The organism is Streptomyces sp. NPDC045021, assembly GCF_056432645.1.
In genome coordinates this window covers 226,455-341,797 of the sequence record NZ_JBWKIQ010000002.1, presented here as the reverse complement: position 1 = coordinate 341,797, position 115,343 = coordinate 226,455, and the positions used below count along the sequence as shown (strand labels likewise).

The window sequence follows — 115,343 nt, the reverse complement described above, 5'->3', positions numbered from 1 at the left end:
CTTCGCGATCCTGACGCTGTTCATCCTCCCGGCGATCCTGCACGGCCACAATCCGCTGCTGGTGGCGGTGATCGGCGGCAGCGCGATCATGCTGATCGCGCTCTACATGTGCCACGGCCTCAACGCCCGTACGTCGGTGGCGGTGATCGGCACGCTCTGCTCCCTGTTCCTGATCGGGATCCTCGGCTCGGTCTTCATCTCCTGGGCGCACCTGACGGGCAACACCTCGGACGAGACCGGGCTGATCCACTCCCTCTATCCGGGTATCGAGATCAAGGGCCTGCTGCTGGCCGGCATCATCATCGGCTCGCTGGGCGTCCTGGACGATGTGACGGTCACCCAGACCGCGGCGGTGTGGGAACTGAAGGACGCCGACCCCGGCGCGAGTTGGCGCAAGCTCTACGGCGCCGGCATGCGGATCGGCCGGGACCACATCGCGTCCGTGGTGAACACCCTGGTGATGGCGTACGCGGGTGCGGCACTGCCGCTCCTGCTGCTGTTCTCGGTGGCGCGCAGCGGGGTGCTGCGGGTCGCCGGCAGCGAACTGGTGGCGGAGGAGATCGTACGGACGCTGGTCGGCAGCATCGGCCTCGTCGCGTCGGTTCCCCTGACCACGCTCCTGGCAGCGCTCGTTGTCAGTGCCGACCGGCACAATACGAAGACGGACGTGACGGAGGCGAGGGACACTTCCCCCGCGAGGAGTGGCGGCGGGGGTCACCGGCGCAAGGGGAAGTAGGCCGCGCTCGCGGGGGCGGGGAGCGGCCGGTGGAGGCGAACGGGGGGACGATGGCCGGGATGATCGGGCTGCAGGGCAGGGTGACGGGGCGGATCGGCCCCGGGCTGGTCGGCGAGGTGATCGTCCAAGTGCGCGGCGGCGCCGAGGCGTTCCTGGCGTATCCGGTCACACCGGGCGAACGAATAGAGCCGGGAACGCCGATCGTGGTCGTGGAATACCAGGCTCCGCGGACGGTCTACGTGGCCGCGGCCTTCGGCTGAGCGGGCTTCGTATCAAGACTGCGCCAAGGTTCCGTCAGGGTGTTCACCACGGCGTTGCGCGAGAGCACACTCGCGATCACCAGGCCCCGCATCGGGGCCGTTGTGAGGGGGCGTATGCCGATGATCATCGGCGTCGTGGCGGGAGTCGTTCTCGCCGCAATCATCATCGTGATCGGGCTGTTCAAGCTCATGTGGAGGGTCGCGGAGCCGAATGAGGCGCTTGTCATCTCCGGTTCCCGACACCGGACCGAGGGCATCGAGGAAGGTCTGGGCTTCCGTATCGTCACCGGGCGCGGGACGTTCGTGATCCCCGGTGTCCAGGCCGTGCGCAAGCTCTCGCTCGATCTCAACGAGACCGAGTTGCTGGTGGACTGTGTGACGCAGCAGGGCATCCCGCTGAAGGTGCGCGGAGTCGTCATCTTCAAGGTCGGCGACGACTTCGTGTCGATAGCCAACGCCGCACGCCGTTTCCTGGACCAGCAGAAGTTCATGGGCGACCGGGTGCACAACGTCTTCGCGGGTCATCTGCGGTCGATCGTCGGCGGGTTGACGGTCGAGGACATGATCCGTGACCGCGAGAAGCTCACCGGGCAGACCCGGGCCGCTTCCGGCTCCGAGATGGAGAAGCTCGGCCTGATCATCGACTCGCTGCAGATCCATGAGATCGAGGACCCGACCGGGTACATCAAGAACCTGGCGGCGCCGCACGCGGCGGCCGTCCACCGGGACGCGCGGATCGCACAGGCCGAGGCGGACCGGCTGGCCACCGAGGCGGAGCAGAAGGCCGCCGCCCGGATGTCCGAGGCGACCCGGGACAGCGAGATCCTGCAGGCCGGCTACCAGGCCGAACGGGACAAGGCGGCCGCGACATCACGGCAGGCAGGCCCGCTGTCCGAGGCCGCGGCCAGGCAGGAGGTCGTGGTCCAGGAGACCCGCGTCGCGGAGCTGGAGGCGCAGCGGCGCGAGCAGCAGCTCCAGGTCGACGTCAGAAAGCCGGCGGACGCGAAGGCGTACGAGAAGCGGACGCTGGCCGAGGCCGAACGCGATGTGCGCATCTCCGCGGCGCAGGCCAAGGCGAAGGAGACCGAGCTGGCGGCCATCGCCGAAGCCAACCGGGTCAAGATAGCGGCGGCCGCGCAGGCCGAGATGACGAAGGTCAGCGGTCTGGCGCAGGCGGCGGCGACCCGGGCGACCGGTGAGGCCGAGGCCGCGTCGACGCAGGCCCGCGGGCTGGCGGAGGCCGAGGCGGCGAAGGCCAAGGGTCTGGCCGAGGCCGCGTCGATCCAGGCGCGCGCGGAGGCGCTGGCCACCAACCAGGAGGCCGTGGTCGCTCAGCAACTGGCCGAGAACTGGCCGGAGATCGTGAGAGCGGGCGCCTCGGCGTTCGGCAATGTGGATCACATGGTGCTGCTCAACGGCGCCGACGGCATGTCCGACATGTTCGCCAAGGCCCTCACCATGGGCGGCACCGGGCTGGGACTCGCCCGCCAGCTGCTCGCGTCGATGGGAACGGAGAACGGCGTCAGCCCGGTACCGGACTCGCCGAACGGATCGACGCCCCGCAGCCACCGGGTACCGCTGCAGGACGACGACCAGGCCTGATCCGCAAGGAAGGCGTGAGGGCGGGGGCGGGGCGCGTCATCGCGCCGCGCCGCCCCCGCCCGGGCGCCCGGTGCGGCAGCGTGCCGCCGGCGGGCGCGATGTACGGGTTCCGGCCCCCCGAGGAATTACCAGTCACGATGTGAGGAGGAGGACGAGGACCCCGAGGTGAACTTCTTCACCACGAAGATCAACCCACCGACCAGTGCCGCGAAGACCAGCACCTTGAACAGCAGACCGATGACGAATCCGACCAGGCTCATGATCAGCCCACCGAAGACGACGAGAGCGATCACCGGGATCGCGACCCACTTGATCCACCAGGGCAGACCCTTGACCAGCTCTTCCATGACTGTTTCCCTCCAGATTCGTTCGTTGTCCCCGTGCTTCGACTCTAGAGCCGCGGAGGGGGTCGGCGGAGGGGTCGGAGACCCGATCCTTCCCTGACCGTTCCCCTACGGAACCCCAGGGTCCGACCCTCAGTCGCCGGGGGCCCCGGTACCGCTCAGGCCTCGGGCGGAGAGAAGACGACCATGACCCGCAGGTCCTCCGTCACGTGGTGGAAGCGGTGCGGCACCCCGGCCGGCAGGTAGACGACGCTGCCCCGCGCCACCGTTGTCGTCTCCTCCCCCACGGTGATCGCCGCCCGGCCGCTCACCACCAGATAGATCTCGTCCTGACCGTGCGGGGCCTGCGGATCGAGCTCCCCGGCCTGGAGCGCGTACAGACCTGCCGACATGTTCCGTTCGCGCAGAAAGCTGAGATATGCGCCGTTGTTGGCAGCCCGCTCCGCCTCCAGATCGTCCAGCCGGAACACCTTCATCGCAGCTCTCCCTCGTCGCATCTCTTGCCCGGGCGATCAGTTCTGCCACGATCACACCATGAAGAATTTCGTCGTCAAGACACTCGCCAACGCCGGGGCCCTCGGTGTGGCCATCTGGCTGGTCAAGAACATCACTCTCACGGGCGACGACACCTGGCACAAGGTGCTCACCGTCATCCTCGTCGCCGTGGTCTTCGGACTGGTGAACTGGCTGGTCAAACCAGTCGTGAAGCTGCTGTCCTTCCCCCTGTTCATCCTCACCCTGGGCCTGATCACGCTGGTCGTGAACGCCCTGATGCTGCTGCTGACCTCCTGGCTGGCAGGAAAGCTCAGCCTCGACTTCCACGTCGAGGGCTTCTGGGCGGCGCTGGTCGGCGGCCTGATCATCAGCATCGTCTCCTGGGCACTGAACATGCTCCTGCCGGACGAGGACTGAGCGCCGGGACGGCCGGCCCGATGCCGTTACGAGGACCGGAGGTGACCCGGCCCGCAGGGGTGGGGGTCCGAAATGCCGCCGAGCTATTTGTGAGCCGCTGGGCACCCCCGGCCGAAGGTTGGGGGATCGTAAATAGTCGATTTCGGACCCCACCCCGGAGGGCCCGGGCACCGACCCGGATCGGGTTGACTGGAACCCGCGCGCACACGCGCAGCAGGCGCACCCCCAGGAGGCATCGATGGCCGAGCACGACAGCGGCGACACCGCCGGCGGCGAGAGCACGCGCAGCGTCCACGCCGGCCGCCCGCCCGCCCAGCCGTACGAGCCGTCCCTGCCCGGCCCCGTCTTCGTCTCGCACTTCCACCTGCCCGGAGACGCGACCGGCCCGTACACCTACGGCCGGGACCAGAACCCGACCTGGACCCTGCTGGAACAGGCGATCTCCGAGCTGGAGTCCCCCGCGGACCCGACCGCCAGGACGACCGTCTTCTCCTCCGGGATGGCCGCGGTCTCCGCCGTGCTCCTGTCGCAGGTGAGCGCGGGCGACACCGTCGTCCTGCCCTCCGACTGCTACCAGACGACCCGAGCCCTCCAGCAACGGCTGGAGTCGTACGGAGTCACCGTGCGCCTCGCTCCCACCAAGGGCGACGCGCAGCTGAAACTGCTGGACGGCGCGCGCCTGCTGTGGCTGGAGACCCCGTCCAACCCCGGCCTGGACGTCTGCGACATCCGCCGGCTCGCCGACGCCGCGCACGCGGCCGATGCCCTGGTCGCCGTCGACAACAGCCTGGCCACCCCGCTCGGCCAGCGCCCTCTCGACCTCGGTGCCGACTTCTCGGTCGCCAGCGGCACCAAGGCCCTGACCGGCCACGGCGACCTGCTGCTCGGCTACGTGACCACCCGGGACCCCGAACTCGCCGAACAGACCCGGCTGTGGCGCAAGACCGTCGGCGCGATCCCCGGCCCGATGGAGGCCTGGCTCGCGCACCGCTCCCTGGCCACCCTCTCGCTGCGCGTGGACCGCCAGGCCGCCAACGCCCTGGCGTTGGCCGCGGCTCTCGCCGACCGCCCGGAAGTGACCGGACTGCGCCACCCCGGCCGGTCGACCGACCCGGCGCACGCGCTCGCCGCCGCCCAGATGCGCCGCTTCGGCAGCGTCGTCTCCTTCGCGCTGCCCGACCAGGAGCACGCCGAGCGCTTCCTCTCCGCCCTCCGGCTCACCGCCGAGGCAACGAGCTTCGGAAGCGTCCAGTGCACGGCCGAACGCCGGGCCCGCTGGGGCGGCGACGCCGTCCCGCCCGGGTTCATCCGCTTCTCGGTGGGCGTGGAGGACGCGGCCGACATCGTCGCCGATGTCACCCGCGCCCTGGACGCCGCAAAGTAGAGCTCCTACGCATATATGCAGGGAGCCCTACGCAGAATGGGCGGTTCGAGCCTCCCCCCTCGTGGCTCGAACCGCCCTGGCGCTACACGCGAAGACGCGCTCGAACAAGGCTAGTTGACTCTGCGTCAGTGTCCAATCACAGTACCTGGTAGGACCTATCGATATATTTATACTTGACGATGCGTCAGAGACTTTCTGTGAGGAGACCATGGTGGACCTGGCCCTCCTGCGTACCTTCGTCACCGTGCACCGGGCCGGCTCGTTCACCCGGGCCGCGCAGCTCCTGGGCCTGTCCCAGCCCGCCGTCACCGGCCAGATACGCACCCTGGAACGGCAGGTCGGCCGCCCGCTCTTCCTGCGCCTGCCGCGCGGCGTCGCCCCCACCACCGTCGGCGATGAGCTCGCGCACAAGGTCGCCCCGCACCTCGACGCGCTGCTGGAGATCACCGCGGCGGCACCCGACGACGACGGCCCCGGCACCCACAGCCTGCATCTCGCGGGCCCGGCCGAGTTCACCGCGCTGCGCATCCTGCCCGCCCTGGCACCGCTGGTCGCCGACGGGATGCATCTGCGGGTCTCGCTCAGCGGCGACGACGAGGCACTGGCCGGGCTCGCCGCCGGCCACCACGACCTGGCCGTCGTCAGCGTGCAGCCCCGCGACCGGCTGATCGCGGCAGTACCCCTGTGGGACGAGGAGTACGCCCTGGTCGCCTCGCCCGCCTGGCTGGAGCGGGCCGGCGGCCCGCACGGAGTGCGCGACCACGGCCCGCAGATGCTCGACGACCTGCCCGTCGTCACCTGCGACGAGGAATGCCGGCTGCTGTCCCAGTACTGGTCGGCCGTCTTCGACGCCAGACCCACCCGGGACCCCGCGGTCGTCGTCCCCGATCTGCGCGCAGTCCTGGACTGTGTACGCGACGGGGCCGGCCTGGCCGTCCTGCCCCGCTACCTGTGCGCCGCCGCGCTCGCCACCGGGGAGATCACGCTGCTCCTGGAGCCCCCCGTGCCACCGCTGCGGACCTACTTCCTGGCCACCCGGATGGGCACGCTCGCCCTGCCCCACCTCCTACGGGCGCACGAACGGCTGCTGACCGCCGCCCAGGCCTGGTAGCCGCCGGGTCGCCGGCCGCGTCAAGGCGTTGTCAGGCAGCTTCGACGCCGTTCCGGTCTTCCACAGGCGGCCACGGGCAGCCACGGGCAGCTTCGGAACGTGTTCGGAGCGGCCCGGCGAGCGCCGGTGACGTGCCAACGGGAATCGAATGCTCCGATTCACAGCCCCTGGTGCGTTTGTCGATCCTTGTGTCGCGGCAGATCTCAACCATGCCCCAGGAGAACGAAACTCCGGCCGAAGCCCCGGCCACCCGCCCGGTGGTCAAGCGCACCGCCCGCGCGATCCTGTTCGACGGCGACTGCATGGTCCTCATCAAGCGCACCAAGCCCGGCCTCGCCCCGTACTGGATCACTCCGGGCGGCGGCGTGGAGGACGACGACCCCTCGGTCGTCGACGCCCTGCACCGCGAAGTGGACGAGGAGCTGGGAGCCAAGATCACCGACGTCGTTCCGGCTTTCGTCGACAGCGTCGAGCACATCGCGGAGAACGGCGCGCACGGCGTGAAGGTGCAGTACTTCTTCGTGTGCCGGCTCGCCTCGATGGATCCGGCACTCCGGCACGGGCCGGAGGTGGACGACCCGTGCGGGACGTACGACGTCGTCCGGGTGCCGTTCACCCGGGTCGGGCTGGCCTCCGTCGAGGTGGTGCCGCTGACGCTGCGGCACTACCTCGACGCGAACATCGAAGGCGTACTGGGACTGGTCGGTCCCGACCTGGGCTGACCCACGAACGAGCGACCGGCCGACCGGCGGATCCGGCGAACCCGGCGGACCCCGCGGATCCGGCCGGTCAGCCCGCCTGCCGGACGAACCAGCCGCGGAAGCGCCACCCGCGCCGGGCGCGCCGCTGCTCCGTCGGTCCGGGTGACGTGGACACCACCCGCCCCACAGGCACGGGCTCAGGCACACGCACGGGCGCAGGCACCGTCACGGGTTCAGGCACCGTCACGGGCTCAGGCGCTGGCGCCTCCGGCACGGAGACCCGCACCGGCGCCGGTTGTACCGGCAGACCTTCCGCGGCCACCCCGAAGTGGTCGCCGCCCTTGCGGCGTACGTCGTCCGTGCCCCACGCCCGCCCGCCACCGGTGCCGGAACCTTTCTGCAACGGCGCCCTGACCAACCGCGGAATGTGCTTCGAGCAGTGGATGTAGGCCTCCTCGACCTCCACCTCGACCCACATCTGCGGACGCCGTCCGGGCACCGGATCCTCCGGCAGGTCCGGGTGCTCGGCGCGCATCCGCCCGTCCGGGATCAGCTGCGCACGGCCGTTGATGTGCAGCCCGACCCGGTCCCGGGCGAAGTCGATCAGCAGGATCCCGACATGCGGGTTCTCGCGGATGTTGCCGAGCGAGGCCATGACTCCGTTGCCCCGGTACTCCGGATACACGAGCGTCCGGTCGTCCAGGACCCGCAGGAAGCCGGGCGGCCCGGCCCGGAACGTGCTGTCGCACTCCCCGCGCCGATCCGCCGTGGACAGGAAGAACATCTCCTGTTGGGCGACGAACTCCCGCATCCTCGGATTGAGCCGGTCCCGCACCTGGTCGTCGTAGAAGCGGTCCGCGCGCTGGCCCGTGCCCAGTTCCGTCTGGATCAGGTGCTCGCCGTCGCTGCCCGGCCGCTCCGCCCGGCTAGTCACCGGCCGCCACAAGTTCCTCCAGTGCGTCGTGCCGTATCCGGTGCGAGGGCATACCGCCGCCGACCAGCGCGTCCATACTGCTGCGGATCATCCCGGGCGGACCCGAGAGGTAGGCGTCGTACGCCTCCCACGGGCCGTACTGCCGCACGATGTCCGGCAGCGGGCCCGACAGGCTGCCGCTCGGGGTGTCGGCGACCACCGGTCGCACGGAGAGCCAGGAGTGCTCCTCCTGCATGCGCAGCATCGTGTCGAGGTCGTACAGGTCGTGGTCGTGGCGCGCACCGTAGAAGACCTCGACCGAGCGCTTGCGGCCGTGCTCGACGACGTCCTCGACCAGCGCCTTGATCGGCGCGATACCGGTACCGCCCCCGACGCACAGCAGTCCGCTGCTCGTGGTGTGGTCGACCACCATGGAGCCGGACGGCGGGCCGAGCCGGATGACGTCGCCCGGCCGCGCGCGATGCACCAGCGCGTTGCTGACCCAGCCGGCCGGGACCGCCTTGACGTGGAAGGAGAGGAGCCCGTCCGAGCGGGGCGCCGAGGCGAAGGAGTAGTGCCGCCACACCCGCGGCCACCAGGGGGTTTCGAGCGACGTGTACTGGCCGGCCAGGAACGGGTACGGCTGGTCGGGCCGCACGGTCACCACGGCTATGTCCTGGGTGCGGGGCTCGTGCGAGACGATCTCGGCCTGCCACCACGGCGGCGCGTGCCGCTCGTCGGCGGCGGCCGCGTCGATCATCACCTGCGAGATCACCGTGTAGGCGCGTACCCACGCGGCCTCGGTCAGCGGGTCCCAGACCGCCGCGGCGTACCGGGAGAGCGCCCCGATCAGGGCCTCACCGACGGCGGGATAGTGCTCCGGCCGCGTCCCGTACTTGCGGTGGCCGCGGCCGAGGTTGGTCAGGTACTCGACGAGGTATTCGGTGTTGTCGATGTGGTCGGCCGCGGTGAGCAGGGCCTTCAGGATCCGGTCCCGCTGGGCGTCCATGGCCGCCGGGAAGAGCTCGCGCAGTTCCGGGTGCCGGATGAAGAGCAGGGCGTAGAAGTAGCCGGTGGTCCGGTCGGCGACCGGACCGATCTCCGCCATGGTCCGCCGGATCAGAAGTGCGTCCGGCGAGGCCGCGGATGCGAATGCGGCCTCAGGGGCGGGGATGGGCGCCTCTGCGGGCGCGGGTTCCGGTATGGGGGCCGGGGCGGGTTCCGGGGCGGATCGCGCTGCGGGAGCCGGCGCCGGAGCGCGTATCGGTGCGGCGTCCGGCGGGGGCGCGTGCAGGCCCATCGGCTGATCCGCCTGCTGATCTGCCTGCTGCTGCGCCCGCTGCTTGCGGGCGGCCGCCCTGCCGACGGGTCTTACGGCGGCCGGAGCTCTGCTGGGTATTTCGGATTCACCGCCGTCCGCTGTGCGCTGATGCGAGTCGGCTTCCCGTTCGGGCGGAGTGAACCAGCCGCGGTTTGGATCCGTCTCGGCCGAGTTGGTGGTCAGAGCGTCCATGGTGAGCTTCGCCTCGAACTTCCCCGGTCGATTTCCCGACGTGTGTCACGCGTGTTGGGGTGAGAGCGTGCCACGCAGGGGCGGCGCATCGGACAAATAGCCGGAAGCACAGGAAACGGGGATGCAATCAGGTTAGGATCCGTCGGCTTACGGCGGCCCGAGGCGCTCGAACGCAGTCGACCCTACCCGGAACGCACCGTTCGACAACCCCAGTTGGCCGATTCAGCGGAGCACGTTGACCGAATCCCGTGACCCTTCCCACAAAGTCACGGCATTCGGTTTGGACAACGTCAGCCGGGTATCAGTTCTGGCCCCGTTTGGTCATTTGCGATCGAATTGATTCACCAAGGCGAAGGCCTCACGCAAGTCGCGTCCCGTATACGCATGAGTAGCCAGATCCCGCACATAGTGGTCACCATTCACCGCCACCGAAGTCGGCACCACCCCGAACAGCGCCGCGTCCGAGAGCGAGTCCCCGTAGGCAACGCACTCCTCCCGCGTCACGCCGTACTGGGCGCAGAGTTCATCGGCGATCCCGACCTTGGACTCCGGCACCAGGATCCCCGCCAGATCGAGCACCGCCTCGGGCGCGAACGGCACCGGCGGGAAGACCGAGGAGCGCGCCTCGTGCACGCCCCACTCGCGCAGCCGCCCCACGAAGAAGTCCGGCGACAGCGAGATCACCGCGCAGTGGTCGCCGCGATCCGTGATCTCCGTCCAGACCTCGCGTATGCCGTCCAGCCACGGCGCGCCCTCGAAGGCCGCCTTCAGCCGCTCCTCCGTCAGCGTCGCCCACAGGGCGTACACCCGCTCCGCGAACCCCGGCGGGTCCAGCGTGCCCCGGATCAGCGCGGCCTCCAGCTCCTGGATCTCCTCGACCATGTCCAGCTCCCGGGCAAGCTCCAGGCTCGCCGAGGAGCCATGCATCAAGGTGCCGTCCATGTCGAAAATGTGCAGCCGCGCCACGCGAGTCTCTCCCTCATGCTTCGTACCGGATCCCGCCTACGCGGAGATACTCCCAGCGTGCGACGGGATCCACCGATCGGGCCACTCGTTTACGCGGCAGGGCGCCGTACGGCGATGTTCCACGGCCGGTGATGTTCCACGTGGAACATCACCGGCCGTGGAACATCACCGGCGACGGGTCAAGCCCCCGCGCGGCTGACCGTGACATCGCCGGAGCTCGTCCGCACCTGGATCCGCGCACCGGCGGACTGATCGGTCGGCACCGTCACGTGCCGGTCGCCCGATCCGGTGCTGACGTCGATCGCGTACGGGCCACCGGGCACCTGCACGGTGACATCGCCCGAGGACGCCTTCGCCGCGACCTTCTGCGGTGCCTTGGTGAAGGTGAGCTGGATATTGCCCGACGAAGCGGTCGCGCTGACGTCGGAACCGCCGAGCCCGGTGGCGGTCAGATCGCCCGACGTGGCCGAGGCCGTCAACGCCCCCGGTACTCCGGAGACATTCATGTCCCCGGAGTGCGTCTTCAGGTCCGCCGACGCGACCCCCTGCACGTCCACGTCACCGCTGCTCGTACTCACCTTCACGCTCACCCCGGCCGGCACGGTCAGCTCGTAGTCGATCGAGCAGTTGTCGCACCCGTTGGTGAACGTCAGCCGGCCGTTCTCGACCTTCTGTCCAGGCGTCGGCTTCTGGTCCTTGTGGTACCGCACCGTCCGGTGGATGGTGACCCCGTCGCCGGCGCCCGGCCGAATGTGGACGTCCCCGCTTCCGCTGCCCAACTCGACGGCACTGACGGGGCCGGTGATCTTCGCGTCATCGACGGCCCTGTGCTCAGGGGAGCCGTGGAAGCTCACCCCGTCGCAGCCTGTGAGCGCGGCTCCCAGGGCCAGCGCGGACACGATCAGTGCGGCGGAACGCTTGGCTGTCATCACAGTCTCCCCGATCGCCGGAACCCTCGTCCGACGCTCCGCAGCCAACCTAAGGTCCACCCGCCATCCGTCCCATGCGGTCATCAGGTCTCTTGATGCGGGTGCTAGCACTACCGCCAGCCCTCCGGATCCACTCCCCCCGGAACCTCGGCGGCCTCCTCGTACGGCTCCCGGGTGAACACGAAGGAGCCCAGATCGAGATGGCGCACCTCGCCGTCGACGCCGTGCACCACGCGCAGCGTCTCGCCCGCGTAGTAGCCGTCGAGACCGGTCCAGGTGCCGTCCGGCTCCGCCCTGAAGCGTGCGCTGCGGCCCCGCCCGTCCAGGGTCGTCAGCTCCACGTCGCGCTCCGCGCGCACCCGCAGCACAAAGGGGGTGGTGCCCCAGTACCAGGGGCCGGTGAGCGCCAGCAGCTCCGGATCCGCCGCCGACTGCGGGCGCCACGGCACGGGGAAGCGCGGCTCGTTGTCCGCCACGACCGCCAGCAGATCGGCCGCGATGGCGGCGACCGCCGGCCCGGAGGTGGCGTTGGACAGCACCAGCGCTCCCACGCCGTCCTCAACGCTGACCCACAGCGTCGCCAGGAAGCCCGGCATGGACCCGGTGTGCCCCGCCAGCAGCCGGCCGTCGCGGCGCAGCAGTTGGACGCCCAGCCCGTAGCCGGCATCCCACTCCTCCCCGGCCGGCGCTGCGGCCGGGGTACGCATCTCGGCGACGGTCGCGGCGCTCAGCACCCGCTCGTCGCCCCCCGCCAGGAACACCGCCCAACGGCACAGATCGTCCGCCGTGGACCACAGCTGACCGGCCGGTGCCATCCGCCCGGTGTCGTGCAGCGGCTCCGGCTGCATCACGTCGGCCCACGGATGCACCGCCCAACCGCCCGCGTGCGGTGCCTGCGGCAGCAGCGTGGTCCTGGTCATGCCCAGCGGCTCCAGTACCTCCGCATGCAGTACCTCGCCCCACGGCTTTCCCCGCAGCCGCCCCACGAGCGCACCCAGCAGGGCGAACCCCGGGTTGGAGTAGTGGTGGACGCGGCCCGCCGGATGCTTCAGCGGTGCCGCGCCGAACAGGTCGGCCAGCTCCGGCCGCAGCTCTCCTGAGGTGCGCTCCCACCACGGCCCGGGGGTCTCCGCCGCCAGCCCCGAGGTGTGCGAGAGGAGTTGGGCGATCGTCGCCCGGCCGAACTCGGTGTCGGGCAGGTGCAGCCCGAGGGGGTCCGCCAGGTCCAGCAGGCCCTCGTCCCGCAGCCGCATGACCAGCACCGCCACGAACGTCTTGGTCAACGACCCGATGCGGTACTGGGTGTCCCCGTCGGGGCCGTGCCCCTCCATCATGCTCCGGCCGCTCGTCCAGACCGTGGCCCCGTCCCGCACCACCGCACCCACCATCGACGGTGTACGACCCTCGGCCTGCCCTCTGGCGAGCCGGTGGAGCAGGGCACGGCGGGTGGCGGGAAGCAGTTCTTCGGCCGGCGGTGCGATGGGCTGCGATGCGGGTGTCTCAGACATGCGGGCCAGCCTCGCAGACCCGGTGCCCGTCCCTCCAAGGGTTTCCGCCGGCCTCACTTGACTCTGACACTGTGTGAGGGCCTGCACTGGGAGACGTCATGTTCACCATCGGAGACTTCGCCAAGCACGGCCGGGTATCGGTCCGCATGCTGCACCACTACGACGCGATCGGGCTGCTGCGGCCCGCCCGCGTCGACCCGGTCAGCGGCTACCGCTTCTACGAGGCCGGCCAGTTGTCCCGGCTCAATCGCGTCATCGCCCTGAAGGACCTCGGCTTCAGCCTCGAACAGGTGCGGTCGATCCTGGACGAGCAGGTGAGCGCCGAGCAGTTGCGCGGCATGCTGCGGCTGCGCCGGGCAGAGCTGGAGGAAGCGATGGCGGCCGCCGCATCGCGGCTGACCCACGTCGAGGCGAGGCTCCGGACAATCGAAAGTGAGGGACGCATGACTGCCGACGACGTCGTGGTCAAGCGCATTCCAGCGGTCCGGGTGGCCGAACTGACCGGCACCGCCGCCGGTTTTGGCCCCGAGCACATCGGACCGGTCATCGGGCCGCTCTACGACGAGCTGTGCCGCCGGCTGGAGGCCGCGGGCGTGGCCGTCACCGGACCGGGGGTCGCCCACTACGAGGACGCTCCCGAGGGCGAGGGTGCGATCACCGTCCACGCGGGGTTGACCGTCGCCGCGGACCCACAGGCCGGCCACGACTTCACGATCGTGGACCTGCCCGTCATCGAGAGCGCCGCCACGATCGTGCACCACGGTTCCATGGACAACATCGTGGGCACGGCCCAGACCCTGGCCCGGTGGATCGACTCCACCGGCTCCCGCTCCACCGGCTATGCACGTGAGCTCTACCTCGAATGCCCGGAGGACCACGACAAGTGGGTCACCGAGCTCCAGGAGCCCATCGCCCGGAGCTGATCCACCGGGATCGTGCCGGAGGCCCCGGAACGGCGTGGTTCGCCGTTCCGGGGCCCCGGTCCTGGGAGTCGTTCGCAGTCGTTCGCGGAGGAATCAGTCGTTCTGGTAGTACCCGAAGGCGTCGATGACGAGGTCGATGCTTCCGGAGCTCGTGTTCCAGAAGTCGATGACGCCGTACGGGCCGGGGCTCGCCTGGACCAGGTTCGGAACGGTCTGTCCCGGGAGCCAGTTCAGGGTCGAGACCCCGGGTCGGGTCGGTACGCCCGGGTCGTTGTTCTGGTAGTGCGCCTTGGAGTACGGGTCGGGAGAGACGGTCAGGTAGCCCTGGGCCCGGGTCCGCGTGACCGTGGCGTTGAACGCGAACGCCGTGACGTCGGGGTCGTCGGCCCCGATGGGGTAGTAGAGGTACCAGCCGCCGGGCAGCGGTCCCTGGTGCCAGGACGCCGCACGGGTGTCGATCAACCGGATGGGGTCGACCGTCAGGTAGGCGCTCTTGCCCGCGGCGCTGTAGTAGCCGGTGACGTCCACCAGGACATCGGTCGGCGAGCCGCTCCCGTTGAAGATCCGGATCTTGCCGTCGGCTCCGACCGGCGCGATCACCGCGTTGGCGATGGTCTGTCCGCGGCCGTAGTTGACGTTGGACGCGAGCGGCGTCTGCGATCCGTCCGGGTAGGCGGTGAGGAACCCACTGCCCTTGGAGCCGGTCGCCGTGAGGTTGAGCGCCACCGCGGTGACCCCGGAGGCGGGCATGTGGCCCTTGCCGAAGATCTGCGCGGTGAACGAGCCGTGCCCGGGTACCTGCCCCTTCGCCGTACCGGTGCCGTTGCGCGTGTCGACGAGACGGGAGGGCGTCACCGGTGTGTAGCCGCTGGCCGGGGACTGCGTGAAGTATCCGGCGACGTCGGCGATCAGGTCGACCGTGCCACCGGCACCGTTGTAGAGGTCGACATAGCCGTTGCGGCCGACCGGGACGATCACCAGGTTGGGCACGGTCTGACCGGTCGTGAAGTTCACGTTCGACGTGGGCGGCTTGGCCGTTCCGTCACCGTACGCCGTGATGTATCCGGGGCCGGCGGCGTTGGTGACCGTCAGGTTGAGCGCCACGGCGTTCACCGTGGACGGGATGCCGCTGTTGCCGGCGATCCGCACCTTCGTCACCGAGCCCGGCCCGGCCTTGGCCTTCGAAGCGCCGGTTCCGATCCGGGTGTCGAGTACGCGGGCCGGTCCGTACGGGGTGTAGGCCGCGCCCGCGGTCGTCGCCTGGGTGGTGTTGGTGACGGTGTTGCCGAACGAGTCGGTCGCGGAGACCTTGACGGGGTACGTCCCCAGCTTCGCGTACCGGTGCGCCAGCGTGAGCCGGCCCGGCCAGGTCGACTCGGTGCTCGTGCTGCCGTCACCCCAGGCGATCGTGACGCCGAGGTACTGGCTCACGCTGGTGACGTCCACGTTCAGCGAGATCGCGTACGCGGTGGTCTGCTGCCCGGAAAGGGCCAGCGCGAAGGTCGGGTTGGGGTTGACGTACTCCACGGCTCCCCGGCTGGTGTGCGGGGTGACGCCGAAGAAGTCCGAGTCCAGCCGGCCGGGTGCGGTCAGGTCGGCGGAGCCGATCACCGCGGAGTCGCGCGCGGGCAGGAAGTCGACCGGCGAGCTGAGCAGCGGCGACCGCAGGCGCGTCGAGGTGGCCGGCTTGGTGTCGATCAGGTCGTGGGCGCCCTGCGCCGTTCCGGCCTGGAAGGCGGCGAGCGTCGGGTAGCTCGTGCCCGCCCAGGCGTACGGCGCGGTGGCGTCGTCACCGTGGATGTAGAAGGCGTTGTAGTCGGCCGTGGCGCCCGCACTTGACTCCGCGGACAGCGTGACGTCGGGCGCCCAGGTCTCGCCGTCGGCCAGGCACTGCGTCTTGTAGCCGCCCCAGTACCCGTTCGTGGAGGGGTTCGCGTCCTCCAGCAGGTTGTTCGTGAGGTGGACCCCCGAGGACGCGCCCTCGACGGCGATCGCCGGGGAGCAGCCGCGCTGGATCGTGTTGCCGGTGATGTTCAGGCCGTTCACACCGGTGGCGGTGATACCGGAGTCCGCCAGCACGTTGCCCGCGAGGGTGACGTTGCTCGCTCCGGCCGCCACGGAGATGGCGCCCGCGCCCGCGTTCCAGTGGCCCTTGTCGATGTAGGTCCTGGTCACCGCGATGTTGCTGGACGTGCCGTCGATGACGACCGCGTCGGTCGTCGACTCGAAGGAGTTCACGAAGCTGTTGTCCAGCGTGACGCCGGACGAACCGTTGATCTCCACCGCGTGGGAGCTCGACGACGTCAGCACCAAGTTGCTGATCTTCACGTCGTGCACCTTGTCGAGCACGAGCGCGGGCTTGTGATCCGGCCCGGTCGTCATGATCATCGACTCGTTGCCGTCGCCCACGATCGAGATTCCGGAGGTCCTGACCGTCACCGATTCATAGGAGAAGGCATTGAGCTTGCTGAGCAACTCGACAGTGTCGCCGGAAACCGCCGCGTCCACCGCGTCCTGTATCAGGCAGTACGGGGCGTCCTGCGTGCCTTTCGGTTCCGGGGTGCAGGTGCCGGAACTCGGAAGAACGTAAATCTTCCGCCCTGCATCCCCTTCCGCTTTACGGTTCCTGGCACCGGTCGCGGCCGGCCCCCGGCTGCGGACCGATTTCGCCGCAGGGCTGCCAAATGCCGCGAAGTGTGCTGCTACGGGCCTGTTCGGCCCGGTGTCGGCCATGTGGCCGGCCGTCGGAACGGCATGCGGTGAATTGTCCGCATAAGCCAATCCCGGAATCAATGCAACGCTGGTCGCGAGTGCGGCAACCATCGTTGCGATACGACGATGAGACACTGGCCCCCCCAGTTCTCTCAAACACTATTCAGATGGGAACCCGCTCAGAGTACAGAGCCGCGCGCCATTCGAAAAATTGAATTCCCGGCCCACGAAATCCGTGGAGCTGCGATGTCTCACCCATGGGTCGAATAAAGGACATCGCATGAAAAAAGGACACGGGCAACGAGAACCTGCATCGGCGCGCGCCGATGAGTTTCCCGCGCCGCGCCGGTCTGTACGCGTGGGACCGACTCACGGGAAGCTGGCGCCATGCGGAAACTGATCTACGGCATGAACCTGACCCTGGACGGCTACATCGCCGCGCCCGGCGACGACATCGGCTGGAGCGTGCCGAGCGACGAGCTGTTCCAGTTCTGGTCCGACCAGTTGCAGGCGACCGACCTGTCGCTGTACGGGCGCAAGCTGTGGCAGACGATGAGCTCCCATTGGCCGACCGGCGACCGGCAGCCCAACGCCACCCCGGCGGAGATCGAGTTCGCGCGCCGCTGGCGGGACATGTCGAAGGTGGTGTTCTCCTCGACGATCGACAAGGTCGATTGGAACACTCGCCTGGTCACCGGCGACGCGGTCGCCGAGATCACCCGGCTCAAGGCCGAGGGCGGCGGCCCGATGGACATCGGCGGCGCGACGCTCGCCGGGGCGGCCATGCGGGCCGGGCTGATTGACGAGTACGTGCTGGCCACCGCGCCGGTCCTGGTGGGCGGCGGCACGCCGTTCTTCACCGCGCTGGACAGCTGGGTGAACCTGAACCTGGTGGAGACGCGGACGCTTCCGTGCGGCGTGATCCTGACCAGGTACGAGACGAGGCACTGAGCGCCCGGCCGGGCCCCTCAGGTCTGTGCCATGTCCACGAAGCGCGAATAGTGGCCCTGGAACGCCACGGTGATCGTCGCGGTGGGGCCGTTACGGTGCTTGGCGACGATCAGGTCGGCTTCGCCCGCGCGCGGGGACTCCTTCTCGTAGGCGTCCTCGCGGTGCAGCAGGATGACCATGTCGGCGTCCTGCTCGATGGAGCCGGACTCTCGGAGGTCGGAGACCATCGGCTTCTTGTCGGTGCGCTGTTCGGGGCCACGGTTCAGCTGTGAGAGCGCGATGACGGGGACTTCGAGCTCCTTGGCCAGCAGCTTGAGGTTTCGGGACATGTCCGAGACCTCCTGCTGGCGGCTTTCGGGGCGCCGGGATCCGCCGGACTGCATCAGCTGCAGATAGTCGATGACGACGAGCCGCAGATCGTTGCGCTGCTTGAGGCGGCGGCACTTGGCGCGGATCTCCATCATCGACAGGTTCGGCGAATCGTCGATGAAGAGCGGCGCCGCCGACACGTCCGGCATCCGCCGGGCGAGCCGCGTCCAGTCCTCGTCCGTCATGCTGCCGGACCGCATGTGGTGCAGGGCGACCCGCGCCTCCGCCGACAGCAGGCGCATCGCGATCTCGTTGCGGCCCATTTCGAGGGAGAACACGACGCTGGGCATGCCGCTCCCGATCGAGCAGGCGCGGGCGAAGTCCAGTGCCAGGGTCGACTTACCCATGGCGGGCCGGGCCGCGATGACGATCATCTGGCCCGGGTGCAGGCCGTTCGTCAGCGAGTCGAGATCCGTGAACCCGGTGGGAACGCCGGACATCCCGCCGCTGCGGGATCCGATCGCCTCGATCTCGTCGAGGGCGCCCTCCATGATCTCGGAGAGCGGGAGGTAGTCCTCCGACGTGCGCTGTTCGGTGACCGCGTAGATCTCCGCCTGGGCGGAGTTGACGATCTCGTCCACGTCGCCGTCGGCCGCGTATCCCATCTGGGTGATGCGGGTGCCGGCCTCGACGAGGCGGCGCAGGACGGCTCGCTCGTGGACGATCTCGGCGTAGTACTCGGCGTTGGCCGCCGTCGGGACCGCGTTGACCAGGGTGTGGAGGTACGGGGCGCCGCCGACGCGGGTGATCTCACCGCGCTTGACCAGTTCGGCGGCGGTGGTGATGGGGTCGGCCGGCTCGCCCCGGGCGTACAGGTCGAGGATCGCGGTGTAGATGGTCTCGTGGGCCGGACGGTAGAAGTCCTGGCCCTTGAGCACCTCGACGACATCGGCGATGGCGTCCTTGGACAGCAGCATGCCGCCGAGAACGGACTGCTCGGCGTCGAGGTCCTGCGGCGGTACGCGTTCGAAACCGCCGCCGCCCTCGGACCAGTTGCTGCGGTCCTCGCCGTCGTCCTTCTTGTTGCGCTTGCCGCCCTGTCCGGAACGGAAGTGGGTGACCGGCAGCCGGTCACCAGGACCGCTGTCGGGGGGGAACGGCGGTTCGTCCCCCCAGTGGTCGTCCGCGGGTTCGGGTTGGGTCACCCCGCCACCTCCTCCGTCCGACCTGGCGCCATGCCGTGCGTCTCTTTCTTACGCCACGGCTCTGACAATTGAGCACCCGGCTCCTCGTACGGCGCGTCGGGCAGAGGGCTCACGGTAGGGCCCCGGGGACCGTTGGCCAAGACGGTTATCCACAGGCCCTGTGGACGGAGGCATCCAACCTGTGGAGAAGCCCGCTCAACCTGTGTACAGGCCTTGGGAAACCGCTGTGGACAAACACACAATCAGCCGAGCTGAACCGCCCTGACCTGCCGTTTCATCGTCAGCAGGCTGTGCAGAAGAAAAAGATTTCCCCTCGGGCCAAGATCGCGACAAACCACGCGGAGGAGATCACTCTACGCAGTTGCTCGTAATAGTTGATACGGCCTTGCAGGTCTTACTTGTGGACGATTATCCTGAGGTGGTGAACCCGGTCGCCGAGCCACCCCAGAAGAGCCGCCCCAGCCGCCTCCCCAAGGAGACCCGGCGGCGGCACGACCGGGAGATCATCGCACTCGCCCTGCCCGCGTTCGGCGCGCTCGTCGCCGAGCCGCTCTTCGTCATGGTCGACAGCGCCGTCGTGGGCCACCTCGGCACCCCGCAGCTCGCCGGACTCGGCGTCGCGGCCGCACTGCTGACCACCGCGGTCAACGTCTTCGTCTTTCTCGCGTACGCCACCACCGCCGCCGTGGCCCGCCGCGTCGGCGCGGGCGACCTCCCGGGCGCGATCCGCCAGGGCATGGACGGCATCTGGCTCGCGCTGCTGCTCGGCGCCGCCGTCATCGCCGTCGTCGTCCCCACCGCTCCAGCACTCGTCGACCTCTTCGGCGCGTCCGACACTGCCGCGCCGTTCGCCATCACCTACCTGCGGATCAGCGCGTTCGGCATCCCCGCCATGCTCGCCGTCCTCGCCGCCACCGGCGTCCTGCGCGGCCTCCAGGACACCAGGACACCGCTGTACGTGGCGCTCGGCGGCTTCTCGGCCAACGCGGGACTCAACGCGGCACTGGTCTACGGCGCCGGACTGGGCATCGCCGGCTCCGCCTGGGGCACCGTCATCGCCCAGAACGGCATGGCAGCCGTGTACCTGTACGTCGTCGTCCGCGGAGCGCGCCGGCACGGCGCTTCGCTGCGCCCGGACGCCACCGGGATCCGGGCCTGCGCCCAGGCCGGCGTGCCGCTGCTGATCCGCACGCTGAGCCTGCGGGCGGTCCTGATGATCGCCACCGCGGTCGCCGCCCGCCTGGGCGACACCGAGATCGCCGCCTACCAGATCACCCTCACGCTCTGGTCGCTGCTGGCCTTCGCGCTCGACGCCATCGCCATCGCCGGACAGGCCATCATCGGCCGCTGTCTGGGGGCCGATGACCCCGTGGGCGCCCGGGCCGCCTGCCGCCGGATGGTGCAGTGGGGCATCGCGTCCGGCGTGCTGCTGGGGCTGCTGGTGGTCGCGACGCGCTCGCTGGTCGCGACGGTCTTCACCTCCGACCCGGCCGTCCAGGACGCCCTCATGCCGGTCCTGCTGGTGGTCGCCGTGAGCCAGCCGCTCTGCGGCATCGTCTACATCCTCGACGGCGTGCTGATGGGCGCGGGCGACGGGCCCTACCTCGCCTGGTCGATGCTCGGCACCCTGGCCGTCTTCGCCCCCGTCGCGCTCGCCGTCCCGGCCCTGGGAGGCGGCCTGACCGCCCTGTGGTGGGCCATGGCGCTGATGATGCTGACCCGGCTCGTCGCACTCCAACTGCGCGCCCGCTCCGGCCGGTGGATCGTCACCGGGGCGGTACGGGCGTAGCCGCCTTCTTCCCTCCCGCGGGGGACGCGGCGGTGGTCCGGGACCGGTTTCCCGTCACGCCGATCCGTGCCGACCGTACGGGCCGTCCGGCCGCCCGGCCCGCCCGGAAGACGGCGAGCGGCCGTTCGCGACCTCCCAGCCGCCGCGCCAGCTCCCGCTCCGTCCGCGGGCAGTCGAGGATCTGGCTCAGCGGATGCACGGCGATCCCCCGCTCCGCGAGCCCGTACCAAACCCGCACGAGCTCCTGTCCGGCCCGGACCAGGGCGGCCGGGGACCCGGCCGGTGCACCGGCGTCGGACCCGGCGGTTCCGGCCGGCGCGGTGAGGACCAGGATGCTGCCCTCGTACCGCAGCAGCCCGCCCTGGGAGGCTGCCAGCAGCCGCGCCAGTCCGAGGCGCCGGAGCACCCCGTAGACGCCCGGTGCGAGCACCGCCCGCAGCCCGGCGGCCTCGGCGCGCGACATGGCCAGCGCCTCGTACGTCAGACCGTCGGCCGCGTAGCGCGGATGGTTCCGCTTCAGTCGCAACCAGGTGCGCAGCTCCCGCACCACCGGTGCGCTGCCGAAGAGCCACCGGTCGGCGCGTACCGCGAGGCCCGCCAGTTCGCGAGCGGGCACTTCCACCAGGCTCGTCCGCTCCAGCCCGGTCCTGGCGGCGGTGAGGTCCGCCGCGGTGAGCCGTCCCCCGATGTGGGCGCCCCTCGCGCAGCCGCGCAGCGCGACGGTCCGCGCGCTGAACGGCGTGGCGTACATGTCCGGCGCGGGCAACAGCCGGGCCGCCGTTCGCCGTTCCTCGTCGACCGTGATCTCGGCGCGTATCGCGAGCCCCGTGTCCGCCGCCACGATCAGACAGGTCTCGACGAAGGCGCCCAGGGACAGGAACAGATCGCGGCGGTCAGGATCGCCGTCGGGCAGCTCCCGGGCCGGATCCCAGCCCACTTCGACGGCGTCGTTGTCGTAGCGCAGCACCCAGGGCTGGGTGTTGTGCGCGCTCGGCGCCCGGCGGCACAGCTCCTCGCGCTCCCGCAGTACCGCCGTCCAGTGGACCGAGTCCCGGTTGCTCACCGCGTTGCCCTCTCGTAGAAGGTGTAGCCGTGCAGCGGGCGGCCGCCGACGCGCCGGTACTGCGCGGCCGACGCGGCGTTCCCGTGCTCGACGAAAGTGCTGCGCAACGTCCGGTAGCCGCCGCTGCGCAGATTGCGGTGCAGTTCACGGGCGAGGAGGGTCAGATACCCCTTCCCCTGGTGTCCCGGCACCGTCCCCTTGATGATCAGTACCGCTTCGCTGCGGTACCGGCCGCGGGTGGCCAGCAGCCGCAGTTGCTGCGGGAGTCCCATCCGGCCACGGGCCGCCATGACGAACTCCGAGATGTCGGGGACGGCGAGGACGAACGCGACCGGCTCGCCCTCCGCCGTCAGGTAGAGCAGCAGCTGCTCGTCGAGGAGATGGGCCAGCCCGTCCGTCTGAGCCGCCAGTTCGGCCGCGGAGATCTCGGTGTAGTAGCCGAGTTGGGCGAAGGAGGCATTGAGCATGCCGCGCAGCAGCGGCAGTTGCTCCGCCAGTTTCCGCCGCGACCCGTGATGGATGCGCAGCCCTTCACAGGCGATACGGCTGTCGTCGAACAGGAACGCCTGGCCGGGGTCGACGGCGTCGGGGCCGTCCAGGTTTTCGCAGACCCAGGTGTCGGCGCCGAACCGGCGGGTGAAGCCGTGCTGTTCGTACGTGGCCGGGTAGTACGCGGGGTTCCAGGCGGAGTCGATGAAACCGCGGTCGGCGAAGCCCGAAGTGATGACGCCACCCGACTGGTTGGGCAGCAGACTGACCGGCCCGAACGCCACATCGGTGCCCGCGCCGGCCCGCTCGACCAGGTCGAAGAGCTCCTTGGCCACGTCCTCCCCGACGTCCTGCGGGTCGGCGAACTCGGTGAGCCCGAAGAGCTGGGCGCGCTTGCCGATCCTGCTGTCGAACCCGGGGTAGCGGTGCAGGCAGATCCGGCCCACGGGCGTGCCGGCCGCATCGCGCGCGACGTGGAGCTCGACGGTCTTCTCCCGGTGCCACGTGCGGATCTGGGGCTCCAGAGTCGGTACGTAGCGGTCGCGCGGGTGGATCCGCAGCGGCAGTTCGCAGAACTCCCGCAGCTCGTTCCGTCCGCCGACCTCGGTGACGGTGATGGTCACAGCCTGCCGTCCAGATGCTCCGGGCACCGCGCCGCCGGCGCTGTGCCACTCTCCGCCACGCGTGGCTCCGCACTGCGCTGCGCACGCCGTTTCACGTGCCGCACGTGCTTGACGGGGCGCGGTGCGCGCCCTGCGGAGAGCTCCGTGCTCAGCGGCTCGAAGGTGTCGACGTGGGACAGCGCACCGTCCTCGGCCCGCCATACGCCGTTGGTGTATCCGGCCGCATCCGCGGTGTAGATGCGGATCCAGCCGCCGGTCGCGCGTCCCTTCCCCTCGTCCGTCAGCCAGCACATGAGCTCGTGATGGGCCTTGCCGCGGGCGAACTTCAGCAGTTCGTCGCGGTCGGCGAAGAAGGCGATCGTGCCGAGAGTGAAGGGGAAGCGCCAGTACACCTTGTGCCAGACGTAACCCTTCATCCGCTTCATCTCGCGGACCATCCGCACGTAGCCGGGGCCCAGCGTGATGATCGCGCGCAGCCCCGAGTACCGGGTGGCGCCGACGAACATCGCACCGGCCTGTCCGGGTGCCGGGGTGAGGGAGAAGTCGGTACTGCGCATGGTCAGGCACCGCCCTTCGCGGTCGCACCGAGCAGGTACTTGTTCTTGATGCCGTGGCTCCTGCCGCCGGCCGCGGTTCCTGTTCCGCCCGCGAACGGCCCCGTGCCGTACGGGTGCACGCGCGCCGCCACCTCGCCGGCCGAGGAGTCCTCGGTCAGCGACTGTGCGAAGTCCCGGCTGCAGGCGGCGAGATGACGCAGCACGCCCGCCCGGCACACCTCCGCCAGCTTCACGGTCCCATCGGCGTCCAGCACCGTCCCCTCGCGCAGCTGCACATGGACGACGGGCCGTGCCTCCAGATCGTCGCCCTCCTCCAGCGCCAGACAGAAGCTCTCGATCCGGTCCGCCATCGGATTGCCCTCGTACAGGCCGTACTCGACATCCTGCGGATAGATGTTGGCTCCCATGTAGGAGACGGTCGAGTCGGCCCGCCCGTACAGGAACAGCAGCGGCAGCCGCATCTTCTCGCGCAGGGCGGCGGCCTCGGCGCGCTGCAGCAGGACCGGGCGGTCCGCGAACAGCTCCCGCAGGATCTCCCAGACCTGCGGGAAGGACATCAAGGTGCCTTCGTCGCCGATGTTGTAGCGCAGCTTGGGCGCCATGACAGCGGTGGAGTTGATCGTGCAGAGCACCTCGCCGGTCCGCTCGTCACCGGCGGTCTCCAGATAGGTCTCCAGGGGGTTGTACTGGAAGACCATCGGCAGCCGCTGCTCGTCCGGGCCCAGGAAGGCCTCCCGGACCGTGGCGTCCTCGCGCATCATCCGGCGCAGCCAGACGCTGAAGGTGGTCTCGCCGCCCATGCCGATGGTGAGGTCGGACGCGCCGTAGCCGGAGCGGACCTTGCCGAAGACATCGCCGACGTAGTCGCGCAGTGCCTCGGTCATCCCTTCGCCGCCGACCATCGCCGCGAGCCGGTAGCTCTTCTCCTCGAACCAGGGCTCACCGGCCAGCCGGTCCCGCAGATGCTTGAGGAAGGGCGGGTAGGCGGTGACCAGGTAGTCGTAGCGCGGCCCGAAGTGCCGCAGCGTGTCGACGATCTTCTCCAGATCAGGTCCGGTGTTCTTCACGGTGGCGATCCGGGCCATGGCGATCCCGGTGTTGGTGCCGGTGGCCCAGGCGCCCATCGAGTACGCGTTGATCACGAAGAGCCGCTTCGAGGGGAAGACCAGGCTGGTGTAGCCGGCCACATTGCGGTGCACGGTGTTCAACTCGCGGCGGCTGCGCACCCAGTTGTACGGAGTGCCGGACGAGCCCGACGACTCGTCGACGACGCTGCCGGCGATCTCCACGCGCCCCTTCCAGCAGCGCATCTCCTCCGGGTACGCCTTGACGTACGACTCCTTGTCGGTGGCCGGGTAGGAGTCGAGCCGGAACCAGCGGAAACGCCAGCCGCCGTTCTCCAGGTGCGCGGCGTACGCCGGTACGTCCAGCGCCGCGAACTGGCAGGTCATCCAGGCGTGGAGGCGTGCGAAACCGCTCATCCACGGCCGGTAGTTGCGGGCCATCACCCGCCATACGACGGGGTGCACCCGGTAGAGCCGGTACAGAGCGGTGAGCCCGAAGCTGATGATTCTCAGCAGCCACTGCCGCGCGAAGCTTCCCATTGCCATGCCCACATGGTGGCCGCGCGGGTCCCCGCCCGGCATGGGCTGCGCTACTCACTCCGGTCCCCGTAGCTACCTGAGTACCCCGGTGGGCCAGGACGCTCCACGTGCCATGTTTCACGTGGAACATGGCGGATGTTCCACGTGGAACATCCTGGAACGAACGAAGGACCGGCACCCCCTGCGGGGTGCCGGTCCTTCGCGCTGCGCCGAAGCGCGGCAGATCAGGCAGCAACGACCTCAAGGTCGAGCTTGACCTCGACCTCGGGGTGCAGACGCACCGAGATCTTGTGGGCGCCGAGGGTCTTGATCGGCGTACCGACCTCGACACGACGCTTGTCCACGTCCGGGCCACCGGCGGCCTTGATCGCCGCAGCGATGTCGGCCGGCGTGATGGAACCGAACAGTCGGCCGCTGTCACCCGCGCGGGTGGTCAGCTGAACCTTGACGGACTGCAGCTTCGCCTTGACGGCGTTCGCGTCCTCGAGCGTGTGGATCTCACGGATCCGACGCGCGCGACGGATCTGCTCGACGTCCTTCTCGCCACCCTTGGTCCAGGCGATCGCGAAACCGCGCGGGACCAGGTAGTTACGGGCGTAGCCGGACTTGACCTCTACGACATCGCCTGCGGCGCCGAGGCCGGAGACCTCGTTGGTGAGGATGATCTTCATGTTTCGGTCACCCTTCCTTAGCGAGCGGTCGACGTGTAGGGCAGCAGTGCCATCTCACGGCTGTTCTTGACGGCCGTGGCGACGTCACGCTGGTGCTGCGTGCAGTTGCCGGTCACGCGGCGGGCACGGATCTTGCCGCGGTCGGAAATGAACTTCCGCAGCATGTTCGTGTCCTTGTAGTCCACGTAAACGGTCTTGTCCTTGCAGAACGCGCAGACCTTCTTCTTAGGCTTGCGCGGAGGCGGCTTCGCCATGGTGTCTCTCCTGTTTGATCAAGAAGTTGGTGTCGTGACGCCCTTAGAAGGGCGGCTCGTCCGAGAAGCCGCCGCCGGAGGAGGAACCGGAGTTCCCGCCCCAGCTTCCGCCGCCGCCCTGCTGGGCGCCGCCGGCCGGAGCACTGGTCGCCCAGGGGTCGTCGGTAGCAGCACCGCCGCCGCCCTGCTGGCCGCCGCCGGAGCTTCCGCCCCAGTTGCCGCCACCCTGGCCGCCCTGTGCGCCACCGCCACCGCTGTAACCGCCCTGCTGGCCGCTACGGCCGCCGCCGGTCGTCTTGGTGACCTTGGCGGTCGCGGTCTTCAGGCTGGCGCCGACTTCCTCGACGTCCAGCTCGTAGACCGTCCGCTTGACGCCCTCGCGGTCCTCATAGGACCGCTGCTTCAGCCGGCCCTGCACGATGACGCGCATGCCTCGCTGCAGCGACTCCGCTACGTTCTCCGCCGCCTGACGCCAGACCGAGCACGTGAGGAAGAGGCCGTCGCCGTCTTTCCACTCGTTGGTCTGCTTGTCGAAGATGCGGGGTGTGGACGCGACACGGAACTTCGCGACCGCCGCACCGGACGGGGTGAAGCGCAGCTCGGGGTCGTCGACGAGATTGCCGACGACCGTGATGACGGTCTCGCCTGCCATGGTGGTGACCTCTCGGCGGTGTGCTGGCTGCTTCTCGGAACCGGTACTGCTCTAAGCCCGCAGGCTCAGTGCAGTTCCGGGCGGAGGACCTTGGTCCGGAGAACCGACTCGTTCAGGTTGAGCTGACGGTCGAGCTCCTTGACGACCTCGGGCGAAGCCTTGAGGTCGACGACCGAGTAGATACCCTCGGCCTTCTTCTTGATCTCGTACGAGAGGCGACGACGGCCCCAGGTGTCGACCTTCTCCACGCTGCCGCCGCCGTTGCGGACGACAGTGAGGAAGTTCTCGATCAGCGGGGAGACAGCGCGCTCCTCGAGATCGGGGTCGAGAATGAGCATGAGCTCGTAGTGACGCATTGTGGAACCCACCTCCTTTGGACTCAGCGGCCACGGCATTTCCGTGGCAGGAGGGTTTGCATTGCGTCGCAACGGTAGCGCCGACCACTGACAATCACGGCGGATCGTTGTGGACCAGCGCAGACACCGGTGCAGACCGTACAGACTACCTGGACAAGCGCCTCCGGTTGAAATCCGCCCGCTAATGCCCCCAATCTGTACACATCGGGTAGGAACGGCGCTACGATGCGCTACGGCTCCGTTACGGAGGTGTCCCATGGCACAGCAAGCTGCTCGGACCCATCGCCTCACGTTCAACACCGACGGCCAGGCCCATCCCCTGGAGAACACGCTGGTCGCGGTCACCCTGGTCCTCGGTGGCATCGCCATCGTCGCGTCGATCTTCGACTACCTGCATCTGCTCAGTTCCCTGACCGGCCTGGCCGGGATCATCACCGGGGGATACGGGCAATTCATCTCCGTCACCACCGCAGAACGCTTCGCGCTGATCATCGGGCTCGGTGCGGCCGCGGTCGGCTTCTACCTGGGTATGGCACACGGCGGGTTCTTCGGCAGCTAGCCGGAGAGTTGTCCACAGGGCTGGCGGGGCCGTTCCCCGATCGCAGTAGGCTTCGGCGCAGATAAGACCGCAGTCGTAGCGATGGGGAGCGCCCCGCATGAGCTTGACCCTGAGGACCATCAGCCGTGAGCAGCATCTGGCATTCATCCAGAGCCTGCCCTCGGCCAGTCACTGCCAGGTTCCGGCATGGGCGGATGTCAAGAACGAATGGCGCTCCGAGAACCTCGGTTGGTTCGACGACAAGACCGGCCAGATCGTCGGCGCCGGCCTGGTGCTGTACCGGCAGATCCCCAAGCTCAAGCGGTACCTCGCGTACCTGCCCGAGGGCCCGGTCATCAACTGGTACGCCCCGAACCTGGACGAGTGGCTGCAGCCGATGCTGGCGCACCTCAAGCAGCAGGGCGCCTTCACGGTGAAGATGGGCCCGCCCGTCGTCATCCGCCGCTGGGACGCGCCCGCCATCAAGGCCGGCATCTCGGACCCGGACGTGAAGCGACTGCGGGACGTCGAGGCGACGTTCATCGAGCCGCGCGCCTTCGAGGTGGCCGACCGGCTGCGCCGGATGGGCTGGCAGCAGAACGAGGACGGCGGCGCCGGCTTCGGTGACGTGCAGCCGCGCTACGTCTACCAGGTGCCGCTGGAGAACCGTTCGCTGGACGACATCCTCAAGGGCTTCAACCAGCTGTGGCGCCGCAACATCAAGAAGGCCGAGAAGGCCGGCGTCGAGGTCGTGCAGGGCGGATACGACGACCTGCCGGTCTGGCAGCAGCTGTATGAAGTGACGGCCGAGCGCGACCACTTCAGGCCGCGCCCGCTCTCGTACTTCCAGCGGATGTGGACCTCGCTCAACTCTGAGGACCCCAATCGGATGCGGCTCTACCTGGCCGTGCACGAGGGCGAGGCGGTGGCCGCGGCCACCATGCTGATCGTCGGCGGGCACGTCTGGTACTCCTACGGCGCCTCCGCCAACCACAAGCGCGAGGTCCGGCCGTCCAACGCGATGCAGTGGCGGATGCTCAGGGACGCGTACGCCCTCGGGGCGAGCGTGTACGACCTGCGCGGCATCAGCGACTCCCTCGACGAGACGGACCATCTCTTCGGCCTGATCCAGTTCAAGGTGGGCACGGGCGGCCAGGCCGCCGAATACTTGGGCGAGTGGGATTTCCCCCTCAACAAACTGCTCCACAAGGCACTCGACATCTACATGTCCCGCCGCTGACCGGCGAGCAGACGAAGGAAAGGTCCTGACCAGGCCATGGCGCTCACCCTGTATGTCGACACCGCACGCTGGCGTGCGCACCAGCAGTCCGTGGCCGAGCAGTTCCCCGGCATAGTCCCGGTCTGCAAGGGCAACGGCTACGGCTTCGGCCACGAGCGGCTCGCCGACGAGGCGACCCGGCTCGGCAGCGACATGCTCGCGGTCGGTACGACCTACGAGGCTGCCAGGATCAAGGACTGGTTCGGTGGGGACCTCCTGGTCCTCACCCCGTACCGGCTGGGCGAGGAACCGGTGCCGCTGCCGGACCGTGCGATCCGCTCGGTGTCCTCGGTCGAGGGTGTACGCGGGCTGGTGGGCGCCCGGGTCGTCATCGAGGTCATGAGCAGCATGAAGCGCCACGGCGTCGCCGAGGACGATCTGGTCAAGCTGCACGCCGCCATCGACGACGTACGGCTGGAGGGCTTCGCCATCCACCTGCCGCTGGACCGCACCGACGGTTCCGACGCGGTGGAGGAGGTCTTCGGCTGGATGGAGCGGCTGCGCGCCGCCCGGCTCCCGCTGCACACGATGTTCGTCAGCCACCTCAAGGCCCATGAACTCGCCCAGCTGCAGCAGCAGTTCCCGCAGACCAAGTTCCGGGCCCGGATCGGCACCCGTATGTGGCTCGGCGACCACGAGGCCACCGAGTACCGCGGCGCGGTCCTGGACGTCACGCGCATCGCCAAGGGCGAGCGCTACGGGTACCGCCAGCAGAAGGCCTCCGACGACGGCCATCTGATCGTGGTCGCGGGTGGGACGTCCCACGGCGTCGGGCTCGAAGCGCCCAAGGCGCTGCACGGCCTGATGCCCCGCGCCAAGGGCGTCGCACGGGCCGGGCTGGCCACCGTCAACCGCAACCTGTCGCCGTTCGTCTGGGCCGGCAAGCAGCGGTGGTTCGCGGAGCCCCCGCACATGCAGGTCTCCATCCTCTTCCTCCCCAACGACGTGGCCCCGCCCGCGGTCGGTGACGAGCTGGTGGCGCACCTGAGACACACCACCACCCAGTTCGACCGCGTCCTGGACCGCTGAGCGGCCGCAGGACGCCACACGGCCGCTCAGCCGCCGGATCCGCCCGCCGGCGGCCCCGCGGCCGCTACCCCTGCACCTCGCGCCGTTCCACGCCCCACTCCACCGGCGTCCCCGCGAAGGGGGCAGCGTGCCGCGGCTCGTGGGCCCGGCCGAGGACGAACACGTCCGGCGCGCCGTCCAGCACGCCGCCGGACGGGTCGTCGTCGCCGTCCCAGCGCACGACATCGCGTTCCGGCAGCAGGATGTCCCGCACGACCACACCGCACAGGTACAGCGTGCCGAGGATGTGGATGATCACCGCCAGGTGGTAGCCGTCCTGGGGCAGGCCGTGGTGCTTGTTGCCGCCCGTCACGTAGGCGAGCTGCATCCAGATGCCCAGGAAGTACAGGACCTGGGAGCCCTGCCACACCAGGAAGTCCCGCCAGCGCGGTCTGGCGAGCGCGGCCAGTGGGAGCAGCCACAGCACGTACTGGGGCGAGTAGACCTTGTTGGCGACCACTATGGCGGCGACGACGAGGAAGGCGAGCTGGGCGAAGCGCGGACGCCGGGGCGCGTAGAGCGCGAGCCCAGCGATGGCCGCGCAGAGCAGCAGCATCAGGGCCACCGCGTAGGAATTGACGCCGTCGAGCGGCTTGCCGGTCTGCTGGCTGATGACCAGCCAGATGGAGCCGTAGTCGATCCGGCGTTCCTGGCTGAACGAGTAGAACTTCGCCCAGCCGTCACGTGCGAGCAGCAGCACCGGCAGGTTGACCACCAGCCAGGCGCCCCCCGCACCCGCCACGGCCGTCCAGAAGGCCCTCAGCCGGCCGGCCCGCAGGCAGAGCACGAACAGCGCGCCGACCAGCAGCAGCGGATAGAGCTTGGCGGCGGTGGCCAGGCCGAGCAGGACACCGGCCGCCAGCGGGCGGCGGCGGGACCACATCAGCATGGCTCCCGCGGTGAGCGCGACCGCGAACAGGTCCCAGTTGATGGTGGCGCTCAGCGCCAGCGCGGGGGAGAGCGCGACGAGCAGGGCGTCCCAGGGGCGGCGCCGGTGGGTGCGCGCGATGCACACCACGAGGACCACCGCGCAGATCATCAGCATGCCGGCGTTGACCAGCCAGTAGATCTGCTCGCGGTGCTGCTCGGTGCCGCCGTCCGGAGTGAACCAGGACGCGACCTCCATGAAGAGCCCGGTCAGGACCGGATACTCCAGGTAGTGGAAGTCGGTGGAGACCTCGTCCGGGATGCGGTCGAAGTACGGCACGACCCCGGTGGAGAAGCCGCGGCCGCCGAACAGGTGCGGGATGTCGGAGTAGCAGGCGTGGATGTACTGCGCGTCGCCCGGCTGGAACCAGCCGCTGTTGTAGCACGGCAGTTTCTGCGCCATCCCGAGCGCGAACATGCCGATGACCACGATCACCAGGACCCGCAGCGGGTTCCACCAACGGTGCGAACCGGTCTCCGCCCGGCGTCCCAGCGGCCCGCCGATGACCTCGCTGGCGGATTCGGCCACCGGATCTTCGTCGGTCGGCGGCACGAGGGCCTCCCGGTGGTCGTCTTCGCGCACGCTCGTCATGCCGGACATCCTGCCGCATGACCCCGGAAGGCAAGAGGCCGCGGAGGGCATTGGCCCTCCGCGGCCCCGGCCGCACTGCTATCGGCTCATCCGTCAGTCGGCGAAGCCGTTGTTGCCCGGCTTGCCGGGACGGGTAGTGGTGATCGACGGCGTCGGCGACGTGCTGCCTCCGCCACCGGGCGGCGTGTGGTTGCAGTTCCAGTCGAGCGGCGAGCAGGGCGTCGTCGGCGTGTCGGTCGGCGTGTTCGTCGGCGACGTGGGGGACGTCGGAGGAGTCGTCGGAGCCTTGGTCGTCGACGGCGTCTGGCTGGGCGTCGTCTGCGACGGTGTGGGCGTCGGGCTGGTGCCGGGGGCGTAGATCGTCTTGCCCGGGTCCTCCGAGGGCTCCTGGAAGTCCGTCTTCGCGGTTCCCTTGAGGACCTGGGACATGTAGTCGTGCCAGATCTGCGCCGGGAACGAATTACCGTGCATCTTCGCCTTGCCCGCGGTGCCGTACATCGACAGGAAGCCCTTGCCTGTGTTCTTGTCGTCCAGCCGCCACATGCCGATCGAAGTCGTCAACTCAGGCGTGTAACCAATGAACCAGGCGGACTTGTTGTCGTCGGTGGTGCCGGTCTTGCCGGCCGCCTCACGGCCGTCGTCGAACTTCGCCGGCGTACCGGTGCCCTTCTCGACGACCCCCTTCAGCACGTCAGTGACGGTATCCGCCACGTTCGTGTCGAAGGCCACCTTGGACTTCTTCTCGTGCTTGTAGATCTCGGTGCCATCCTTCTGCACCGACTTGACCGAGTAAGGGTCGTTCTGCGTTCCGTGGGCGGCGAAGGTCGCGTAGGCGCCGGCCATTCGGATCGCACTCGGCGACGAGGTTCCGATCGAGTACGTGACGCTGTTCGCGTAGTCGTTCAGACCGTTCGCCTTGGAGGGCTTCAATCCCGCGGCGACTGCGGCGTCATGCACCTTGTCCGTACCGACGTCCTGGCCAAGCTGGACGTAGGGGGAGTTCATCGACAGTTCCATGGCCTCGCGCAGCGTGACCTTCGACTTGGACTCGCCGTCGTCGTTGGGCTGCGTCCACGGCTTCTTGGTGTCGCCGTTGATCCAGGGCTTGCCGTCGTAGGTGTTGATCTCCAGGTCGTTCTTACCGCTGAAGACGCTCTTCGGTGAGACCTTGGTGCGCTCGTCGTCGCCCTGGACCGGCTCACCCTTGGGATCGCGCGCACCGTGGGTCATCGCGGCCGCCAGGACGAAAGGCTTGAACGTCGAACCGACCTGGGCACCGGATTCGTCGGCGTTGTTGGTGAAGTGCTCCGTCGCGTTGGTACCGCCGTAAATGGCGATGATCGCGCCGTCCTTCGGATCGACCGTGGCACCGCCGAACTGGACGAACTTGTCGACGAAACCGCCGTCCTTGTCCAGAGTGGTGTTCTTGCCCGAGGTGTCCTTACGGGTGTCCGGGTGAAGATTCTTCTTTTGGACCGCCGCGATGGAGGCTTCCAACTCCGCCACCCTCTTCTTGTTGAAGGTGGTGTGGATCTGGTAGCCGCCCTTGGCCAGCTGATCAGACGTGATCTTGAGGTCGGTGTTGTTGATCACGTAGGACTTGGCCAGCCCCACGAGGTAGCCGATCTGTCCCGCCATCTGCGCGTTCTTCTTGATCCCAATCGGATCCGGGTACTTCGTGTACTTCGCGCGCTCCTCGGCGCTCAGTCGGCCGTCCTTGACCTCCTCGTCGAGGATCCACTTCCAGCGCTCCTCGGAGTTGCGCTTGTTGCTCTCGGCGGTGGCTCGGGGGTCGATGTCCGTCGCGCCGGCCGGGTCGAAGTACGTCGGGCCCTTGAGCAGGGCGGCCAGGAACGCGCACTGGCTCGCGTTGAGGTCCTTGGAGTCGACTCCGTAGTACGTCCGGGCGGCGGCCTGGATCCCGTAGGCGCCCCGACCGTAGTAGGAGGTGTTCAGGTAGCCCGCCATGATGTCTTTCTTCGTCACGGACGTGCCGACCTTTATCGAGATGAACAGCTCCTTGAACTTTCGGCTGATCGTCTGCGACTGGTTGAGCATGGAGTTCTTGACGTACTGCTGCGTGATGGTGGAGCCGCCCTGAGTCTCCCCACCCGTGGCCATGTTCTTGAGCGCGCGGGCGATACCCATCGGGTCGACGCCGCTGTCGCTCTCGAAGGTCTTGTTCTCCGCGGAGATGACCGCGTTCTGCATCTCTCGCTTGATGTCCTCGATGGGCACGATCTGACGATTGATCTCCCCGCCGGTCGCGATCATCGGGGTGTTGTCGTCCCAGAAGTAGACGTTGTTCTGCGCCTGGGACGCCAGATTCGGGTCCGGGACCTTCACCATCGCGTACGCGATGCCCGCGATGCCGACCAGGGTTCCGAAGAACGCGATGGTCAGCGACGCGACCTGCTTCCAGGACGGCATCCAGTGGCGCCAGCCGGTCTTGCCCCAGCGCGGGTAGTCGATGAAGCGCTTCTTCGGGGGACGCCCGGGTCCACGGCCGCCGGGACCACTGCCACTGCCACCACCGCCGGTCCTGCGGCGCCCGCCGCCGGCGGCCCCGCTACCGGAGCCGCCGGCGCCTTCCGCGACGCCCGCTGCCCCTGACGCGTTCTCCGCACGGCGGCGGCCGCCCTGCGAGGCACGGCGAGCTGCCGCACGGCCGGGGTAGGGACGCCCGTCACCGGCGGAACCACTCGGTGAGGGCGCCTGCGACTGCGGGTGGTCGGCGCGCCGACCACCGGACTGCGGCGGCGGTTGCTGCTGCGCTCCGCGCCGTGCGGCTGCGCGGCCGCCGCCGGGCGACTGCGGCGGCTTGCGACGGTGATCGCTCATGAACAGCTACTCCTAGAACAGGCGGGATCGCCTGAAGGCGGCAATGAATATCCGTGGGGCCCCCTGAGTGCGGCAGTGTCAGGCCGCACTGCACCCAGGACCAAGACGCTCACGCGCGTCACAGGGTTCCCGGTGCTCTGCATGGCGAACAGAGTACGCAGGCTCAAAAGCCACGTGACACCAACGTTCATCACATACCGGGCGGCGGGGCCTTCACAGGTTTCCCGATGTGACGCCGGTCACCGCGGGCCGCCTTGCCAGATAGATCAAGCCGTTCTATCGTCGCGATGTATCGACTCGATACATCGAGGCGAGACAAGCACCACCGCACACCGGGACAGGCCCGGGTTCAACGGTGGCCGGGACGGAGAGGCGGGGCAGTGAGCAAGCGCTCCGGGATCCTCGAATTCGCCGTCCTCGGCCTGCTGCGCGAATCCCCGATGCATGGTTACGAGCTGCGCAAGCGGCTCAACACCTCGCTCGGTGTGTTCCGTGCGTTCAGCTACGGCAGCCTTTACCCCTGCCTGAAGACGCTGGTCGCCCAGGGCTGGTTGATCGAGGAGACGGTTCCGGACGTAGATCCGCTGGCCGCCCCCCTCGTCGGCCGCCGGGCGAAGATCGTCTACCGGCTGACCGCGGCGGGCAAGGAGCACTTCGAAGAGCTCCTCGCCCACTCGGGGCCGGACGCATGGGAGGACGAGCACTTCGCGGCTCGTTTCGCCTTCTTCGGCCAGACGTCACGGGACGTCCGGATGCGCGTCCTCGAGGGGCGGCGCAGCCGCCTCGAGGAACGCCTGGACAAGATGCGCGCGTCGTTGGTGCGCACTCGTGAGCGGCTCGACGACTACACGCTCGAGCTGCAGCGACACGGTATGGAATCGGTGGAGCGCGAGGTCCGCTGGCTCAACGAGCTGATCGAGACCGAGCGCAGCGGCCGCACCACGCGGCCGCCCGCCGGGCAGGACGACAACACACAAGACCGCAACATTCAAGAGCATGGCGGCCAACCCGGAGACCGGGGAACCGCGTGACGATTACACAGGGAGCAACCGTGGGTTCGGTTCGCGTAGCCATTGTTGGCGTGGGCAACTGCGCCGCGTCGCTGGTGCAGGGTGTCGAGTACTACAAGGACGCCGACCCGAACGGCCGCGTGCCTGGCCTCATGCACGTGCAGTTCGGCGACTACCACGTGCGTGACGTCGAGTTCGTGGCCGCCTTCGATGTCGACGCGAAGAAGGTCGGACTCAACCTCTCGGACGCCATCGGCGCCAGCGAGAACAACACCATCAAGATCTGCGACGTCCCGCCGAGCGCCGTGACCGTGCAGCGCGGCCACACCCTCGACGGGCTCGGCAAGTACTACCGCGAGACGATCGAGGAGTCGACCGAGGCCCCGGTCGACATCGTCGAGATCCTCAAGGAACGCCAGGTCGACGTTCTCGTCTGCTACCTGCCCGTCGGTTCCGAGGCCGCCGCGAAGTTCTACGCGCAGTGCGCCATCGACGCCAAGGTCGCGTTCGTCAACGCCCTCCCGGTCTTCATCGCCGGCACCAAGGAGTGGGCGGACAAGTTCACCGAGGCCGGCGTGCCGATCGTCGGTGACGACATCAAGTCGCAGGTCGGTGCCACGATCACGCACCGTGTGATGGCGAAGCTCTTCGAGGACCGCGGTGTCCTGCTGGAGCGCACCATGCAGCTGAACGTCGGCGGCAACATGGACTTCAAGAACATGCTGGAGCGCGACCGCCTCGAGTCGAAGAAGATCTCGAAGACGCAGGCCGTCACCTCGCAGATCGACCGCGACCTGGGTGCCGACAACGTTCACATCGGCCCGTCGGACTACGTGGCCTGGCTGGACGACCGCAAGTGGGCGTTCGTGCGCCTCGAGGGCCGCGCCTTCGGTGACGTTCCGCTGAGCCTGGAGTACAAGCTCGAGGTCTGGGACTCCCCGAACTCGGCCGGTGTCATCATCGACGCCGTGCGCGCTGCGAAGATCGCCAAGGACCGCGGCATCGGCGGCCCGATCCTCTCCGCGTCCTCGTACTTCATGAAGTCCCCGCCGGTGCAGTACTTCGACGACGAGGCCCGCGACAACGTCGAGAAGTTCATCAAGGGCGAGGTCGAGCGCTGAGCCCAGCCGGCTCGGGCTCGACCGTCGATCGGCACTGAACCGCTGATCGCCGCTGAGCCGTTGATCACGCACGACGCGTAACCGTCAGGCCCCGGGTGTTGCACCCGGGGCCTGACGCGTCATGTGAGGCTGTGCCCATGGCTGTTGTGCGCGATCTCCGCGTGCTGCTGCGGCTGCGCGACTTCCGGCGGCTGCTCGCGGTGCGTCTGCTGTCCCAACTCTCCGACGGCGTCTTCCAGGTCGCGCTCGCCACGTATGTCGTCTTCTCGCCCGAGAAGCAGGCGTCCCCCGCCGCCATCGCCTCCGCGATGGCCGTCCTCCTGCTGCCGTACTCCCTGCTGGGGCCCTTCACCGGGGTGCTGCTGGACCGCTGGCGGCGGCGCCAGGTCCTGCTCTACTGCAACCTGCTGCGCGCGGTCCTGTCCTGCGGAACGGCCGCGCTGATCCTGGCGCACGTCCCGGACTGGCTGTTCTATCTGTCGGCGCTGTCCGTCACCGCCGTCAACCGCTTCGTGCTGGCCGGGCTGTCCGCCGCGCTGCCGCGCGTCGTGGACCGGGAGCGGCTCGTCATGGCCAACTCGCTGTCGCCGACCGCGGGGACGTTGGCCGCCACGGCCGGCGGCGGTCTCGCCTTCCTCGTCCACCTCGGCCTCGCCAAGGGCGCCGGAGCCGACGCCACCGTGGTGCTGCTCGCCGCGTTCGTCTACCTCTGCGCGGGCCTGGCCGCCCTCGCGCTGGACCGTGACCTCCTGGGGCCCGACCCGGACCTCGTCCAACCGCGCCTCGGCACAGCGCTCACCGGCACCGTCCACGGCCTCGTCGAAGGGCTGCGCCATCTGCGCGGGCGCCCGGCCGCCGTGCGGGCCATGGCCGCCATGACCGCCCTGCGCTTCTGCTACGGCGCACTCACCGTCATGCTGCTGATGCTGTGCCGCTACGCCTGGAACACCTCGTCCGGCTCACCCGGCAACGGCGGCCTGGCCATACTCGGCCTGGCGGTGGGTGTCTCGGGTGCGGGATTCTTCGCCGCCGCCGTCGTCACTCCCTGGGCCACGGCCCGCTTCGGCACCGCCGGCTGGATCACGGTCTGCGCCGGGTCCGCAGCCGTGCTTCTTCCGCCGCTGGCACTGCCGTTCGACCCGGCGCCCATGCTGGTCGCCGCATTCGTCCTGGGCATCTGCACCCAGGGCGCGAAAATCGCCACCGACACCGTCGTCCAGTCCTCGGTCGACGACGCCTATCGGGGACGGGTGTTCTCGCTGTACGACGTGGCCTTCAACGTCGCCTTCGTCGGGGCCGCAGCCGTCGCCGCGCTGATGCTCCCGCCGGACGGCCGATCAGCGGTCCTGATCGTCCTACTGGCCCTGCTGTACGCGGGGGTGGCCCTGGCGATGCTCCGTGTCAGGGCTCTCCAGTAGTGTTCGCCCGTTCTTACCTCGCCCATACATCCCAATCGGGGGACACCATGACCACTCCACCTCCACCGCAGTACCAGCAGGGCGGCAACCCCTACGGGCAGCCGCAGCCGCCGCAGGGCGGAAACCCGTACGGACAGCAGGCGCAGCCGCCGCAGGGCGGAAACCCGTACGGACAGCAGGCGCAGCAGCCGTACCCGCAGCAGGGCGCCCAGCCGGGCGCGTGCACTTTCTGCGGCGGCTACCCCGCAGTCCACGCCACGGTCCGCGGACACCAGGGCTTCCTGGTCATCATGCGGTTCCTCAAGCTGAAGGCCAACTACTGCCGCTCCTGCGGCATAGCCACGCACCGCGACATGACCACCAAGACCCTGTGGCAGGGCTGGTGGGGCATTGCCTCGTTCGTCATCACGCCGATCACCCTGCTCATCAACCTGGGCGCGCGTGGGAAGTTCAACAAGCTCCCCGCGCCCACCGGTGGTTGGGGACCGCCGCGCGAGGCCGGCAAGCCGATCTTCGGGCGAATAGGGGCCTACGGCATCCTGGTCCCGCTCATCGTGATCGCCGCGATCGTGGGTGCGAACGCGCTCGACAAGAGCGCCAGCACGGCCGCCGTCGGTGACTGCATGCACCGCGGTAGCGCCAGCGACACCAACCCGGACCTGAAGGTCGTCTCCTGCACGGACGCCAAGGCGCAGTACAAGGTTCTGGCCGTGATCAGAGGCGAGTACGGCGACTCCGAGGCCGAGACGAAGTGCTCGGCGGCGGCTCCGGACTTCCGCTACGCCTACACCGAGACCGGTAGCGGCAGCGACCTCCTGCTCTGCCTGAAGGACAAGTAGTCCCACCTGGTCCCACCGGTCCACGGACGCACACAGGGGCGATGTTCCACGTGGAACATCGCCCCTCGCGCTGTCCGGGCCTGTCCGGGTCGTGCGATGTTCCACGTGGAACATGGCACCCGCCGAAGCGGTCAGCCCTGCGCGCCCGCCCACCACTCCTTGAGCGCGGCGGTCGCGTCCTCCTCGGCCATCGGGCCGTTCTCCAGCCGCAGCTCCAGCAGGAACTGGTAGGCCTTGCCGATCACCGGGCCGGGCGGGACATCCAGGATCTTCATGATCTGGTTGCCGTCCAGGTCCGGCCGGATCGAGTCGAGCTCCTCCCGCTCCTGGAGTTCGCCGATGCGCTCCTCCAGCCCGTCGTAGGTACGGGAGAGCGCCGCCGCCTTGCGCTTGTTGCGCGTCGTGCAGTCGGACCGGGTGAGCTTGTGCAGCTGGTCCAGCAGCGGGCCCGCGTCACGTACGTAACGCCGGACGGCGGAGTCCGTCCACTCGCCGGTGCCGTATCCGTGGAACCGCAGGTGCAGCTCGACGAGCCGGGCGACGTCCTTGATCATGTCGTTGGGGTACTTGAGCTTGGCCATCCTGGCCTTGGTCATCTTCGCGCCCACCACCTCGTGGTGGTGGAAGGAGACCCGGCCGTCGGACTCGAAGCGCCGGGTCCGCGGCTTGCCGATGTCGTGCAGCAGCGCGGCCAGCCGCAGAACCAGGTCCGGGCCGTCCGTCTCCAGGTCGATGGCCTGCTCCAGGACGGTCAGCGAGTGCTCGTAGACGTCCTTGTGCCGGTGGTGTTCGTCACGCTCCAGCCGCAGCGCCGAGAGCTCCGGCAGCACCCGGTCCGCCAGCCCGGTGTCGACCAGCAGCCGCAGACCCTTGCGCGGGTTCTCCGAGAGGATGAGCTTGTTCAGCTCGTCCCGGACCCGCTCCGCCGAGACGATCTCGATACGGTCCGCCATCGCCGTCATCGCGGCGACGACCTCCGGAGCGACCTCGAAGTCCAGCTGCGCCGCGAAGCGCGCGGCGCGCATCATCCGCAGCGGGTCGTCGGAGAAGGAGTCCTCCGGCGTACCGGGAGTGCGCAGCAGCCGGCCGGCCAGGTCGTCGAGGCCGCCGTACGGGTCGACGAAGACGCTCCCGGGCAGCGCGACAGCCATCGCGTTGACCGTGAAGTCACGGCGGACCAGATCCTCCTCGATGGTGTCGCCGTAGGAGACCTCGGGCTTGCGCGAGGTCCGGTCGTAGGCCTCCGACCGGTAGGTGGTGACTTCGACCTGGAAGCCGTCCTTCATGCACCCGACGGTGCCGAAAGCGATACCGACCTCCCACACGGCCTCGGCCCAGGGGCGGATGATCTTCAGCACCTGTTCCGGGTGGGCATCGGTCGTAAAGTCCAGGTCGTTGCCGAGCCTGCCGAGCAGGGTGTCACGGACCGAGCCGCCGACGAGGGCGAGCTTGAAGCCGGCTTCCTGGAAGCGGCGGCCGAGGTCTTCGGCGACCGGCGCGACCGTATGAGGGGCCTGCTGGATCTGAGGGTCATTGTTGGCATTCGGCACAACGTAAAAGGGTACGTGGCCGCGAGCCTCCCGGCCTCCTCGTTACCTCCCCGGTCCACATGGAGCAGTCCGCAGCACTTTGCCTCTCGCCCGATCGTTAACATGCCAGGACGCACATCCGATTGACGACAGGACGGGCAAACGAGTGGGCGAGGCGGCACAGTCACCCGGTACACCCACGGGTCGTCCACGGCGGCTGCGCCGCGCGGCCGCGCTGATCGCCGGGGCGTCGCTCTTCGCCGGGCTGCTGCAGGTGCATGCCGCACCCGCCTCCTACGCCGCCGTGGCGGGCACCGGCTCCCGGACCGCCCAGGTGTCCCTGGAGTCCCTGGACCCGATCGCCCCGGCCAAAGACGGCACGATCACCGTTGTGGGCAGCGTCACCAACACCGGGCGGACCACGATCACCCATGCCGAGGCCGGGCTGCGCGTCGCTCCCGGCGGCCCGCTGATCAGCCGCAGCGCGATCAGCTCCGCCGCCGCACGCACCGGGACCACCGGTGACGACGGCAACCTGATCACGGAGCACACCGCCAAGCTGGCGGACATTCCCGCCGGCACGAGCAGCCCGTTCCTCCTGAAGGTGCCTGTCAGCGCCCTGGAGCTGGGCGCCGACGGCGTCTACCAGCTGGGGGTCACCCTCAATGGCCAGACCGCCGACGAGGGGTACAACCACATCCTGGGCATCCAGCGGACCTTCCTCCCCTGGTACGCGAAGGCCGAGGCCAAGCCGACCCAGTTCACCTTCCTGTGGCCGCTGGCCGACCGGCCGCACCTGGCCGTGCGCAGCGACACCGACGACCAGCAGAGCCCGATCTTCCTCGATGACGACCTCGCGGCGGATCTCGCCCCCGGCGGCCGGCTGCAGGAGCTGGTGGAGCTGGGCAGGACCCTGCCGATCACCTGGGTGGTCGATCCTGACCTGCTCGCCACCGTCGACTTCATGACCCGCAGCTACCGGGTGCTGGGTCCGGACGGTGACATCGCGCACACGACGCCGGGCACGGGAACCGAGAACGCCAAGCAGTGGCTCAACGACCTGAAGTCCGCGACCGCCGGCCATGAGGTGGTGTCGCTGCCCTTCGGCGACACCGACATCGCCTCGATCGCCCATCACGGCAAGGACGTCCCCGCGACCCTCGGCCATCTCAAGACGGCCACCGATCTGGGTGTCAGGACCGTCGACACGATCCTCGGTCTCGAACCGACCGCCAATGTGGCCTGGCCGGCCGACGGCGCCGTGGATCCGTCGATCGTGGACGTCGCCACCGCAGGCGGCGCCGACAAGGTCATCGCGCGCAGCGACAGCTTCGGCGAGACCGGATCCCTCGACTACACCCCGACATCCGCCCGGCCGATCAGCGGCGGCACCACGGCCGTGGTCACCGACGCCGTCCTGTCCAAGGCGTTCCAGGGCGACATGACGCGCGCCTCGGCGTCGGTCCTCGCGGTCCAGGAGTTCCTCTCCCAGACGTTGATGATCACCATGCAGGCGCCGACGAAGCAGCGCAGCATCGTCGTCGCCCCGCAGCGCATGCCCACCGCGTCCCAGGCCCAGGAGATGGCCCAGGGGATCTCCGCGGTCGGCCGCGGCGCCTGGGCCCAGACCATCAGCTTCGACGCGGCCACCAAGGCCACCGCCGACCCGGCCGCCAACCACAAGGTGCCCGGCAGCTCCGCGTACCCCGACTACCTGCGCAAGCAGGAGATCAGCACCAGCGCCTTCCAGGACATCCAGCGGACGCAGGGCCAGCTCAACGGGTTCACGGTGATCCTCAGCCGCAAGGACCGGGTCACCGTCCCCTTCACCGCCGCGGTCCTGCGCTCGATGTCCAACGCCTGGCGCGGCGACCCCACTGGTGCGGCGGTGTTCCGGAACTCCATCGGTGACTACCTCACCGACCTGATGGGGTCGGTGCACATCCTGGACAAGACCGATCTCACCCTGTCCGGGCGCAGCGCCACGATCCCGGTCACAGTGAAGAACGAACTCGGGCAGGCCGTCACCGGTCTGGAACTGCGGCTCACCTCCAGCGCGCAGATCCGGCTGGACGTCGGTGACCCCCAGCCGGTCACGGTCGAGGGCGGGCACACCCGCTCGCTGAAGTTCCCCACCAAGGCGGGCGCGAACGGCCTGGCACAGGTGACCGCCCAGCTCTACACCAAGGACGGCGTCAAGTACGGCGATCCGATCTCGTTCAACGTCAAGGTCACCTCGATCACCGACACCGTGATGTTGGTGATCGCCGGCGGCCTGCTGCTGCTCGCCCTGGCCGGCGTGAAGATGTACAACCAGCGCAAGCGCAAGGCCGCCGCCGGCGCCGGTGACAGCGATGCCGACGGAGACGCCGACGGCGGCAACGACGCGGCCGGTGACGGTGACGACGGCACAGGCGGTGCCGATGGTGTGGAGGGTGCGGAAGGCGTGGACGAGGGCGACGGTGCGGACAGTGCCGAAGCCGGGCAGCCGGGTGACCCGGCCCCGGACACCGCCCCGGAACGCACGGACCCGTCCTCACCGGGTGAGAAGGTGGACCGATAGCCAGGCCGGGTCCCGACAGCGGACAATCAATAAGGTGGGGCAGATGAACGCGCCGTACGACGGTGACCGCGACCGGGAGACTCCGGCCGGGGATCCGCGCGCACAGGTACCGCCGCCGCCCCCCGGGCAGCAGCCGGTTCCGCCTGACCCCTATCTGCAGAACACCTACTCCTACGATCCGTACGAGCAGCAGGATCCGACCGCGCAGGACCCCGTCGGCGAGGCGCTCTACGACCGTGCCGCGCACCCTCCGCCGCCGCCCCCGCCCTACGGGCAGCAGTGGCCCGCGCAGCAACAGCAGTACCAGATGCCGTACGGCGACGACGCGACCACCCAGTACGTCGGGGTGGACGATCTGGTGACCCACGCGGCCGAGGAGCCGCCCCCGTACGACGCGTTCGCGCACCTGTACCGCGACCAGCAGCCCGCTGCGGGGCCCGCCGGACCGCCCGTGGCTCCCGCTCCCGAGCCGGAGCCGCAAGCGGCGGCCCCGGTCCCCGCGCCCCGGTCCGCCGGCCGCGGCGGCAGCATCCTGAAGTCCAGCGCCCTGATGGCCGCCGGCACCCTCGTCTCCCGCCTCACGGGCTTCGTCCGCACGCTGGTCATCGCCGCGGCGATCGGTGTCGCCACCCTCGGCGACTCCTACGCGGTGGCGATGGTCCTGCCCACGATGATCTACATCCTCACGGTCGGCGGCGGCCTCAACTCCGTCTTCGTCCCGCTGCTGGTCCGCGCGATGAAGGACGACGAGGACGGCGGCACCGCCTTCGCCAACCGGCTGCTGACCCTCGTCATGGTCATCCTCGGCGGCATCGTCACGCTCACCGTGATCGCGGCCCCGCTGCTGGTCCGCATGATGTCCACGAAGATCGCGAACAACCCGGCCACCTTCGACGTCGCGGTCACCTTCGCCCGCTACTGCCTGCCCACGATCTTCTTCATGGGCGTGCACGTCGTGATGGGCCAGATCCTCAACGCCCGCGGCAAGTTCGGCGCGATGATGTGGACCCCGGTCCTCAACAACATCGTCGTCATCTTCACGTTCGGCATGTTCATCTGGGTCTACGGCTCGTACGGCACGACCAAGATGGACGCCACCACGATCTCGCCCGAGGGCATCCAGCTGCTCGGCATCGGCACCCTGCTCGGCCTGGCCGTCCAGTCCATCGCGATGCTGCCCTATCTGCGCGAGGCGGGCTTCAAGTTCCGGCTGCGCTTCGACTGGCGCGGCCACGGACTCGGCCACGCCGCCAAGCTGGCCAAGTGGACGTTCTTCTTCGTCCTCGCCAACCAGGCCGGCCTCATCGTCGTCACGCAGCTCGCCACCTGGGCCGGATCCGAGGCCGACAAGCTCGGCTTCCAGGGCACCGGCATCACCGCGTACAACAACGCGCTGCTGATCTGGCAGATGCCGCAGGCGATCATCACGGTCTCCGTCATGGCCGCCGTACTGCCCCGGATCTCCCGCGCGGCCCACGACGGGGACTCACCCGCGGTCCGCGACGACATCTCCTACGGCCTGCGGACCTCGGCCGTGGCCATCGTCCCGGCCGCCTTCGCCTTCCTCGCCCTCGGCGTCCCGATGTGCAGCCTGCTGTACGCCGGCACCGGAACGGACTCCGCGCGCAACATCGGGTTCATCCTGATGGCCTTCGGGATCGGCCTGATCCCGTTCTCGGTGCAGTACGTCGTGCTCCGCGGCTTCTACGCCTTCGAGGACACCCGCACGCCCTTCTACAACACGGTGATCGTCGCCGCGGTGAACGCCGCCGCGTCCGCGGTCTGCTTCATCGTGCTCCCGTCCCGCTGGGCCGTGGTCGGTATGGCGTTCTCCTACGGGCTGGCCTACGCGGTCGGCGTCGGAGTCGCCGTCAGGCGACTGCGCACCCGGCTGGGCGGCGATCTCGACGGCAAGCGCATCACCCGGACCTACGCGCGCCTCACCGGCGCCTGCGTCCCCGCCGCGCTGGCCGCCGGTCTCGCGGTCTACGGCATCACCCGGAGCCTGGGCAGCGGTGCCTCTGGCTCGTTGGTCTCCCTGATCGTCGGTGGCGCACTGCTGATCGGCGTCTTCTACATCGCCGCGAAGCGCATGAGGATCGAGGAGATGACCGCGATGGTCGGAATGGTGCGCGGCAGACTCGGCCGCTGATCGAAGGAGCACGGCGGGCAACCATCGCCTCCCGCCGTGTGTCGTGCATAGAGCCGGACTGTGGGCACAATTGGCCTTGGCTTTGAAGTGGGATCGCGCAACGGATGGGGAGGCAGGAACGACGGTGGCGGATCGGAGTACGGCTGCCGTCGGAGTGGCCAACGAGAGCGGCGAGCCGCCGCCCACCGTCCAGCAGGACGGGGCCACACCCGACGAGACGACGGATCAGAACGACCCCCAGGACGCGCGGGACGAACCGCAGGACGAGGCAATAGAGCAGCACCAGGGCAAGAGCAAGCCGCCGGAGCTCCACAGCGGCCACAAGCTCGCCCGCCGCTACCAGTTGGAGGAGTGCGTCACCCGCCTCGACGGCTTCAGCAGCTGGCGAGCGGTGGACGAGAAGCTGCGGCGTGCCGTCGGCATCCACCTCCTGCCCGCCGACCACGCCCGGGCCCGCCAGGTGCTCGCCGCCGCCCGTTCGGCCGCACTCCTGGGCGATCCCCGTTTCGTGCAGGTCCTCGACGCGGTCGAGGAGAACGACCTCGTCTACGTCATCCACGAATGGCTCCCCGACGCCGCCGCGCTCAGCGACAGCCTGGCCGCGGGACCGCTGGAGCCCCACGACGCCTACCAGATGGTCAGCCAGGTCTCCCAGGCCATGGCCGCCGCCCACCGCGAGGGACTGGCGCATCTGCGGCTCAGTCCCGGCTCCGTACTGCGCACCGGCTCCGGGCAGTACCGCATCCGCGGCCTCGCCGTCACCGCGGCACTGCGCGGTCTGAAGTCCGAACGTCCGCAGCGCGAGGACACCGAGGCGATCGGCGCGCTGCTGTACGCCTCACTCACCCGGCGCTGGCCCTACGAGGAGGACGCGTACGGCCTCACCGGCCTCCCCAAGGCCGTCGGCCTCGTCGCCCCCGACCAGGTGCGCGCCGGGGTCCACCGCGGGCTGTCCGAGATCGCGATGCGTGCGCTCGTCAACGAGGGCGCCACCGCCTCCCGCGAGGAGCCGCCCTGCACCACTCCGGAGGAGCTGGCCAGAGCGGTCGCCGGTCTGCCCCGGATCCGGCCGCCCGAGCCGGACATCTCGCCGTACCAGCGCACCACGTACCAGCAGGGCCCCTACCGCCAGACGCCCACCGCACCGCGGCCGGCTCCCGCGCCCCCCACCCCGCCGCCGGCCCTCCCGGGCCGCACCGGCAAGGCACTCAAGTGGGCCGTCTCCGCGCTGCTGATCGCCGCGCTGGGCCTGGGCAGCTGGCAGCTCGCGGACACCCTCATGGGCCGCGAGGAGCAGAACAAGGAGGACACCGGCACCTCCCAGCGGGCGGGCCAGGATCCCAGCAGCGCCGCTCCCGGCACACCGCTGGCCATCTCCTCGGCCAGTGAGTTCTCGCCCTTGGACACGCCGACAGGGCCCGAGAAGGTCGCACTCGCCATCGACGGCAAGGCCGACACCGCCTGGATCACCAGCAACTACAAGGGCCAGTCGAACTTCGGCAATCTGGCCAAGCGCATCCAGGGCAGTGGCATCATCGTCGACCTGGGCAGCAAACGTAAGGTCACCGGCATCGACGTCACGATGTGGGTCCCCGGCCAGACCGTGGAGGTGCTGGCCGCGGCACCGGATGCTTCCGGGCCCACCACTCTGGCCGCCTTCCCGCAGCGGATCGCCCCGTCGTCCAAGGCCGGGAGCACCATGCGGGTGACCCTCGGCCAGCCGGTCGAAACGCGTTACGTCCTGATCCACATCACCGACCTGCCGCCCGAGTCCAGTGGTGGCTTCCGTGGTGGCATCACGGAAATAAAGGTCCTCGGCAGCAGCTGAGCGGCGGACGGGGAGGCGCTTGTGGACGAGGGCAGCAAGCCAGGGGAGGAGATCAGCGACGCTGATCTCCTCGCCCGGCACGTCGCGGGGGACCCCGACGCGTTCGGGGAGATCGTCCGGCGCCACCGCGACCGCCTGTGGGCGGTCGCCTTGCGCACCCTGGGGGACCGCGAAGAAGCCGCCGACGCCGTCCAGGACGCCCTCGTGTCCGCCTTCCGCGCCGCCCACACCTTCCGGGGCCAGTCCGCGGTGACGACCTGGCTGCACCGGATAACCGTGAACGCGTGCCTGGACCGGGCGCGCAAGACGGCCTCCCGGCGAACCTCCCCCGTCGTCGACGAGGACCGCTTCGAGACGCTCCTCGAACCGCATGAATCCGCCGCCGCCCCCGCTGAGCGCGGCGAGCTCCACCGCGAACTGCTCACGGCCCTGGCCACCCTGCCGGCCGAGCAGCGCGCCGCCCTTGTCCTGGTGGACATGCAGGGCTACCCCGTCGCAGAAGCCGCCGCCGTACTCGATGTGCCGACGGGCACCGTGAAGAGCAGATGCGCGCGCGGCCGGGCACGACTCCTCCCACTCCTCACTCATCTGCGCGCCGACCAGGGGGGTAACCCGGACCCCGGCCGGGGAAGGAACCGGACGGAGGGGACATCCGTCCCAGAGACGGCAACGGAAAAGGGCGGAGGTGGCCACCAGTGACTTCGACGACGGGGATGGACGCGCACCCCGAGGTCTCGGAGATCTCGGACCTGGCCGAAGGACTCCTTCCGCCGGGCCGCTCAGCGGACGTACGCGGCCATCTCGACGGGTGCGAGCTCTGCGCCGATGTGCGCACCTCGCTGGACGAGATCCGCAACCTGCTGGGCACACTCCCCGGCCCGCCGCGGATGCCCGCCGACATCGCCGGTCGCATCGACGCCGCACTCGCCGCCGAAGCACTGCTCGACTCGACTGCGCCCCCCGCTGTTCCACGTGAAACAGCCGACGCATCGGTTCCCCGTAAGACGGCGCCGACGACCGATCGCCCCAGCGGCCACTCCCCGGCCCCGGCCGGGCCCGGACGCGGCCATGCCCGCCCCCGGCGCCACCGGGCCAGGACACTCCTTGTCACGGCCTGCACCGTCGCAGCCCTGGGTCTCGGCGGCCTGCTGCTCCACTCTCTCGACGTGACCAATTCCACCCATGACGCGGCCAAGAAGGATGCGGCGGCCGCAAATCGTCCGGCCGGCACGGGCGACGCAACAAGAGACGCCGCGGCCGGCACCCTGCAAGCGCGCGTCCATGAGCTCCTGGGGATCGCCTCGACCGTCAAGAAGGGCGGCGATCCGCAATCACCGTCGCTCAGCTCCGAGAACACCGCCACCGCACCGCTGCGCACCCACTCCGTCCCGCTACCGCCCTGTGTGCAGAACGCCGTCCACCGCACCGACCAGCCGCTCGCCTCCTCGCACGAGCCCTACGAGGGCACGGACGCGTACCTGGTGGTTCTGCCTCGTCCCGGTGACCCGGCTCATGTCGACCTGTATGTCGTGGATGCCGCCTGCTCCACCGCGCCGGGCCGCGTACTTCTCCAGGACACGTACGCGCGCTGACGGCGTACATCCACGGGAATGCTGGACCCTTAGGATCCGTTAGGCAGGACGAGAGTCCCGCCAGGGCCCCGCAGTAGTCGGTAGAGACGAGGAAGACACCCGTGAGCGACGTCCGTAACGTGATCATCATCGGATCCGGGCCTGCGGGCTACACCGCCGCGCTGTACACAGCGCGCGCCGCCCTGAAGCCGCTGGTCTTCGAAGGGTCGGTCACCGCGGGCGGTGCGCTGATGAACACCACTGAGGTGGAGAACTTCCCCGGTTTCCGCGAGGGCATCATGGGCCCGGACCTCATGGACAACATGCGCGCACAGGCCGAGCGCTTCGGTGCCGAGCTCATCCCGGACGACGTGGTCGCGGTCGACCTCAGCGGTGACATCAAGACCGTTACCGACACCGAGGGCACCATCCACCGCGCGAAGGCCGTCATCGTCACCACCGGCTCCCAGCACCGCAAGCTGAACCTCCCCAACGAGGACCAGCTCTCCGGGCGCGGTGTCTCCTGGTGCGCCACCTGTGACGGCTTCTTCTTCAAGGACCAGGACATCGCCGTCATCGGCGGAGGCGACACGGCGATCGAGGAAGCGACCTTCCTCTCCCGCTTCGCCAAGTCCGTGACGATCGTCCACCGCCGTGACAGCCTGCGCGCTTCGAAGGCCATGCAGGAGCGTGCCTTCGCCGACCCGAAGATCTCGTTCGTGTGGGACAGCGAGGTCGCCGAGATCCAGGGCGAGAACAAGCTGTCCGGTCTCACGCTGCGCAGCACCAAGACCGGTGATACCTCGGAGCTGCCCGTCACGGGGCTGTTCATCGCCATCGGCCACGACCCGCGCACCGAGCTGTTCAAGGGCGTGCTGGAGCTGGACGGCGAGGGATACCTCACCGTCGACGCGCCCAGCACCCGCACGAACCTCCCCGGTGTCTTCGCCGCCGGTGACGTCGTGGACCACACCTACCGTCAGGCGATCACGGCAGCCGGCACCGGCTGCTCGGCCGCGCTGGACGCCGAACGCTTCCTCGCCGCCCTCGCGGACGCCGAGAAGACCGCCTGACCTCAAAAACCCTCTCCCCCACACGTATCAAGCCTGAGGAGACTGCCGTGGCCGGCAAGACCAAGATTGTGACCGACGCGACCTTCGCCGAGGAGGTGCTCGCCAGCGACAAGCCCGTGCTGGTCGACTTCTGGGCCGAGTGGTGCGGCCCGTGCCGGCAGATCGCCCCCTCCCTGGAGGCGATCGCCGAGGAGCACGCTGAGGACATCACCATCGTCAAGCTCAACATCGACGAGAACCCGGTCACCGCAGCCAAGTACGGCGTGATGTCGATCCCGACGCTCAACGTCTACAAGGGCGGCGAGGTCGTGAAGACCATCGTCGGCGCCAAGCCGAAGGCCGCCATCAAGCGCGAGCTCTCGGACTTCATCGGCGACGCCGTCTGAGACGACGCCGTCCGGCGTTCCACTGTTCCACGTGAAACAGGCCCGCTCCTCGAAGGAGCGGGCCTGTTCGCGTTCTGAGCCGTCCACAGCGTCTACAGCGGCCTGAGGACAGGTTCCTTCTGGACCGCTCCCAGCAGCCGGTCGATCGCCATCTCGACGTCTTCCTTCCAGGAGATCGTCGACCGCAGTTCGAGGCGCAACCGCGGATACCGCGGATGCGCCCGCACGGTCTTGAAGCCCACCGCCAGCAGATGGTCGGCCGGCAGCACGCATCCGGGCTCGGCCCATTTCGCGTCACCGAACGCCTCGACCGCTTTGACTCCACGGCGCACCAGATCCTTGGCGACCGTCTGCACCAGCACCCGCCCGATGCCCTGCCCTTGGTACCCGGGCATGATCCTGGCGGTCATCAGCTGCACCGCATCCGGCGACACCGGACTGGTGGGGAAAGCCATGGAGCGCGGGACATACGCCGGAGGCGCGTAGAGGACGAAGCCGGCCGGGACATCGTCGACGTACACCACCCGGCCGCACGATCCCCACTCCAGCAGGACAGCGGAGATCCAGGCCTCCTTCTCCAACTCCGGCTTGCCGGCCTGGACGGCGGCCTCACCGCTTACCGGATCGAGTTCCCAGAAGACGCACGATCTACAGCGCTTGGGGAGATCCGAGAGGTTGTCCAACGTGAGCGGAACGAGCCGACGCCCCATATGGCCAGACCCTCATTTCTGTCGCGAACCAAACTGCCCACGAATCCCCCCACCGCCCCCAAGCCCAGTCCTGCTGCTACGAGAGCGGCCAGGTGTCGCTCGTGCTCCAGTCCGACCTTCGCCGCACGCATGGGCTTCCCTCCCCAGAGAGGCTCCTACCCTTAAGCATCGTAGTCCCGCCCCCGCCCTACGACATTGAGCGCAAGCAAAGAGCGGGTGGTGTTCCGGTCGGAACACCACCCGCTCCCCTGAACGCCCCGACTCATTCGACGTCGTCGTCGGATTCCTCGTCGAGTCTGCTCTCCAGGACCTTGCCTTCGCCGGGGGCCATCGTCCCCAGGATCCGCTCCAGATCCTCTATTGAGGCGAACTCCACAACGATCTTTCCGCGCTTCTGCCCCAGGTCGACCTTCACCCGCGTGTCGAACCGGTCCGACAGGCGCGTGGCGAGGTTGGTCAGCGCCGGGGAGACCCGCCGTCCGGCCCGAGGGCCCACGGCCTTCTTCGCGCTCTTCGGCTCGGCGTTCATCAGGGTCACGATCTCTTCGACCGCCCGAACCGACAGCCCCTCGGCCACGATCCGGTGCGCCAGCAGATCCTGATCCTCCCCGTCCTCCAGGGAGAGCAGAGCACGCGCGTGCCCGAAGGAGATCACTCCGGCCGCGACGCGCCGCTGCACGGGCGCCGAGAGCTTCAGCAGTCGCAGTGTGTTGGAGACCTGGGAGCGCGAACGCCCGATCCGGTCGGCCAGCTGCTCATGCGTGCAGGCGAAGTCGCGCAGCAACTGGTCGTATGCCGCCGCTTCTTCCAGCGGGTTCAACTGGGCGCGGTGCAGGTTCTCCAGGAGCGCGTCCAGGAGAAGCTTCTCGTCCTCGGTCGCCCGGACGATGGCCGGGATGTTCTCCAGACCCGCCTCGCGGCAAGCCCGCCACCGGCGCTCGCCCATGATGAGCTCATAGCGCTCGGGGCCGGCCTGTCGCACCACCACCGGCTGGAGCAGGCCCACCTCCTTGATGGAAGTGATCAGCTCGTTCAGCGCCTCCTCGTCGAACACCTCTCGCGGCTGACGCGAGTTCGGCGTGATCGAGTCGATCGGCAGCTCGGCGAAGTACGCACTCGGCGCTGCGGGCGGCTCAGCCGCGGGCGGATCCGGTTCTGTTTCACGTGAAACCGGGATGTCCACCACCGGCGGAACATCGTGGGCTCTACGGTCCAGACCGGCGACCTTGGTGGCCGCCAGCATGCTCCGGTCCGCGGTCAGAAGCGGTACCGCCGACGGCGATGTACCCGCCGATGACGGTGCGGCCGGGATCAGCGCGCCTAGACCACGGCCGAGCCCTCTGCGTCGATCACTCACTGGATCCCCTCCGACATGCTGTGCTGATCATGCTCATTGGTGCCCTCGGCTCCGCGCAACGCCATCTCGCGCGCCGCTTCAAGGTAGGACAGTGCCCCGCTGGAGCCCGGGTCGTAGGTCAGCACGGTCTGGCCGTAGCTGGGTGCCTCCGAGATCCGGACGGAGCGCGGGATGCTCGTACGCAGCACTTCCTTGCCGAAGTGGGTGCGCACCTCATCCGCGACCTGGGCGGCGAGCCGGGTCCGGCCGTCGTACATGGTCAACAGGATGGTTGATACATGCAGCTTGGGGTTGAGATGAGCGCGGACCAGGTCCACGTTCTTCAGCAGCTGCCCCAGGCCTTCCAGTGCGTAGTACTCGCACTGGATCGGGATGACCACCTCGGCACCGGCCACCAGCGCGTTCACGGTGAGCAGGCCGAGGGAGGGCGGGCAGTCGATGAGGACGTAGTCCAGCGGCTGCTCATAGGCCTCGATGGCCCGCTGCAGCCGGCTCTCCCGCGCCACCAGGGACACCAGCTCGATCTCGGCGCCCGCAAGGTCGATCGTGGCCGGAGCGCAGAACAACCCCTCGACATCGAGGACCGGCTGCACGACCTCGGAGAGCGGGCGGCTCTCCACCAGGACGTCATAGATCGACGGCACATCGGCATGATGGTCGATGCCCAGCGCCGTGGAGGCGTTGCCCTGGGGATCGAGGTCGATCACCAGCACGCGCGCGCCGTGCAGCGCGAGCGATGCGGCAAGGTTGACCGTGGTCGTGGTCTTCCCGACCCCGCCCTTCTGATTGGCCACCACCATCACACGGGTCTGAGCCGGCCGAGGGAGCCCCTCACCGGCCCGACCGAGCGCTTCGACCGCCAACTGGGCGGCGCGACCGATGGGGGTGTCGTCCATTGGGGGCAATGTTTCACGTGAAACATCACCCCCGAATGATTCTGAACGGGGACCGGGGACCGGATCGGTCATCGGCCCCGCGATGTTGGCGTCGGACCGCAAGGATTCACTCTCCTCGACTACAGGCTCGCAATGCACAGAGCCTGCCATGCTTTCGGGGTCGTGAACCAGCGAGGCCCGGCTGCCTGTGGATGAATCCACCTCATGAGCCGACTTCGGGGGCTTATTGGCGCGCGCCTCAGCCGCGGCGCGACCGCGACTGAGGACTCCTGGGAGCAGGGAGCGACGTTTCACGTGGAACACGATGCACAGCGATGTGCCCGTTATCTCGGAGACACTCCGGATTATGTCGTTTTGGCCGTTTGTATGGAGTAGAACGCGCCTCAGTACCGACGCCGACCCGAGTTCTTCGCCGCCCGGCTGGCCCGCGCCGCCTTGGCCCTACGAGTCGCCGCCCGCACCCCGCCGGGGCTCTCCCCGACCACGACCCGCACCACCGTCGAGAGCGGGTCCACCACGCCCTCGCCGACCTGCACCACAGAGGTCTCCACCGCACCGAGCCGGCCGAGCGCGGACCGCGCCGCCGTCAGCTCCTCCTCGGCCGTGTCCCCCTTCAGAACGGCCATCTCGCCGTGCGGACGGAGCAACGGAAGTCCCCAGCCGGCCAGCCGCTCCAGCGGCGCCACCGCCCGGGCCGTCACCACATCCACCGCGGGGAGCTTGCCCACCATCTCCTCGGCACGCCCCCGCACCACGGTGACGTTGGACAGCGACAGAAGCTTGACCACCTCGTCCAGGAACGTGGTCCGTCGCAGCAGCGGCTCCAGCAGGGTGATGTGCAGATCCGGGCGCGCCAGCGCCAGCGGAATCCCGGGCAGTCCCGCCCCGGAACCCACATCGCACACCGTCATGTCCTGCGGAATCACCTCGGACAGCACCGCGCAGTTCAGCAGATGCCGCTCCCACAGCCGGGGCACCTCACGAGGACCGATCAGACCCCGGCGCACCCCCGCGTCGGCCAGCAGCTCCGCATAGCGGACCGCATCGGCGAAACGCTCGCCGAACACTGCCTGCGCCTGCTCGGGCGGCGCGGGAAGCTCCGCCGCCGCCTCCGCTGCTGCCTCCGTCACGAGGACTGTCCTTTCCGTCGATCCCGTTGCCGCACACCGCGACTTCCAGGCTTACAAGGATCGGCCCCGTCCGCGAGCAGACGGGGCCGACTGAGCCTTACTGGGCCGTACACGGCCCGATCAGACCGGAAGCACGACCACCCGGCGCTCGGGCTCCTCGCCCTCGGACTCACTGCGCAGCCCCGCGGCGGCGACCGCGTCATGCACGACCTTCCGCTCGAACGGCGTCATCGGGTCGAGCTTGACCGGCTGCCCGGTGTCCTTCGCCTCGTCCGCCGCCTTCGCGCCCAGCAGCGCCAGCTCGGCCCGCTTGCGGGCCCGGAAGCCACCGATGTCCAGCATCAGCCGGCTGCGGTCGCCGGTCTCCCGGTGCACCGCGAGACGGGTCAGCTCCTGCAGTGCCTCAAGCACCTCGCCGTCCCGCCCGACCAGCTTGTTCAGGTCACGGCTGGAGGAGTCGCCGACGATCGAGACAGCAGCTCGCTCGCCCTCGACATCCATGTCGATGTCCCCGTCGAGGTCCGCGATGTCGAGCAGACCCTCCAGGTAGTCGGCCGCGATCTCGCCTTCCTGCTCGAGGCGGGACAGGCGATCGGCGGAGCCGCCGTCGGTCACAGTGGTGCTGTTGCCTTCCGTCACGGATGGGCTCCTCATCAGGTTCTGCACTACTTCTTGGACGGGTGCTTGGGGCGCTGCTGACCCTTGCGCTGTCCGCCCTTGGACGTTCTGGGGGAGCCGGACGCGGTGGAGCCGCCGGACGGCTTGGTGTCCTCGGGCTCCTTCTTCGTCAGGCTCGGCTTGTCGGCCGTCTTACCCGAAGCGGCCGAGGCCGACGATCCGGACGCGGAACCCGCAGCGGTGCCGGCGGCCGTCGTACGGCGCGCCTTGGTCTGCCGCTTCGGCTGCTGGCGGTTGGCGCGGGCGACCTCGACGGCCTCCTTGGCCGCGATCTCCTCGGGCGGCTCCACCAGCTTGCCCTTGGCCCGCAGGCGGTCCTGGCGCTGCTTGAAGGCCAGGCTGCCCGGCGTCGGGTTCCGGCGGATCACGAACATCTGCTGACCCATGGTCCACAGGTTGGTGGTCAGCCAGTAGACGAGGACACCCACGGGGAAGTTGACACCCATCACGGCGAACATGACCGGGAAGACGTACATCAGCATCTTCTGCTGCTGCATGAACGGCGTCTTCACCGTCATGTCGACGTTCTTCGTCATCAGCTGGCGCTGCGTGTAGAACTGCGACGCCGACATCATGACGATCATGACCGCGGTGACGACCCGGACGTCGGTGATGGAGGCACCGAGCGCCGCGACCTTGTCGGCGCTCTCGGTGAACTTGGCCGCCAGCGGGGCACCGAAGATGTGCGCCTGCTTGGCGCTGTCCAGCAGCGGCTGGTTGATCGCACCGATCGTGTGGCCGTTGGCGATGCTGCTCAGCACGCGGTACAGGGCGAAGAAGAACGGCGACTGGGCGATGATCGGCAGGCACGAGGAGAGCGGGTTGGTACCCGTCTCCTTGTACAGCTTCATCATCTCTTCGGACTGTCGCTGCTTGTCGCTCTTGTAGCGCTCCTGGATCGCCTTCATCTTCGGCTGGAGCGCCTGCATGTTGCGGGTCGACTTGATCTGCTTGACGAACAGCGGGATCAGACAGATCCGGATCAGGACCACGAGCGACACGATGGACAGGCCCCAGGCCCAGCCACTGTCGGCGCCGAAAATCTTCCCGTACACCGAGTGGAACTGGACGATGATCCAGGAGACCGGCGTGGTGATAAAACTGAACAGATTCGAGATCGTGTCCACTAATCAGGCTCCTTGAGCATGGGGCGAAGTCTCTGCGGCCGGGCTGGTCTCAGCGACGGCGGAGGGACCGCCCTTGCTGTCGCGCAACATGTTGCGCAGCCGATCGTGCCACGGTGGGCGTTTACGGGGCGGAACATGATCGACACCGCCGGGCGACCACGGATTGCACCGCAGGATGCGCCAGGCGGTCAGTGCCGAACCCTTCACCGCTCCATGCACGTCAATGGCTGTGTACCCGTAGTGCGAGCACGATGGGTAGTACCTGCAGACCGGGCCCAGCAATGGGCTGATGGTCCACTGGTACAGCTTGATCAGTGCCAGCAGCGGGTACTTCATCTCGCCACCCCTCCCAGCAGCCGCTGCAGGGCGGCGTCCAGGTCGCGGGCCAGCTGTGCATGGTCAGCACCACCCGCACCGGGCAGCGCTCGTACGACTACCAGGCTACCGGGGGGCAGCAGGGCCAGCCGTTCGCGCACCAGGTGCCGCAGCCGGCGCTTCACGAGGTTGCGCTGCACGGCTCCGCCGACTGCTTTGCTCACGACGAAACCCGCACGTGCCGGGGGAGCTGTCCCCCCCGATACGTGCGGGTCCATGGTCTCTGCTTGCAGATGGACAACCAGAAGCGGGCGACCCGCTCGGCGTCCTCGGCGTACCGCTGCCGCGAAGTCCTGGCGCCGCCTCAGCCGATTCTCGGTGGGCAGCACGGCATGTGACCTGTTGCGATCAGGCGGACAGGCGGGCGCGGCCCTTGACGCGGCGCGTCGCCAGGATGGCGCGACCCGCACGCGTGCGCATCCGCAGGCGGAAGCCGTGGGTCTTGGCGCGGCGACGGTTGTTCGGCTGGAAGGTGCGCTTGCTCACTCGGGGGCTCCAGGGAAAATCGGGTGAAGGCGGGACGTCGCCTGGCTGTCACCGTGCGCCCACGAGAAACTCGCGGACCATTTAGGTGCACCGCTTGACGATCTTCCAGGGGGTCCCGGTTGATCCTCGCCCATCGGTAGGCAGGCGGCAGCAGCCATCGACAACTCGACCTCGATACGGTACGTGCGGTTGACCCATCCGGTCAAACCGGGGTCACCTGGGCCTCTGTTTGTGCACAGCCTGTGGACAACGACTTGAACCACTGGGGCTGCGCTGACTACCGTGGCCGAACTCGGGCATCTACCGCACACCCGACCCGACATCCTTCCCGCCCGTCCCAAGAACCACACCTTCGTGGGATTCCTCGGCACCACCAGCGACTGAGAGAGCGTGCACTGTGGCTGACGTATCTGCCGATCTTGCCGCAGTGTGGCCACGCGTACTCCAGAAAATCCTGGTGGAGAGCGAGGACCTCAAGCCGAAGGACGCGGAGTGGCTCAAGCGCACCCAGCCGCTCGCCCTCGTCGCGGGCACCGCGGTTCTCTCCGCCCCCAACGAGTTCGCCAAGAGCGTCCTCGAAGGGCGCCTGCTGCCACTGATCACCGAAGTCCTCAGCCGTGAGTTCGGACACCCTGTCGGTATCGCCATCGCCGTCGCCTCCGGCGGCGACCAGGACGGTCCGGCGCCGGCCCCGCAGGAGCCGGTCCAGGAGCCCGCCCCGTACGGACAGCACCGGCGGGAGTACGACGAGTCCTACGACCGCCCGCAGTCCGACCGCCCGTCCCACGACGACGGCCCCCGGATGCGTCGCGCCTACCCCGACCACCCGTCCGGGCGCCCCGGCGCCGACGAGTGGCCGCCGCGCCCCGCCGCCGACGACCCCTGGCAGCAGCCGCGGCTCGGCGGCTTCCAGGAGCGCGACAGCTACCAGAGCGAACGGGACCGCTACCCGGCGGAACGGGACCGCGAGTCCTATCCGCCGGCGCCGCAGACCGGCTACCGGTCCCAGCCGCCGGAGCGCGACCGGCACGACGCCGGTCGCCATGACTCCGGCCATCGCGACCAGGTCCGCCACGACCAGTCGCCCCCCGGCCGCAGCTCCCAGGGCAACCCCCCGAACGAGCCGACCGCCCGGCTGAACCCCAAGTACCTCTTCGACACCTTCGTCATCGGCTCGTCGAACCGCTTCGCGCACGCGGCGGCCGTGGCGGTCGCCGAGGCGCCGGCCAAGGCGTACAACCCGCTCTTCATCTACGGCGAGTCCGGGCTGGGCAAGACCCACCTGCTGCACGCCATCGGGCACTACGCGCGGAGCCTCTACCCCGGCACCCGGGTGCGGTACGTGAGCTCGGAGGAGTTCACCAACGAGTTCATCAACTCCATCCGCGACGGCAAGGGCGACACCTTCCGCAAGCGCTACCGCGAGATGGACATCCTGCTCGTCGACGACATCCAGTTCCTCGCGAGCAAGGAGTCGACGCAGGAGGAGTTCTTCCACACCTTCAACACCCTGCACAACGCGAACAAGCAGATCGTGCTCTCCTCCGACCGGCCGCCCAAGCAGCTGGTCACGCTGGAGGACCGGCTGCGCAACCGCTTCGAGTGGGGCCTGATCACGGACGTCCAGCCGCCCGAGCTGGAGACCCGGATCGCGATCCTGCGCAAGAAAGCGGTGCAGGAACAGCTCAACGCCCCGCCCGAGGTGCTGGAGTTCATCGCCTCGCGCATCTCGCGGAACATCCGCGAGCTGGAGGGCGCGCTGATCCGCGTCACCGCGTTCGCGAGCCTGAACCGGCAGCCGGTGGACCTGCAGCTGACCGAGATCGTCCTCAAGGACCTGATCCCGGGCGGCGAGGACTCGGTGCCGGACATCACCGGGCCCGCGATCATGGCGGAGACCGCGGCGTACTTCGGCCTGGCCGTGGACGACCTGTGCGGATCCTCGCGCAGCCGGGTGCTGGTCACCGCCCGTCAGATCGCCATGTACCTGTGCCGCGAGCTGACGGACCTGTCGCTGCCGAAGATCGGCGCGCTGTTCGGCGGCCGCGACCACACGACGGTGATGCACGCGGACCGCAAGATCCGGGCGCTGATGGCCGAACGGCGGTCCATCTACAACCAGGTGACCGAGCTGACGAACCGCATCAAGAGCTGATCCTGAGCCGGCTCACCACGCCCTCCTGAGCCGGCTCACCGCCTCGTCCTGAGCCGCTTCACCACCCGGTCTTGAGCCGTTTCACGACCCGTCCTGAGCCGTTTCACCATCTGAATCACGGCGGAAACGCCCCTGCGCCCCGGGAGTCGAACTCCCGGGGCGCTTCTTTTTGTTCGAGTGCAGGGCCCTGATCGGGGCTTCTCCACAGGTTGGGCCGTAAACCGCCGTCCACACCCTGGGGACTGGGAAGTTGTCCCAACTGCCTCCACAGGCAGGCCCGCTGCATACTCATCGGGCGAGGTCAGCGGGGTGTGGATTTGTGGGAAACCTTCGTCCACAGGCTGTGGACAGAGATTGTGGTTACCGGTCAGTCCGGAGGTTGTCCACCGGCCGCCCACAGGCTGAAGGGGGTTGTACACAGCTTCTCCACACGTTTGTCCACTGTTCGGCAACAAAATGGCGTCTGTCCCCGGGGAGAGTGAACCGCGTCACACCAAGGGGGTGGATTGGGCTGGGGAGAACCCGGGTATTTCTGGGGACAGTGCTGGGGAGAAGTGGGGGTCCCCTGTGTATGCGGTGTGCACAACTTCTGGCTGTCCACAGAAGCGGGTGGTTATGCACCGCCTCCGCCCACAGGCTCGGTGGATAAAAAACCTGCTCTGACCTGCGCAGGAACCACTTATCCACGGTATCCACAACACCTATTACTACGACTACGTATAGATAACTGGGAACCTGCTTGGAAGCATGGGCTGTGAACAACTCGGGCCGGAGCCGCCCGACACCGCCCTGCCCGGCTTGACCTCAACCCGCACCGACTGTCGGCGGCGGCTGTCAGACTGTTCACCGACAGCCAGCAACAAGCAGGAGGCGGTTCCGGTGAAGATCCGGGTGGAGCGCGACGTACTCGCCGAGGCAGTGGCTTGGGCAGCCCGCAGCCTTCCGGCCCGTCCCCCGGTACCGGTCCTCGCCGGACTGCTGCTGAAGGCGGAGGAGGGCAGGCTCAGCCTCTCCGGCTTCGACTACGAGGTCTCGGCCCGGGTCGCGGTCGACGCCGAGGTCGAGGAGGACGGCACGGTCCTCGTTTCCGGCCGGCTGCTCGCCGACATCACGCGGGCACTTCCCAACAGGCCTGTGGAGATCTCCACCGAGGGCTCCCGCGTCACCGTCGTCTGCGGCAGTTCGCGATTCACACTCCACACCCTGCCTGTGGAGGAGTACCCGGCACTGCCCGCGATGCCCGTCGCCTCCGGCACGGTGCCCGGTGAGGTCTTCGCCGCCGCGGCCGCCCAGGTGGCCATCGCCGCCGGCCGTGACGACACCCTCCCGGTGCTGACCGGCGTGCGGATCGAGATCGAGGGCGACACCGTCACCCTCGCCGCCACCGACCGCTACCGCTTCGCGGTCCGCGAGTTCATGTGGAAGCCCGAGCAGGCGGACATCTCCGCGGTCGCCCTGGTGCCCGCCAAGACCCTGCTGGACACCGCCAAGTCCCTGACCAGCGGAGACACCGTCTCCATCGCGCTGGCCGGCTCCGGCGCCGGTGAGGGCCTGATCGGTTTCGAGGGCGCCGGGCGCCGCACCACCACCCGGTTGCTCGAAGGCGATCTGCCCAAGTACCGCACTCTCTTCCCGACCGAGTTCGCCTCGGTCGCCGTCATCGAGACCGCGCCCTTCGTCGAGGCCGTCAAGCGCGTCGCGCTGGTCGCCGAGCGGAACACCCCGGTGCGGCTCAGCTTCGAGCAGGGCGTCCTCACCCTGGAAGCCGGCTCCAGCGACGATGCACAGGCTGTGGAGCGGGTCGACTCCAAGCTCGACGGCGACGACATCTCGATCGCCTTCAACCCGACGTTCCTGCTGGACGGGCTCAGCGCGATCGACTCGCCGGTCGCCCAGCTCTCCTTCACCACCTCCACCAAGCCCGCGCTGCTCAGCGGCCGCCCGGCGGTGGACGCGGAGGCGGACGATGCGTACAAGTACCTGATCATGCCGGTGCGCCTCTCCGGCTGAGCCGGTCGCACGGGGCCGTCGTAGGCTCGCACTAGGTCAGGCACGCTTCGAACGAAGGATCTGCGATGGAGCTCGGTCTCATCGGTCTCGGCAAGATGGGCGGCAACATGCGCGAGCGCATTCGCCGCGCGGGCCACACCGTCATCGGCTACGACCGGAACCCGGACGTCGCCGATGTCCACAGCCTCAAGGAGCTTGTGGACACCCTCAAGGGTCCGCGGGTGGTGTGGGTGATGGTCCCGTCCGGTGCGGCCACCCAGTCGACCATCGACGAGCTCGCCGGCCTGCTCTCCCCCGGCGACATCGTCGTCGACGGCGGCAACTCCCGCTGGACCGACGACGAGAAGCACGGCGAGGAGCTGAAGGCCAAGGGCATCGGCTTCGTCGACTGCGGCGTCTCGGGCGGTGTCTGGGGCCTGGAGAACGGCTACGCGCTGATGTACGGCGGCTCCGCCGAGGACGTCGCCAAGGTGCAGCCGATCTTCGACGCCCTCAAGCCCGAGGGCGAGTTCGGCTCGGTCCACGCGGGCAAGATCGGCGCCGGCCACTTCGCGAAGATGGTTCACAACGGCATCGAGTACGCCATGATGCAGGCCTACGCCGAGGGCTGGGAGCTGCTGGAGGCCGTGGACTCGGTCACCGACGTCCGCGAGGTCTTCCGCTCCTGGCAGGAGGGCACCGTCATCCGCTCCTGGTTGCTCGACCTGGCGGTCAACGCGCTGGACGACGACGAGCACCTGGAGAAGCTGCGCGGCTTCGCGCAGGATTCGGGCGAGGGCCGCTGGACGGTGGAGGCCGCGATCGACAACGCGGTGCCGCTGCCGGCGATCACCGCATCGCTGTTCGCCCGTTTCGCGTCCCGCCAGGACGACTCCCCGCAGATGAAGATGATCGCGGCGCTGCGCAACCAGTTCGGCGGCCACGCGGTCGAGAACAAGAAGTAGTCATTACCGGGGAGGCCGGCGCACAGCCATGCACGTAGCGCACCTGTCGCTAGCCGACTTCCGTTCCTACGCCCGGGTCGAGGTACCGCTCGACCCGGGCGTCACCGCTTTCGTGGGCCCCAACGGACAGGGCAAGACCAACCTCGTCGAGGCGGTCGGGTACCTGGCCACGCTGGGCAGCCACCGGGTGGCGTCCGACGCGCCGTTGGTGCGGTCGGGGGCGGAGCGCGCGGTCGTCAGGGCCCAGGTGGTGCACGGCGACCGGCAGCAGCTCATCGAGCTGGAGATCAATCCGGGCCGGGCGAACCGCGCCCGCATCAACCGTTCGAACCAGGTCCGGCCGCGCGATGTGCTGGGCATTCTGCGGACCGTGCTGTTCGCTCCCGAGGACCTCGCCCTGGTGAAGGGCGACCCCGGTGAGCGCCGCCGGTTCCTCGACGAGCTGCTCACCACCCGTACTCCGCGGCTGGCGGGCACCCGATCGGACTACGAGCGGGTGCTGAAACAGCGCAACACGCTGCTGAAGAGCGCGGCGATGGCCCGCAGGCACGGCGGCAAGGGCGCCGACCTGTCGACGCTGGACGTGTGGGACCAGCATCTGGCGGGGGTCGGGGCGGAGCTGCTCGCGCAGCGCCTGGACCTGACGGCCGCGCTGCAGCCGCTGGCCGACAAGGCGTACGAGCAGTTGGCTCCCGGGGGCGGTCCCATCGCTCTGGAGTACCGCAGTTCGATCGGCGAACGACTCGCCGGAGCCAGTGGCCGGGAGGAGTTGTCCGGGCTGTTGCTGGAGGCGCTGGCCGAGTCCCGCAAGCAGGAGATCGAGCGGGGGGTGACGCTCGTCGGCCCGCACCGTGACGATCTGCTGCTGAATCTCGGGCGGCTGCCGGCGAAAGGGTACGCGAGCCACGGCGAGTCCTGGTCGTACGCGCTGGCGCTGCGGCTGGCGTCGTACGAGCTGCTGAGCGCGGACGGCAGGGAGCCGGTGCTGATTCTGGACGACGTCTTCGCGGAGCTCGACACCAAGCGGCGCCGGCGACTGGCCGAGCTGGTGGTTCCTGGCGAGCAGGTGCTGGTCACGGCGGCTGTGGAGGACGATGTGCCGGAGTTGCTGGCGGGAGCGCGGTTCGCGGTCGAGCAGGGCGCAGCGGAGCGTGTGTCATGAGCGGGCAGTTGCCGACGGGCGGTCCGGCGGACGGCCGGGGCGCGGGAAAACCGGCCCCCTCAGGAGCATCAGGAACATCAGGAGCACCGGACGCGGCCACCCCCGGGGACGGGCTGTCGGGCGTCGACCTGGCGCGGGTCGCGCTGCGCGCGGCCAAGGAGCAGGCGCGGGCGCGGGGCGCCGCGACGCAGCAGAAGAAGCAGGCGCGCCGCGGCGGCCTGCGCAGCGGTGCGCGCGCCGACGGCCGCGATCCGCTGCCGCTGGGCGCCGCGATCAGCCGGTTGATCACCGAGCGCGGCTGGGAGGCGCCGGCCGCGGTGGGCGGTGTGATGGGGCGCTGGCCGCAGATCGTCGGCGAGGACGTCGCGCAGCACTGCGAGCCGGCGAAGTACGACGAGGAGGAGTGCGTCCTGACCGTGCAGTGCGACTCCACGGCGTGGGCGACGCAGCTGCGGTTGCTGGCTCCGACGCTGGTGGCACGGCTGAACAGCGATCTTGGCCATGGCACAGTGAAGTTGATCAAGGTGTTGGGCCCGATGGGGCCGCCGCGTACCTACGGCCGGCTGCGCGCGCCGGGCAGCAAGGGTCCGGGCGACACATACGGGTGAGAGCCGTGGGTCGGCTGAGACCCTGCTCACCGTAGTCGTGGGTTGACAGCCAGAAGCCCTGGACGCCTGCGTGAGCCGTTTATGGCCCTGGTCCACGTGTAGGGAGTCGGGTGAGTGCGGTTCGGGACGGCACGTGGGAACCCAGGTACCGCCAAAGCCCCATTCATGTCGGCGCTACCGGTAGACTGATACGTAAGCCGCCCAGTCGCGGTACATGTCGAACGACGCAGCCGATCCCGCTCGGCGGGAGACGGCTCGTGCTGTGCCAGAAAGGGCGCTTCGTGGCCGATTCCGGCAACCCCAACGAGAACTCCAGTCCGGTCTACGACGGCAGCGCGATCACCGTGCTCGAGGGCCTCGACGCGGTCCGTAAGCGTCCGGGCATGTACATCGGCTCCACCGGTGAGCGCGGCCTGCACCACCTGGTCCAAGAGGTGGTCGACAACTCGGTCGACGAGGCCCTCGCAGGGCACGCGGACACCATTGACGTGACGATCCTGGCCGACGGCGGCGTGCGCTGCGTCGACAACGGCCGCGGCATCCCCGTGGACATCGTCGCATCCGAGGGCAAGCCCGCCATCGAGGTCGTCATGACCGTGCTGCACGCGGGCGGCAAGTTCGGCGGCGGCGGCTACGCCGTCTCCGGCGGTCTGCACGGCGTCGGCGTCTCCGTCGTCAACGCGCTGTCGACGAAGGTCACGGTCGAGGTCAACCGCGACGGCTTCCGCTGGACGCAGGACTACAAGCTGGGTGTTCCGACCGCTCCGCTGGCGAAGAACGAGCCGTCGTCCACCACGGGCACCACGGTGACGTTCTGGGCCGACCCGGACATCTTCGAGACCACCGAGTACTCCTTCGAGACGCTGTCCCGGCGGCTGCAGGAGATGGCCTTCCTCAACAAGGGCCTGACGATCATGCTGACCGACGAGCGCGAGTCGGCGAAGGCGACGGTCGGCGCGGAGACGGTCGAGGAGTCGGACGACGCCCCCCAGGTGCGTTCGGTGAAGTACTACTACCCCGGCGGCATCGTCGACTTCGTCAATCACCTCAACTCCCGCAAGGGCGAGCTGATCCACCCGACGGTGATCGACATCGAGGCGGAGGACAAGGAGCGGCTGCTCTCCGTCGAGGTCGCGATGCAGTGGAACACCCAGTACACCGAGGGTGTCTACAGCTTCGCGAACACGATCCACACCCATGAGGGCGGTACGCACGAGGAGGGCTTCCGTGCGGCGCTCACCGGGCTGGTGAACCGCTACGCGCGCGAGAAGAAGTTCCTCCGCGAGAAGGACGACAACCTCGCCGGCGAGGACATCCGCGAGGGTCTGACCGCGATCATCTCGGTCAAGCTGGGCGAGCCCCAGTTCGAGGGCCAGACGAAGACCAAGCTGGGCAACACCGAGGCCAAGACCTTCGTGCAGAAGGCCGTGCACGAGCACCTCACGGACTGGCTGGACCGCAACCCGAACGAGGCCGCGGACATCATCCGCAAGTCGATCAACGCGGCCACCGCGCGGGTCGCGGCCCGCAAGGCGCGTGACCTGACCCGTCGCAAGGGGCTGCTGGAGAGCGCGTCGCTGCCGGGCAAGCTGAGCGACTGCCAGTCGAACGACCCGACGAAGTGCGAGATCTTCATCGTCGAGGGTGACTCGGCCGGTGGTTCCGCGAAGTCGGGCCGCAACCCGCAGTACCAGGCGATCCTCCCGATCCGCGGCAAGATCCTCAACGTCGAGAAGGCGCGGATCGACAAGATCCTGCAGAACACCGAGGTCCAGGCGCTGATCTCGGCGTTCGGCACCGGTGTGCACGAGGACTTCGACATCGCGAAGCTCCGCTATCACAAGATCATCCTGATGGCGGACGCCGACGTCGACGGTCAGCACATCAACACCCTGCTGCTGACGTTCCTCTTCCGCTTCATGCGCCCGCTGGTCGAGGCCGGCCACGTGTACCTGTCGCGCCCGCCGCTCTACAAGATCAAGTGGAGTCGGGACGACTTCGGGTACGCCTACTCCGACCGTGAGCGCGACGCGATGATGGAGATCGGCCGCCAGCAGGGCAAGCGGGTCCGGGAAGACGCGATCCAGCGCTTCAAGGGCCTCGGCGAGATGAACGCCGAGGAACTGCGGATCACCACCATGGACATCGACCACCGCGTGCTCGGCCAGGTCACCCTGGACGACGCGGCGCAGGCCGACGACCTGTTCTCGGTGCTGATGGGTGAGGACGTCGAGGCGCGGCGCTCGTTCATCCAGCGCAATGCCAAGGACGTCCGCTTCCTCGACATCTGAGTCGGCCCCACCGCCGCCGCCCGAAAGGACTTTGACCAGCAATGGCCGACGAGAACACCCCCGTGACACCCGATGACGAGGCGGCCGTGCCCGCCGATGCCGAGATCTCCACCGTGCGCATCGAGCCGGTGGGCCTCGAAACGGAGATGCAGCGCAGCTACCTCGACTACGCGATGTCCGTCATCGTGTCGCGTGCGCTGCCCGACGTCCGTGACGGCCTCAAGCCGGTGCACCGCCGGGTGCTGTACGCGATGTACGACGGCGGCTACCGGCCCGAGAAGGGCTTCTACAAGTGCGCCCGCGTCGTCGGTGACGTCATGGGTACGTACCACCCGCACGGCGACTCCTCGATCTACGACGCCCTGGTCCGCCTCGCCCAGCACTGGTCGATGCGCATGCCGCTCGTGGACTCCAACGGCAACTTCGGTTCCCCGGGCAACGACCCGGCCGCCGCCATGCGGTACACCGAGTGCAAGATGATGCCGCTGTCGATGGAGATGGTCCGCGACATTGACGAGGACACCGTCAATTTCCAGGACAACTACGACGGCCGTAACCAGGAGCCGACGGTCCTCCCGGCGCGCTTCCCGAACCTGCTGGTCAACGGCTCGGCGGGCATCGCGGTCGGGATGGCCACCAACATCCCGCCGCACAACCTGCGCGAGGTCGCGGCGGGCGCGCAGTGGTACCTGGAGAACCCCGAGGCCTCGCACGAGGAGCTGCTGGACGCGCTCCTGGAGCGGATCAAGGGCCCGGACTTCCCGACCGGCGCGCTGGTCGTGGGCCGCAGCGGCATCGAGGACGCGTACCGCACGGGCCGCGGCTCGATCACGATGCGCGCGATCGTCAACGTCGAGGAGATCCAGAACCGCCAGTGCCTGGTGGTCACGGAACTTCCGTACCAGGTCAACCCGGACAACCTCGCGCAGAAGATCGCCGACCTGGTGAAGGACGGCAAGGTCGCCGGCATCGCCGACGTCCGCGACGAGACGAGCTCGCGCACCGGGCAGCGCCTGGTCGTGGTGCTCAAGCGCGACGCGGTCGCCAAGGTCGTGCTGAACAACCTGTACAAGCACACCGACCTGCAGACCAACTTCGGCGCGAACATGCTGGCGCTGGTCGACGGTGTGCCGCGCACCCTGTCGATCGACGCGTTCATCCGGCACTGGGTGACGCACCAGGTCGAGGTCATCGTCCGCCGTACGCGTTTCCGGCTGCGCAAGGCCGAGGAGCGGGCGCACATCCTGCGCGGCCTGCTCAAGGCGCTGGACGCGATCGACGAGGTCATCGCGTTGATCCGGCGCAGCAACACGGTCGAGATCGCCCGTGAGGGCCTGATGGGCCTGCTGTCGATCGACGAGATCCAGGCGAACGCGATCCTGGAGATGCAGCTGCGGCGCCTGGCGGCTCTGGAGCGGCAGAAGATCGTCGCGGAGCACGACGAGCTGCAGGCCAAGATCAACGAGTACAACGCGATCCTGGCCTCGCCCGAGCGGCAGCGGCAGATCATCAGCGAGGAGCTGGCGGTCATCGTCGACAAGTTCGGCGACGACCGGCGCAGCAAGCTGATCCCGTTCGACGGTGACATGTCCATCGAGGACCTGATCGCCGAAGAGGACATCGTCGTCACGATCACGCACGGCGGTTACGTCAAGCGCACCAAGACCGAGGACTACCGGTCGCAGAAGCGCGGCGGCAAGGGCGTACGCGGCGCGAAGCTGAAGCAGGACGACATCGTCGACCACTTCTTCGTCTCGACCACGCACCACTGGCTGCTGTTCTTCACCAACAAGGGCCGCGTCTACCGGGCGAAGGCGTACGAGCTGCCGGACGCCGGGCGGGACGCGCGCGGCCAGCACGTCGCGAACCTGCTGGCGTTCCAGCCGGACGAGAAGATCGCCCAGATCCTGGCGATCCGGGACTACGCGGCTGTTCCGTACCTGGTGCTCGCCACCAAGGCGGGGCTGGTCAAGAAGACCGCGCTCAAGGACTACGACTCACCGCGGGCCGGCGGCGTCATCGCCATCAACCTGCGCGAGGCGGCGGACGGCTCGGACGACGAGCTGATCGGTGCCGAGCTGGTGTCGGCGGAGGACGATCTGCTGCTGGTGAGCCGCAAGGCACAGTGCATCCGGTTCACCGCCACGGACGACGCGCTGCGCCCGATGGGCCGTGCCACGTCGGGCGTCAAGGGCATGAGTTTCCGAGAGGGCGACGAACTGCTCTCGATGAATGTGGTCAGGCCGGGTACGTTCGTCTTCACCGCCACGGACGGCGGGTACGCCAAGCGCACCAAGGTGGACGAATACCGCGTCCAGGGGCGTGGCGGACTCGGTATCAAGGCGGCGAAGATCGTCGAGGACCGCGGTTCCCTCGTCGGGGCGCTGGTGGTCGAGGAGACCGATGAGATCCTCGCCATCACCCTCAGCGGTGGAGTGATTCGTACGCGGGTCAACGAGGTCAGGGAGACGGGCCGTGACACCATGGGCGTCCAACTGATCAACCTTGGCAAGCGGGATGCCGTTGTCGGCATCGCGCGCAATGCCGAGGCTGGGGCTGAGGCCGATGAGGTCGACGCCGAAGAGGCCGAGGGCGACCAGCCCGTGGCCGCTGAAATCGAGGAGTAGGCCGTGAGTGGAGCCACGGGCGCCGCTGCTGGTGGGATGACAGGCCCGGACCGGCCGCAGGCGGCCGTCCAGGCCGGTGCCGGCGGTGCCCCTGGCTCCCCCACGGACAGCGGCCCGCAGCAGGGGGGATCAACCGTGACAGACACCCGTCCGCCGCATCATGCGGGCCCGCTTCAAACCTACGGTGCAGGGGTTCCCGGTACGCCGGATCAGCCACCGCACCAGCCCGCGCAGGCGTACCCGCCGCCGGCCGCCCAGACGGTCGGCGTGGGGGCGCCGGCCGCCGCGGGCGTCCGTCGGCCGCGTCCGGCGGCCCGTACCGTGCCGCGCACGCGCAAGGCCCGGCTGCGGGTGGCCAGGGCCGACCCGTGGTCGGTGATGAAGGTCAGCTTCCTGCTCTCCATCGCGCTGGGCATCTGCACGATCGTGGCGGTGGCGGTGCTGTGGATGGTGCTGGACGCGATCGGCGTCTTCAGCACCGTCGGCAGCACGATCAGCGACGCGACGACGGCGGAGGGCGGCACCAGCGGTGGTTTCGACCTGGTGTCCTTCCTGTCGCTGTCCCGGGTCCTGGTCATCACCACCGTCATCGCGGTGATCGATGTCGTCCTCGCGACGGCGCTGGCCACCCTCGGTGCCTTCATCTACAACATGTCCGCGGGCTTCGTCGGGGGCGTCGAGCTGACGCTCGCGGAGGACGAGTAGCAGGGCGCCGGATTCCGATTTTGGGACATGGCCTGTGGTGCGCTAATCTTTCGTTGCAGCGCGGGCCTATAGCTCAGACGGTTAGAGCGCTTCCCTGATAAGGAAGAGGCCACAGGTTCAAGTCCTGTTAGGCCCACCAGCGCGAACGCCCCGGAAGGATCTCCTTCCGGGGCGTTTCTGCGTCCCGTACCCCCACGGCTTACGCCAGTAGGTAGATCAGTGTCCCTGCATCCCGTCCCGTAGCTTGGCGCTGATCTTGGCTGCGGCGGCCCGCTGGGACTCCGTGGTGACGTGGGTGTAGATGTCCAGCGTCGTTTTGATCTGGCTGTGACGAAGGATCTTCTGAGCGTCTTTGGGGTGTACCCCGAGCCATGCGAGGAGACTGCCGCAGGTATGACGTGTGTCATGCAGCCGCACCCGCCGGAGCCGGGAGCGCTTCACCCGGCGCTGGAACGTCTGGGAGAAGTGATCCGGATCAAAGAGACCCCCGGTCTCGGTGCCGAACACCAATCCCAGCTCGGTCCACTTCTCCCCTGCCTTGGCCTTCTCCAGCTCGCGCAGGCGCCGGCAGTCTCCCAAGGTCTCGATGCACAGCAGGGGGAGCGGCAGAGCGCCCTTGGAAGCTTCTGTCTTGAGGTCCACCAGAACCAGCCCAGCGCCCTTCTGCCGCTGTACCTGCTTGCGCGGGTGCGCTACCCCCTGATCGAGGTCCAGATCGATCCAGCGCAGGCCCAGAAGCTCTCCACGCCGCAGACCCAGCACCAGGGCCAGGACGAAGGCGGCGTGCATGCGGTGCGGGCGGGTGGACCGCAGGAAGTCGATGGCTTCCTGCGCGCTCCACGGGATGATCTCTTTGGAATCGACGGAGGGCATGTCCACCAACGATGCGACGTTGCGGAGCAGCAGTTCTTCCCGCATCGCCCGGTTGAGGGCGTTCCGCAGCACCTTCATGCACTCAAGGCGCGTTGACGCACCCACGCCTTCGGCCTTGGTCTGCCGCAGGAAAGTGCGCACGTCGGCAATGCCGAGCTTGGTCAGCCGCTTTGTCCCCAGCTTGGGGATAAGGTGCAGCCGCGCCATGGACTCGTACTTGTCGTAGGTGGTGGGCCGCTGGTTCGGCTGCACGATCTCTGCCAGCCAGTACGTGAGGTAGGGGCCGACCTTCCACGCCTTATCCGGTGTCGGCACGCCCTTGGACTCCAGCTCCAACAACTTGGCCAGCTTCTCGGCGACTTCGTCATAGGACTTGCCGTAGCGGGACACCCGCTTGAGCAAGCCCTCAGTCGTCGTCACGTAGGCACGCCCGTGATACGTACCGTCCTTGCGGCGGGTGATGCTGCCCGCACCGTTCGGCCTGCGCTTGGCCATGGTCAGTACTCCTGATCAGTCTGGTTGCGGAGATAGGCGGAAAGGCTCTCGACCGTGATCCGGCGGTTCCGGCCGATTTTGAAGCTGTCCAGCTCGCGCGAGCGGAGCAGGTCGTAGAGCTTGCTGCGGCCGAGCCGCAGTGCAGCCATGACCTCTGGCACGGTCAGTGCTTCGGGAATGGGAGCGGTTGTCACTGCGGCTCCTTGGGTGGCGGGGTGGGCGCGTTTTGGGCGGCTCGCGCTCGTGAGGCCGTCGCACCTGTCCGAGGTGGAGATTTCTGCGTCATTGCGTCATCGGCGTCATTCGCGCCTCTGACCTGCGGTTTTGCGTGACGTAGAGGTTGAGGGCTGCGTCATGGGTGCGTCATGGGCTGCGTCATCGCATGACGCAGATGACGCAGGATGACGCAGGCGCTTCCGTCTGCGTCATGGCCGTTGCCGCAGCTCAGGGCCCGTATTTCGGCCCGCATGACGCAGATGACGCAGGTTCTTCCTTCTTAGGAAAAAAGAAGGGGCTGTTCTGTTGTCGTCCGGTGCGCCTCACAGCGTGAAGAAGGAGCCGCTGCGCGGCGCGACCTTCGAGCGGCGTTCCGCCGAACAGCAAGAGGAGCACCCCCCGTGGCTGGTGCTCTTCTTGCTGGTCCGGGTGTGCGCGCGGGTCAGAACACCCGCTCTTGCTCGGGTGGCGGCGGGGCGGCCGGGCGGGTCATTTCGAGGTAGCGGCCTTCGCTGGTGCGGCCGGTGTCGATGATGACGCCGCGTGCGGCCAGCGTCGGTTGGAGGCGCTTGAGCCGATCGGAGAGGACTTTGCCCGTGGTCGGCCACCCTTTGGGCAGAGGACGCAGTTCGTCGCCGCTGTGCAGGCGGCTGAGGCAGTGCAGCCACTGCGTGGACGTCATCCGCTGCGCTGCGCCCGGGTCAAGGGTCTCGGCGTGCTGGAGGACGGTCTGCGCCAACAGGTCCCCCTCGATCACGTCGTCATTCAGGTCGTCCAGACTGGCCCGGTACGCGGTGAGCGCCCCCAGGCCGGCGGCCGCGTCGAGTTGTGCGCACAGGTGCGCGAAGTCCGCCATCCGCAGATCGGTCGGGGTCTCCACGTCCATGGCGCGGACCTTGACCGTGAGGTCCAGGAGTGAGCCGAGGATGACGGGCAGAACTTCCGCGTACTCGGCCCACAGTTCCGCTTCGGTGCGCCGGATGCGGGGCCGCACCAGGCGCAGCGGCAGCAGCCGTTCCGCCAGGTCCGGCCGGATCACGCCGACGTCGATGCCGGTCAGCAGCAGGGGGCGGCGATAGCCGAGGCGGAACACGTCCCCGTCGCTGAACAGAGCCCGCTTGACGCTCTCAGCTCCGGTGACGATGCAGCACATCGCGTCGGACAGGTCCGGGGCCATGTGGGAGAGGTTGTCCAGGGCGGTGATCCACCCGGCCGCGACCGCTGTGATCAGGTCCCCTTCATCCTTCGGGGCCCGGCGCAGGTCCCCGCTCATGCCCTCGACGATCCGCAGCAGCATCCGCCCTGCGGTGGACTTCCCCGCACCCTGCGGCCCGGTGAGGAACGGGGCAGGGACCGGCACGGACGGCCCCAGGCAGCCGATCAGCCACGCGATGGCCAGGCATTCGGTCTCGGCGGTGGCGAAATTGCACAGCCGCATGAGTAGGTCGATGCCTTTGCCGCCGGTGTCCTTGGCCGGCAGGGGCAGTTCCCCGGTGAGCTGGGTGCGCCGCCAGCACACCTCCCGGGGGTCCGGTGTGAGGATGTCCCACCCGGTGGGATGGATGCGCACGGACTGCCCGTCATCACGCCCCAGGTCCAGCCACGTCGCCCCGTCGAACCCCGGAGCCACCCGGATATTCACCGCATGCGTCTCCTCATACAGCGCCAGCGCTTCAATCAAGTCCAACGCCTCCTTGATCGCGGTGCCGTTGAACACCCCAACCCCGTCGCGGTACATGCCGACGATGAGTTCTTGGCGGTGGCTGCCGGTCGTGCCCTGCGAGCGCATTGGGCGGGCCACGGGGTGGCCGTTGCGCTGCGCGTACACGGTCCCGTCGGCGGTGCGGAAGTACCGGAAGTGCGCTTGCGCGTAGTCGGTGATGATCACTCGGGCGGGAGTCTCCTGGGACTTCTCGTCCTCGGCCATGTCACATCCCCAATCGGGTCAGGGCGTTGGTCCACGCGTCGGTGCAGTGCCGGGGCGATTCGCCCTTGGCCTGCGCGGCCGTGAACAGCCGTCCGATGTGCGTTTCGGTGAGGCAGCCGCACTGGCCGTGCGCGGATAGCACCGCGAGGAACGTCCGGTACACGGTCGCGTGCACCGCCTCGCGGGCTTCGGTGATGCGCTGCTCAGCCATGCCGATGCCCCGGTCGAGATAGGTGGCCGTACGGTGCGGGCACTCGCCGTGGCCAGCCCGTGCGGGCCTGGCGATGGACGCCGGACGGACCGTGACGGTCTCCTTCACGAGCAGAGCGAGGACGGTCGATGGCAGGGGTGCCAGGGTGCCGGTGCCCCAGCCGAGCCAGCGGGCGTAGGCCATGGTGGATTTGATGTCCACGCCGGGCCGTACGTCGTTTACCGAGCGCATGGCGCCTTGGTAGATCCAGTGCTCGCCCCGGGTGGTGGCCACGATCCGTGTGACGGGCAAGACGTCACGGGCCCATGCGATGGCCTGCGCGTTGTCCAGGTCCACCACGGTCAGCCCCGCCCCGCCCGGGTGGTAGGCGAGCGTCTGCGCCTGCCGCCATGCCTTGTCCCAGGCAGGCGAGGCGATGACGTGGCGGTCGGTGGTGGCGGCGGCCCAGGCGTGGCAGACCGCCGGGCACCGGCAGGGACCGGCGGTCTTCATGTTGGGCCGCCCGCCGCAGGCGTTGCCGGAGCAGGCGCGGCAGTTCCCGAACGGCACCTTCCCCGCCCGCAGCGGCAGTACGGGCAGGCGGGCTGCGGCGAGGTCCAGGGCGGTGTTCAGCAGCTCGTTCATGCCGCCACCTCCGCCGTGCTCGCGAGGAAGGCGTCTGCGATCCAGCGCGTGTACGCGGGGGGAAGTGCCTCGCGCAGGTTGAAGTGATCGGCGGACCAGTCGATCCCCTTCGCCTGCTGGATCTCTTCCACGGTGCCTTTGCCCCCGCCCTTGCCGTACGCGGCGATGTAGGGGCCGTCGTAGTACGTGCCGTGCCGCCACCCGCGCACGCGTCCTCGGTGGGCGGGGTGGGCCGGCCGGGGGGTGTTCCATCCTCCGAGTTCGAAGTACCGGTGCATCAGGACGGCCAGGCCGAACTGTTCGCCGCACAGCCGCAGGTCTTTGCGGACCTCGGAGCCGGCCACGTTCTCCATCGCGTACGGCCGCCCCGTGCTGTCCAGCGCGGTGCGGGTCGGGGCGATCAACCGGGGATGGTCGCGCCCCAGGAGCGCGTTGCGGGCGGCGTTGCTGCCTTTGGTGGGTGCGCCTTCGCCCTGGCAGGGCGGGGAGGCGTGGATGAAGTCGTATTCCGCGCCGTGGGCGCGGATGTACTCGATGGCGTCGCCCTGGATGAAGGCGTCGCCGCAGTAGTCGGGCATGGGACGCAGGTCGATGCCGGTGACGTGGAACCCGGCCTGCTGGTAGCCGCGCGTGGCGCCACCGATGCAGCAGAACGCGTCCAGTAAGCGGGGTCGCCGGATGTCGGTGGGTTGGGTCATGCTGGATGTCTCCAGTTCTCTGCACTGAGCGGGAGACCAGGGCGGCCCGGAACTTTGGCGAGATGCGGGCCGCCCTAGCCATGGCTAGCTGTGGAAGTGGTTGCGCTTGATCACGGCGCGGCGGATGTTCACGACCGTTCCGCCCGTGCCGTGGCCGGGCCCGAGGACGCGCACGGCGACGGCTCCGCCGAAGATGACTGCGGCCAGGATGATGAGCTGATGGATGAACGCGGCCAGCACCGCGATGAAGCTGGTGAGGATCAGCAGCCCGCCGCACACGGCCGCGAACCCGATCCCGCCAAGCGCGAGGTTCACAGCCGTGCGGCTGACCGCCGGGCGGGCAGCTGGCGGCCCGGCCGGGGTCTGCGGGGCGAGCGCGTAGCCGGTCACGATCCGCCCGTCCGGGAGCTGAATGCTCTGCACGGCGGGCACCGGACCGGCGGCGGGCACGATCGGCGCGGCTGGGGTCGGTGCGAGGGGTACGGGCTGGTAGATGGTCACGGCCTGCTCGGCAGGCTGGTGGTAGGCGTACTCGGACACGATGCGGAATCCCTTCGCGGGGAAGGCAGGGAGGCAGGAGCACCCCCTGTCAGGTGGCGTGTGGAGGGGGTTCCAGGGGGCTGACCTGCGCGCCTCCCTGCCTCCCTGGCGGATCATCAGTCCTGGTCAGGCCCGGGGAGGCGGGTCAGGGAGGCGGTCAGGGAGTTCTCCCTGCCTCCCTGACCCGTCACCGCTCGGCTCCCTCTACTCAGCGGCGGAAGTGGAACCGTCCTGCGGGCGGTTGGCGATGGCCCGCAGGAGGCGGTCACGGCCGATGACCATGCGCCCGTCGGACTTGTACGGCTCAGCTCCGGTGCCATCGAGCACCCGCTTGAGGTCGATGAACGACCAGCCGCCGTACGCGTCCTCATTGAGTGCGGCGAGCCGCTTGAGAACGTCCTGGGTGAGCACGCGCGCCGCGTCGCCGACGACGGCCGCGATGTCGGCGAGCGGGTCACGGTCCTCGCCGGACTCGATGACGTGCAGCGTGGTGACGCCATCGCGCAGCGCCTTGGCGCGGTCGGTGATGGCTTCGGCGCCGTCGTCGTCGATGTAGTGCGTGCGGACCGTGATGGACGCCTGTCCGGCCGGGATGGCGATGCCGGAGGAGGCGACGACCAGGGTTCCTTGGTCCAGGCCCGGCCGGAGCAGGTTCGGTGCGGCGCCGCCGTCGACGGCCTTGTCTCCGAGCGCCATGCGGGCTTGGGACTCGGTGCCCAGCGCGAGCGATGCCCGGGTGTGGGCGCCTTCGCGGACCAGCTTGGGAAGGTTCTGGTCGGTGGGGTCCTGGGTGCCTTGCCACATCAGGACGTTGACGGCCCGCCCCTGGTTGTGGATTTTGCGGACGGCCATGAAGTACCGGGAGTTGGCCTTGGACCCGCCGTAGGGGCGCTTGTCGGCGTCCTTGAGCGGGCACATGAACGCGACCTGCGCTTCATCGACCAGCACGACCAGGGCGGGGAACACCGTGCCGGGCGGTGCCTGGATGCGACGGTTCATCTCTTCCACCGCGCCTTCGACCATCTCGGTCACCTGGATCACGTGCTCATCCGTCGGCCCCTGGATAAGGGTGGTGGCCAGGCCATCGAACATGGCCCAGTCGCCCACGCCCTTGAGGTCGCCCATCAGGAACTGCACCGACTTGTCCAGTGCCAGCCACAGGGCCAGGGAGCGCAGGGCAACGGTCTTGCCCTGGTTCGACAGCCCCGTAATCAGCAGGTGGCGCTGGTAGAGGCTGATGGCTGCCGTGTCGCCGCGCAGGTCCTGGCCCCAGGGGGCGCGGCCCTTGGCGTAGTCGGCGGTCATCGTGTCGTCGGTGGTCAGCGGGGACGGCCCGATCGGCTCGTCCAGAGCGCCGGAATCGGCGATCCACAGGCGGACCGTACGGGCCGCGACGGGGATGGTGATGAACACTTCGTGCTCGTGCCGGGCCAGGTTCTCGGCGAGCTTGCGGCGCCGGTTCTGCACTTCGATCGTCGACACCCCGGACGGCAAAGTCACGTCGACCTCGACCCCGCATCCTGCGATGCGGATGGGGCCGAGCATGGCCGCGCCGGCGTCGCCCATCTCCTTGATGGCGTTGCGCAGCGGAGCAACGCCCAGGTCTCGCAGCGCCTTGACCACGATCGAGGGGGTGATGGGTTCGCCCTCGCCGTTGCGGATGGTGGCGGGCAGCGCCCACTGCGGTGCGGCCTGCTGATTGCGGCCGACCGCCCACAGTCCCAGCAGCGCCAGGAATGGGCCGATGGTGATCAGCGGCCCCCATACCGCCTGCACGATGATGATGAGCAGGCTGATGAAGTTCACCACCGCCATCAGCGGCGTGACCACATCGCCGACATCCTTCGTGGCGACGGCCAGGACGACACCGAGCGCGACCAGTGAGCCGATGCCCATGCCGGTGCCGACCAGCAGGCCCCGGGCGGCGTCGACGGGGGCGGTGAGCAGGTCCATGCGGCGGCGGTGGCGTTCGGTGCGAAAGCGCTGCCCGCGCTCCTCCCAATCGGCCGCCAGCTCCATGTTCCCGGCCGCCTCAGCGGCCCGCTGCATCCGCTCGTACCGGGAGGCGGTTCGCCCTTCCCAGGTGCGTCGGGCCACGATCCGGGTGCCACCGACCGCGTACATCGTGTGCCGGACAGCCACCCGGCCGGCAGCGCGGGTGTGTTCGTGGGTGGCGGCGGTCTGGATGGCCCGTGCGGAGCGCATCCACAGCGGGATGACGGAAGCCGCGGGAACGGCAGCGAGCGCGGCCGGGGCCGATGCCAGGTCGGTGGGCGTTGTGTTGGTGGGCTGATCTTTGAACAGACGGACGACGTTCTCACTCATGCTGGAGTTCTCCTGTCGTGCCCTGAGGGTGGATAGGGGTGCGGGGCGGCCGGTTTCCTTGGCCGGGGTCGGCCGCCCCAGTACGTGCGCTGTGGTGCGGGTTAGGCGGTGGCGCTGGGAACGAGCCGGTCAGCGAGGTACTCGCGCCCGTATGCCTCTTCCTCTTCGCGCTCCAGGGCGCGGGCGCTCTCGCGCCTTTGGCGGTGGGAGAGGCGCTTGATACCGAGTTCGTCGCGCACGTCGGCGATGACGCGCTCACGCACCCCCCGGCGGCTGAACTGCATGGCGTGCACCAGCTCGTGCACGAGGGTGATCGCGAAATCCGCCGGGGTGTGGTGCTGGTCGAGGTTGAGAAGGATCAGTGCCCCGCCGTCGGCCAGCGGAACGGCGCGAGCGGCGGCATCGCGGGCGTGCCGGTCTGCCTCGCGCACCGCCTTGGCCCGCGCCCACCTGCTGGCCCCGCCAACCAATTCGGATTCCGCTGCGACGGACAGTTCCGCGATGCCCCGCGCAGTGGTCAAAACGATCTGCACGTCAGGCATCGAGCCGGACACCGCCCGGCTCACGAGCGGCACGGCCCGCGCAGCGAGCTGCTTAGCGGTGCGCAGGCTCTGACGTTGGCCGAACGCTTTGTGCGTGCTCACGGTGAGGTTCACGACGTCTCCGATTCGGTGGGATAGGCGCAGGGAACGCACATGCCGAGCGAGGCCGGGATGCAGTACCCGGCATCGGTCTGGCAGATCGGGCAGGTACGGCGGGCTTGCATGGCCTTGGCCAGGGCCGCGTACTTGGCCGGCGTCATCGGGCGGACCGGCTTGGCCAGGTCGACTCGGTAGAGGTAGGCGACCAGCGGTCCGCGCCGGTAGCGCGGCCGGAACACTTCCGCCTGCACTCCCTGACCGCCTGGACGTAGCCCCAGGGCCCGTAACTGACGACGCGTCGCCAACCCATCCGGAGCGCATCGCCACACGTGGCGCGGCAGCGTGCTTACCGGACCCGTAGACAGGCACTTTCCGTAGGTGAGGGACATCAGGACACCGCCTCAGCGGCAGGACCACTCGCGCCTCGTTCGGCACGCAGCGTGTCCCGCAGGGTCCGGGCGTTGGCGGCCGACGTGCGCACCGCCTTGCGGATCGCCTCACCGGTCAGCGCACTGTCGGACCAGTCGGCGGTAACCGACCGGGCCTCGCTCAGCAGGTCGCCTGCCGTGCGGACCAGTCGGGGGGTTCGGGCCACACTCGGCACCCGACCCGTCGCCCGACGCGGCGCCGGTTCAGCCGCCGCGATCGAACGCACGGGAGCCAGCGCAGTCGGCGTCGACTCCGGCGACTCCTCGATCGGGAAATTCGACTCAGGAACGGTTGAATCGAACGTCTGTACGTTTGCCGCAGGAGTCGACTCTTGCAGGTCAGGGGTAGACCGATTTCCTACGAGTTCGGCCGATTCTTCCGGCCGGGCGGTTGGCTCCGGTTGGTGGTGCAGCACCTTGGCGACGAGGTCGGAGCCGAAGTAGATCGACCCGACCGGCAGGGACGTGGCTAGCAGGACCAGGGCCCAGTTCGCCGGGCCCCAGTCGGCCAGTCGGCCCCAGGTGTCCGCGCTGTTGTGGAGCTGCGGGACGAGGCCGTGTACGTAGTTCAGGACCAGCGACGCGAGCGTGTACGTCGCCAGCACCCGCAGGGCGAACCGCCGGGAGTCGCCCGTCAGAACGAGCGTGGCGACCAACGCCAGCGCCATCAGTCCGTCGACTACGAACGGGTAGAGCGTGGCTGCGGCACCATCGGCACCGATGGTGCGGGCCACGTCCCGCAGCGCGTTCCAGGACACCCGGAACGCCATCCCGACGACTACGACCAGCGCGAGGACCAGCAGCGCCTTTGCGCGCCGGTTCATGCGCCGGCCTCCGACGTGGTGTCGGTGGTGCGGTTGATCAGGTCTCGGCGTGCGACAAGTACCTTGCGGTAGGCCCGGCGGATCCGCCTGTTGTCCAGCTCGTTGACCGGGCGGTCAAGCGTCCGGATCTGTGCGTCCAGCAGCTCGACTTCCGCCCGAATGACGGGCATCTCGGACTCGATCGCGTCCAGCTCCGCGAACGTGGGCTCACGGTCGCACGTGGCGGCCGTAACAGCCGCCTGAACAGTGCCGATGTACCTCATGGGTCGTGTTCCTCTCAGGGTGGACGGCCTCAACGGCGGCCCCGGTGTGTCAGCACCGGGGCCGCGCCATGGAGTGGCAGACGTGCGAGAACTCGGGTGATCCATAGCCGCCCGCCTACGCCGACCGGAAAGCCGGGATTGCGGCACGGCCCCTGCTCACTCCCGAAGGTCAGTGAGCGGCGCCCCTTTTCTTGACCCGGGGAGGTGGTGACCCCGGACCGCCCTACTCACGGGACGGCTCGTGCTGCTCGGATCACTCCGAGCGGCCTCCCGAACCCCGAATGAGCGGGCTGGAGGCGACCCCATCGACCACCCGAGAGCAGGTGGCTGGGGCGGCACACTGTTCAGTTCTCAATCAACGAGCGCTCCGCTCTCCCGACCTGTCTCCAGGCCGTTCAAGCGCGCTTGGCCGGGCTTGCGATCCGGCGTTGTAGCCATTGTCCGTACAATGGCTACAGACAGGATGCTGACAGAGGGATGCAGAGACGTCAAGCACATTGGCTGCATTGACTAGACAATGGGCCCAGCAAGCGGCTTTCATGGAGTCATGACGGTGAATCGGCTCGGGCGAACCCCCATGTACCAGCAGATTGCAGACGCTCTCAGAGATCAGATCGACGCAGGGACGCTGGCTGCGGGTACCAAGCTGCCCACCGAGGCGGAGCTGCGGGACGAGTACGACGTCTCCCGCGAGACCGTGCGCAAGGCATTGGCACTTCTCGTCAACGAAGGACTGATCGTCTCCGCCCGACCGCAAGGTCACTTCGTTCGCCAACGCCAGCCGATGGTGTTCCGGCCGCAGGCTGAGTTTCGGAAGCGTCCTTTCTCGCCGGAGATGGACGCCTTCGTGACCGAGTTCTCAGCGGAAGGGCGAGAGCCGCGCCAGGAGATCGAAGTCGCCATCGTGGAACCTCCGGCCGAGGTCGCCAAGCGGCTGCACATCGAGCCGGGCGAGTTGGTGGCCGTACGCAAGCGAGTGCGCTACCTGGACGGGGAGCCGTTCAACATCAATGACAGCTATTTCCCGCTCAGCATCGTGCGCGACTCCGAGATCATGAGGCCGGAGGACATCGGCCGTGGCGCAAACGAGGTGCTTGCCGAACTCGGCTACCGGCAGGTCCGCGCCCTTGACGAGTTGTACGTGCGGATGCCGACACCCGAGCAGGTACACCGTCTGGACCTTGGGCCCGGGACGCCGGTCGGATATCACATCACCACCGGGCACACAGCCGACGGCAAGCCGGTTCGTGTGGCCATCACGGTCCTGCCCGGTGATCGCCACGTGATCTCCTACGAGCGTCAACGGGAAACGGCAGGCGAGGAATCGTGACCGAGCTGGACATCAGGGCCGCCCTGCCCGACGAACTCGAACTCGTTGAAGGTCTACTCAGTGAGGCGTCGGGCTGGCTCGCCTCACGCGGGATCGACCAGTGGCAGTACCCGCCGCACACCGACCGCATCGGTCAGGCGCTGCTGCGCGGTGAGGTGTTCCTTGCCTTCACCAATGGCCAGCCCATCGCCACGCTGCAGGTTGATGCCTCCGCCGATCCCGAATTCTGGACGCCGGAAGACAAGCCCGCGACTGCCCTCTACGTACACCGCATGGCGGTCAGCCGGGAGGCTGCCGGCACGGGAGTCGGTGGCGTGCTGCTGGACTGGGCTGCGGAGCAGGCCGCCGCCGCAGGGAAGACATACCTGCGGCTTGACGCTTGGAAGGACAACCCCGGCCTGCACCGCTACTACGAACGTGCGGGTTTCACGCTCATTCGCGTAGTCGACCTACCCCATAGGCGATCCGGAGCACTGTTCCAGCGATCGACGCTGCCCACGGCTCAGCTCCGAGCCTCGCGATAGGTCCGCCAGAGCACGGTTGCGGCGGCGCACTGAAACGCAGACTTCGGGCAGTCCTGACACTTGCTCATATGGTCGACGTAGGCGCGGTAGGCGGTGTGCCCTTTGCCCTCAAGGGCATTGCCGTACATCACCGCAGGTGGATCGGTTGCATCCTCTGTATCAGTCCGGCGCCCATCAGTACGCTCTGCCATGTCGACTCCCTCGCAGTCGGCCACCCCCCGAACCGGTCGCACGGTTGCGGGGGATTCTCTATCCACCATCTGACCGTACTACCCCCTGCTACCCCCGTGGCTAGCTATGGCGGGGCAGGGCCACCTGCCTAGCTTGCGAAGTATGACCATCGACCGCGAAGGACCCGTGCCGCCCTATCGGCAGATTGCTGCCCAGTTGCGCGAGCGGATCACTGACGGCTCGATCCCCGTCGGCCGGCGGATCCCGAGCCTGGTTGAGATGGAACAGGAGTACGGAGTAGCCCGCGACACCCTGCGCAAGGCCGTCCAGGTACTCAAGGATGAGGGACTGGTTGAGACCGTGAACGGCATGGGCATCTACGTAATCGATCGGTCGGACAGCCCGCGATAGTCCCCGTCCGGGGCCGCCGCAGACAGCCTCATGGGCGACTGACCTCCCAGAACGATTCCGAGGTTGGCCGTCTGTGGGCCGTCCGAGGGTGACCGACGACCACCAATAACTACCGCTGGTGACCGCTCACCTCGACTCGTACCCGGAGTACTTGTGGTGGGCGGCTTGTGAGGTTACGCCCAAAGCTTCCCCGACGTCCTTCCAGGTCAAGCCCTGTTCGCGAGCTTTGACGACCTCTTCTCGAAGGACGGACTCGGCAGCGTCCCGAAGGACTGTGGCGATGATGACCCGATAGCGAGCGCTCGTGTCGCCGGCGCCCCTAGCCGATCTCCGGATCTGCTCTCGCATGATCTCGTCAGCCCTTGGGGTTCGGCTGTGTTCGATGCGCTGTGGGCGTGTAGCCATCAACGCATGTTGACAGACCTGACTGCCCGTCATGTGAGAAACAAGAAAGTTGGCTGATCAGAGCACCTATCGGCCAATCGGCTTTCCTGTCGGTGCCGGTCGCTAGCGTTGTTGTCTGAGGGTGCCAACGGGCCGAACGGCTACAGCCGAACGGCCCCCCGTTACAGCGGGAGGCCGTCCTCACACCAGCCCAAGTCCACTCAGGAGGCGCTACCCATGAACCTACGACGCACCGCTGTTCATCGCCAGTTCCGGCACTCTGCGTGCGAGCGATCGTTGCCCTATGTTGCAGGAACGTCGGTGGCTGTAATCGCTGTGATCACACCTGTCGTCGGGTCCGCGATCTGTTCGGGGGCGACTGTAGTGGCGCTCATTTGGGCCATGAATGGTCAGCGTGGCTGACAGGTCCGAGCCGGGGTGCTGGAGCGGCCGTAGCGGTGTGCTCCGGCTACCGTCTGAGGTTCGAAACGGTAGCTCTCGTCTACGCCAGTCCTTTACGCCAACGTCGGCGGACGCCGGCGCACCGTGGCGGAGGATGGCGCACACAGAAGCCGGTCACCAGGGGTTCCCAAGTGCGAACGTCTGTTGATCTAGACCTCTGATAAGGAAGAGGCCACAGGTTCAAGTCCTGTTAGGCCCACAGCGCGAAGAGGACCTACTCATCTCGAGTAGGTCCTCTTTGGCGTCCGGGGTGGGCCGTACGGGTACTGGTCCGCGGGGAGTGTTCGCCGGGTTCGGCGGGTGCTGTCCGGGACGGGAGTTGGAGCGGCTCAGGTCACCGTTGGGTATCGGCCGGTGTGTATAGTCGGGCGCGTCAGGGCTCTCCCAATCCAAGAAGGACGAGGTCGCGCGGTGAAGAAGTTTCTCCTGGTGGCACTGGCCGCCATCGGCGGGCTCCTCGTGTACCGCCAGATCCAGGCGGACCGCGCCGAGCAGGATCTGTGGACGGAAGCGACCGACTCCGTACCGGCAGGTTCCGGCGCGAGCGTCTGAGACGCCGAAGTGCTTCGAGGCCCCGACCGCACAGCGGTCGGGGCCTCTTGCTGTGTGGGGCTTGAAGTGTGTCGGACCTCTCGCTGTGGTGGACCTCCCGCTGTTGCGGGACCGTGACGGGAAACGTCTTGAGTTTGCTCACGCAAATCAATACCTTCGCGGTAGCAAATAAAGCCGGATTCGGCCGAGGGGGAGCACAGCATGCAACGACCACAGTGGCGCGCGGCCGCGGGGGCGGTGAGCGGCGGAGTGCTGATCGCCGTGCTCGCCGTGCTCGGCGGGCCGGCGACCGCGCAGGCCGCCGTACCGGCCGCGGACGACAGCCTGATCATGGTGCTGGACTCGTCCGGATCGATGGCGGGGGCCGACGGCTCGGGCAGTACGCGGATCGAGTCGGCCCGCAAGGCCGTCAACACCGTCGTGGACACCCTGCCGGACGGCCACCGGACCGGGCTGCGGGTCTACGGCGCCGGCAAGCCGCACGGCTGCGACGACACGCAGCTCGCCGAGCCGGTCGTCCCGCTGGACCGGGACGCGATGAAGAAGGCCGTGGCGGCCGTGCAGCCCAAGGGGGACACCCCGACCGCGCTGGCGCTGACCCGGGCCGCGGGCGACCTGCCCAAGGACGGACGGCGCACGATCCTGCTGATCTCGGACGGTGAGTCCAACTGCGGGGCTCCCAAGCCCTGCGAGGTGGCCGCCCAGCTGGCCGGGGACGGGATCGGCCTGCGGATCGACACCATCGGCTTCCAGGTGAAGGGCGCCGCCCGCCAGGAGCTGGAGTGCGTGGCCCGCGCGGGGCACGGCGCGTACTACGACGCCCCCGACGCAGCGGCCCTCGCCCGGCAGCTGGTGCGCGCGTCACAGCTCAGCGCCGACGCGTACCGCTTCGAGGGCACCCGCATCACCGGCGGGGCGACGGCGGCGCGAGCGGCGGACATCACACCCGGTCAGTACCTGGACACCATCGGGCCCGGTGAGACCCGCTGGTACGCGGCCGGTCTGGACGCCACCGCCACCGCGGACCTCGCGGTGACCGCGGTCCCGCAGCCGGGCGTGAAGGTCGGATACGGCGACGGCATCGAGCTGAAGGCGGCGTCGGCCGGCGAGTACGCGTTCACCTGCGACACCGGGTCCGCACACTTCGGGCAGGACGAGGGCGCGATGATCGTCACCGCGGCGGTGAGCCGCGTGCCCACCGCCAAGGGCGACGGCAGCTGCGACAAGGCCGGCCGCTACCTGCTGTCGGTGCACCGCACGAGCGCACCGGGATCCGACCAGGGCCGGTGGCCGATCGAGATCCGGTACGGGAGTGAAGCGCCGCTCAAGGCCGGGACCACGCCGGCGGCCGCCGAGACCGAGTACGGGGAGAAGCCCGCGCCGGTCGCCGGCGACCCGCGCGACATCGCGGGCGGCACCGGATTCAACGACGCGGCCACGCTCGCCAAGGGCGTCTGGCGCGACAAGCTGCTGCCCGCCCAGACCCGCTTCTACAAGGTGCGGCTGGGCTGGGGACAACAGCTGAGCTACGCGGCCGAGTTCGCCAACGAGCCGGTGCTGGACGACGCGTCCGGCGCCTCCGTCTGGAGTTACGTGGAGACGGGAACGTACGGGCCGGGCCGGCAGCCGGTGCGCGACGCCTCCGGCGGTGACGACCACCGCAGCTACACCGGCAAACCGCTCTCCGTGGGGCTGGGTACGGTGCCGGTGACCTGGACCAATCGTTGGGTCGTCGGCGGCTCGGCCCCCGCGGTGCACAGCGCCGGGGACTACTACATCGCCGTGTCGCTCGGCCCGAAGGCCGCGCAGCTGGCGAGGAACGCGGCGGTCGGTGTCGTCCTGCGGGTCAACGTGACCGGAGACGAACTGGCCGGGCCGCAGTACCAGGCACCGGCCCTGGCGAAGGGTCAGGCCGAGAACGGTGGCAAGGACGACGGCAAAGCCGGCAGCAAGGGCGCTGATTCGGCTGCGGGCCGCGACAGCGACGGCTCGAACGGGGGAGGATTCATGACCGGCAAGGACATGATCGCGGCAGGCGCGGGCGGGGCGGTCGCGCTCGCGGCCGTCGGCACGGTGGCGCTGGTGCGCCGGACGAAGAGGGGCGGAGCGTAATGCGCGGACTGGTGGTGGCGGTGGCGGTGGCCGGCGTGACGCTCGCCGGGCTGCAGGGCACGGCGCTGGCGGACACCGCCGTGCCCGTGTGGCAGCCGCAGGGCACGGCGGTGAAGGGCGCGGCCACGACGGCCGAGGCCCAGGCGCTCACGGCGGGCAGTACCTACAAGGACACCCTCAAGGTGGGTGACACCAAGTACTACGGCGTGGACCTGGACGCGAAGTCCGCGGCGTACCTGTCGGCGTTCGCCGTTCCGAAGCCGGGCGCCAAGGTCGCCTACGGGGACGGCATCGACCTCAAGCTGCAGAGTGCCGACGGTACCGACTGCGACAGCTTCGACGCGCACTTCGACAACGACGGTGCGGCCCGGCCGGTCGGCGGCTACACGGCGCGGACCATCGAGAAGGACGGGCGGTGCCAGGAGGCCAACCGCTACACCCTGCAGATCAAGCGGGAGAGCGCCGGGACCTCCGACCCGGCCGAGTGGCCCGTGGAGATCCGCTTCATGTCGGAGCCGGCCCTCAAGGCCGATGCCAAGCCGGCACCCGCCTCCAGCGCCACGGAAGCGTCTCCGACTCCGGTGACCGGAACGCCCAGGCCGGCGCAGGGCGGCACCAGCTTCGATTCCGCGGCCGCCATCAAGAGCGGTATCTGGAACGACAAGGTGCTGCCCGGCGAGACCCGCTTCTACAAGGTGCCGGTGGACTGGGGCCAGCACGCGGTGCTCTTCGCCGACTTCGCCAACGCGCCCGCGGCCAAGGAGAACGGCTTCCAGAGCGCCGGGGTGCGGGTCGACGCGTACAACCCGGCCCGCGGCCACCTCGACGACGTCACGGAGGCGTACGCGGGCAAGCAGACGTCGATCACCGCCCAGACCGTACCGGTCTCGTACGCCAACCGGTTCGAGAGCGGCAGCAAGGTCTCGGCGACGCGGTTCGCCGGCTGGTACTACTTCGCGGTCAGCGTCCACCCGGGCGTCAAGGACGTCGTGGACGGGCCGATCGGCGTCACCCTGCGGCTGGACGTCAAGGGCACGGCGACTCCCTCACCGGGGTACGACGGTGACGCGGCCAAGGCCGGATTCGGCATCGGCGGCGACGACCTCGCCAAGGCCGACGGCACGGCCACCGGCGGCGATTCGAGCTCGACGATGCGGCTCGTGGCGTTCGCGGCGCTCGGGGTGGGCACGGTGCTGCTGCTGAGCCTGGCGGTGTGGCTGGTGGCGGCCCGGCGGCGGCCGCGCGTTGCGGCTGCCCCTCAGGCGCCTCAGGCGCCTCAGGCTGGGTACGGGCCGCCGCCCAGCTGGTAGCGGGGTCGGGGGCCGGGTCCTCCGGGGTGGGGCTTCGAAATCGACTATTTACGGGCCTGGCGGCCCACAAATAGCTCGGCAGCATTTCGAAACCCCACCCCTGCGGCCCCGGCCCCCTCGCGTTCCTGCCATCCGCGGCTGCGGCTCAGGCCGCTGCCAGCGCCCAGATGCCTACCGCGAAGCAGAGCGCGGCGACGATGAGGATCGGGATCACCAGTTTGGCCGGGGGTCCCGGTCGGCGTGCCGGTGGTGCGGTGGGTCCGGTGGCGGGGGGCGTGGGGTGTACGGCCGCTGTGTACGGGCGGGTGGGCTCCGGGGGCTGAGGTGGGCCTGTGGGCGCCTGTGCCTGGGACTGGGCCAGTCCGTTCGTCTGGGGCTGGCTCTGCGCCGGTACGGCCGCCGTGTACGGGTTGTGCTCGGGGGGCGGCGGGGTCTGGGTTCCGGTCTGGGGGTAGCCGTACGCGGGCGGCTGCTGCGGTGCGTACTCCGGGGCCGGGGACGGTGCCGGGGCCGGGAGGTGGAAGCTGCTGGTTTCTTCGGGCCGGGCCCGACGCCGCTTCCGGTGCGGGCCCTGGGCGTCGAAGCCCTCCGGCAATGGGCCGATCTGGTCGAAGACCTCGACCGGCTCGTCGTCCAGGCCGGGCACCGACAGGAGTTCGGCGGCGGCGGACAGCGCCTTGCGTGCGCCGGTGGCGGTGCGGAAGCGGGCGTCCGGGTCGGGCTGCAGCAGGTTGCCGATGACCTGCCACATCGGCTCGGGCACGCCCTGCGGGGCGCGCGGGACGCCCTCGTTCAGGTAGCGCTCGAAGATCGCCTGGGCGTCCGGCTTCTGCCCGCTGAGCAGGTAGAGGGCGACCAGGCCGACGGCGTACAGGTCGGCCGGGAAGTCGGGTTCCGCGCCCATCATCTGCTCGGGTGCGAAGTAACCCGGCGTGCCGACGACGTAGTTGACCTCGGTCAGCCGCGGTTCGCCCTTGCGCATGGCGATACCGAAGTCCGACAGCCGCAGGTGCGGCTGGCCGGTGCCGGTGGCCTCCAGCAGGATGTTGGCCGGCTTGATGTCCCGGTGCACGACGCCTTCGGCGTGGACGGCCGTCAGCCCGGACAGCAGCTGGTCGAGCAGGGCGCACACGAAGTGCGGGGGCAGCGGCCCGTAGTCGCCGATCAGGTGCGAGAGCGATCCGCCGCGGACCAGGTCCATGGTGAACAGGACCTTGTCGTCGTCCGCGGCCCAGCTGGCGGGCGCCAGGACGTGCGGATGGTCGATCCGCATCGCCTGCTCGCGGACGAAGCGCAGCAGGGCGTGCGCGTCGCTCTGCTGGAGCACCTTCGCCGCGACATAGCGTCCCCGCCGGTGGTCCCAGGAGCGCCAGACCGCGCCGGAGCCGCCCCGTCCGATCGGGTCCACCAGCTCGTACCGGCCTGCGAAGACCTCACCCATGGTCTGCGACCCGCCCCCTGCTATTCCGTTCAGCCCTGGTGCGCCTCGTAATGGGCGATCGCTTCCGCGGTCCGCCCGGCGCCGTACACACGAAGGAACTCTGCCAGTTGTGGATGGCTGGAGGCGAGGGTGTTCGCTGCTTCCGCAATCTCTTCGGCGGACGCGACGGCCCGCAGCAGCGACTGGATGTCGCGTACGACGTGCCGGGCGAGGCCGGCGGCGGAGCCCGAGGAGGAGCTGTGCGTGGTGCTGGTGAGGACGGAGGAGCCGGACGACTGCCGGATGTCGTCCATCCGCGAGGTCGCCTCGGAGGACGTCACGCTGCCGTCCGCGACATGCCCGGCGAGATCCTGGAGTGCCTGGAGGCGCTGGACGACGGCCGGGTTGCCGATCTTCGCGCGCTGACCGCTCATCAGCTGCGAGAGCATCGGTGCGGAGAGCCCCAGCACGCCCGCCAGGCGGGCCTGGTTCAGCCCGAGATCGCCGATGAGGCGGCGGAAGAGGTCGCCGAGCGGCTCGCCGTACCAATTGCGCTGCAGCTCCTGCGCGCGGCTGGCGGCGTCGTGCGGAGAGGGGTCCATACGCACTCCTGTTTGCGGCCGTGAATCCTGCAAAGCATCCTACGTACCGGGATACTGGGTCGGAGTCGCGTTCCGGAACCGGTACGCTGTTCTGCGAAGCGGGGCCTTAGCTCAGTTGGTAGAGCGCTGCCTTTGCAAGGCAGATGTCAGGAGTTCGAATCTCCTAGGCTCCACAGTGTTGATCAGCGCGGGACCGCAAGCGGTCCCGCGCTGATTTGCGTATCGGATCACCATCCGGTGCTGCACAATCGGGGGCGTGATGTTCGGCATCCTTGGTGCGACGCAGGTCTGGAACACGGATGGCAGCGCGGTCGCCCTGGGTGGGCCGCGACGTCGGGCGCTGTTGGCGCTGCTGCTGCTCGACGCGGGCAGAGTGGTGACGCCCGAACGGTTGATCGACGGTCTGTACGGGGAGGATCCGCCGGCCGGGGTCGCGAACGCGCTCCAGTCGCAGGTGTCGCGGCTGCGCCAGGTGCTGCCGCAGCCGATCGAGTTCCACCCTGCGGGCTACCGGCTCGCGATCGACCCCGACGACGTCGACTCGCACCGTTTCCAACGGCTCAGTTCCGAGGGTCGTGAGGCGCTGGCCGCAGGCGACCCCGCGCGCGCCGCCGTGCTGCTGCGGGAGGCGCTGGAGCTGTGGCGTGGCCCCGCGCTGGCCGACGTGGGTGACGCGCCGTTCGCGCAGCCGCAGGTGACGCGCCTGGAGGAGCTGCGCGTCTCGGCGGCCGAGGACCGCATGGAGGCGGAACTGGCGCTCGGTGGTCACCGGGAGCTGGTCGCCGGACTGCGGGAGCTCGTTGACGCGTATCCGTTGCGCGAGCGGCTGCGCGGACAGCTGATGCGGGCGCTGTACGGCAGCGGACGGCAGAGCGAGGCCCTGGAGGCGTACGAGGCGGCTCGCAACGAGCTCGCCGAGACGCTGGGCGCGGATCCGGGACCGGAGCTGGCCGCCGTGCACCTGGCGGTGCTGCGCGGGGATCCGGGACTGACGCCCGCCACCCACGCGCATGTTCCACGTGGAACATCGCCCACGACGACCACCACGCCCGTATCGATGACGGCCTCCGAGCCGTCCGGACCCCGTTTCGTGCTGCCCACGCAGCTCACCAGTTTCGTCGGCCGCGACGAGGAGCTGGACCGGATCGCGGCGCAACTGTCCGAGGGGCGGCTCGTCACCCTCATCGGCCCCGGTGGCGCGGGGAAGACCCGGATCGCGGTCGAGGCGGCCGGGCGGTACGGCGGCGAGGCCTGCTTCGTCGAGCTGGCCGGGCTCATCGACGCCGCCGAGGTGCCGCACGCGATCCAGGGCGCGCTCGGACTGCGCGAGGCCGGGGTGATGCCCGGCGCCGGTCCGGCGCCTGATCCCGTCGCCCGGGTCACCGCGGCCCTCGCCGATCGCCCGCTGCTGCTCGTCCTGGACAACTGCGAGCATGTCGTCGGCGAGATCGCCAAGATCGTCGGCCAGCTGCTCGGGGACTGCGTACAGCTGCGCGTGCTGGCCACCACCCGCGAGCCGCTGGGGATCTCCGGCGAGACGCTCTGCCCGATCCCCCCGCTGCGGCTGCCGCCGCCCGGCACCGGCCGTGTCCGCGCGCTCGCGTTCCCCGCGGTGCGGCTGTTCACCGAGCGGGCCGTCGCGGTGCAGCCCGATTTCGAGCTGGCCGCCGATCTCGACGCCGTCCTCAGGGTGTGCACAGCGCTCGACGGACTGCCGCTGGCCATCGAACTGGCCGCCGCCCGGCTGCGTTCGATGTCCGCGTCCGAGATCGCCTCCCGGCTCGGCGTGGTGTCCGCGGTGCCGGAACAGAGCGAGTACGGGCCAGGGATCCGGCCCGATGAACGATTCCGCCTGCTCTCGCGCGGCAGCCGTACCGCTCAGCCCCGGCAGAAGACGCTGCGCGGGGTCGTCGACTGGAGCTGGGATCTGCTCACGGAGCCCGAGCGCGCCGTCCTGCGCCGGGTCTCGGTCTTCGCCGGCGGCTGGACGCTGGAGGCGGCGGAGGCCGTCTGCGCGGACCGTGTCGCGGACGACGGCACCACGGAGGGCGCCGGTACGCGGCAGGCCGGCGTCGACGCCTTCGACGTGCTCGACCTGATCGACTCGCTCGTCGACAAGTCCCTGGTCGTCGCCCACCGTCCCGAGGGCGCCGACGGCGTCCGCTACCGGATGCTGGAGACGATCCGCGCCTACGGTGCCGAACGGCTCGCGGAGGCCGGCGAGACGGCGGCCCTGCGCCACGCCCACGCCCGGTACTTCCTCGGCGTGGCCGACGAGGCGGAACCCCATCTGCGCCGCGCGGAACAGCTCGACTGGCTGCGGCGGCTCTCCGCCGACCAGGACAACCTGCACACCGCGCTGCGGCGCCGCGTCGAGGACGGCGACCCCGCGACGGCGCTACGGCTGCTGGCCCCGCTGTCCACGTACTGGCTGCTGCGCGGCGTCCGCCTGGCGGGCGCCGGGCCCGCCCGCGCACTGCTCGACATCCTCGGCCCGGAGCCGCCGGAAGGGCTCGACGAGGAGTACGTGCTGTGCGTCCTCGCTGCGGCCAACGGCGCCTCCGATCACCAGGAACTGGGCGGGCACACGGCCGCCGCCGAGGCGGTCATGGCCGGCCTCAGCTACATTCCGCAGCGCTTCCCCAGCCTCACCGTCATCTGGGCGATGGCGATGGGCGCGCCCACCAGCGACGCCGGGGAGCTGATCTCGCTCACCCTGGACCAGCCGGGCCGCGATCCCTGGGCCGTGGCGCTGCTGCACCTGGGGCAGGGCTATGCGTACTGGATGGTGCTGGGCGACACGGCCCGCGCGGAGCAGGAGTTCACCCTGGGGCTGGCCGGCTTCCGGGTGCTCGGCGACCGCTGGGCGATGGCCAACGCGCTGGATGTGCTCGCCCAACTCGCGGACTGGCACGGCGACCACGAACGCGCCGCCGCACTGACCGACGAGGCGCTCGGCTACGTCGAACCGCTCGGCGCCATCGAGGACATGGCGCAACTGCTGTGCCGGCGGGCCGAACGCAGCGCCCGTGACGGGGACGTCGAGGCGGCCCGCGCCGACTACGAGCGGGTCGTCGAGCTGTCCGGCCGGGCCGGTGCGCCCGACTGCATGGCGCTGGCCCACCTCGGCCTGGGCGAGGCCGCCCGGCTGCGCGGCGAGCTGGCCGAGGCCCGCGCGCTCTGCGACCTGGCGCTCAGCGAGAGCGGCACCGGGTGGGCCGGCGTCGACATGAACCGTTCGCTGATCCTCATCGCACTGGCCCGGATCGCCGAGGCCGAGGGCGATTCGGAACAGGCCCGCGGCTACTACCGGCAGGTCCCCGAGGCCGAGTTGGTGAGCCGCAACGGACCGGTCGCCGCGAGCTTCGCCGAGGCGCTCGCCGGTCTGGCGCTGCTGGACGGCGCACCGGAGCGGGCCGCGCTGCTGCTCGGCGTCGCCCGGACGCTGCGCGGAGCCGAGGTGCCGCCCGACCGGGACACCGCCCGGGTGAGCGCCGCCGCCCGCGCCGCGCTCGGTGACACCGCCTTCGCGGTGGCGCACGCCCGCGGGGTCGCGCTCTCCCGTGAACAGACGGCGGTGGCGCTGACCGACTTCGACAGTGCGCGGTCAGCGAACGGTCAGTGACCGGTCAGAACGCTCTGACACAGTCACCCGCATGACGAAGAACCCGAAGGCAGCGCAGAACGCGCAAACCTCCACGACTCCCTCGGACCCCCGCCGTTGGGCAGTACTGGCGATCTGTTGCGTGGCGGCGGCGCTGCTCGGCATCGATACCAGTGTGCTCAACTACGCGATCCCCTCGCTCGTCACCGACCTGAAGCCGTCGGGCACCGAGATCCTGTGGATCGCGGACATCTACGGATTCGCCCTCGGCGGCCTGCTGGTGGTGATGGGCAACCTCGGCGACCGGATAGGCCGCAAGAAGCTGCTGCTGCTGGGTGCGGGCGCCTTCGGTGTGGCCTCGGTCCTCACCGCCTACGCCACCAGCCCGGAGATGCTCATCGGCGCCCGCGCGCTGCTGGGCGTGGCCGGGGCGACGATCATGCCGTCGACCCTGTCGATCGTCCGCAACGTCTTCACCGACCCCCGCGAGCGCACCACGGCCGTGGGCATCTCCGGCGGCATCGGGGCGGCCAGCTTCGCGCTCGGCCCGGTCGTCGGCGGTGCGCTGCTGGACCACTTCTGGTGGGGCTCGGTCTTCCTGATCAACGTCCCGGTCCTGCTGGCGGTCGTGATCGCCGGTGCCGTCGTGCTCCCCGAGTCCCGCAACCCCGACCCGGGACGGCTGGACTGGATCAGCGTCCCGCTCTCCATCGTCGGTCTGCTGGGTGTCATCTTCGCCATCAAGACGGCCGCCCGCGACGGGGTGCACGAGCCCTCGGTGTGGATCGCCGCCGCGATCGGCGTCGCCTGTCTGATCGTCTTCGGCCGCCGTCAGACCCGTATCGCCTCGCCCCTGCTGGACGTCAGGCTCTTCCGCAACCCGGCCTTCACCGGCGCCATCAGCGCCAACCTGGTCGCCATCTTCGCCTCGGCTTCGCTCTCGCTGGCCTTCTCGCTCTACTTCCAGGTCGTCCGCGGCTGGTCCCCGCTGATGGCCGGGCTGGCGCTGCTCCCCGGCCCGCTGGCCGCCGCCTTCGCAGCCCCGCTCTCCTCCGCCCTGGTGCCCAGGATCGGCCGGGCCAAGGTGGTGGCGCTGGGCCTGGCCCTGATGTCCGTCAGCATGGTCGGGCTGGGTCTGGTCACCCCGGACTCCAGCTACTGGCTGCTGCTGCCCGCTCTGATCATCAACGGCGCCGGCATCACCCTGACCTTCACCGTCACCTTCGACACGGCGATGGCGAGCGTGCCGAAGGAGCGGGCCGGCGCCGCGGCGGCGATCTCCGAGACGGCGATGGAGCTCGGCGGGGCGCTGGGTATCGCGGTCCTCGGCTCGGTACTGACCAGCGTCTACCGCGGCGGGCTCGACCTGCCGGCCGGTCTTCCGGCCGACGCGGCCCAGTCCGCCAGGGAATCGGTCGGCGGAGCGGTCGGACCCGGTGCGCGGCTGTCCGGCCCGATGGGCCAGCAGGTGGCCGAGACGGCAAGCCGGGCCTTCACCCACGGCATGCACGTCACCACCCTGGCGGGCGCCGTACTGATCGCCGCTGCCGCGGTGGCCGCGCTCTACACGCTGCGGGGCGTCCCCGCGGTGATCGATGAGCCCACCGACCCGGCGGACGGCCATGCTGCTGAGGCCAAGGACGGCGGGACGAGCGCCCCCAAGGAGCTGGTCGGAGGCTGACCCACATCCCCCACCCATGGCGGAGGGCGGGAGACCATACCGGTCTCCCGCCCTCCGCCATGTGCTGCATACGCGCTGTTCCGACAGGAGATCCAGGACCGCGGTGCCACCGGCTACCAGCTACCGGGCCGGTCCGTGATCAGGCGTCGTCGCCGCGTTCCGGGCGGTCGACGCGGTCCGCCTCGGCCTGCTTCGCCTGCACCTCGGGGTCGAGGGGCTCGACGGGCGAGCCGTCGACCTTGTCGAGCGGGTCGGCCTTGTCCGCGCGGTCCATGCCGGCGAGCGTCGGACCGCTGCCGTTGAGCGTGGCACGGTCCGCGACCTCGGTCGGCGGAGCGGGCTCGACCAGCCAGTCCGGGTTGGTCTGCTTGCTCCACCACTTCCACGCGGCGAAACCGGCCGCGCTGATGATGCCGAGCACCACGAAGCGCTTGACGGCCTTCCCTGCCTTGGCATGGCGCCGGTGCTGCCGTTCCAGCTTGTCGATCTCGGCGATCGACACCCGGCCCTGCAGCGCCGCCAGGGCGGCCGCGCCACGTGCCACGGCCTCGTCACGGGCGGGGCCCGCGGCGGCACGGGTGACCTCCACCGCGTGTCCGACCCGGGGAGCCGCGTACTCGTTGGCCTGCCGTGCGGTCAGTGCGGCCTTGACGGCCGCGGTGTCGACGGCCGAAGCGACCTTGGGCGGTAGCGCCGAATGTGCCTTCTGCGCGGCTGTCGCCACCCTGGGCGTCAGCCAGATCCGGGCCTCGTCCGCGTAGTGCGCGGCGCTGTCCTTGGCGGTGACAGCGTATGGAGCGACCACCTCAGCGGCGTGCTGCATGCTGTCCTTGGTCTGCCCGGCTGCGTGGCGCACGCTGTCGATGCGGGTCACAGGAACCTCCTCCTCGGTGGCGTACGGTTTTCGCCTATCCACCCGATTTGAAATCATGCCTGTTTACGGCCGGTACGGCATGTGCGACCGGGCATATGGGTCAAGGCGGGGCATGCGGAGAGCTTCTACCGACGATGCCACGATGCGCGTCGGGAGGCGACAGGCCCGGGGAACGGGAGGCGACAGTCCGGGGAAGCCGACAGCCACTCCCGGTCCGTGCGAGGATTTGTCCCTGTCAGCGAAGACTATGGAAGGTAGATCGTGGCCGAGCAGCTCTACGCGACCCTGAAGACCAACCACGGGGACATCGAGGTCCGGCTCCTGCCGAACCACGCACCGAAGACGGTGAAGAACTTCGTCGAGCTCGCCGAGGGCACGCGTGAGTGGACCGACCCGAAGACCGGCAAGCCCACCAACGCGAAGCTGTACGACGGCACGGTGTTCCACCGGGTGATCACCGGCTTCATGATCCAGGGCGGCGACCCGCTGGGCAACGGCACGGGCGGTCCCGGCTACGAGTTCGCTGACGAGTTCCACCCCGACCTGGGCTTCGACAAGCCCTACCTGCTGGCGATGGCCAACGCCGGCCCGGGCACCAACGGCTCCCAGTTCTTCATCACGGTCTCCCCGACCACGTGGCTGACCCGCAAGCACACCATCTTCGGCGAGGTCGCCGACGTGGCCAGCCAGAAGGTCGTGGACGCGATCATCACCACCCCGACCAACCCGCGCACCGACCGCCCGGTGCAGGACGTCGTGATCGAGTCGGTCGTGATCGAGACCCGCAAGGACTGATCGCGCCGTACTCTTCGGGAACACTGCGCCCTGCCCGTCCGTATGGAGGGGCAGGGCGACGCGCGTCCCCAGGAAGAGGACCTCATGGACCAGGCGGTCTGCTGCTACCGGCACCCCGATCGCGAGACCGGCATCCGCTGCACCCGTTGCGAGCGGCCGATCTGCCCGGAATGCATGGTCAGCGCCTCGGTGGGCTTCCAGTGCCCGGAGTGCCTGGGCGAGGCCCGGCGGACGACGCGGGTGGCGCGTACGGTCGCGGGCGGCACGGTGGTCGCCGATCCGCACCTGGTCACGAAGATCCTGATCGGGCTCAACCTGGTGGTCTTCCTGCTGGTGCAGGTTCTCGGGGACCGGCTCGCCGGTGACCTGTCGCTCTACGCGTACTGCGATCCCGTCGTGCGGCAGTACTGCATCGGTGTGTCCGAGGGCCCCGACCAGTGGTACCGCCTGATCAGCTCGGTCTTCGCACACCAGGAGTACTGGCACATCGGCTTCAACATGCTGACTCTGTGGTGGATCGGCGCGCCGCTGGAGGCCACGCTCGGCCGGGCCCGCTATCTGGCGCTGTATCTGATCTCCGGGCTGGGCGGCAGCGCTCTGGTTCTGCTGCTCGCCCCGTACCCGGGCGCGCTGGGGGCCTCCGGGGCGATCTTCGGCCTCTTCGGGGCCACCGCCGTCTTCATGCGGCGCAGCCGGATGGACATGCGGCCGATCCTGATCCTGCTCGGGCTGAACCTGTTCTTCAGTTTCACCTGGTCGAACGTGAGCTGGCAGGGCCACCTCGGCGGCCTGGCGGCCGGCACGGTGATCGCGATCGGGATGGCGTACGCACCGCGCGAGCGCCGCGATCTGGTGCAGTGGGGGACCTGTGCGGTGGTGCTGGCGGCGACGCTCGTGGCCAGCTGGATCGCGGTGGCTCAGATCACCGCCTGAAGGGCGTTACCACTGGCGTTGATCAGACGTTATCCACAACGAGTACCCGATCCTGTGCACCCTGTGGGGAACGTGTGTGCGTGCGGTCACCGCATCGTGTTTTCCCTGCAAGATCAACGAAAGACCGGTGGCCGACACATCGGCCACCGGTCACACCGGCGTCAACCTCGTAGAGGTTATCCACAGATCTTCCGACCTTTTCCCCACTGTGGATAACCGTGTGGACAACTCTGGGGAGAACCGTCCGGGCCAGCTGGGGAGCCGGCTACTTCCACTGCGTGGAGACCACGAAACCGCCCGCGATGAAGCCGAAGCCCACCACGATGTTCCAGTTCCCCAGAGCGTCGACGGGCAGGCTGCCCTGCGTGACGTAGAAGAGGACGATCCAGGCCAGACCGATGACGAAGAACGCCAGCATCAGGGGCGCGACCCAGTTGAAGCCGGCCTTGAGCTTTATCGACTGCGTCTTCTCCGGCGGCGGAGTGAAGTCGGCCTTCTTGCGGATCCGTGACTTCGGCACGAGGGACTCTCCTGTCGATGCGCTGCGTAACCGCGCGGGGATGTCGGGGATGTGAGGCGGGCCGGGCGGGTGGGGGCACCACCACCGACGGGCGTCCGTTAGCGTAGTGCTTCCCCAGGTGTGAAGGAGACAAGGGTACGGTGACCGATTCCGGCGACGCGCCCCCCTCTCGTCCTTCCACCCGCACCGTAGTACTGCGAACGCTCAGTGCGGGAGTCTTCGCGCTCGCCGGACTGATCTTCTGGATGAGTTTCGACACGGCAAAGGGCGTCAACATCCGCAGCGACGACCCGCTGCCCAAGCTCTCGGACAACGTGCGCAAGCAGAGCAGCCGGAACCAGGAGCTGGAGAGCCAGCTCACCGCGGTCCGGAACGATGTCGACACCCTCACCCGGCAGGGCAACGGCACCACCGACGCGACCCGCAAGCAGCTCGATCTGCTCGAAGAGGAAGCCGGCACGAAGGCGCTGACCGGCCCCGCGCTGAACGTCACCCTCAACGACGCCCCGCCGAACGCCACCGCGCTCGTCCCCGGCGTGCCCGATCCGCAACCCAATGACCTGGTCATCCACCAGCAGGACCTGCAGGCCGTGGTCAACGCGCTGTGGGAGGGCGGGGCGCTGGGCATCCGGGTCATGGACCAGCGGCTGATCTCCACCAGCGCCGTCCGCTGTGTCGGCAACACCCTGATCCTGCAGGGCCGCGTCTACTCGCCGCCGTACAGAATCACCGCTGTGGGTGACCAGAAGAAGCTGCGCGCGGCCATCGACCGGAACGCGACCATCCAGAACTACCTCCAGTACGTCAACGCCTACGGGCTCGGCTGGAAAGTGGCGGCGGACAACCGGGTGACTCTTCCCGGCTACTCCGGCACAGTGGATCTCCACTACGCGAAGCCCGCTCCCTGACCGGAGCGGGACGAGGGGCGGGGGCGCCGATGACGATCCGGCTGGTGGTGCGGACGTTGAGCGAACTGTGCGTCACCGCGGGTGCGTTGATCGTGCTCTTCGTCGTCTACCTCCTGTTCTGGACCGGTGTGCGCGCCGACAGCGCGATGAACGGCGAGCTCGACCACCTGCAGAACACCTGGGCCACCGGATCCCTGGCCCCCGCCGACCCCACCCCCGCTCCGGCTCCGACCGCGACGGGCGGCGCGCCGTCCGCCGCTCCGCCCGCACCGGCCGCGTACAAGGACGGCACCTCGTTCGCCGTCATGTACATCCCGCGGCTCGGCGCCGGCTGGCACAAGCCCGTCCTGCAGGGCACCGGCACCGGCGTCCTGAAGAAGGGGCTCGGCCACTACACGAACACCGCGCGGCTCGGGGAAACGGGCAACTTCTCGGTGGCCGGCCACCGGCGCACCTACGGCGACCCCTTCAAGAACTTCCCCAAACTGCGCAAGGGGGATCGCGTCTACCTCTTCGACGGCGCGTCCTGGTACATGTACGTGCTGGACCGCGACCCCTTCCGTACGGTGCCGACCGACGTCGGCGTCATCGACCCGGTACCCAGGGAGTCCGGTTACACCACCCCGGGCCGCTATCTGACGCTCACCACCTGCGACCCAGAGTGGGGCCACAGCCACCGGCTCATCGCCTGGGCGCACCTGGAGACGGTGACTCCCGCCGAGCAGGGCGAGCCGAAGGGTTTGTCCGGGTAGGCCACCGGTCCCGCCGATCTCCCCTTACTCTGTTCCGGAGAACCGGGAAGGAAGGCACCGCATGTACGGCTGGATCTGGCGGCATCTGCCGGGCAACGTGTGGCTGAGGGCGCTGATCTCGCTCGTGCTCGCCCTGGCTGTCGTGTACGTCCTGTTCCAGTACGTCTTCCCGTGGGCCGAGCCGCTGCTGCCGTTCAACGATGTGACGGTGGACAACGGGATGAACGCGACGAACGGGATGGCAGCCGTCCGATGACCGCTCGCATCCTCGTCGTGGACAACTACGACAGCTTCGTCTTCAACCTGGTCCAGTACCTCTACCAGCTCGGCGCCGAGTGCGAGGTGCGGCGCAACGACGAGGTCGAGCTCGCGCACGCGCAGGACGGCTTCGACGGGGTGCTGCTCTCCCCCGGTCCCGGCGCGCCGGAGCAGGCCGGGGTCTGTATCGACATGGTCCGGCACTGCGCGGAGACCGGGGTGCCGGTCTTCGGTGTCTGCCTGGGCCTGCAGTCGATGGCCGTCGCCTACGGCGGCGTGGTCGACCGGGCGCCCGAGCTGCTGCACGGCAAGACCTCGCTCGTGACGCACACCGGCACCGGGGTGTTCGCCGGACTGCCGTCGCCCTTCACCGCGACCCGGTACCACTCGCTGGCAGTCGAACGGGACACCGTGCCGGCGGAGTTCGAGGTCACGGCCTGGACGGACAGCGGCATCATCATGGGGCTTCGGCACCGCGACGCGGCCGTCGAGGGCGTCCAGTTCCACCCCGAGTCGGTGCTCACCGAGTGGGGCCATCTGATGCTCGCCAACTGGCTGGTGGCGTGCGGAGACGAAGGGGCCCCCGATCGCTCGACGGGACTGGCGCCCGTGGTCGGCAGGGCCGGGGCGTGACCGGGCTCCGCCCGGACGAGACCCCGTCCTACGAGGACACGGGGCAGTTCGCGGTGGCGGTCGGACAGCTCGCGGACCCGCTCAGCGACCCTCTTCCGGGCCGCCGGCCGGTCCCGCCGGCCCCGGAAGCAACAGAACCCACACCCACACCCACCCCCGCACCGACGCCCACACCCGCAGCGGCACCGGCACCTGGCAGCGCCTCCGCCGACGCAGGGCAGGAGGTCATCGGCTCGCCGTGGTTCCGCCCGCACGAGATGCCGCACCAGGCGCACCAGACGCCCCAGGAGACACCTCAGGAGGCGTCCCGAGCGGCGTCCCCGGCGGAGTCCCGTGCGGAGTTCCAGCAGGCCGCCGCGCCGCCGCCCGCGTACGACGAGGGGTACGGCAGGGCGTACGAAGGCGGGTACGAGGGCGAGTACAAGGGCGGGTACGACAGCGGGTACGCCGCCGGACCCGCCGCGGGCTACACCGAGCCCGTGACATGGCCGGTTTCCGACGTAGCCCAGCAGGCCCACGGCACCGGGCCCGGCACCGTCACGGAACCCGAATCGGAGCCGCTGAGCACCCCGCCCGCCGCCGCGCCCGCGCCCCCCAGGGTCCGCCGCCGGGGCGTGCCAGGCGAGACGCAGCAGTTCCCGGCCGTGCGCCCGGACGGGACCCCCGGCGACTCCGCCGAAGCCGATGGATCCGACGCGACCGACGCGGTGGACGAAACCGCGGTCCTGACGCCCAGCGCTCCGGCGCCCGGCGGCCGTGCCGAGCGTCGTAAAGCGGCCAAGCAGGGCGCTGGGCACCGTGCCAGGGGCCGGGCGGCTTCCGGTGCCCCGGGAGCCTCCGAGCCCGTCCAGACGGCGCCGGCGGCCCCCATGACCCGCCTGGAGGCCAGACGGGCGGAGCGGGCGGCCAAGGACAGCCCGGCGGTGATCCTCAGCCGGGTGATCGGCGAGGTGTTCATATCCGTCGGTGTGCTGATGCTGCTCTTCGTGACGTACCAGCTCTGGTGGACCAACATCCGCGCCCATCAGCAGGCCAGTGGTGCGACCAGCGCCCTGCAGAACCAGTGGGACAAGGACAAGAGCGCCCAGAAGAACGGTGACGACCGCAAGGCCGGCGCCTTCTCCCCCGGCCAGGGCTTCGCGATCATGTACATCCCCAAGTTGGATGTGAAGGCCCCGATCGCCGAGGGCGTCTCCAAGCACAGCGTCCTGGACAAGGGCATGATCGGCCACTACACCGGCGCGTTGAAGACGGCGATGCCGTGGGACAAGCAGGGCAACTTCGCGCTCGCGGCCCACCGCAACACGCACGGCGAACCGTTCCGCTACATCAACAAGCTGGTGCCGGGCGACAAGATCGTGGTCGAGACCGAAAGTACCTATTACACCTACGAGATGACGAGCGTGCTGCCGAGCACCTCACCGTCGAACGTCACGGTGATCCAGCCGGTCCCGCAGGGCTCCGGATTCACCAAGCCGGGCCGCTACATCACGCTCACCACCTGCACCCCGGAGTTCACCAGCACCTACCGGATGATCGTCTGGGGCAAGATGGTCGAGGAACGGCCGCGCAGCCAGGGCAAGCCCGCGGCGCTTCCCGACTAACCGGCCGCGGGCCGGACAACGGACTGCCAGAGAACGGAACAGCGGTGACGACGACCAATCGCGGCGGGCGGAGCCCGGTCGCGGCCATCATCAGTGTGATCGGTGAACTCCTGATCACCGCAGGGCTGGTGCTCGCCCTGTTCGTCGTCTACTCGCTGTGGTGGACGAACGTCATAGCGGACCGGCACGCGAAGAAGGACAGCGCGAAGGTCCGGCAGGGCTGGGCCGCCACCGACCCCCGTGGTCTCGACACCAAGGACGGCATCGGTTTCCTGCACGTCCCCGCGATGGGCAAGAACTTCGAGGTCCTGGTCAAGAAGGGCACCGACAGCGACATCCTCAACGAAGGCGTCGCCGGCTACTACGACCAGCCCGTCAAGTCCGCCATGCCGTGGGACAAGCAGGGCAACTTCACGCTCGCCGCCCACCGGGACGGCCACGGCGCCAAGTTCCACAACATAGACAAGCTCAAGAACGGCGATCCGGTCGTCTTCGAGGACAAGGACACCTGGTACGTCTACAAGGTCTACTCGGTCCTCGACGAGACCTCGAAGTACAACGTCGACGTGATCAACCAGATCCCGACGGAGTCCGGCAAGAGGAAGCCCGGCCGCTACATCACCCTCACGACCTGCACCCCCGTCTACACCTCCAGGTACCGCTACGTGGTCTGGGCCGAACTGGTCCGCACCGACAAGGTCGACGCCAACCGCACCCCGCCGTCCGAACTGGGCTGATTGTCACCCGGAATGATGAACATCCGGGAATGCGCTGGAGGTTTCGATTTACGCCGCTTTACGTTCCGCCCAGGAGGTGGTTCGTATGAGCGAACACATCAAGCTGCCGGTCACGGCGGCTCAGCAGGACGCCATTGATGTCAACGACTTCGTCTACGCGGCGACAGGGTCGCGTATCCGGAGGTTGACCATGCCGGACGGAACCCACTGGTTCCCGGCGGCAGATCTGCTCGGGGATCTGGGATACACGAACCCGACCAAGACCCTCGCCGACCACGTGCCGGACAAAGACCGAACCTCACTCGGAACCCTAACTACAGGTTATGGTTCGCACATTCCTGCAGGTCAAGGCTTCAAAAAGACGATGAGCATGGTTAACCTGACCGGCCTCATCATGCTGGTTACCGGAGCGACGAAGCCGGAAACCCGACCCTTCAAGCGATGGGTTGCCGAAGTCATCATCACCGTTCAGAGAGAGGGTTCCTACTCCCTGGAGAAGGCGGAGGTCCAGCCGACGGCGCCCGGCGTCCCGACCGCCTACGCGATGCCCAGGGATGTCGCCGACGCGATCGTCCGGCTGGAGGAGCACAATCTCCGGCTGGACGAGGCCCTGCTCGCCACGCAGAGCGAGGCACAGGAGTCTCGCCGGGACATGGTGCGGTCGCAAGACCGGTTGGTCCGTGCCATGGACCGGATCGGTGACACGCTGGACGCCATGCTGAACCGGCAGCCGACTCCGACTCCGACTCCGGCCTCGGTACCGGAACCACCACGGCTCACGGCGGAATCCGTGCTGGCCGGTTGGAAGTCGCGGCTGTCCGTGACGGAGGACGTCTGGGTGGTGGCCATCGCGATTGCTCCCGTGCTGGCTGAGGACGGAGAGATCCGGCAGTCGCTGGAGACCATCGCGGCGCGGACCGGCCTGACGACCCATCGGGTCAACGAGTGCCTGCGGTTCATGCGCAAGCACGCCTGCATCCGCTCGCTCGGCGGGACTCACGAGGGAGCGCCGGTCTACGCGCTGAACCGGCAGTAGCGGGAAACGAAAGTAGGGGCCGTCGCAAAATGAAGTTGCGGCGGCCCCCGGCAGGCAGACTACAGATCCTCATCAACGGTTCGTGGTCATTCGGCGCGGTGTCACGCGAAGGGGCCACGGACGTGGTGTCCGTGGCCCCTTCGCCTTGCGTGCCGTGCTGTCCTGAGCGCTAGCCGCCGAACAGGCCGGTGTTGTCGCCGCCTGTTCCGCCGGTGGTGAAGAGCTGGACCGTACTGCCCTGCTGGACGGGCTGGTTGGCCTGCGGGAAGGACTGGGCCACGACCGAGTCGTTCTTCTTCGGGCCGAGGACCTGGACCTTCAGGCCCATGGCCTCCAGCTCGTCCTTGGCGTCCTTCAGCGACTTGCCGACCAGGTCACCGGGGATGGTGATGTTCTGCTGCTGTTGGGCCTTGGCGATGAACAGGGTGACCATCTGGTTGGGTTGGGCCGTGCTGCCGCCCGCCGGGTCCTGCCGGATGATCGAGCCCGGTGGCTTGTCGGCCGATTCCTCGTCCTGGGTCCGGACCTTCAGACCCTGGGCGATGAGCGTCTGCTTGGCCTGGTCGACCGTCATCTGCGTGACGTCCTTGACCGTGATCTCCTCGGGCTTCTTGGCGACGGTCAGCGTGACGACCGTGTCCTTCGGCTTGAGGGCGCCGCCCGCCGGGTCCTGCTTGGTGACCGTGCCGTCGTCCTGGGTGCTGGACGTCTCGGTCACCTCCTTGACCTGGAAGCCGGCGTCTTCGAGAGCCTTCTTGGCGTCCTCGAACTTCTGGGTCGTGACGTCCGGGACCTTGGTCGGGGCCACGCCCTTGGAGAGGGACACCGTGATCGTCTTGTCGGCCGCGAGCGCCTCGTTGGCCTTCGGATTCTGGTCGCAGACGGTGTTCACCGGCTGCGCCTCGCAGAACTTGGCCTCGCCCTTGACGACCTTGATGGACGAGTCGACGTTGGTGGCCGCGTTCTGGGCGTCGGCGAAGGTCTTCCCGACGAGGTTCGGGGCCGTGAGGGAATCCGGCGCGCCCTTGTTGTCGAACAGCGCCCGGCCGAGGAAGATCGCGCCGACCAGGACGAGGATGCCCGCGAGGATCAGCAGCACCGTCGAGGTGTGGTTCTTCTTCTGCCGGCGGCGGTCGGGGCGGTCGTCGTAGCCGTAGCCGCCGTCGTCGTCGCGGACCGGGGGAAGCATGGAGGTCGCGGGGTTCTGCGGGGGCAGCGCCGTGGTGGGCGCCCCGTCCCCGTAGCCGCTGCCGTACCCGCCGTAGCCGACCGACCCCATGGCGGCGGTCGCGGCGATGGGCTGGCCGTCGAGGTACGACTCGATGTCCGCGCGCATCTCGTCCGCCGACTGGTACCGGTAGTCGGGGTCCTTGGTCAGCGCCTTGAGGACGATGGCGTCCATCTCGGGCGTGATCTCGGGGTCGAAGTTCGACGGGGGCTGCGGGTCCTCGCGTACGTGCTGGTAAGCGACGGCCACCGGGGAGTCGCCGACGAACGGCGGGCGCACGGTCAGCAGCTCGTACAGCAGGCAGCCGGCCGAGTACAGGTCGGACCGGGCGTCGACCTGCTCGCCCTTGGCCTGCTCGGGGGAGAGGTACTGGGCCGTACCGATGACCGCGGAGGTCTGCGTCATCGTCATGCCGGAGTCGCCCATGGCGCGGGCGATGCCGAAGTCCATGACCTTGACCTGGCCGTTGCGCGTGAGCATCACGTTCGCGGGCTTGATGTCGCGGTGCACGATGCCGGCGCGGTGCGAGTACTCCAGGGCCTGGAGGATGCCGACGGTCATCTCCAGCGAGCGCTCGGGCAGCAGCTTGCGCCCGGAGTGCAGCAGCTCGCGCAGGGTGGAGCCGTCGACGTACTCCATGACGATGTACGGGATGGAGATGCCGTCGACGTAGTCCTCGCCGGTGTCGTACACGGCGACGATCGACGGATGGTTCAGGGAGGCGGCCGACTGGGCCTCACGGCGGAACCGGGCCTGGAAGGACGGGTCACGGGCGAGATCCACCCGGAGCGTCTTCACAGCGACGGAGCGGCCGAGCCGGGTGTCGTGGGCGAGGTACACCTCGGCCATGCCACCGCGGCCGAGCACCGAACCCAGCTCGTACCGGCCGCCGAGGCGACGCGGCTCTTCCATAGCTCTTGCCCTTCCCTTAACCGTGCCCTGTGGATGCTCGGGCATACGGTACCCGGCACGCTCGATGGATCCGGGACGTGACCGGGTCCCGATATCCGACCGGCATCGCCACGTGCGGCGATGGGGTGGTTATGGGGTGGAAACTGCCCGGCGAGTGACGTGCGTCACGCGTCCCGCGTCACTTGTTCAGTACGGCCTCCATGACCTTCTTGGCGATCGGCGCGGCCAGGCCGCCACCGGAGATGTCGCCACGGGAGGCGTCGGAGTCTTCCACGACGACGGCGACGGCGACCGGGGAGCCGTCGGCGGTCTTGGCGTACGAGATGAACCAGGCGTACGGGTTCTTGCTGTTGCCGACACCGTGCTGCGCGGTGCCGGTCTTGCCACCGACAGTGACGCCGTCGATCTGGGCGTTCGTGCCGGTGCCCTCCTTGACCACGGTCTCCATCATCTGCTGGAGCTTCTGGGCGTTGGCGGCCGACACCGGCTGCGAGATCTGCTCGGGCTTCGTCTGCTCGATCACGTTCAGGTTCGGCGCCTGCAGCTTGTCCACCATGTACGGCTGCATGAGCTTGCCGTCGTTGGCGATGGCGGCGACGACCATGGCCATCTGCAGCGGGGTGGCCGCGGTGTTGTACTGGCCGATCGCGGAGAGGGCGTTGGACGGCGCGTCCATGTCCTTGGAGTAGACGCTGGCGTCGGCGCGGACCGGGGTCAGCACCTCCTTGTTGAAGCCGAACTTCTCGGCCTCCTCGCGCATCTTGTCCTTGCCGAGAACATCACCGAGGTGACCGAAGACGGTGTTGCAGGACACCTTCAGGGCCACCCGCAGCGAGGCGTTCTTGCAGGGCAGGTCGCCCTCGTTCTCCAGGAACTTTGAGCTCTGCGGCAGCTTCCACGGCAGCGGCGAGTCCGTCGGCGCGTCGATGTCGCTGACGCGGCCGTCCTCGAGCGCCGCGGCGGCGGTGACGACCTTGAAGGTCGAGCCGGGCGGGTAGACCTGGCGCAGCGCCCGGTTGAGCATCGGATCGTCGGGGTTGTTGACCTTCTGCAGGGCCAGCCAGTTCTTCTCGTCGGTCTTCTTGGAGGTACCGGCGATGGTCGACGGGTCGTACGAGGGCGTGCTGGCCAGGGCCAGGATCGCGCCGGTACGGGGGTCGAGCGCGGCGACCGCGCCCTTCTTGTTGCCGAGGCCGGTGAACGCGGCGAGCTGCGCCTTGGCGTTCAGGGTCGTGATGACCTTGCCGCCCTGCTTCTCCTTGCCGGTCAGCATGTCGATGGTGCGGTTGAAGAAGAGCCGGTCGTCGTTGCCGGTGAGGAACTTGTCGTAGACGCCTTCGAGGAACGACGTCTGGTAGGCCTGCGAGGCGTAGCCGGTGACGGGGGCCCACATGGGGCCGTCCTTGAAGGTCGCCTTGTACTTGAAGTCGCTGCCGGGCGTCTCGACGCTGCCGGTGAGCGACTTGCCGTCGACGATGATGTCGCCCCGCGGCTGGGCGAACTGGTTGATGCTCACCCGCCGGTTGTGCTTGTCGTTCGCCAGCTCGTCACCCGTGACGAACTGCACATAGTTGACGCGGATCAGCAGGGCGAGGACGAGCAGGCCGCAGAAGACTGCGACCCGTCGCAGGGGCTTGTTCACTGGGTGCGCACCACCTGGGTCGGTTCGGCATCGGTTGACGGGGCGGGGCTGGGTGCCGGGCGTCGCGCGGTGTCGCTGATGCGCAGCAGGATGGCAACGAGCGCCCAGTTCGCGATGACGGACGAGCCGCCCTGGGCGAGGAACGGCATGGTCATGCCGGTGAGCGGGATGAGGCCGGTGACACCGCCGGCGACCACGAAGACCTGCAGCGCGAAGGCGCCGGACAGGCCGATCGCGAGCAGCTTGCCGAACGGGTCGCGGGCCGCGAGGGCGGTGCGGACACCGCGCTCGATGAGCAGCCCGTAGAGCAGCAGGACGCCCATCAGGCCGGCCAGGCCGAGCTCCTCGCCGACGGTGGCGAGGATGTAGTCGCTCTTGGGGGCGATGCCGCCGATGAGCCGGGAGTACCCCTGGCCCAGGCCGGAGCCGAACATGCCGCCGGAGCCGAACGCGTACATCGTCTGGGCGGTCTCGGTGACACCACCGTTGACCAGCGCGAGCGGGTGCAGCCAGTTGTCGACGCGGTCCTTGACGTGGTGCTCGAAGGTGGAGACGAAGACTGCGCCGGCGGCCGACAGCAGCAGGCCGAAGACGATCCAGCTGGTGCGCTCGGTGGCGACGTACAGCATGATCACGAAGAGGCCGAAGAAGAGCAGCGAGGTGCCGAGGTCGGTCTCGAAGACCAGGATCAGCAGGCTGAGGACCCACAGCACCAGGATCGGCCCGAGGTCGCGGCCGCGCGGCAGGTACAGGCCCATGAAGCGGCGGCTGGCGAGGGCGAGCGCGTCGCGCTTGACCATCAGGTAGCCGGCGAAGAAGACCGTGATGATGATCTTCGCGAACTCGCCTGGCTGGAGCGAACCCACACCGGGGATCGTGACCCAGATCTTGGCGCCGTTGATGCCGGGGAAGAACACCGGCATGATCAACAGGACCAGCGCCACCACCATGGAGATGTAGGTGTAGCGCTGCAGGATCCGGTGGTCCTTGAGGACGACCAGCACGGCGACGAAGAGCGCGACGCCGAGCGTGGACCACATCAGCTGGGTCGGCGCCATCGCCTTGCCCAGCGAGGGCTCCAGGTCGAGCCGCCAGATGAACACCAGGCCCATGCCGTTGAGCAGCGTCGCGATCGGCAGCATCAGCGGGTCCGCGTACGGCGCGAACTTCCGCACGATGAGGTGCGCGATGCCCGCGAGCAGGCCGAGGCCGAGGCCGTAGGCGAGCAGGCCGGCGGGCAGCGAGCCGTCCTTGGCCAGGCCGACGTTGGCGTACGCGAAGACCGGGATCAGGACGGCGAAGACGAGCAGCGCGAGCTCGGTGTTGCGCCGGCTGGGTGCGCCGACGGAAGAGATGGTGCTGGTGTTGCTGGCACTCATGAAGAGCTGCCCCCTCCTCGTACTACTGCTGGGCGCCGCACTGCGGGGCCAGCTTCTGTTCGTCGGGCGAGAGGGTGGGGCCTGGTGTCGGGACCGTGCCGGTCGGCTTGTTCAGCTTGTCCTGGGCCGCCTTCGCGGCGGCCTTGGCCTTCGCGGCGGTGGTCTTGCTCGCTTCGACCTTCTTGCAGACGTCGGCCTGCTTGGCCAGCTCGTCCGCCTTGTCGGTGGCCTGGCCGAGGCTGCCCACCGCGATGGTGGCCTCGACCTGGTCGCGCTGGTAGGCCGGCAGGTACTTGAGTTCGATCTCGGGGCGGTCCTGATGGACCTTCGACAGGTTGATCCACGCCAGCTTCTGGTCGATGCCCTGGTAGACGGCGACGTGCTGGTCCTTGGCGCCGACGTAGTACTGGGTCTGTGTCCACCGGTAGCCGGCGTAGAGACCGCCGCCGATGACGCCGAGGATGACGACCAGGATCACCGAGCGCTTGAGCCACTTGCGCTTCTTGACCGGCTTGTCGAGATCCGCGTCGTCGAACGCGCCGAAGGTGCCCATCGGCGCCGCGCCGGCCATCGTCAGATCGCCGCTGCCGGGCGGGCCGAAGGAGCCCGCGGGGCCCGCCTGCTGCGGCGGGGGCGTGCGACCCAGCTCCGAAGCGCGCCCGGCCGGGGTCTGCAGATGCCGCGGGTCGGAGAGCGGCAGCTGGCTGTCGGCGACCGCACCCACCACCACGGGGGTGTCGTTCAGCTGTCCGGCCAGCGTGTCGCTGTCGTCCACGTCCAGGACGTCGGCGACGATGCAGGTGATGTTGTCGGGACCGCCACCGCGCAGCGCGAGCTGGATCAGCTCCTGCACGGTCTCGTTGGGTGCCTGGTACCCCGCGAGGGTGTCCTCGAGGGTCTGGTGGCTGACGACGCCCGACAGCCCGTCGGAGCAGATCAGATACCGGTCGCCGACCCGCACCTCGCGGATCGACAGGTCCGGCTCCACGTGCTCGCCACTGCCCAGCGCGCGCATCAGCAAGGAGCGCTGCGGGTGGGTGGTGGCCTCCTCCTCGGTGATCCGGCCCTCGTCGACGAGCCGCTGCACCCAGGTGTGGTCCTGCGTGATCTGCGTGAGCAGACCGTCGCGGAGCAGGTACGCGCGGGAGTCGCCGACATGGACGAGGCCGAGCCGCTGCCCGGTCCACAGCAGGGCGGTGAGCGTGGTGCCCATGCCCTCCAGCTGCGGGTCCTCCTCGACCATGACGCGCAGTTGATCATTGGCGCGCCGCACGGCGGTGCCGAGCGAGGTCAGGATGTCGGAACCGGGAATGTCGTCGTCGAGCGTGACGATGGTGGAGATCACCTCGGACGAGGCGACCTCACCGGCCGCCTGGCCGCCCATGCCGTCGGCGATCGCGAGCAGGCGTGGACCGGCATAGCCGGAGTCCTCGTTGCCCTCCCGGATCATGCCCTTGTGCGAACCGGCGGCGAAACGCAGGCTCAGAGTCATGCGCACCTCGCCCGTCGGCTCCGGGTACATCCGCACGCTGCCCACCCTCTCGCTCGCGCTCGCTGGCTCCGCTCGCCCATTGTGCGACTACTTCCGCAGCTCGATGACGGTCTTCCCGATGCGGATCGGCGCGCCGATCGGCACCGGGGTCGGCGTGGTCAGCCGATTCCGGTCCAGATAAGTGCCGTTGGTGGATCCGAGGTCCTCGACGATCCACTGGCCGTCCCGGTCCGGGTAGATCCTGGCATGCCGGCTGGACGCATAGTCGTCGTCGAGCACGATTGTTGAGTCGTGCGCCCGGCCGAGCGTGATGGTCTGGCCCTGCAACGCGACCGTGGTGCCCGTCAGCGATCCCTCGGCGACGACCAGCTTGGTCGGGGCGCCACGGCGCTGTCGGTTGTTCTGCGGCTGTTGCCGCTGGTTCTGCGCCTGTTGTTGGCGCTGCTGCGGTGGGCGGGACTGGTCGGCCCCGCGCCGTGCCGCGCGCTGGGTCACCCGGGTCCCGAACAGGTCACTTCTGATGACCTGTACCGCGACGATGACGAACAGCCACAGTACGGCGAGGAAACCCAACCGCATGACCGTCAGGGTCAGCTCTGACATTGCCCCCGCTTCACCCTTCGGCTTGCCGGTACACGATGGTGGTGCTCCCGACGACGATGCGAGAGCCGTCGCGGAGCGTAGCGCGCTGGGTGTGCTGCCCGTCCACCACAATGCCGTTTGTTGATCCGAGGTCCTGGACCACGGAAGGCGATCCGACCCTGATTTCGCAGTGCCGCCGCGAGACGCCGGGGTCGTCGACCCTGACATCCGCCTCGGTGCTGCGGCCGAGAACGAGCGTCGGCCGGGAAATCTGGTGCCGGTTGCCGTTGATCTCGATCCAGCGCCGCACCGCACCGCCGCCGGGGCCGCCCGAGGGCGATCCGGCGCCGGGCAGCCGCGTCACGGGCGCCGGTCCGCCGGCACGTCCGCCCGGAGGCGGCCCCGCCGGCATCGGGGGCGGTCCCGAGGGACGGTACGGCGCCACGGCGCGCGGCGGCTCGTACTGCTGCTTGGGCTGCGGCTGCTGTTGCTGGTGGGGTTGCGGCTGCTGGGACTCGCTGGAGGCGAGCGTGCGGCTGCGCACCCGGTACAGGCCGGTGTCGAGGTCGTCGGCCTTCTCCAGGTGGACCTTGATGCCGCCCATGAAGGTGTAGCGCTGCTGCTTGGCGTAGTCCTTCACCATGCCGGCGAGTTCCTCGCCGAGCTGCACGGAGTACGGGCTGAGTCGCTCGAAGTCGGGCGTGCTCAGCTCGACGATGAAGTCGTTGGGCACGACAGTGCGGTCGCGGTTCCAGATCGTGGCGTTGTTGTCGCACTCACGCTGGAGTGCGCCCGCGATCTCGACGGGCTGGACCTCGCTCTTGAACACCTTGGCGAAGGTGCCGTTCACAAAGCCCTCGAGACGCTGCTCGAAGCGCTTCATTACTCCCATGGGGCACCTCCCTCCTCGGGCTCTTCCGATACTGCTTACTGATCGTATCCACGCGCCGGGAAAACGGCTGGTTCCCTGATCCCGTGGGACGGGGCAGTGTCAACCCTCACACGGTCCACTCGGATGGTAGATGCGGCTCCTGTCCAGTGTCCCGCAACCGGGGAGTCGGCCGTACAGCGCGGTGCTCTCCGGTGAACCCTGCCCGGTGGGGCCCCGGGTACACGGCGCGGACGGGGGTCAGGGGCCGACACAGGGGTGGACCCCGGTACGGAGCCGGGTCCACCCCTCGGGGCAGGCCTCGCCGCGGCCCCCGGGGCGGGCCTCGGGGCGACCCCCGGGGCGGGCGGAAACGGGTGTGATTCCACCCCAGGTGGCGTGCTAATCTTCTCGAGTCGGAAGGCGCTCCCGCACTGTTCGGACCAAGGTCCGCAGGGTGAAGGAGAGTCGATCGGCGCCACTTATTGCGCGAGTGGCGGAACGGCAGACGCGCTGGCTTCAGGTGCCAGTGTCCTTCGGGACGTGGGGGTTCAAATCCCCCCTCGCGCACAGAGTAGAACCGTTGAACGGTCTCTCCGGAGTGACGAAAGTCGCTCGGAGGGGCCGTTTTTCGTTGTCCGGGTGTCCCGGGTGACGCTCGTCACCCGTGGGCAGCCCCGCCTCTTGTTCCGGTCCCCCAGGAACTCCGTTGGCGTTGTCGGACCCCGCGCGTAGATTCATCGCCGGTGATCGTCTCCGACGATCACCGGACGATCACCGGCGCTCGCGCCGGATCCCGAGGGGGGATTCATGACCGTGATTCACCGAAGGCTGCCCGGATCGTGGCGCGTCGCCGTTGTTCCGGCCGCCGCGCTGCTCGCCGCCGCGGCAGCCACGACTCCGGCGGCCGCCCAGGACGCCGCACCGGTCCCGGCACCGAGCGGACTCGCCACCACCCCGTCCCCGTCGGGCGGGGGTGACGCCTGCGGGGCGACCGCGCCCTACGGATACATCGGCAACACGAGCGTCATGTTCTCGGCGACATCGAACGGGAAGTCGTCGGTCTCGTACACCACCGAGTTCCTCATCCAGCCGAGCGACGGCTCGGCGCCGTACGACTACACGCAGATCGGGTACGGCGGAGGCCTGCGCCGGCTGCAGCTCCCGGCCACCGACTTCACCGACGGGGTGACGTACACCTGGCAGGTCCGTGAGACGGCCTCGGACGGTGGGGTCTCCGACTGGTCGGCCGGCTGCCACTTCATCGCCGACCACACACCGCCCGCCGTGCCGGTCGTGAAGTCCAAGGTCTTCCCGCCTTCCGACGCCACGACTCCGGCACCGCCCGTCCGCACCACGGGTGCCTTCACCTTCAAGGTGTCCGGGCAGGCCGCGGCCGACACCGTGCGGTTCGAGTACGCGCTCGACGGCGACCTGCCCAGCATCGGTGCCACATCGGTGCCGGTCGGTCCCAACGGCACGGCGACTGTGAAGCTGACCCCCACCCAATGGGGGACGAACTGGGTCAACGTCCGGACGGTGGACCGGGCGGGGAACGTCTCGGATACGGCGCGGTACACCTTCCAGGTGTCGTCCGCCGCCGAGCAGGACCACTTCGGCGACCTCAACGGCGACGCGCATCCCGACCTGCTGGCCATCGGTGCGGACGGCAAGCTGTATGTCCTGTACGGGAAGGGCGACGGCACGCTGAAGAAGGCGGTGACGTACGCCGACTCCGGCGGCGAATGGGCACCGGGTGCCGTGGTGCGGAACGGGGACTCGGACTGGGACGGCTACCAGGACCTGCTCAGGGTCAGCGACACCGGGTACATGACGTCGTACAGCAACAACGGCCTGGGTGACTTCAGCCAGTACTCGCAGCGACTCGGCAAGTGGACCCGGGCCGACGGCACCAGTTGGAAGGGCGCCGCGCAGCTCCTCCACGGCAGCGGGAACGGCGATCTGCTGACCGTGGAGAACGGCCAACTGCTGCGATGGGAACCGGATTTCGGACCGATGACCCCCACTGTGCTGGCCACCGGCCTGGAGCGCCGTACGGTCATCACCCCAGGTGACGTGACCGGCGACGGCATCGCCGACCTCCTGATCCGGGACGACGTCTCCGGAAAGCTCCTCCTTGCGGCGGGCAACGCCGACGGGACGATCGCAGCCCCCTCGGCCTGGACGGCGTACGGCACGGGATTCACCGCGGCGGCCTACCCTCGGATCCTCAGTGCCGGGGACGCCAACGGTGACGGTGTCGCCGACCTCTACGCCGCCAACAAGCGCGGGACCCTGAAGTTCTTCGCCGGGCTCAAGGGCGGCGGCTTCGCACCCGCGGCGGCCGCGCACGGCGCCCTCGACTGGACGACCGTCGTCTCGGCCGACTGACAGCCGGCACCATCTGCCGGAAGTCTCCGGACAGCCGTCTGCCGCGCACCTCTCGGGGTGCGCGGCAGACGCGCTTCGGGGCCGTGTCCCGGCGGCCGGGCGTCAGATGGTGTTGAAGTCGCCGTGGCGGCCCAGGCCTGAGGTGAAGCGGCGGGCGCCTTCGGTCACTCCGGGGAGGGCTCTGGCGGCGTTGTGGAATTCCTGGCGGAGGGCTTCGGGTTCGGGGAGGCCGGGCTGGGTGCGGGTGGATTCGCGGTCGGCGCGCATGCAGGCGGCCGGGTAGCGGGCGATGTCGGCGGCGAGTTCGCGGGCGGCCCGGAGGGCTTCGCCCGGGGGTACCAGGCGGTTGACGAGGCCGATGGCGTGGGCCTCGGGGGCGGGTACCGGGCGGCCGGTCAGGATGAGGTCCATCGCCCGGCTCTCGCCGATGAGGCGGGGCAGCCGTACCGTGCCGCCGTCGATCAGCGGAACGCCCCAGCGGCGGCAGAAGACGCCGAGGACGGCGTCCTCCTCGGCGACCCGCAGATCGCACCAGAGGGCGAGCTCCAGTCCGCCCGCGACGGCGTGGCCGCTGATCGCGGCGATGACGGGTTTGGAGAGCCGCAGCCGGGTGGGTCCCATCGGGCCGTCGCCGTCCTCGGCGACCCGGTTGCCACGGTCGGTGCCCACCGCCTTGAGGTCGGCGCCCGCGCAGAAGGTGCCGCCCTGGCCCCACAGGACGGCGACAGCGGCGTCGGGGTCGGCGTCGAAGTCCCGGAACGCGGCGGCCAGGGCGGCGGCGGTGGGGCCGTCGACGGCGTTGCGCGCCCCGGGGCGGTTGAGGACCACGGTGGTGACCGGGCCGTCGCGCTCGACGCGGACGGCGGCGGTGGGCTCGGGTGGGGCGGTCACAGGAGGTGGCGGGCGCGGTCGATGAGGGGTGCGGTGTCGGTGCCGGCCGGGAGGGTGCCGAAGGCGCGGCCGTGGTCGCCGCCGAGCCGGGAGGCGCAGAAGGCGTCGGCGGCGGGGCTGCCGTACTGGACGAGCAGCGAGCCCTGCAGGACCAGCGCCATCGACTCCACGATGCGGCGGGTGCGGAATTCGAGGTCGGTGAGATCGCCGAGCTCCTTCTTGAGCTCCGCGATGGACGCGTCCAGGCGCCGGTCGGCGCCCGCCGCCAGGTCGATCTCCGCGAAGAACGCCTCGACGGAGTCGGGTTGACGGGCCATCGCGCGCAGCGCGTCGAGCGCGGAGACGTTGCCGGAGCCCTCCCAGATCGACATCAGCGGGGCCTCGCGGTAGAGGCGGGGCATGCCCGACTCCTCGATGTAGCCGTTCCCGCCGAGGCATTCGAGGGCTTCCGCGGCGTGCACCGGACCGCGCTTGCACACCCAGTACTTGGTGACGGCGAGCGCCAGGCGCCGGAAGGACTCCTCGGCGGCGTCGCCGCGGGCCGCGCGGTCGGTGGCGCCGGCCAGCCGGAACGCGACGGTGGTGGCGGCCTCGGACTCGACGGCGAGGTCCGACAGGACGTTGCGCATCAGCGGTTGGTCGATGAGCGGGGCACCGAACACCGAGCGGTGTGCGGTGTGGTGGACGGCCCGGATCAGGCCGGAGCGCATGCCGGTGGCGGCGCCCAGGACGCAGTCCAGGCGGGTCAGGTTGACCATGTCGATGATGGTGCGGACGCCGCGGCCCTCCTCACCGATCAGATGGCCGACAGCGCCGTCGTACTCGATCTCCGCGGAAGCGTTGGAGCGGTTGCCGAGCTTGTCCTTGAGGCGCTGCAGCTGGATGCGGTTGCGGGTGCCGTCGGGGAGGACGCGCGGCAGCAGGAAGCAGGAGAGGCCGCCGGGGGCCTGGGCGAGGGTCAGGAAGAGGTCCGACATGGGCGCGGACGTGAACCACTTGTGGCCGGTCAGCGCGTACGTGCCGTCCCCGCCGCCGGACGGGACGGCCCGGGTGGTGTTGGTGCGGACGTCCGAGCCGCCCTGCTTCTCGGTCATCGACATGCCGGCGATGAGGCCGCGCTTGCCGGCCGGGGCACGGAGGCCGAAGTCGTACTCGCGGGCGGCGAGCAGCGGTTCGTACTCGGCGGCGAGCGCGGGGTTGGCGCGCAGGGCGGGGATGGCGGCGTACGTCATGGAGATCGGGCAGAT

101 protein-coding genes, 3 tRNA genes and 1 pseudogene (2 of these 105 cut by a window edge) are annotated in these 115,343 nt (G+C 69.1%); 53 read left to right on the top strand and 52 right to left on the bottom strand.

Features of this window, described 5'->3' with window-relative positions; genetic code table 11:
* The 3 genes from AC07DC_RS08600 to AC07DC_RS08590 form a co-directional block, all read left to right on the top strand.
* Positions 1–736, top strand: the 3' portion of a protein-coding gene (locus AC07DC_RS08600) for a YibE/F family protein (protein ID WP_478913193.1). Its footprint begins 578 nt before the window's first position; the window shows 736 of its 1,314 coding nt (coding positions 579–1,314); its start codon lies off the left edge, out of view; its stop codon occupies positions 734–736.
* A 59-nt stretch (positions 737–795) separates the two neighbouring features.
* The gene (locus AC07DC_RS08595) at positions 796–996 is read left to right on the top strand and encodes a hypothetical protein (RefSeq protein ID WP_478914074.1); all 201 of its coding nucleotides are present in this window, start codon (positions 796–798) and stop codon (positions 994–996) included.
* Between the two features lie 114 nt (positions 997–1,110).
* Entirely contained in the window at positions 1,111–2,598 is a 1,488-nt protein-coding gene (locus tag AC07DC_RS08590; RefSeq protein WP_478913191.1) for a flotillin family protein, read from the top strand.
* A gap of 125 nt (positions 2,599–2,723) precedes the next feature.
* On the opposite strand, the gene AC07DC_RS08585 is transcribed toward AC07DC_RS08590, so the two are convergent.
* A complete protein-coding gene (locus AC07DC_RS08585) occupies positions 2,724–2,945 on the bottom strand; it encodes a DUF5326 family protein (RefSeq protein ID WP_478913189.1) in 222 nt (73 codons plus the stop codon).
* Positions 2,946–3,100: 155 nt separating this feature from the next.
* Entirely contained in the window at positions 3,101–3,418 is a 318-nt protein-coding gene (locus AC07DC_RS08580) for a cupin domain-containing protein (protein WP_478913187.1), read from the bottom strand.
* A 58-nt stretch (positions 3,419–3,476) separates the two neighbouring features.
* Between AC07DC_RS08580 and AC07DC_RS08575 the strand changes: the two genes are divergently transcribed.
* From AC07DC_RS08575 to AC07DC_RS08560, 4 genes are all read left to right on the top strand, one after another.
* The gene (locus AC07DC_RS08575) at positions 3,477–3,854 is read left to right on the top strand and encodes a phage holin family protein (protein WP_478913185.1); all 378 of its coding nucleotides are present in this window, start codon (positions 3,477–3,479) and stop codon (positions 3,852–3,854) included.
* A 238-nt stretch (positions 3,855–4,092) separates the two neighbouring features.
* On the top strand, positions 4,093–5,238 hold the full coding sequence (locus AC07DC_RS08570) for a cystathionine gamma-lyase (protein WP_478913184.1): 1,146 nt from the start codon (positions 4,093–4,095) through the stop codon (positions 5,236–5,238).
* A 211-nt stretch (positions 5,239–5,449) separates the two neighbouring features.
* Positions 5,450–6,349 carry a LysR family transcriptional regulator gene (locus AC07DC_RS08565; RefSeq protein ID WP_478914072.1) on the top strand — a complete coding sequence of 300 codons (900 nt, stop codon included), beginning with the start codon at positions 5,450–5,452 and terminating at the stop codon, positions 6,347–6,349.
* A gap of 209 nt (positions 6,350–6,558) precedes the next feature.
* On the top strand, positions 6,559–7,071 hold the full coding sequence (locus AC07DC_RS08560; protein ID WP_478913182.1) for an NUDIX domain-containing protein: 513 nt from the start codon (positions 6,559–6,561) through the stop codon (positions 7,069–7,071).
* Between the two features lie 67 nt (positions 7,072–7,138).
* Here AC07DC_RS08560 and AC07DC_RS08555 read toward each other — a convergent pair whose 3' ends face one another.
* The 5 genes from AC07DC_RS08555 to AC07DC_RS08535 form a co-directional block, all read right to left on the bottom strand.
* Positions 7,139–7,984: a pyridoxamine 5'-phosphate oxidase family protein gene (locus AC07DC_RS08555; protein ID WP_478913181.1), complete on the bottom strand. Its 846-nt coding sequence runs from the start codon at positions 7,982–7,984 to the stop codon at positions 7,139–7,141.
* Positions 7,977–9,476: a globin domain-containing protein gene (locus tag AC07DC_RS08550; RefSeq protein WP_478913179.1), complete on the bottom strand. Its 1,500-nt coding sequence runs from the start codon at positions 9,474–9,476 to the stop codon at positions 7,977–7,979. Before AC07DC_RS08550 ends, AC07DC_RS08555 begins: the two co-directional genes overlap by 8 nt.
* A 321-nt stretch (positions 9,477–9,797) precedes the next feature.
* Entirely contained in the window at positions 9,798–10,442 is a 645-nt protein-coding gene (locus tag AC07DC_RS08545; RefSeq protein WP_478913178.1) for an HAD family hydrolase, read from the bottom strand.
* Positions 10,443–10,621: 179 nt separating this feature from the next.
* Positions 10,622–11,371: a DUF4097 family beta strand repeat-containing protein gene (locus tag AC07DC_RS08540; protein ID WP_478913176.1), complete on the bottom strand. Its 750-nt coding sequence runs from the start codon at positions 11,369–11,371 to the stop codon at positions 10,622–10,624.
* 110 nt (positions 11,372–11,481) lie between these two features.
* Positions 11,482–12,879, bottom strand: a complete 1,398-nt coding sequence (locus AC07DC_RS08535) for a serine hydrolase domain-containing protein (RefSeq protein WP_478913175.1) — start codon at positions 12,877–12,879, stop codon at positions 11,482–11,484.
* Positions 12,880–12,977: 98 nt separating this feature from the next.
* Between AC07DC_RS08535 and AC07DC_RS08530 the strand changes: the two genes are divergently transcribed.
* Complete coding sequence (locus AC07DC_RS08530; RefSeq protein WP_478913173.1) at positions 12,978–13,802, top strand: MerR family transcriptional regulator; 825 nt, start codon at positions 12,978–12,980, stop codon at positions 13,800–13,802.
* A 93-nt stretch (positions 13,803–13,895) separates the two neighbouring features.
* On the opposite strand, the gene AC07DC_RS08525 is transcribed toward AC07DC_RS08530, so the two are convergent.
* Positions 13,896–16,310 carry a right-handed parallel beta-helix repeat-containing protein gene (locus AC07DC_RS08525; RefSeq protein WP_478913171.1) on the bottom strand — a complete coding sequence of 805 codons (2,415 nt, stop codon included), beginning with the start codon at positions 16,308–16,310 and terminating at the stop codon, positions 13,896–13,898.
* Positions 16,311–16,901: 591 nt separating this feature from the next.
* On the opposite strand from AC07DC_RS08525, the gene AC07DC_RS08520 reads away from it, so the two are divergent.
* A complete protein-coding gene (locus tag AC07DC_RS08520) occupies positions 16,902–17,465 on the top strand; it encodes a dihydrofolate reductase family protein (protein WP_478913169.1) in 564 nt (187 codons plus the stop codon).
* A 17-nt stretch (positions 17,466–17,482) separates the two neighbouring features.
* On the opposite strand, the gene dnaB is transcribed toward AC07DC_RS08520, so the two are convergent.
* Positions 17,483–18,979 (bottom strand): replicative DNA helicase, encoded by a 1,497-nt coding sequence (gene dnaB, locus AC07DC_RS08515; RefSeq protein ID WP_187144945.1) that lies wholly within the window; start codon positions 18,977–18,979, stop codon positions 17,483–17,485.
* Positions 18,980–19,400: 421 nt separating this feature from the next.
* Between dnaB and AC07DC_RS08510 the strand changes: the two genes are divergently transcribed.
* Complete coding sequence (locus tag AC07DC_RS08510; RefSeq protein ID WP_478914070.1) at positions 19,401–20,768, top strand: MATE family efflux transporter; 1,368 nt, start codon at positions 19,401–19,403, stop codon at positions 20,766–20,768.
* Here the strand turns inward: AC07DC_RS08510 and AC07DC_RS08505 are convergent.
* The 8 genes from AC07DC_RS08505 to rpsF form a co-directional block, all read right to left on the bottom strand.
* Positions 20,746–21,831 carry a nitroreductase family protein gene (locus AC07DC_RS08505; protein WP_478913167.1) on the bottom strand — a complete coding sequence of 362 codons (1,086 nt, stop codon included), beginning with the start codon at positions 21,829–21,831 and terminating at the stop codon, positions 20,746–20,748. The two genes, AC07DC_RS08510 and AC07DC_RS08505, sit on opposite strands and share 23 nt — an antisense overlap.
* Positions 21,828–22,943, bottom strand: coding sequence for a GNAT family N-acetyltransferase (locus tag AC07DC_RS08500; RefSeq protein WP_478913165.1), 1,116 nt, complete (start codon positions 22,941–22,943; stop codon positions 21,828–21,830). Before AC07DC_RS08500 ends, AC07DC_RS08505 begins: the two co-directional genes overlap by 4 nt.
* Positions 22,940–23,500 (bottom strand): DUF4188 domain-containing protein, encoded by a 561-nt coding sequence (locus AC07DC_RS08495; protein ID WP_478913163.1) that lies wholly within the window; start codon positions 23,498–23,500, stop codon positions 22,940–22,942. The genes AC07DC_RS08500 and AC07DC_RS08495 overlap by 4 nt, the downstream gene beginning before the upstream one ends.
* Positions 23,501–23,502: 2 nt before the next feature.
* On the bottom strand, positions 23,503–25,110 hold the full coding sequence (locus tag AC07DC_RS08490; RefSeq protein ID WP_478913161.1) for a phenylacetate--CoA ligase family protein: 1,608 nt from the start codon (positions 25,108–25,110) through the stop codon (positions 23,503–23,505).
* Between the two features lie 218 nt (positions 25,111–25,328).
* Positions 25,329–25,775 (bottom strand): 50S ribosomal protein L9, encoded by a 447-nt coding sequence (rplI, locus tag AC07DC_RS08485; protein ID WP_138351150.1) that lies wholly within the window; start codon positions 25,773–25,775, stop codon positions 25,329–25,331.
* Positions 25,776–25,792: 17 nt separating this feature from the next.
* Positions 25,793–26,029 carry a 30S ribosomal protein S18 gene (rpsR, locus tag AC07DC_RS08480; protein WP_031512678.1) on the bottom strand — a complete coding sequence of 79 codons (237 nt, stop codon included), beginning with the start codon at positions 26,027–26,029 and terminating at the stop codon, positions 25,793–25,795.
* 43 nt (positions 26,030–26,072) lie between these two features.
* Complete coding sequence (locus tag AC07DC_RS08475; protein WP_138351151.1) at positions 26,073–26,681, bottom strand: single-stranded DNA-binding protein; 609 nt, start codon at positions 26,679–26,681, stop codon at positions 26,073–26,075.
* A 65-nt stretch (positions 26,682–26,746) separates the two neighbouring features.
* Positions 26,747–27,037 carry a 30S ribosomal protein S6 gene (gene rpsF, locus AC07DC_RS08470; protein ID WP_138351152.1) on the bottom strand — a complete coding sequence of 97 codons (291 nt, stop codon included), beginning with the start codon at positions 27,035–27,037 and terminating at the stop codon, positions 26,747–26,749.
* A 256-nt stretch (positions 27,038–27,293) separates the two neighbouring features.
* On the opposite strand from rpsF, the gene AC07DC_RS08465 reads away from it, so the two are divergent.
* The 3 genes from AC07DC_RS08465 to AC07DC_RS08455 all read left to right on the top strand — a co-directional run bounded on the left by AC07DC_RS08465 (position 27,294) and on the right by AC07DC_RS08455 (position 29,883).
* Entirely contained in the window at positions 27,294–27,596 is a 303-nt protein-coding gene (locus AC07DC_RS08465; protein ID WP_478913157.1) for a hypothetical protein, read from the top strand.
* Positions 27,597–27,693: 97 nt separating this feature from the next.
* Positions 27,694–28,815: a lipid II:glycine glycyltransferase FemX gene (locus AC07DC_RS08460; protein WP_478913156.1), complete on the top strand. Its 1,122-nt coding sequence runs from the start codon at positions 27,694–27,696 to the stop codon at positions 28,813–28,815.
* Positions 28,816–28,851: 36 nt separating this feature from the next.
* Entirely contained in the window at positions 28,852–29,883 is a 1,032-nt protein-coding gene (locus tag AC07DC_RS08455) for an alanine racemase (protein WP_277439106.1), read from the top strand.
* Positions 29,884–29,947: 64 nt separating this feature from the next.
* Here the strand turns inward: AC07DC_RS08455 and AC07DC_RS08450 are convergent, their stop codons facing one another.
* Both AC07DC_RS08450 and AC07DC_RS08445 read right to left on the bottom strand, forming a co-directional pair.
* Positions 29,948–31,441 (bottom strand): glycosyltransferase family 87 protein, encoded by a 1,494-nt coding sequence (locus AC07DC_RS08450; RefSeq protein ID WP_478913154.1) that lies wholly within the window; start codon positions 31,439–31,441, stop codon positions 29,948–29,950.
* 93 nt (positions 31,442–31,534) lie between these two features.
* Positions 31,535–34,282 carry a transglycosylase domain-containing protein gene (locus AC07DC_RS08445; protein ID WP_478913152.1) on the bottom strand — a complete coding sequence of 916 codons (2,748 nt, stop codon included), beginning with the start codon at positions 34,280–34,282 and terminating at the stop codon, positions 31,535–31,537.
* A 380-nt stretch (positions 34,283–34,662) separates the two neighbouring features.
* Here AC07DC_RS08445 and AC07DC_RS08440 point away from each other — a divergent pair, with 380 nt between their 5' ends.
* From AC07DC_RS08440 to AC07DC_RS08425, 4 genes are all read left to right on the top strand, one after another.
* On the top strand, positions 34,663–35,313 hold the full coding sequence (locus AC07DC_RS08440; RefSeq protein WP_478913150.1) for a PadR family transcriptional regulator: 651 nt from the start codon (positions 34,663–34,665) through the stop codon (positions 35,311–35,313).
* A 20-nt stretch (positions 35,314–35,333) separates the two neighbouring features.
* Entirely contained in the window at positions 35,334–36,413 is a 1,080-nt protein-coding gene (locus AC07DC_RS08435) for an inositol-3-phosphate synthase (RefSeq protein ID WP_478913148.1), read from the top strand.
* 137 nt (positions 36,414–36,550) lie between these two features.
* Complete coding sequence (locus AC07DC_RS08430) at positions 36,551–37,831, top strand: MFS transporter (protein ID WP_478913146.1); 1,281 nt, start codon at positions 36,551–36,553, stop codon at positions 37,829–37,831.
* Positions 37,832–37,878: 47 nt separating this feature from the next.
* Positions 37,879–38,670, top strand: coding sequence for a proline-rich domain-containing protein (locus AC07DC_RS08425; RefSeq protein WP_478913144.1), 792 nt, complete (start codon positions 37,879–37,881; stop codon positions 38,668–38,670).
* Between the two features lie 131 nt (positions 38,671–38,801).
* On the opposite strand, the gene AC07DC_RS08420 is transcribed toward AC07DC_RS08425, so the two are convergent.
* On the bottom strand, positions 38,802–40,220 hold the full coding sequence (locus AC07DC_RS08420; RefSeq protein WP_478913142.1) for a CCA tRNA nucleotidyltransferase: 1,419 nt from the start codon (positions 40,218–40,220) through the stop codon (positions 38,802–38,804).
* A gap of 145 nt (positions 40,221–40,365) precedes the next feature.
* Between AC07DC_RS08420 and AC07DC_RS08415 the strand changes: the two genes are divergently transcribed.
* The 7 genes from AC07DC_RS08415 (at position 40,366) to trxA (ending at position 49,772) form a co-directional block, all read left to right on the top strand.
* Positions 40,366–42,762: a DUF6049 family protein gene (locus AC07DC_RS08415; RefSeq protein ID WP_478913140.1), complete on the top strand. Its 2,397-nt coding sequence runs from the start codon at positions 40,366–40,368 to the stop codon at positions 42,760–42,762.
* 43 nt (positions 42,763–42,805) lie between these two features.
* A complete protein-coding gene (murJ, locus tag AC07DC_RS08410) occupies positions 42,806–44,914 on the top strand; it encodes a murein biosynthesis integral membrane protein MurJ (protein ID WP_478913138.1) in 2,109 nt (702 codons plus the stop codon).
* 124 nt (positions 44,915–45,038) lie between these two features.
* Complete coding sequence (locus AC07DC_RS08405) at positions 45,039–46,742, top strand: protein kinase family protein (protein WP_478913136.1); 1,704 nt, start codon at positions 45,039–45,041, stop codon at positions 46,740–46,742.
* Positions 46,743–46,763: 21 nt separating this feature from the next.
* The gene (sigM, locus tag AC07DC_RS08400) at positions 46,764–47,441 is read left to right on the top strand and encodes an RNA polymerase sigma factor SigM (RefSeq protein ID WP_478913134.1); all 678 of its coding nucleotides are present in this window, start codon (positions 46,764–46,766) and stop codon (positions 47,439–47,441) included.
* Entirely contained in the window at positions 47,438–48,334 is an 897-nt protein-coding gene (locus AC07DC_RS08395) for an anti-sigma factor (protein ID WP_478913132.1), read from the top strand. The genes sigM and AC07DC_RS08395 overlap by 4 nt, the downstream gene beginning before the upstream one ends.
* 101 nt (positions 48,335–48,435) lie before the next feature.
* On the top strand, positions 48,436–49,386 hold the full coding sequence (gene trxB / locus AC07DC_RS08390; protein WP_478913130.1) for a thioredoxin-disulfide reductase: 951 nt from the start codon (positions 48,436–48,438) through the stop codon (positions 49,384–49,386).
* A gap of 47 nt (positions 49,387–49,433) precedes the next feature.
* On the top strand, positions 49,434–49,772 hold the full coding sequence (gene trxA / locus AC07DC_RS08385; RefSeq protein ID WP_478913128.1) for a thioredoxin: 339 nt from the start codon (positions 49,434–49,436) through the stop codon (positions 49,770–49,772).
* A 92-nt stretch (positions 49,773–49,864) separates the two neighbouring features.
* Here trxA and AC07DC_RS08380 read toward each other — a convergent pair whose 3' ends face one another.
* The 9 genes from AC07DC_RS08380 to rpmH all read right to left on the bottom strand — a co-directional run bounded on the left by AC07DC_RS08380 (position 49,865) and on the right by rpmH (position 56,531).
* Positions 49,865–50,482: a GNAT family N-acetyltransferase gene (locus AC07DC_RS08380; protein ID WP_138351168.1), complete on the bottom strand. Its 618-nt coding sequence runs from the start codon at positions 50,480–50,482 to the stop codon at positions 49,865–49,867.
* A 262-nt stretch (positions 50,483–50,744) separates the two neighbouring features.
* A complete protein-coding gene (locus AC07DC_RS08375) occupies positions 50,745–51,839 on the bottom strand; it encodes a ParB/RepB/Spo0J family partition protein (protein WP_478913126.1) in 1,095 nt (364 codons plus the stop codon).
* Entirely contained in the window at positions 51,836–52,885 is a 1,050-nt protein-coding gene (locus AC07DC_RS08370) for a ParA family protein (protein ID WP_138351170.1), read from the bottom strand. The genes AC07DC_RS08375 and AC07DC_RS08370 overlap by 4 nt, the downstream gene beginning before the upstream one ends.
* 233 nt (positions 52,886–53,118) lie before the next feature.
* A complete protein-coding gene (gene rsmG, locus AC07DC_RS08365) occupies positions 53,119–53,865 on the bottom strand; it encodes a 16S rRNA (guanine(527)-N(7))-methyltransferase RsmG (protein ID WP_478913124.1) in 747 nt (248 codons plus the stop codon).
* A 120-nt stretch (positions 53,866–53,985) separates the two neighbouring features.
* Positions 53,986–54,519, bottom strand: a complete 534-nt coding sequence (locus tag AC07DC_RS08360; RefSeq protein WP_478913122.1) for a Jag family protein — start codon at positions 54,517–54,519, stop codon at positions 53,986–53,988.
* An 11-nt stretch (positions 54,520–54,530) separates the two neighbouring features.
* Positions 54,531–55,670, bottom strand: coding sequence for a membrane protein insertase YidC (gene yidC / locus AC07DC_RS08355; protein ID WP_478913120.1), 1,140 nt, complete (start codon positions 55,668–55,670; stop codon positions 54,531–54,533).
* 3 nt (positions 55,671–55,673) lie between these two features.
* Positions 55,674–56,006: a membrane protein insertion efficiency factor YidD gene (gene yidD / locus AC07DC_RS08350; RefSeq protein WP_478913119.1), complete on the bottom strand. Its 333-nt coding sequence runs from the start codon at positions 56,004–56,006 to the stop codon at positions 55,674–55,676.
* The gene (rnpA, locus tag AC07DC_RS08345; protein WP_478913117.1) at positions 56,003–56,374 is read right to left on the bottom strand and encodes a ribonuclease P protein component; all 372 of its coding nucleotides are present in this window, start codon (positions 56,372–56,374) and stop codon (positions 56,003–56,005) included. The genes yidD and rnpA overlap by 4 nt, the downstream gene beginning before the upstream one ends.
* A 19-nt stretch (positions 56,375–56,393) precedes the next feature.
* A complete protein-coding gene (gene rpmH / locus AC07DC_RS08340) occupies positions 56,394–56,531 on the bottom strand; it encodes a 50S ribosomal protein L34 (RefSeq protein WP_138351176.1) in 138 nt (45 codons plus the stop codon).
* Positions 56,532–56,928: 397 nt separating this feature from the next.
* Between rpmH and dnaA the strand changes: the two genes are divergently transcribed.
* From dnaA to AC07DC_RS08295, 9 genes and pseudogenes are all read left to right on the top strand, one after another.
* Positions 56,929–58,686, top strand: a complete 1,758-nt coding sequence (gene dnaA, locus AC07DC_RS08335) for a chromosomal replication initiator protein DnaA (protein ID WP_478913114.1) — start codon at positions 56,929–56,931, stop codon at positions 58,684–58,686.
* Positions 58,687–59,565: 879 nt separating this feature from the next.
* A complete protein-coding gene (gene dnaN, locus AC07DC_RS08330) occupies positions 59,566–60,696 on the top strand; it encodes a DNA polymerase III subunit beta (RefSeq protein ID WP_138351178.1) in 1,131 nt (376 codons plus the stop codon).
* A 59-nt stretch (positions 60,697–60,755) separates the two neighbouring features.
* Positions 60,756–61,640: pseudogene (gene gnd, locus AC07DC_RS08325) on the top strand (phosphogluconate dehydrogenase (NAD(+)-dependent, decarboxylating)); the annotation flags it as partial.
* A gap of 28 nt (positions 61,641–61,668) precedes the next feature.
* The gene (gene recF, locus AC07DC_RS08320; RefSeq protein ID WP_478913112.1) at positions 61,669–62,802 is read left to right on the top strand and encodes a DNA replication/repair protein RecF; all 1,134 of its coding nucleotides are present in this window, start codon (positions 61,669–61,671) and stop codon (positions 62,800–62,802) included.
* Positions 62,799–63,410 (top strand): DciA family protein, encoded by a 612-nt coding sequence (locus tag AC07DC_RS08315; protein ID WP_478913109.1) that lies wholly within the window; start codon positions 62,799–62,801, stop codon positions 63,408–63,410. Before recF ends, AC07DC_RS08315 begins: the two co-directional genes overlap by 4 nt.
* Before the next feature lie 257 nt (positions 63,411–63,667).
* Positions 63,668–65,701 carry a DNA topoisomerase (ATP-hydrolyzing) subunit B gene (gyrB, locus tag AC07DC_RS08310; protein WP_478913107.1) on the top strand — a complete coding sequence of 678 codons (2,034 nt, stop codon included), beginning with the start codon at positions 63,668–63,670 and terminating at the stop codon, positions 65,699–65,701.
* A gap of 41 nt (positions 65,702–65,742) precedes the next feature.
* Positions 65,743–68,328, top strand: a complete 2,586-nt coding sequence (gene gyrA / locus AC07DC_RS08305; protein ID WP_478913105.1) for a DNA gyrase subunit A — start codon at positions 65,743–65,745, stop codon at positions 68,326–68,328.
* A gap of 3 nt (positions 68,329–68,331) precedes the next feature.
* Positions 68,332–69,033: a DUF3566 domain-containing protein gene (locus AC07DC_RS08300; RefSeq protein WP_478913103.1), complete on the top strand. Its 702-nt coding sequence runs from the start codon at positions 68,332–68,334 to the stop codon at positions 69,031–69,033.
* A gap of 62 nt (positions 69,034–69,095) precedes the next feature.
* A tRNA-Ile gene (locus AC07DC_RS08295) sits at positions 69,096–69,172 on the top strand.
* A 77-nt stretch (positions 69,173–69,249) separates the two neighbouring features.
* Here the strand turns inward: AC07DC_RS08295 and AC07DC_RS08290 are convergent.
* The 11 genes from AC07DC_RS08290 to AC07DC_RS08240 form a co-directional block, all read right to left on the bottom strand.
* On the bottom strand, positions 69,250–70,401 hold the full coding sequence (locus tag AC07DC_RS08290) for a tyrosine-type recombinase/integrase (RefSeq protein ID WP_478913101.1): 1,152 nt from the start codon (positions 70,399–70,401) through the stop codon (positions 69,250–69,252).
* Positions 70,402–70,403: 2 nt separating this feature from the next.
* Positions 70,404–70,595 carry a helix-turn-helix domain-containing protein gene (locus AC07DC_RS08285; protein WP_478913100.1) on the bottom strand — a complete coding sequence of 64 codons (192 nt, stop codon included), beginning with the start codon at positions 70,593–70,595 and terminating at the stop codon, positions 70,404–70,406.
* Positions 70,596–71,059: 464 nt separating this feature from the next.
* Positions 71,060–72,544 (bottom strand): ATP-binding protein, encoded by a 1,485-nt coding sequence (locus AC07DC_RS08280; RefSeq protein ID WP_478913098.1) that lies wholly within the window; start codon positions 72,542–72,544, stop codon positions 71,060–71,062.
* 1 nt (position 72,545) lies between these two features.
* Positions 72,546–73,379, bottom strand: a complete 834-nt coding sequence (locus tag AC07DC_RS08275) for a bifunctional DNA primase/polymerase (protein WP_478913097.1) — start codon at positions 73,377–73,379, stop codon at positions 72,546–72,548.
* Positions 73,376–74,077: a DNA cytosine methyltransferase gene (locus AC07DC_RS08270; protein WP_478913095.1), complete on the bottom strand. Its 702-nt coding sequence runs from the start codon at positions 74,075–74,077 to the stop codon at positions 73,376–73,378. The genes AC07DC_RS08275 and AC07DC_RS08270 overlap by 4 nt, the downstream gene beginning before the upstream one ends.
* Before the next feature lie 84 nt (positions 74,078–74,161).
* Complete coding sequence (locus tag AC07DC_RS08265; protein WP_478914068.1) at positions 74,162–74,620, bottom strand: hypothetical protein; 459 nt, start codon at positions 74,618–74,620, stop codon at positions 74,162–74,164.
* Positions 74,621–74,821: 201 nt separating this feature from the next.
* A complete protein-coding gene (locus AC07DC_RS08260) occupies positions 74,822–76,942 on the bottom strand; it encodes an FtsK/SpoIIIE domain-containing protein (protein WP_478913094.1) in 2,121 nt (706 codons plus the stop codon).
* 101 nt (positions 76,943–77,043) lie between these two features.
* On the bottom strand, positions 77,044–77,598 hold the full coding sequence (locus AC07DC_RS08255) for a hypothetical protein (RefSeq protein ID WP_478913092.1): 555 nt from the start codon (positions 77,596–77,598) through the stop codon (positions 77,044–77,046).
* The gene (locus tag AC07DC_RS08250) at positions 77,595–77,972 is read right to left on the bottom strand and encodes an RRQRL motif-containing zinc-binding protein (protein WP_478913090.1); all 378 of its coding nucleotides are present in this window, start codon (positions 77,970–77,972) and stop codon (positions 77,595–77,597) included. Before AC07DC_RS08250 ends, AC07DC_RS08255 begins: the two co-directional genes overlap by 4 nt.
* A complete protein-coding gene (locus AC07DC_RS08245) occupies positions 77,972–78,835 on the bottom strand; it encodes a DUF2637 domain-containing protein (RefSeq protein WP_478913088.1) in 864 nt (287 codons plus the stop codon). Before AC07DC_RS08245 ends, AC07DC_RS08250 begins: the two co-directional genes overlap by 1 nt.
* Positions 78,832–79,098 carry a DUF6284 family protein gene (locus AC07DC_RS08240; protein WP_478913087.1) on the bottom strand — a complete coding sequence of 89 codons (267 nt, stop codon included), beginning with the start codon at positions 79,096–79,098 and terminating at the stop codon, positions 78,832–78,834. Before AC07DC_RS08240 ends, AC07DC_RS08245 begins: the two co-directional genes overlap by 4 nt.
* A 577-nt stretch (positions 79,099–79,675) precedes the next feature.
* Between AC07DC_RS08240 and AC07DC_RS08235 the strand changes: the two genes are divergently transcribed.
* The 6 genes from AC07DC_RS08235 to AC07DC_RS08210 all read left to right on the top strand — a co-directional run bounded on the left by AC07DC_RS08235 (position 79,676) and on the right by AC07DC_RS08210 (position 86,354).
* Positions 79,676–80,428 carry a GntR family transcriptional regulator gene (locus AC07DC_RS08235; RefSeq protein ID WP_478913085.1) on the top strand — a complete coding sequence of 251 codons (753 nt, stop codon included), beginning with the start codon at positions 79,676–79,678 and terminating at the stop codon, positions 80,426–80,428.
* Positions 80,425–80,952 carry a GNAT family N-acetyltransferase gene (locus AC07DC_RS08230; protein WP_478913083.1) on the top strand — a complete coding sequence of 176 codons (528 nt, stop codon included), beginning with the start codon at positions 80,425–80,427 and terminating at the stop codon, positions 80,950–80,952. Before AC07DC_RS08235 ends, AC07DC_RS08230 begins: the two co-directional genes overlap by 4 nt.
* A gap of 333 nt (positions 80,953–81,285) precedes the next feature.
* Complete coding sequence (locus AC07DC_RS08225; protein WP_478913081.1) at positions 81,286–81,534, top strand: GntR family transcriptional regulator; 249 nt, start codon at positions 81,286–81,288, stop codon at positions 81,532–81,534.
* A 1,257-nt stretch (positions 81,535–82,791) separates the two neighbouring features.
* The gene (locus tag AC07DC_RS08220; protein WP_018559211.1) at positions 82,792–82,932 is read left to right on the top strand and encodes a DLW-39 family protein; all 141 of its coding nucleotides are present in this window, start codon (positions 82,792–82,794) and stop codon (positions 82,930–82,932) included.
* A gap of 201 nt (positions 82,933–83,133) precedes the next feature.
* Complete coding sequence (locus tag AC07DC_RS08215; RefSeq protein WP_478913079.1) at positions 83,134–85,044, top strand: vWA domain-containing protein; 1,911 nt, start codon at positions 83,134–83,136, stop codon at positions 85,042–85,044.
* Positions 85,044–86,354, top strand: coding sequence for a hypothetical protein (locus tag AC07DC_RS08210; protein ID WP_478913077.1), 1,311 nt, complete (start codon positions 85,044–85,046; stop codon positions 86,352–86,354). The genes AC07DC_RS08215 and AC07DC_RS08210 overlap by 1 nt, the downstream gene beginning before the upstream one ends.
* A 145-nt stretch (positions 86,355–86,499) precedes the next feature.
* Here the strand turns inward: AC07DC_RS08210 and AC07DC_RS08205 are convergent, their stop codons facing one another.
* Both AC07DC_RS08205 and AC07DC_RS08200 read right to left on the bottom strand, forming a co-directional pair.
* Positions 86,500–87,795 (bottom strand): serine/threonine-protein kinase, encoded by a 1,296-nt coding sequence (locus tag AC07DC_RS08205; protein WP_478913075.1) that lies wholly within the window; start codon positions 87,793–87,795, stop codon positions 86,500–86,502.
* 29 nt (positions 87,796–87,824) lie between these two features.
* Positions 87,825–88,376, bottom strand: coding sequence for a helix-turn-helix domain-containing protein (locus AC07DC_RS08200; RefSeq protein WP_478913074.1), 552 nt, complete (start codon positions 88,374–88,376; stop codon positions 87,825–87,827).
* A 100-nt stretch (positions 88,377–88,476) separates the two neighbouring features.
* On the opposite strand from AC07DC_RS08200, the gene AC07DC_RS08195 reads away from it, so the two are divergent.
* From AC07DC_RS08195 to AC07DC_RS08185, 3 genes are all read left to right on the top strand, one after another.
* Positions 88,477–88,549: transfer RNA gene (locus AC07DC_RS08195), tRNA-Ala, on the top strand.
* Between the two features lie 86 nt (positions 88,550–88,635).
* Positions 88,636–92,001: an AfsR/SARP family transcriptional regulator gene (locus AC07DC_RS08190; RefSeq protein WP_478913072.1), complete on the top strand. Its 3,366-nt coding sequence runs from the start codon at positions 88,636–88,638 to the stop codon at positions 91,999–92,001.
* Between the two features lie 31 nt (positions 92,002–92,032).
* Positions 92,033–93,661, top strand: a complete 1,629-nt coding sequence (locus AC07DC_RS08185; RefSeq protein WP_478913070.1) for an MFS transporter — start codon at positions 92,033–92,035, stop codon at positions 93,659–93,661.
* A 139-nt stretch (positions 93,662–93,800) separates the two neighbouring features.
* Here AC07DC_RS08185 and AC07DC_RS08180 read toward each other — a convergent pair whose 3' ends face one another.
* Positions 93,801–94,535 carry a DUF5324 family protein gene (locus AC07DC_RS08180; protein ID WP_478913068.1) on the bottom strand — a complete coding sequence of 245 codons (735 nt, stop codon included), beginning with the start codon at positions 94,533–94,535 and terminating at the stop codon, positions 93,801–93,803.
* Between the two features lie 261 nt (positions 94,536–94,796).
* Here AC07DC_RS08180 and AC07DC_RS08175 point away from each other — a divergent pair, with 261 nt between their 5' ends.
* Complete coding sequence (locus tag AC07DC_RS08175) at positions 94,797–95,330, top strand: peptidylprolyl isomerase (RefSeq protein WP_478913066.1); 534 nt, start codon at positions 94,797–94,799, stop codon at positions 95,328–95,330.
* A gap of 84 nt (positions 95,331–95,414) precedes the next feature.
* A complete protein-coding gene (locus AC07DC_RS08170; RefSeq protein WP_478913064.1) occupies positions 95,415–96,263 on the top strand; it encodes a rhomboid family intramembrane serine protease in 849 nt (282 codons plus the stop codon).
* A gap of 265 nt (positions 96,264–96,528) precedes the next feature.
* Here the strand turns inward: AC07DC_RS08170 and crgA are convergent, their stop codons facing one another.
* On the bottom strand, positions 96,529–96,783 hold the full coding sequence (gene crgA, locus AC07DC_RS08165; RefSeq protein ID WP_478913063.1) for a cell division protein CrgA: 255 nt from the start codon (positions 96,781–96,783) through the stop codon (positions 96,529–96,531).
* A 140-nt stretch (positions 96,784–96,923) separates the two neighbouring features.
* On the opposite strand from crgA, the gene AC07DC_RS08160 reads away from it, so the two are divergent.
* The 7 genes from AC07DC_RS08160 (at position 96,924) to AC07DC_RS08130 (ending at position 102,711) form a co-directional block, all read left to right on the top strand.
* A complete protein-coding gene (locus tag AC07DC_RS08160) occupies positions 96,924–97,691 on the top strand; it encodes a DUF881 domain-containing protein (RefSeq protein WP_478913062.1) in 768 nt (255 codons plus the stop codon).
* Positions 97,692–97,720: 29 nt separating this feature from the next.
* On the top strand, positions 97,721–98,443 hold the full coding sequence (locus AC07DC_RS08155; protein WP_478913060.1) for a class E sortase: 723 nt from the start codon (positions 97,721–97,723) through the stop codon (positions 98,441–98,443).
* A gap of 61 nt (positions 98,444–98,504) precedes the next feature.
* Positions 98,505–98,699 carry a hypothetical protein gene (locus AC07DC_RS08150; RefSeq protein ID WP_138351195.1) on the top strand — a complete coding sequence of 65 codons (195 nt, stop codon included), beginning with the start codon at positions 98,505–98,507 and terminating at the stop codon, positions 98,697–98,699.
* Entirely contained in the window at positions 98,696–99,334 is a 639-nt protein-coding gene (locus tag AC07DC_RS08145) for an aminodeoxychorismate/anthranilate synthase component II (RefSeq protein WP_478913058.1), read from the top strand. Before AC07DC_RS08150 ends, AC07DC_RS08145 begins: the two co-directional genes overlap by 4 nt.
* Entirely contained in the window at positions 99,331–100,938 is a 1,608-nt protein-coding gene (locus tag AC07DC_RS08140; RefSeq protein ID WP_478913056.1) for a class E sortase, read from the top strand. Before AC07DC_RS08145 ends, AC07DC_RS08140 begins: the two co-directional genes overlap by 4 nt.
* Positions 100,939–100,982: 44 nt before the next feature.
* Entirely contained in the window at positions 100,983–101,675 is a 693-nt protein-coding gene (locus tag AC07DC_RS08135) for a class E sortase (protein WP_478913054.1), read from the top strand.
* An 85-nt stretch (positions 101,676–101,760) separates the two neighbouring features.
* Positions 101,761–102,711, top strand: a complete 951-nt coding sequence (locus AC07DC_RS08130) for a BRO-N domain-containing protein (RefSeq protein ID WP_478913052.1) — start codon at positions 101,761–101,763, stop codon at positions 102,709–102,711.
* Positions 102,712–102,880: 169 nt separating this feature from the next.
* Here the strand turns inward: AC07DC_RS08130 and pknB are convergent, their stop codons facing one another.
* The 6 genes from pknB to AC07DC_RS08100 all read right to left on the bottom strand — a co-directional run bounded on the left by pknB (position 102,881) and on the right by AC07DC_RS08100 (position 110,838).
* A complete protein-coding gene (pknB, locus tag AC07DC_RS08125; RefSeq protein ID WP_478913050.1) occupies positions 102,881–104,851 on the bottom strand; it encodes a Stk1 family PASTA domain-containing Ser/Thr kinase in 1,971 nt (656 codons plus the stop codon).
* 178 nt (positions 104,852–105,029) lie between these two features.
* A complete protein-coding gene (locus AC07DC_RS08120; protein ID WP_478913048.1) occupies positions 105,030–106,493 on the bottom strand; it encodes a peptidoglycan D,D-transpeptidase FtsI family protein in 1,464 nt (487 codons plus the stop codon).
* Complete coding sequence (locus AC07DC_RS08115) at positions 106,490–107,872, bottom strand: FtsW/RodA/SpoVE family cell cycle protein (RefSeq protein ID WP_478913046.1); 1,383 nt, start codon at positions 107,870–107,872, stop codon at positions 106,490–106,492. The genes AC07DC_RS08120 and AC07DC_RS08115 overlap by 4 nt, the downstream gene beginning before the upstream one ends.
* 22 nt (positions 107,873–107,894) lie before the next feature.
* A complete protein-coding gene (locus AC07DC_RS08110) occupies positions 107,895–109,394 on the bottom strand; it encodes a PP2C family protein-serine/threonine phosphatase (protein WP_478914067.1) in 1,500 nt (499 codons plus the stop codon).
* Positions 109,395–109,451: 57 nt separating this feature from the next.
* Positions 109,452–109,967 carry an FHA domain-containing protein FhaB/FipA gene (locus AC07DC_RS08105; RefSeq protein ID WP_138351203.1) on the bottom strand — a complete coding sequence of 172 codons (516 nt, stop codon included), beginning with the start codon at positions 109,965–109,967 and terminating at the stop codon, positions 109,452–109,454.
* A gap of 10 nt (positions 109,968–109,977) precedes the next feature.
* Entirely contained in the window at positions 109,978–110,838 is an 861-nt protein-coding gene (locus AC07DC_RS08100) for an FhaA domain-containing protein (protein ID WP_478913044.1), read from the bottom strand.
* A gap of 463 nt (positions 110,839–111,301) precedes the next feature.
* On the opposite strand from AC07DC_RS08100, the gene AC07DC_RS08095 reads away from it, so the two are divergent.
* Positions 111,302–111,384, top strand: a tRNA-Leu gene (locus tag AC07DC_RS08095).
* Positions 111,385–111,624: 240 nt separating this feature from the next.
* Complete coding sequence (locus AC07DC_RS08090) at positions 111,625–113,205, top strand: FG-GAP repeat domain-containing protein (protein WP_478913042.1); 1,581 nt, start codon at positions 111,625–111,627, stop codon at positions 113,203–113,205.
* A 102-nt stretch (positions 113,206–113,307) separates the two neighbouring features.
* On the opposite strand, the gene AC07DC_RS08085 is transcribed toward AC07DC_RS08090, so the two are convergent.
* Positions 113,308–114,096, bottom strand: a complete 789-nt coding sequence (locus tag AC07DC_RS08085) for a crotonase/enoyl-CoA hydratase family protein (RefSeq protein WP_478913040.1) — start codon at positions 114,094–114,096, stop codon at positions 113,308–113,310.
* Positions 114,093–115,343: the 3' portion of an acyl-CoA dehydrogenase family protein gene (locus tag AC07DC_RS08080; RefSeq protein ID WP_478913038.1), read on the bottom strand. It continues 384 nt past the right edge of the window; 1,251 of the gene's 1,635 nt are visible here — the last part of the coding sequence; the start codon falls outside the window, past its right edge — the gene reads right to left on this strand; its stop codon occupies positions 114,093–114,095. The genes AC07DC_RS08085 and AC07DC_RS08080 overlap by 4 nt, the downstream gene beginning before the upstream one ends.

What these genes read in the sequence shown, in the direction of transcription:
- AC07DC_RS08595 (WP_478914074.1), top strand. Translation starts at nt 796, where the DNA reads ATGATCGGGCTGCAGGGCAGGGTGACGGGGCGGATCGGCCCCGGGCTG.
- AC07DC_RS08590 (WP_478913191.1), top strand. Translation starts at nt 1,111, where the DNA reads ATGCCGATGATCATCGGCGTCGTGGCGGGAGTCGTTCTCGCCGCAATC.
- AC07DC_RS08585 (WP_478913189.1), bottom strand. Translation starts at nt 2,945, where the DNA reads ATGGAAGAGCTGGTCAAGGGTCTGCCCTGGTGGATCAAGTGGGTCGCG.
- AC07DC_RS08580 (WP_478913187.1), bottom strand. Translation starts at nt 3,418, where the DNA reads ATGAAGGTGTTCCGGCTGGACGATCTGGAGGCGGAGCGGGCTGCCAAC.
- AC07DC_RS08575 (WP_478913185.1), top strand. Translation starts at nt 3,477, where the DNA reads ATGAAGAATTTCGTCGTCAAGACACTCGCCAACGCCGGGGCCCTCGGT.
- AC07DC_RS08570 (WP_478913184.1), top strand. Translation starts at nt 4,093, where the DNA reads ATGGCCGAGCACGACAGCGGCGACACCGCCGGCGGCGAGAGCACGCGC.
- AC07DC_RS08560 (WP_478913182.1), top strand. Translation starts at nt 6,559, where the DNA reads ATGCCCCAGGAGAACGAAACTCCGGCCGAAGCCCCGGCCACCCGCCCG.
- AC07DC_RS08550 (WP_478913179.1), bottom strand. Translation starts at nt 9,476, where the DNA reads ATGGACGCTCTGACCACCAACTCGGCCGAGACGGATCCAAACCGCGGC.
- AC07DC_RS08540 (WP_478913176.1), bottom strand. Translation starts at nt 11,371, where the DNA reads ATGACAGCCAAGCGTTCCGCCGCACTGATCGTGTCCGCGCTGGCCCTG.
- AC07DC_RS08535 (WP_478913175.1), bottom strand. Translation starts at nt 12,879, where the DNA reads ATGTCTGAGACACCCGCATCGCAGCCCATCGCACCGCCGGCCGAAGAA.
- AC07DC_RS08530 (WP_478913173.1), top strand. Translation starts at nt 12,978, where the DNA reads ATGTTCACCATCGGAGACTTCGCCAAGCACGGCCGGGTATCGGTCCGC.
- AC07DC_RS08520 (WP_478913169.1), top strand. Translation starts at nt 16,902, where the DNA reads ATGCGGAAACTGATCTACGGCATGAACCTGACCCTGGACGGCTACATC.
- AC07DC_RS08495 (WP_478913163.1), bottom strand. Translation starts at nt 23,500, where the DNA reads ATGCGCAGTACCGACTTCTCCCTCACCCCGGCACCCGGACAGGCCGGT.
- AC07DC_RS08490 (WP_478913161.1), bottom strand. Translation starts at nt 25,110, where the DNA reads ATGGCAATGGGAAGCTTCGCGCGGCAGTGGCTGCTGAGAATCATCAGC.
- rplI (WP_138351150.1), bottom strand. Translation starts at nt 25,775, where the DNA reads ATGAAGATCATCCTCACCAACGAGGTCTCCGGCCTCGGCGCCGCAGGC.
- rpsR (WP_031512678.1), bottom strand. Translation starts at nt 26,029, where the DNA reads ATGGCGAAGCCGCCTCCGCGCAAGCCTAAGAAGAAGGTCTGCGCGTTC.
- AC07DC_RS08475 (WP_138351151.1), bottom strand. Translation starts at nt 26,681, where the DNA reads ATGGCAGGCGAGACCGTCATCACGGTCGTCGGCAATCTCGTCGACGAC.
- rpsF (WP_138351152.1), bottom strand. Translation starts at nt 27,037, where the DNA reads ATGCGTCACTACGAGCTCATGCTCATTCTCGACCCCGATCTCGAGGAG.
- AC07DC_RS08465 (WP_478913157.1), top strand. Translation starts at nt 27,294, where the DNA reads ATGGCACAGCAAGCTGCTCGGACCCATCGCCTCACGTTCAACACCGAC.
- AC07DC_RS08460 (WP_478913156.1), top strand. Translation starts at nt 27,694, where the DNA reads ATGAGCTTGACCCTGAGGACCATCAGCCGTGAGCAGCATCTGGCATTC.
- AC07DC_RS08455 (WP_277439106.1), top strand. Translation starts at nt 28,852, where the DNA reads ATGGCGCTCACCCTGTATGTCGACACCGCACGCTGGCGTGCGCACCAG.
- AC07DC_RS08450 (WP_478913154.1), bottom strand. Translation starts at nt 31,441, where the DNA reads ATGACGAGCGTGCGCGAAGACGACCACCGGGAGGCCCTCGTGCCGCCG.
- AC07DC_RS08445 (WP_478913152.1), bottom strand. Translation starts at nt 34,282, where the DNA reads ATGAGCGATCACCGTCGCAAGCCGCCGCAGTCGCCCGGCGGCGGCCGC.
- AC07DC_RS08430 (WP_478913146.1), top strand. Translation starts at nt 36,551, where the DNA reads ATGGCTGTTGTGCGCGATCTCCGCGTGCTGCTGCGGCTGCGCGACTTC.
- AC07DC_RS08425 (WP_478913144.1), top strand. Translation starts at nt 37,879, where the DNA reads ATGACCACTCCACCTCCACCGCAGTACCAGCAGGGCGGCAACCCCTAC.
- murJ (WP_478913138.1), top strand. Translation starts at nt 42,806, where the DNA reads ATGAACGCGCCGTACGACGGTGACCGCGACCGGGAGACTCCGGCCGGG.
- AC07DC_RS08380 (WP_138351168.1), bottom strand. Translation starts at nt 50,482, where the DNA reads ATGGGGCGTCGGCTCGTTCCGCTCACGTTGGACAACCTCTCGGATCTC.
- AC07DC_RS08370 (WP_138351170.1), bottom strand. Translation starts at nt 52,885, where the DNA reads ATGGCAGGCTCTGTGCATTGCGAGCCTGTAGTCGAGGAGAGTGAATCC.
- AC07DC_RS08360 (WP_478913122.1), bottom strand. Translation starts at nt 54,519, where the DNA reads ATGAGGAGCCCATCCGTGACGGAAGGCAACAGCACCACTGTGACCGAC.
- yidD (WP_478913119.1), bottom strand. Translation starts at nt 56,006, where the DNA reads ATGAAGTACCCGCTGCTGGCACTGATCAAGCTGTACCAGTGGACCATC.
- recF (WP_478913112.1), top strand. Translation starts at nt 61,669, where the DNA reads ATGCACGTAGCGCACCTGTCGCTAGCCGACTTCCGTTCCTACGCCCGG.
- AC07DC_RS08315 (WP_478913109.1), top strand. Translation starts at nt 62,799, where the DNA reads ATGAGCGGGCAGTTGCCGACGGGCGGTCCGGCGGACGGCCGGGGCGCG.
- gyrA (WP_478913105.1), top strand. Translation starts at nt 65,743, where the DNA reads ATGGCCGACGAGAACACCCCCGTGACACCCGATGACGAGGCGGCCGTG.
- AC07DC_RS08290 (WP_478913101.1), bottom strand. Translation starts at nt 70,401, where the DNA reads ATGGCCAAGCGCAGGCCGAACGGTGCGGGCAGCATCACCCGCCGCAAG.
- AC07DC_RS08280 (WP_478913098.1), bottom strand. Translation starts at nt 72,544, where the DNA reads ATGGCCGAGGACGAGAAGTCCCAGGAGACTCCCGCCCGAGTGATCATC.
- AC07DC_RS08275 (WP_478913097.1), bottom strand. Translation starts at nt 73,379, where the DNA reads ATGAACGAGCTGCTGAACACCGCCCTGGACCTCGCCGCAGCCCGCCTG.
- AC07DC_RS08270 (WP_478913095.1), bottom strand. Translation starts at nt 74,077, where the DNA reads ATGACCCAACCCACCGACATCCGGCGACCCCGCTTACTGGACGCGTTC.
- AC07DC_RS08260 (WP_478913094.1), bottom strand. Translation starts at nt 76,942, where the DNA reads ATGAGTGAGAACGTCGTCCGTCTGTTCAAAGATCAGCCCACCAACACA.
- AC07DC_RS08250 (WP_478913090.1), bottom strand. Translation starts at nt 77,972, where the DNA reads ATGTCCCTCACCTACGGAAAGTGCCTGTCTACGGGTCCGGTAAGCACG.
- AC07DC_RS08245 (WP_478913088.1), bottom strand. Translation starts at nt 78,835, where the DNA reads ATGAACCGGCGCGCAAAGGCGCTGCTGGTCCTCGCGCTGGTCGTAGTC.
- AC07DC_RS08240 (WP_478913087.1), bottom strand. Translation starts at nt 79,098, where the DNA reads ATGAGGTACATCGGCACTGTTCAGGCGGCTGTTACGGCCGCCACGTGC.
- AC07DC_RS08235 (WP_478913085.1), top strand. Translation starts at nt 79,676, where the DNA reads ATGTACCAGCAGATTGCAGACGCTCTCAGAGATCAGATCGACGCAGGG.
- AC07DC_RS08225 (WP_478913081.1), top strand. Translation starts at nt 81,286, where the DNA reads ATGACCATCGACCGCGAAGGACCCGTGCCGCCCTATCGGCAGATTGCT.
- AC07DC_RS08215 (WP_478913079.1), top strand. Translation starts at nt 83,134, where the DNA reads ATGCAACGACCACAGTGGCGCGCGGCCGCGGGGGCGGTGAGCGGCGGA.
- AC07DC_RS08210 (WP_478913077.1), top strand. Translation starts at nt 85,044, where the DNA reads ATGCGCGGACTGGTGGTGGCGGTGGCGGTGGCCGGCGTGACGCTCGCC.
- AC07DC_RS08205 (WP_478913075.1), bottom strand. Translation starts at nt 87,795, where the DNA reads ATGGGTGAGGTCTTCGCAGGCCGGTACGAGCTGGTGGACCCGATCGGA.
- AC07DC_RS08200 (WP_478913074.1), bottom strand. Translation starts at nt 88,376, where the DNA reads ATGGACCCCTCTCCGCACGACGCCGCCAGCCGCGCGCAGGAGCTGCAG.
- AC07DC_RS08190 (WP_478913072.1), top strand. Translation starts at nt 88,636, where the DNA reads ATGTTCGGCATCCTTGGTGCGACGCAGGTCTGGAACACGGATGGCAGC.
- AC07DC_RS08185 (WP_478913070.1), top strand. Translation starts at nt 92,033, where the DNA reads ATGACGAAGAACCCGAAGGCAGCGCAGAACGCGCAAACCTCCACGACT.
- AC07DC_RS08170 (WP_478913064.1), top strand. Translation starts at nt 95,415, where the DNA reads ATGGACCAGGCGGTCTGCTGCTACCGGCACCCCGATCGCGAGACCGGC.
- AC07DC_RS08155 (WP_478913060.1), top strand. Translation starts at nt 97,721, where the DNA reads ATGACGATCCGGCTGGTGGTGCGGACGTTGAGCGAACTGTGCGTCACC.
- AC07DC_RS08150 (WP_138351195.1), top strand. Translation starts at nt 98,505, where the DNA reads ATGTACGGCTGGATCTGGCGGCATCTGCCGGGCAACGTGTGGCTGAGG.
- AC07DC_RS08145 (WP_478913058.1), top strand. Translation starts at nt 98,696, where the DNA reads ATGACCGCTCGCATCCTCGTCGTGGACAACTACGACAGCTTCGTCTTC.
- AC07DC_RS08130 (WP_478913052.1), top strand. Translation starts at nt 101,761, where the DNA reads ATGAGCGAACACATCAAGCTGCCGGTCACGGCGGCTCAGCAGGACGCC.
- pknB (WP_478913050.1), bottom strand. Translation starts at nt 104,851, where the DNA reads ATGGAAGAGCCGCGTCGCCTCGGCGGCCGGTACGAGCTGGGTTCGGTG.
- AC07DC_RS08115 (WP_478913046.1), bottom strand. Translation starts at nt 107,872, where the DNA reads ATGAGTGCCAGCAACACCAGCACCATCTCTTCCGTCGGCGCACCCAGC.
- AC07DC_RS08110 (WP_478914067.1), bottom strand. Translation starts at nt 109,394, where the DNA reads ATGTACCCGGAGCCGACGGGCGAGGTGCGCATGACTCTGAGCCTGCGT.
- AC07DC_RS08105 (WP_138351203.1), bottom strand. Translation starts at nt 109,967, where the DNA reads ATGTCAGAGCTGACCCTGACGGTCATGCGGTTGGGTTTCCTCGCCGTA.
- AC07DC_RS08100 (WP_478913044.1), bottom strand. Translation starts at nt 110,838, where the DNA reads ATGGGAGTAATGAAGCGCTTCGAGCAGCGTCTCGAGGGCTTTGTGAAC.
- AC07DC_RS08090 (WP_478913042.1), top strand. Translation starts at nt 111,625, where the DNA reads ATGACCGTGATTCACCGAAGGCTGCCCGGATCGTGGCGCGTCGCCGTT.